Source organism: Salinimicrobium xinjiangense DSM 19287, assembly GCF_000423585.1.
Lineage (GTDB): Bacteria > Bacteroidota > Bacteroidia > Flavobacteriales > Flavobacteriaceae > Salinimicrobium > Salinimicrobium xinjiangense.
In genome coordinates this window covers 288,357-403,699 of the sequence record NZ_AUIG01000001.1, presented here as the reverse complement: position 1 = coordinate 403,699, position 115,343 = coordinate 288,357, and the positions used below count along the sequence as shown (strand labels likewise).

Sequence of the window (115,343 nt, the reverse complement as noted above, 5' to 3'; positions counted from 1 at the left end):
CCTGTCTCTCACCAAACCTCTTTTAAATATGTTAGTTTTCTTCCTCTCGGGCATCAACACGATATCGGGTTGATCTTCTTCAATTGCTTTTCGAAGAGTATCTACAATCTCAAAAGAATAAAGAGTTTTAAAATTTATACTTGAATAATCTATTTCTGATTGTACTTTGTTCCTGAAGGTATTCAGCTTCTCAATGGATTGATCTTCATCTTTATGAGTAATGTGCACTATTTCAATGGCAGCATTTAATGTTTTTGCTAAAGGAAGCACTTCTTTCAGGTAAACCAGATCCTGGTCTTCTAAGGTACTCGCAAAGAAGATCTATTGAGGTTGTCTGAACTTAAATTCGGGTGGTACAGCAAGAATGGGCGTCTGGGATTTGCCAATCATTTCTCCGGTGGTTGTACCCATCAACCGGTCTTTAAATTTACTGGCACCACAGGAGCCCATTACGATCATTCGTACATTCAGATCTTTGGAGAATTTCAGTATTTCGTCGGCCACATTAGACCCCCAGGTTACTGCCGGAGAAATTATCGTTTTGTCATAGTTCTCCTGCAGGTGAGATTTATAAAAATCTTCCAGATCCTTTTGATGGCGTTTGAAGAAATCAGGATTTTTTCGTTCTGCTTCATTAGGAGGATATACGTGAAGCACTATGAGATCATCACCAAGTATACGGGCCATTTGAGTAGAATAGTGGAGAGCTGCAACAGAATTTTCTGAAAGATCTGTAGCATAAATTATTTTTTTCATGATTTCTCTGTTTAAACTGTTTAAAGTTAAGATGTTGCCGCCTTTTAAATCATGATTTTAATCAAGTTTGCCGGGAAATTGCCAGAATGCTATATTGAGCAGGACTAAAATTCCCAAGAGGTATTTTTTTCCTTTTTAAATCATTTCTAATTATTCGTTAAAAATCTCATAATCAGTAGATAATAACAGGTGATTAAATAAGAAAGCTGACAAAAATCATTTCCCCATTTCCCCGAAGAAATTACATTTAAGGAAATATATGGTCATGAAAAGTATTCTCATTCCAACCGATTTTTCTGAAAGTGCAGATTTCGCCTGTAATCTGGGACTGGAAATTGCTCAAAAATTACAAACAAGAGTAACTTTTCTTCATCTTCTTTCAACTCCGGTTGATTGGAGTAAATTGCCGCTTGAAAAGGAAAACCTATATCCTGAAACCAAAGCTGCTATTGGGGATGCAAAGGACAAATTGCTTCGCCTGGAAAGAAAGGCATATGAGAAGGGTGTTGAGGCACAGACTTCTCTTATGTTCAATATAGGGATAGAGGAAATCCACCAGTATATTTCTACGGACAAATACTTTCTGGTCATTATGGGAACCCATGGCAAAAAAGGGAAGAATAGATACACCGGTACAAATACCCTTAAGGTTATCCATAAATCGCCTGTACCTGTATTGGCAGTAAGAGCGGGTACAGGTGTAAAATTGCCTCAAAAGTGGCTGGTGGTGTCAGATTTCCTGGAGGACTCCAATGCAGATTTTGACCTGATTATGAATCTGGCCAAAGACCTTAAAGCAAATCTTCATATCCTCTACATTAATACTCCGTACTTTTTTACTGAAACTCCGGAGATTAAATATAAAATGGAAAAATTCACCTCTTCACATTCCGAAGTACAAATTGAACAATCTATAGTGAATGCATATAATGAAGAACGGGGGATAGAAGCTTTTGTAAAGGAAGGGGATTTTGACCTGGTAGTTCTGATTACCCATTCGAGAAAAGGTCTGAATCCGGTATTTAGGAGAGGTATTACAGAGAAGGTCCTCAATCATCTGGATACACCTGTAATGAGTATAAATTCCAATGCGTGATCAAATAAAATAGAGAGATTTTGATTAGGTCTTCACCACAATTTAACGTGTTTAACTGATACCTTCCGGGGCTTAAATCCTAAATTTGCAGCTTATTAAAATAAGCATGGATTATTCGAAGATAAGATTGATCGTCAGTGATATGGACGGTACGCTACTCAATAGTGAGCATAAGGTGAGTGACAGGTTTTTTGAAGCCTTTCAAAAATTAAAAAAACAGGAGATCAAATTTGCAGTTGCAAGTGGAAGGCAATATTACAGCCTAATGGAGAGGATGGAGCCGGTTAAAGATGAAATGATCTACATCGCTGAAAATGGTGCCATTGTCATGGAAAAAGGGGAAGAGCGACACCTTGTCCCCATGAAAATGGATCTTGTGCACCAAATTGTGAAGGAAGTCCGGGAAATAGGAGGGAAGTACCTTATTCTTTGTGGCAGGGAACAGGCGTATATTGAAAATGATGACCCCGAGTTCATGGAACCTTTTCTTAATCATTACGAAAAATATAAAGTGGTAAATGATTTACTGGAGGTAAGCGATGATGTTATCCTCAAAGTTACCATTTGTGATCTTGAGGGTGCAGAAAAGAACTCCCTGCCTCATGTGGAGCATTTCAAGGATGACCTGCAGGTAAAACTATCCGGAGAGATCTGGATAGACTTTAATGACAAAGAAGCTCAGAAAGGAAATGCGCTTAAGGCACTTCAGGAAATACTGGATATTTCAAAGGAGGAAACTATGGCTTTTGGAGATTATCTCAATGATTTGGAACTTTTTGAGCATGCTGAGATTGGATATGCCGTAGAAAATGCGCATCCCGAAGTCAAAGAAGTTGCCGCATATACTACTAAAAGCAATGACAATTTTGGGGTAGAAATTATCCTGGAAGAATTGCTTGAAAGAGCAACTGTAGCATCAGAAAAATAACTAAAAAGAAAGGTCTCAAAAATGACATTTTTGAGACCTTTTCTAATCATGTATTTAAATTTTTAATACATGGCGGGAGCTCCCGCTTTTGGCAGAGAATTTAAAATGAATTCCCGTACGTCATCATTCGCTTTCTTTAGATCTTCATTTCGCAGGTACATCATATGTCCGCTACGATAGCCTTTGAAGCTTAACCTGTCCTGCATTTTACCACTTGGATCAAGCTGCCACATAGTATATTTTGCATTAAAATAGGTAGTGGCCCCATCAAAATACCCACTTTGAATAAGGACATCGAGATTAGGGTTCTGGGCCATAGCCTGTCTCAGGTTTTCCCCGGTATTGTCACGACTTCGGTCCCATGGATGTACAGGTCCAAACATGTAGTAGGTAAGATCTGTTTTAAATTTGAGATCATTACTAAGATAATGGTTGATGGCAGGAGTGAACGAGTGCAACCATGAAGTGAGTTCAGAATTGTAATCGGGTGATTCTCCGGCCACTTTTCGATCCAGCCCCAGGTAACGGGAGTCCAGTCTCCCCACTGTATATCCTTTTTTATCCCTTAAAAGATCTTTCCAGAAATACCTGAATGGGACTTCCAGGTTGTGCTGAAGGATCTCTTCTTTGGATATTCCCGAATAGCGGGCCATTCCTGAAGCGATCTCTTCTCTTTTTTCCTCCTCAAGAAAACCTCCTTTAACAAGTGCAGGAAGTACTTCATTAATTGCATATTGTTCTACTTCGGGAAGTAATTCTTCGAGATCTCTATTTTGAAGTTCCTGTGGAAGGAGATCATGATACCAGGCGGCAGCAGTAAAATAGGGAAGACGGTTTGCTATTTCAACCGGCCCATCTCTTTTTATTCCAATGTCTGTAGGAGAAACAAGGATCACCCCATTAAGATACATCCACTGGGAATTCTGAAGTTCCAGCGCGAGTCCGGAAACCCTGGTGGTGCCATAACTTTCTCCTATAAGATATTTGGGAGATAACCAGCGATTGTTTCTTGAAACGAAGGTGTTGATCCATTTTGCCAGGTAACTTACGTCTGCATTAACACCGAAAAACTGGTCTCTGTCTCTTTTCTTATCTCCTTTAGGTTCGATGATCCTGGAATAACCTGTATTTACGGGGTTCACATAAACAATGTCGGCTATATCCAGGATGGAATGTGGATTCTCTTTTGTGCCATAAGGCTGAACAGGAAAACCTTCGGGATCTATTTCTAGCACGCGGGGACCTGTATAAGCGATATGCATCCAGACGGAAGCAGAACCTGGTCCGCCATTAAATGAGATCACCAGAGGTCGGTTCTTTACATCCTGTACACCTTCACGTTTATAATAGGTATAAAAAAGACTGGCCACAGCTTCGTTATCATTATTCCATACGGGCTGCATTCCGGTAGTCGCGGTGTAGTCTATTCTTTGTCCGTTAATGTTGACACGATGGGTGGTTACCACAGTTGTATCCACCGGGATCTTTACATTCTGTGCCTTTACTTCGGCGTTAATCATAGCCAGAAGAAGGGATAAAAAAATAATTTTTCTCATTTCAGGGTTTTAGTTAAAGGCCTAAAAATAGAAAAATTCAGCTGAAAATATCTTTTTTAAAAGGAATACTGAATAGAAAGTCCCTGATAATCGTTTCCATTTATATCAATACCCATACCCGGAGCCACTCCAAAATTCCGGTCTTTCTTTTTGTGCAATTCGGGAATAAGGATACCACTCGCTGCTCCTATCACATATCCCACTATGTTATCTGTCAGGAAGTGTTTTCCGGCTTTAGATCGCAGGTATGCAACATATGCCGGAACAATAGCAGCTGCAGTCCAAACATATGGCCCGGCCGGGGAATCGGGATAAAAGTCATTGTAGATCTTGGCTGCAAAAAAAGTCGCAGAAGCAGTAGCTGCAGTATGACCTGCGAAAAATGACCTTTGCGCACCACCTTCCCGTCGTTCCTCTTCGGGTACAGATGTATTGTAAACCAAAGGGCGGGGCTTATTCACCAGTCCCGCAGTAATGGTGAAGAGAGCACCTGTAGTGGCCATACTTTCTACGAACATTACAGATAGCTGTCCCGCATTAGAACGCATATTACCATCTGCCAGCATCATAACGAATGGTACAGCAAAAGATCCGTAAAAAGGATAATAGCTTATTTCATCTGCTCTCTTGCTAAAGTTACCGGCAATGAATCTGTCAATTTTTATAATGTCATCCTTGGAGAGTTTGTTCATTTCCTCTATAGTGAGGGATTCTTTCTCCTGGATCAACATAACTCCCAGAACATTAAGTCCTAAACCCGCACCTACTAATGGACCATCAACTGCCCAGCTTGCTCTGTACGGGGATTCAAAATTGTCTTTGGAAGGAGAAGAGGTTTGAGAATATGTAGTAAATGAAAAGAAAAATAGTAGTATTAGGGGGAAAAAAGTTTTTCTCATCTTAAAGGGGTTTTGGCCAAATCTCGAACATTTGATATTTAATTCCTCGGGGATTAACTCAATTATAAGAGTGATAGCAACAGTTTTCAGAAAAATTTTTGAAAAATAACCGGACCTTTATTTTTTTTAAAAGTCTTCTTTGTAATTTTTTGTTTAAAATTACATCTAAAAACTTAAACAATATTATCTTTGCTAAAAGAAAAGCATGAAGTTATACCAGTTACATACAATTCAGCAATTGCCTGTTTCTCTTGAAGAGGCGTGGAAGTTTTTTTCAGATCCTGCAAATCTTAAACTCATAACTCCTTCATATATGAGCTTTGATATAACTGCAGGGGGAGACAGACGCATGTATGCCGGGCAAATCATCCAGTATATAGTAACTCCCGTGGCTGGAATAAAAACAAAATGGGTAACAGAAATAAGACATGTAAAGGAACCGGAGTATTTTGTAGACGAACAGAGATTCGGTCCCTATGTTTTATGGCATCACAAACACTTTTTCAGGAAAATCGAAGGAGGTGTGGAAATGGAAGATATTGTGGATTACAAGTTACCAATGGGAATTCTTGGCCAGGCCGTTCATCCGTTAATTGTAAAACCCAAACTGAAGGAGATCTTTGACTTCAGGCGAAAAAAACTCATTCAGCTCTTTGGTAGTTATAATAAAGAAACCGTTTAAGTTCGCTTTTTCTGGAATCATTAAAAGATTTCCGAAGCAACCTAAACGGTTTGATACAATTTGGTAAGAAAATTATATTTTCTGAGCGCTCTTCTGTTTATAATGACTAAAAAGGTCGTGCTCCTTGATCATAGCTGTGGTTTTTTCAGGAAGCATTTCTTCCCAACCTGCCTTACCTTCAGCAATCATCTGTAGTACTTCCCGGGAGAATATATCCAGAATTATCGGATCGTAATCTGTGATATCCACAACCTTACCATTGTACTTAAAGAATTTGTACAGCTCCTTCATTCGGGGATGTACCTTTAGGTTATCACTGGTTGTAATTTCACCGGTTTCACGATCCTTAAATGGATATAGGTATACCTTGAGGTCTTTGAAGAAAAGTTTTCCAAATGCTTCAAGGATTCCCCCACTTAAATGCCTGTAGTATTTTTCATCGAAAATATCTACCAGATTGTTCACACCCATAGCCAGTCCCATTCGTTCTTTGGTATATTGCGAGAAGTATTCAACTACTTTGTAATATTCCTGGAAATTGGAGATCATCACGGTTTGGCCTAAGGAACAAAGGAGTTCTGCCCGATCCATGAAATCTCTCTCATCAATTTCCCCTTCTGCACGAAGATTGGAAAGGGTGATTTCGAAAATGACTTCTGTATTCTCTTCAGAAACCCGGTTCTCGTTAAGGAAAAGTTCGAGAGAGCGCTTATATATTTCCATGTTCACCTTAGTCACGGGTCGAAAACTTCCGCGAAGGGCCAGGATGTTCTTTTTATAAAGGATCTTTGCAGGTAAGACATTATTTCCATCAGGAGCAAACATTACAGCTTCTGTCATCCCATTTTTCACCAGCTGCAGACTCATCAACCTGTTGTCCACTTTTTCAAACCGGGGTCCTGAAAAGTTTATCGTGTCGATCTCGATCTGGTCCTTGTCGATATGATCATACAGATAACGAAGTAATTTTTTAGGATTATCATATTTATAGTAAGCTCCATAAATAAGGTTTACTCCAAGTATTCCTAAAGTATTTTGTTGCAGGCGTGCGTCATTTTCATGAAAACGTATATGAAGAAGAATCTCATTATACTCTTCTTCGGGATGTACCTGATATTTAATACCTACCCAACCATGACCTTTATACTTTTTAGCGAAGTCGATTGTCGCCACTGTATTGGCGTAGGTGAAGAATAATTTATTGGGATGTTTTTCACGAGAGATCCTTTGCTCAATAAGGCTGGTTTCGTGACTCAGCATTTTTTTCAGGCGTTCTTCGGTGACATATCTTCTGTCGTCTTCTATACCGTAGATTGCGTCACTAAAGTCCTTATCATAGGCACTCATGGCTTTCGCTATAGTTCCTGAAGCTCCACCGGCCCTGAAGAAATTCCTTACAGTTTCCTGCCCGGCTCCAATTTCAGAAAATGTACCGTAGATATTTTCATTCAGGTTTATTCTTAAAGCTTTACTCTTGATTGACGGGACATTTTCAAACTCCCTGTCACCCATTATAGTTATTGGCATAGCTGTTTTTTTTGTGCAAAACGGATTCCTCTTTGGGAATGCCGTAATTTGTAGTCAAAGGTACTAAAATGCGGGGCCAAACAAAAAAATAATACTTAGTTTTGTGGTAAAATTAAGAGCTTTGAAAGTAACATTTTTAGGTACAGGAACATCTCAGGGTATCCCCGTAATTGGTAGTGATCACCCGGTATGCCTTAGCGAAAATCCTAAAGATAAAAGACTCCGGGTTTCAGCCCTTATTGAGGTTGACGGACTCAATATTCTTATAGACTGTGGTCCCGACTTCAGGCAACAGATGTTGGCCAATGGAGTACAACGTGTAGATGCAATTTTGTACACTCATGAGCATAATGATCATACTATAGGTCTTGATGATATAAGACCTTATTTTTTCAGGCAGGGTGATATTCCCTTGTATGCACATCCCAGGGTACTGGAATCACTGCAAAAGCGGTTTGGTTATATTTTCGCTTCAGAAAATAAATATCCGGGAGCTCCCAGTGTGCAGGAACATCCTATCGAGAATAAAACATTTACGGTGAAGGGAATCAATGTACTTCCTGTGAATGTCATGCATAACAGAGTTCAGGTCTATGGTTTCAGGATCAGGGATTTTGCTTATATCACAGATGCCAAAACCATTGAAGAGGAAGAAGCCGAAAAACTGAAGGGAGTTGATGTGCTGGTGATCAACGCGCTTCGCAAGGAACAGCATCATTCACACCTTAGCCTCGACGAAGCAATTAAGTTCATTCAAAAAATAGGTCCGGACAGGGCGTACATCACTCACATAAGCCACCATTTGGGATTTCACGACGAAGTGCAGGCAGAATTACCCGAAAATATTTTTCTGGCTTATGATAATCTTCAAATAGAAATCTAAATGCGTAAAAGTTTTTTAATGTATTTGTTCGTTTTCACAGTATTACTTGCTGTGGTTTTTTATGCGAATGGATCAAGACTGGTGGCCTCAAAAGATAAAGAGATAAGTGCTCTGAAAGAGCAACTGGAGGAGCAAAAGAATAAGCCGGTGTACCCTTCTGAAGCTGACCTTCCTGAAGATACTTTTTCCCTTGTCACAAACGAAGAAGCACTTACTTATCTTGAAAACAGAGGATTTGATCCTGTAGATATAATCAATAAAGTCGAGGATGCCCTCATAAGCCGAAACAGGGCAGAGGCAGATAATGAACTCATTCCCTATGAAGGTATGGCCGGCCCTTTCAGGATCAATAAAGTAAAGCTTTTAAACCACAAGTGGGCAGTAGCCAGTTATACCGATGGCTCCTACTGGGGGGATCTTTTCATTAGTTACGAGATCGATGATGAAGGGGAAATCGAAGTTTTTACAGAAAAAGCTTTGCTCTACCCCAACAACTAGAGGTGCTCTTCCAGCCATTTTTTCAGCTCCCTGAAATTTTGAGGCGCAACTCCATGGCCCACGGGGAATTCTGAAAAGGTATTTTCTATGCCTAAAGAATCCAGAAATGGCTTTGTCATTCTTGCCCAGGCGACCGGGATCACCTGGTCTACTGTTCCATGCGAACTATAAACCGAAAGCTCTGAAAAATCTCCATTTTCATACCCTTCTTTCAGGATGTCTTTATTGATATAACCGCTGAGGCCAATAACATTTTTGATTCTCTCCGGATAAGACAGCGCCACGGCAAAACTTAAAATACAGCCCTGGCTAAATCCTACCAAGGTTACATTATCAGGATCTACCGGATAATTTTCCAGTACTTCATCAAGAAACTGAAGGATTTTTTCCCTTGAGATCACTGCCTGATTATCATCACTGAACTTTCCATTGGCACTTCCATCCCAATGTATGGCATACCAGGCATTGCCGTAAGGCGGCATTGGATAGGGAGCCCTCACCGAAATGATAAAAAGTTCATCGGGTAGTTCTTCTGCAAAAGAAAAAAGATCCTCTTCATTACTCCCGTAACCATGTAACATGATCAATAAAGGAGCCTTTTCTACAGGTCTTTTGGGTTTTCTTATTAAATGGTATAATGAGAATGTTTCTGTATTCATTAATTAATTGTACTAAACCAGTTTTGAAATTGTCTACCTAAGATTGGAACTTCGTTTCTTTCACCTTGTATAGCAGCAATAAGCCCGTAGCCCCATAAAATTATTATAAACAGATAAAAAGGAGCCGAAATTAACCAGGTATCAAACCACGAAACGAGTATCCCGAGCAGGTAAAAGGTAATGTGAATCCCCAATGCCTGCCTTATATGGAAAGAGGCAAAAGGATTTTTTGTGTCATTATTGATAAAATATGCAATTATAGTCCCTATAATGGTAAGATATGCAACAATAGCTGCAGTTTTTCCCTGATTAGCTACGCTTTCCATGTTCAAAATATTTAATTACAAAATTAACGGAAATTTAGTGGTTTTCACCTGATTCAGGATGCTAAAAATTCCTCTCCTACAAGAACACCATAAACCTGTCCTTTTAAACTCTTCCCAAGAAAAAGGCTGTTTTTAGAGGTGCTGAGGATATGCTCTTTTTGAAAGGTATATTCTTTATCGGGATCGAAAAAGCTGAAGTTGGCAGGGTATCCTTCATCAATAACTGTATCGCTAAGGTTAAATCTGCTCTTTCCCGAAGTCAATAGTCTCACAGCGGTTTTGACAGAAAACAGCTGTAGCAAAGCCCCTAAAGCCGACTCTAATCCAAGGGTCCCAAAAAGGGCATTATCAAACTCTACTTTTTTATGCTCCTGATCTATGGGAGAATGATCTGAAGTAACCATATCAATAGTACCATCCTTTAAGCCCGCAATCAGGGCTTTAGTATCTGCCTTAGTCCGTAAGGGAGGTAGCACCTTGGCATTGGTGTCAAATTCATGTAACAGTTCATCTGTAAAGAACAGGTTGTGAATGGCGACGCTGCATGTTACGTCAAGCCCTCTTTCTTTTGCTTCTCTAATGATTTCTACAGATTTTGCTGTGGAAATGGTTGGTATGTGAAGTTTTCCTCCTGTATATTCAAGAATAAAAAGATCGCGGGTAATATGAAGCTCTTCAGCCAGGGCCGGAATACCTTTAAGGCCCAGAAGTGTGCTACGTTCGTGTTCGTTCACCTGCCCGGCTCCTGCTATTTTGTTCTCTTGAGGAAAGGACATTACCAATCCATCAAAGTTCCGGGTGTACTGCAAGGCAATTTTAAGCATGTTTGGATTAGCTACAGCTTTCTTATAATCTCCAAATGCGACTGCACCTGCCTGTTGCATATCGTAAAGTTCGGCCATCTCTGCACCCTCGCTTTTTCTGGTAAGAGCACCTATGGGCAGTAATGACACAGGCTGCTTGTCGGCTTTATTCTGCAGAAAGCTCACTGCTCCTTTATTGTCGGTTACAGGATCATTTCCGGGATTTAGAGCAATAGTTGTAAATCCGCTGCAACCTGCAGTTCTCAATCCATTTTCCAGGGTCTCCCTTTCTTCATATCCCGGCTCCCCAAAATTCACACTGCTATCAAACCAACCCTGCGAAACATGAAGATTTTCCCTTGAAATCTCGAGATCAACTTTCTTGAGCCTGATCACCGGAGCAATTTCTTTTATAGTTCCGTTTTCTACCAGGATATCCATTACTTTGTTGTTGAACGGACTTTCGTTATCAATGATCTTGGCAGACTTTACCAGTATTTTCATTTGAGGAATTTTAGAATAAGCATTTCAGTTATAAGGAAGATCAAGGCAAAAATAACAAACCATTTCCAAAGGCTGTCAACTTCATTGGCCGATTTAATTTGAGAAAAGACTTCGGGAACCGAGGAGAAAATCTTAACTCTTTCCTGTTCAGCAAGATCACTGCTCACCGGCTGACTTTCCTTGCGGTCAATATTGAAACTAAGAGCTCTCAAGCTGGTGGAATCCTGCAGTACCCGGTAATGTCCTTCTTTTTCCGGCAGACCTTCCAGAAAAAGCCGGACCTTATTCTGGAAACTTTGTTGCTGCGGAATATAATTTGTTTCAGGAGAAGATAAATTAAGGATCTCATCCTTCTGAAGATTTGCCTGGATGTTTATCTCCTGTGGAACTCCAAGGGAATAGTAGAGGTCTGGAGGGGAAATTGCGAGATTACCTATGTTGTAAAAAGTCGGCACGATTAAAGGCGCACCTTTAAAATTAGAATTAGCTCTTTGCAAGGGAGCCGTGAAAGCGAAAATATTTTTCTGTTCAAAAAGGAACGGCTCTCCGTTTTCATATCGAAGAATTCCCGAAACCTGTTGATTTACTGCGTAGGAAGATTGCACCCTGGGATATTCAAAATTAGTAACCCGTTCGTTAAATACATCCCGGTAGAGAGGATGCTCAAAAACAATTTCTGTGATTAGCTTTTCTTCCCCGGTTTTGGCGGTAAAAGACGGTAATCCCAGGTTTTGAAAGAGCGTATTATATTCTAAAAGGTTAATATCTTCTCCGGGTATTACTACCAGAAACACCTGTTCCTCTATAAGCTGTTTAAGATTCGTCACTAAAGAAAAAGGAATCCTGTTCAGTTCATTGATTATAACGAGGTTTGCCTGGGCCAGTTGATTAAAGTCTACATTATCTTCGGGAAATATCTGCATGGAAAATTCAGGAGCAGAATAAATACGCTCGAGGAAACCTGCTTCCTTATCTCCTATGACAATGACCTTTACAGGCGGGGCTTCATTAATACTGAAGTAAAGCTGGTTGTCGAATTGTAATGAATTGTCATCGACACTAATCTTTCCAAAAGGAAGGGCTCTTGAAGCAAAACTAAAGCTGGCCTTGCCTTTTAGATTCTCTTCCAGTTCGATAGTTTTCCTTGCCAATAACCGGTTTTGATCGTAAAGTCCAATTGAAACATCCTCATTAATTTCACCGGAGACGGAGATCCCAACATTAAGAACAATTTCATCCACACTGCGGGAGGAGACAAAAGCAGTGTCTACAGTTATATTGTAGTTTCTCTCCGGCTCCAACTGTACAAGAAATGTGGACACATCACCGGCTACCGGGGATACGGAGTCCCCTATATGCTGGAAATCTGAAATGGCTATAAAATTCTTTTGACCGTCACCACTTCCAAATAGATTTTGAGCTTTAAGCCGGATAATGTCCCAGGGCAACTGGGTGGAGGAATAATTTATGTTTTGCAGCCTTTCGCGAAGGAAAGCTCTGGAAATATCCCGAAATTCCTCTTCATTAGTAAAAAGGCTCAGCGTTTCCTCCTCCGGAACATTCTCCAACAGGTCCTGTATGCTTCTCCTTAGCAGGATACCTTTTGAACCTTTCGCCTGCATGCTATAGGAATTATCCAGGTAGATTACATTTTTAACCTCACTCACTTCACCTGAAGCAGGAGGGAAGTAGGGTTGGGCAAAAGCAATGATAAGGCAGGCCAGAAGCAGCAGCCGGGTACATAGAATAAGAAATTTCTTTAAGCGGGAACTCTTACGGGTTTGTAAAACAGCCTTTTTCAGAAATTTTACATTGGTAAATTCGGTCGTCCGGAATTTTCTCAACTGGAACAGGTGAACCAGCACAGGGATCACCAGTAAAAAAAGTGCGTAGAGAAGTTCAGGATATTTAAAATACATGCGTGGGCATTAATTTATCAAATATAAAAAAAGGTCTTAGCAAGACCTTTTGATTTGAAATTTAAAATTACTGCCAACACCCGGCTCAGATTCGATCTGGATGTCACCGCCCATATGATTGAGTAATTTCTTCACTGTGGCGAGACCAATCCCGCTCCCGGGATTCCCATCCCGATCATTGAGATCAAGGGTAGTGAAGAGGTCGAATATCTTTTCAAAATTTTCCCGGGGTATTCCGTTGCCGTTATCTATCACTTCAAATTCATAAAAATCTTCGGATGCCTGAAAATCAATATTCACCTGCCGCTCATCCTTATTATTGTATTTAAGGGCGTTACTAATAAGATTCATGAAAATCTGAGTAAGAGCAGCCTTGTTTACCTTTTTCAGGGTTCCCTGTTCCGGATAAATTATCGTCACCCCGGGATCTACAGTGAACAAATTGGTAAGGTTTCCGAAGAAGGTCTTTAGATCCACATCTTCTTCTTCTTTTTCCAAAATTCTTTCACTCCGGTAAAAAACAAGCAAACCGTCGACATACGTACGAAGACTGTGAGAGGCCTGTGAAAGAAATTCTATGTATTGCTGAGTTTCTTCATCAAAGTTGTCCTGATTTTCCTCCTTTAAAAGATCTACCAGGGAAATAATATTGGCAAGAGGAGATTTAATATCGTGCGATACGACACTGGCAAATCGCTCAAGTTCTTTGTAACGCTGTTCAAGATCCTGCTGCATTCGCTGGTATTGGTTATTCTGCTTGCGAAACACGATAACACTAAGGATCTGGTTCACCAGAATTTTTAAAGAACGCTGTTGATTATTTGATAATTCAGTTTCTTTAGGATTAAATATGGCAACTAATCCCAGTTTTTCTCCTGAAAGCGTTTCAAGGGGAACGCCAATTAAACCTTCAAATCCTCTGTTTAATTCCTCCAGCTCTTGCCTGGTAAAACTTACAATTCCGTCCTGTTCCAGGATCTGGTTCCAAAATTCTTCATCATCAGGTACTGCTTCAGGTGATATCCCATAACTTGCTTTGATCCAGCTGTTCCCGCTTTCCACAATGACCAATGCAACTACAGGGGCATATACTGCTTCTGCGCAAAGGAAAAGCAAGTCAGAAAAATCAGTCTCTGAAGAAGTTTTTAGAATATGAAATTCCTCCGGGGCAGGATGTTGCCGGCTTTCACTATTCTGGATCTGCGGTTGAGGCATATTTTTTAGCACCTTAGAGATAGTTAAAGATATTAATTGTCTCTAATAAAACTGAATTTTATCTGAAATTATTTAGGAAAGTTCCTACAACAGTTTCAATAATCTTCAAAAACGCCCAGTCCAAATAGTGCAAAGTCGTACTTGACCGGATCCACAGGATCCATCTTTCTGAGAGCCCGATCTAATTCCTGCAGCGCCTTTGCATCATTCTGCTTTCGTTTAAGTAAACCTAATTTCCTAGCCACATTTCCTGAATGTACATCTAACGGACAGCTGAGTTGAGCTGAGGACAAGCTTTCCCAAATTCCAAGATCTACATTATTCTTATCATTTCTAATCATCCATCGCAGGTACATGTTGATCCTTTTGGCAGCAGAATTTTTAAAAGGATCACTCACATGCTTTTCAGTTCTCTTTTCGTGGGGTAATTCGAAAAATATTTTTTTAAACTCATGAATAGCAGGCTGTAAGCTATCTTTATGTGAATAATTACTAAAGATGCTTTCCGGGCCGTTGTGTTCTTTGTAAATGTTCCTGAAAGCTTTAATAAAATACTGTAGATCTCTCCCGTTGAAGGTGCGGTGGACAAAATTCCCCAGTCTCTCGAGATCGGTCTCTGTATGTTGCATGACAAATTCATAGGGAGCATGGTCCAGCAGGTCCATCAGCAAATTTGAATTTTTAAGAATGCTCTTCCGGTTTCCCCAGGAGATCGTAGCGGTAAGAAAACCTGCAATTTCGATATCTTCCTTCCTGCTAAAAAGATGCGGGATCTGCACCGGATCAGTTTCAATAAATTCGGGCGTATTATACTGCTCCACCTTAAAATCAAGAAATTCCTTTAGTTCCTTTAGTGTCATTGAATATTTTATATTGAATATTTTATCATTGTTGCCCGATTAAAAAGGGATAAATCCGTTAAAACCGTGCCAATGCTGGTCAAAAACCTTCTCCAACGATTTGAGGGGGTGGTTTACCTTTTTATGAAATTCTATTTAATTTTTCACAGTATTGTCTTTCAGAGTTTTGTATAGAAGTCTTGGCTCTAGACTCTAGAAGCGGAGCGGTCCAGATTCTTTTACCGGACAACAATGATATTTTATATTGAATATTGTCTATTGAATCTTAGACATGAGTTTTTAGACCTTAGATTTTAGACGTGAAACTTGGAACCTGGAACCTCAAACTTTAAACTATCTTCCCATCCACCATGGTAAGTTTTTTATCGGCCATATCTGCAAGTTCTTCGTTGTGGGTGACGATGACGAAAGTTTGTCCAAATTCTTCCCTAAGGTCAAAGAAAAGTTTGTGAAGGTTTCCAGCAGATTCACTATCCAGGTTTCCTGACGGCTCATCAGCAAAGATCACTCCGGGATTGTTGATAAGAGAACGGGCTACAGCCACACGCTGTTGCTCTCCACCGCTCATTTCGGCAGGTTTATGATTTGCCCTTGCTGAAAGACCAAGAAAACCAAGGAGTTCTTTTGCTCGTTTTTCGGTTTCGGGTTTAGGTCTGTTTCCAATAAATGCAGGAATACATATATTCTCCAGGGCAGTAAATTCTGGTAACAGCTGATGGAACTGAAAAATAAAGCCAATGTTATCATTCCTGAATTTTGCCAACTCTTTGGAATTTAGAGCATAAACATCAACCTCATTTACATTTAGAACACTATCAGTCTTGGTATCGGGTTTTTCAAGGGTTCCTAAAATTTGCAGCAGGGTAGTCTTCCCGGCACCGGAAGCTCCTACAATGGAGACTATTTCACCTTTTGGGATATGGAGATCAACTCCTTTCAAAACATGCAGGTCATTGTAACTTTTATGAATATTCCGGGCTTCTATCATCTTTATTTTTTCTATTGCAATATTAACCTTTAATCACTTTTTTTATGGAACTATAATCGAGATAATATACTATTCTTAGTGAAAGATTGTGTCTTACCGGTTGCAGAAAGAGATTTTCCACGCTTTCCAGGTACACCAGATCACTCTGTTTTTCGAGGTTAAATATGGAATTACGGTATAGAAGGATCAATTCACTACCCGGTGCAAAACGCCATTGGTAGCTAAGGTCCAGGTTCCATATATTGAAATCCACGTTGGGGTCATTAGCGGCTGTCACCTCATAAGAAACAGGAGTGAGGCTGCCATCGGAAAGAAGACGTGAGAAATCATTGTCTGCAAATTCAGCTCTGGACCAAAAATTCCGGAAACTCAAACTTACCGCTTCCCGTGTATTGAAGTTATAGTTCCCTTGAAGCGAATTTTCTATACTCTGCATTTTACGCTTGCCAAAAATGACATTTTTGGGCAGTAAGCTAACGAAACTTTGCCGGTTTTTTTCCTGCTTAAATTCAAAGGAATAGATAAGAGTGAACTTGTCGCTTATCCTGAATCGTGGCTTGAAGCTGAAGTTTATACGGTTCTGTTCAGAATCAAGATATTCACTGTACCCAAGTCTGGAGTCTAATGCGAACCTCTTTCTGTAATCTGAAGAGATCCAGCCTTCAGCCGTTCCAAAAGCAGGAAAGATCACGAAATGATTCTCCCGCCTTGGTTCAAAAAAGTCTTTGAACTCTGTATTATATTCTGTTGAACCTCCAAACGCAAAACGATCACGGGTCATTCCGAAGAAACTCGCTCCCACTCCCGATCCCAGATCGATATCAGGATTATAACGGCGCTGGTGATTCCCGTACAGGTTGATATTATACCGGTTAAAAATACCCTGAGGTTCAAATATTCTGTAGGAGGTATTGGCGTAGAAATTATTATAATTATTGACAAAATTCAGCCCCAGGTCATTAATATCATAGGTTTCATTTGCGAAATCATGAGACAATTTAAACCGTAAATTCCCTTTTGTACGCTCCAGGGCCAGGATGGAGGCAAAACCCGTTTTGTTGCGGTTGAAATAATTAATCCGGCTCATTTTCGCCTCTCCGGAAAAATTGAAAGAACTTTCCCGGTTATACACATCAAACAAAAATCCCGTGACATTCCCATCTCTAAAATGTCCTTCACGGGTTACATTTGTATTTATAATGGAGACCGAGGATTTTTGGTTGAACTGCTGGTCCAGAACGAAAATGTTATAATTGGCGAAAGGCTCGGTAACGATTTCCCTTTCCTCTTCCGAAATTTTATTATACAATCTTGCTTTTTGAACTTCGGTAATAGCATTGAAGAACCCGATTCCCAGTCCGCCATCTGTCCTTCCGGATATCTTTATTGCGTTGAGAAGATCTGTCCTGTCTGGGTTTTCGAGAATTTCTTCATTCTCAAGCCTGGCTTCCTGCACCGAATTAAATCCAATTGGCGTATCGCCGATCCTTCTGGAATAGAAGAGATTTCCTTTGGTAAACAATTCAGTTCCTTCGGTAAAGAAGGCTCTGTTTTCACCAAAAGTCTGTTCAAAAGGTCCAAGATTGAGTTCTACTTCGTCATATGCAGTCTGTCCAAAATCAGGGATCAAGGTAGCGTCAAGGGTAAAGGCATCACTAATACCATACTTCAGATCCATTCCGGCATTAAAAGAAGATCCGGTTTCACCTTCAAAAAGATCTACCTCTCCCGAAACATAAGGATAGAAACTAAGTCGAACGGGAGCCTCAATATTTTGTATTCCATACAACAAGCCATTATAATGAGTGGAAAGGCCTACAGACTTATTGATATAGTTCCAAACATAAGTTTCATTAAGGTGGCTAATATGTCTTCCCATCTGTAGGCTCCAGACTTGTTCAGCGCGGTCGGGAAACCTTAAAGCAGAATACGGGATCTTTATCTCGGTATACCAGCCTTCTTCATCCATTGAAACCTTGGCTTCCCACACAACGTTATAGGAGAAATCTTCTCTTTCTCCTTTCATTTTTGCATCTGCAATAGTTCCTGCTGCAGTTACAGCAAATCTGGTTTGATTCTCCCCATCATTATAGGTGTTAAGATCGATGTAGAAAAAATCGGAAACGGGAATATTGTCTCTTTGAGCAAATTCCTTTCTTATTCGTTCAGGTTCATTATCATACAGATAAGCTGCGATATAAACTGCCTCATTTGTGTAAGCTATTTTGACTAAAGTGGGGTGGGTAGAACGGGACGCATCACCATCTCCCGGTTCCAGCATCACAAAATTTGTTGCTGCAGGGATATTTTGCCACATTTGATCCTCCAATATTCCATCTACTTCCGGAGGAGTCTGAATTTTTGTGGCAGTATAAACCTTTTTTTCTGAAAGTTTCGCTTTTTGTGCACAGAGGATTCCTGCCGATAGGAAAAAATAAAAGAGCAGCAGTACTTTAAGGGGCATTGGAGGTATTGTTATTATCTGGAAAATTTCGCTCTGCAAAGTACGAAATCCTCAAATTTTATAATTGTAAGGTTCCATGTTTTTCCTTACATTTTAAAAAAAGAAAAATATGGATGAACAACGAACAGAAACAGCCACTCTGGCAGGAGGATGCTTTTGGTGCACCGAAGCTGTTTTTCAACGGGTAGAAGGAGTAGTGGAGGTGATTTCAGGATTTACGGGAGGTAATATCAAGAATCCGCCGTACAGAGAAGTAGTATCAGGAAGAACAGGCCATGCCGAATCGATAAGGATCAAATATGACCCTGAAAAGATATCCTATGAGGAACTGTTATATATATTTTTTGCCACCCATGATCCTACCACCCTCAACAGGCAGCAAAACGACGTAGGAACTCATTACCGCAGCGCGATATTTTATCATTCCGAAGAGCAGAAGCAAATTGCAGAGAAAGTTATTGGAAAGCTGGAGAAGGAAAAAGTTTTTGCAGATCCTATTGTTACAGAAATTAGTGAAGCAGGACCTTTCTATGAGGCCGAGCAGGAGCATCATGATTATTATAATCAAAACCGGAATCAGCCTTACTGCCGGGTTATCATTGACCCCAAGGTACAGAAGCTGAGACATAAGTTTTCAAATAAAGTGAAATCTACCGTTTAATTATGGCACTTTTCTTGTAATTAAAGTAGAAAAGCAAAAACGATGTATACTGAAAAGAAAAAGTTGTTGATCAAAGGTTTGGTTTATGACGCCGTTGGTATGGCCAGTGGAGCAGTTCCTTTAGTGGGCGGATTTATTGATCTTCTATGGGCTCCTTATGCTGCTAAACAAATGACAGCTATGTATCCAGGAAAAAAAGGAAAACTGGCTTCTGTTATTGTATTTTTAGAAGAGATCCTGCCATTTAGTGATATCATTCCTACCTTTACTTTAATGTGGCTTTACACTTTTGTGTGGCAGAAAGAAGAGGTTGGGCAGCTTCAAACCATTGAAGTAAGAGCAAAGTAATAGATAAACAAACTGATAAATTAAAGCCGGTTATGAGAAATTAACCGGCTTTTTTTATTGTATAATATTAAATGCTGTAGTATGACATGAGAGAATAAAGCTCTCAGTATTATTATCATTTCAGGATCTTTGCAAAACCAAGGCGGGAAAGCATGTTTTTTTCAAACTGCCAGAAAAACCTGAACTGGCCAAAAATCCAACCATAGGCAACCAAAAGAATTTGGTAAACAGGAAAGATCATTAAAAGTTTTATTGCATGATAGCTAATTCCGCCCCATAAGAATTCGGGACTAAAATTCATCCGGGATAAACCTATAAATTCCAATACCGGCCGGGTTACAAAAAGAGAGGATGATCCCGTTAAACCAAAGACTATCAGGATAATTAAAATTTGCCAGTTCGAAGAAATTCCCCAGCGTTGTTTCAATTTATTCATGCTGCAAATATAAAAAAAGATTCAAGACTAAATTATAGTCGTTCCCGAATCCTATAAATAACATTAAAGCCTTGTGGGTACAGAAAATCTTTGATTGTATTTCCTGGAGAGGTAAACAAAATAGTTGTATAGCTTGTAGTTAACCTCATAACCATAATCTATATTGGGGTCATAATTGATCTCCATTTCATAGATATTTGGATCGTAGCGATATGGTTCCCTAACGCGCTGATTGTAATCTGTAACCAGGAAACGGTTCTTATTTTCAAGATAAGAAAGCGAGTGATAGCCTTCAGGCCGTGCCATCGTATTGAGAAAATAAGAGAAGCCGGGATCAATAATGATAATTTCATATTCCAGACTATCATTGGCGATTCTTACCGTATCATTCTGTACCGCATCGCCACCGGAACCCAAATCCCGGTCACGTGTAGAGGAGCAGCTATAAATGATTAGCCCCAGAAAACAGATGTATATTAAGTATTTCATTTTTAGCCCTTAAAAAAATCCCCTAAACCTTTAGACTTTCCTTTACCTCCAAAGATCTTTCCTGCAACATCTCCGGCAATTTTTCCACCCTTATCTGAATCCATAAATGTTTCCAGCATTGATTGATCGTGAGAAGAATTACTGCCTAGAACTGATCCTACAAGATCGGAAATTCCTCCTTCACTTTGAACATTATCCTTTCTTTTTTGTTGACCGAGAATCCCCATTACAACAGGAGCGGCCATTTGCAAAAGCTTTTCCACTTTGGAAGCATCCATTCCTATGGCAGATCCTACCGCCGATGCAATCTTTGACTGACTGCCGCCAAGCACATGACTAAGAATACCCGATCCTTCTCCCATTAATCCGGAAAGACTTCCCATACTGATTTTATCCAGTACAGAACCGTCATGTTTTTCTTTATCGAGTTCAGAATTTAGCTGCCGGGCACCTTCAGGGGAATCAGTATTCTTCTTCATAGCTCCAATGATCATTGGTAATGCCATTCCCAAAGCCGATTTTACCTTCTCAGGAGACTCATTAACTTCCTTACTGGAACTCTGAATAAATTCCTTTCCTTTTTCTGTGTCTAAAAAATCTAATATAGAAGCCATATTTTTCTTTTTAAGATACAAAAATTTAAAAGCCTTTCCATGGCAGAATCAGGGTTTTAACCAAAAAAAATGCTTCCTTTAACAGAAGCATTTTGCGATTGCGAAAAAAAATCAGAGCTTACTTAAGCTGTTCAATAATTTGATCTGCCAGCTCTGTTCCTATTCTTTCCTGGGCCTCAATTGTGGCAGCTCCAATATGCGGACTAAGCGAAACATTGGGGTTCATAAGCACCTTGATAGCAGGGGAGGGTTCATGCTCAAAGGTATCCAGACCAGCAAAAGCTACTTTTCCGCTGTCAATGGCTTCTATGAGAGCCACTTCATCAATTACTCCGCCGCGGGCGGCATTTATTATTCCCACACCGTCTTTCATTTCTCTGAATTCATCCCTTCCCAATACAGGTTCTTTTTGTGATGGTACATGCAGTGTAATAAAGTCTGAATGCTTTATCAGCTCTTCTACAGGTTCTGTTTTTATTGGGATCTTTATCTCCTGATGATTGTAAAATTCAAGAACGATTTCCGCCTCTCCTTCAGTCCTGTCACTGGCGATAACTTTCATACCTATACCAAGTGCTATTTTCGCCACCTCACGTCCAATACGCCCAAAACCAATGATCCCAAGAGTTTTACCTCTCAGTTCCCTGCCTCCTGCATAGCTCTTTTTCAGCTCCTTAAACCTCGAATCTCCTTCCAGGGGCATATTTCTGTTGGCATCATGTAAAAATCTTACCCCGTTAAATAAATGGGCAAAAACCAGTTCTGCCACAGAGGAGGAAGAAGCAGCAGGCGTGTTGAATACATGTATTCCCTTGCTGCGCGCATAATCAACATCAATATTATCCATTCCCACCCCGGCACGGCCAATGCTTTTTAATGAGGGACATGCATCGATAAGATCTTTTCGCACCTTGGTCGCACTTCTCACCACCAATGCATTAATATTATTTTCCCTGATATAGTTGATCAATTGTTCCTGAGCAACTTTTGTCGTGATCACTTCAAAACCGGCTTCTTCGAGTTGCTTTTTACCACCCGGAGCAATACCGTCATTTGCTAAAACTTTCATTATTTTATATTAGTAAATTATATAAAGGCTTAAGCTTTTCTTTCAAGTTCGCTCATTACATCTACAAGCACCTGTACACTCTCAAGAGAAAGTGCATTATACATGGATGCCCTATATCCGCCTACACTTCTGTGACCATTAAGACCATCTATTCCGGCTTCTTTCCACATGGCATCAAAAGATTCCTTCAGGTCATCATTCAACAAATTAAATGTGGCATTCATCATAGACCTGTCTTCTTTTTCTGCATAACCTTCGAAGAGCGGATTAATATCTATTTCCGAATATAAAAGATTGGCTTTTTTCTCATTTCTTTCCTCTATTCCAGCTATTCCTCCATTCTTCTTAAGCCAGCGTAAGGTGAGCATGGAGACATAAACTGCATAAACTGCCGGAGTATTGAACATGCTGGCCTTATTAAGATGTACACGATAATCCATCATTGATGGTACAGAACGCTCTACTTTTCCAAGAATATCTTCTTTGATAACTACCAGGGTAGTACCTGCAGGTCCCATATTTTTTTGAGCTCCCGCATAGATCACATCAAACTGTGAGAAATCCATTTGTCTCGAGAAAATGTCACTGCTCATATCACACACCATTGGTTTTGGTGTTTTTGGGAATTCCTTTATCTGGGTTCCGTAGATAGTGTTATTGCTGGTACAGTGAAAATAATCAACGTCTGATGGAATGAAATACCCTTTCGGAATATATTTAAAACCTTTATCTGCAGATGAAGCGACTTCTTTTACCTCACCAAAAAATTTTCCTTCTTTGATAGCCTTTGTGCTCCAGGTTCCTGTGTTGAGATAGGCCGCCTTTGTTTGAAGTAGATTATAAGGGACCATGAGAAACTGCATACTGGCTCCTCCCTGAAGGAATAAAGCTTTGTATCCTTTCCCTTCTAGTCCCAGCAATTCTAATGCAAGATTGCGCGCCTCTTCCATTACATCCACAAAATCTTTGCTGCGATGTGAAATTTCTAAAATGGATAATCCGGAATTGTTGAAGTCTAATATCGCCTGTGAGGCTTCCTGAAAAACTTCCTGCGGAAGTATACAAGGCCCGGCACTGTAGTTATGTTTTTTCATATTTTTATTTTAACAGTAACAAATATGAGGAAATCATAATGGAAATCCTGTTATTAAAATGATAATTTAGAAGGTTTTTCCTGCAAAAGCTGAAGCATTCAAATTTTTTGGGTCAAAAATTCAAGAGTGTCAACATTATCTGCATAATCCCAAAGTTTTGGATGCTGGGTATTTCCGAAGGAAACCTCATTTTCTATAAAATCTTTTCCTACTATACACTGAATCTCCTCGCTACGGCTTCCCAATTCCTTTTTCAACTTTTCCAGATCTTCATACTTCTCATAAAACAAAGTTGCTATTGGAGAACTTAAAGAAGTATCCTCTTTCAATATCAAAAAACCATTTTCGAGAAGTTTAAACAAACTCATCAGGTATACGGCTTTATTATAATCATAATTATTAGCGTATTTCGCCTGATTTATTATAGGATTCCAGTGGTAAATAGCTTCAAAAAAGCCATTAAAATCATAAACTTGAGGGACATAGAGTTTGGAAACATTGCGGCATCCCAGGCCATAGTATCTGAATATATCTTCAGCCAGGGCAGAAAGCTCTTCGGGAGTTTCCTTTCCGGTCAAAACGGCTACAGAATTCCGGTTTTTTCTAATAATCGAAGGTTTTCCGGCGAAATAATATTCAAAATAACGGGCAGTGTTATTACTTCCGGTGGCAATAACAGCATCAAAATTTGTCATTTTTGAGGCCCCGTCTTTGGAGTCGGGGAGGATCTCGATTTTCTCCTCCCATTCCGGAGCAATAGCAATCAGATAATCGGCTAAAACCGGAAGCAGGAGCTTATCATTAGAGGATTGTTTTACCAGCACCTTATGGCCGCTAATCAGGACAGAAATAAAATCATGGAATCCCACCAGCGGAATATTTCCTGCCATAATGATCCCGACAGTTTTAGGAGTGACATCTTCAAGGTCATAACCTGATGTCCATTGTTGAAGATTTTCGCGACTTAAAGCCTCTGCCCATTGTTCCAGTGAAAACAGGACGTTTTCTTTCGTAAACCAGCCATTATAATGAACGGCAGCTTCAATCTGTTCGTTCAACTTTGAAAAAAATGGTTCATTTTGGGGAATAGCTTCATCTTTTTCAATACCTGATCGTCTAAATTGATTTAAAAAGCGACCAAGGCTATCTAACTTTTCTATACGCTGCTCGATTGTCATTCCCTTATTTGTTTAAGAACTGATTTGGCTTTAAATTTGTGCAAATTTAGAACAAAAATAAGCTATGGCAATTATAATAACCGATGAATGCATCAACTGTGGAGCCTGTGAACCGGAATGTCCAAACACCGCCATTTATGAAGGTGCAGATGACTGGCGCTACGCAGACGGCACAGACCTGAGTGGAGATATTGTTCTTCCAAACGGGAAAGCAGCCAATGCTAATGAAGCCCATGAACCTTTAAGTGATGAGATCTACTATATAGTTCCCGATAAGTGTACAGAATGTGTAGGTTTCCACGATGAACCTCAATGTGCTGCAGTATGTCCTGTGGATTGTTGTGTTCCCGATCCTGCAAATGAGGAAACTCAGGAGCAATTAATGGGAAAACAGAAATTCATGCACAACGAGTAAAAGAATCAGGAAACAAGAGTCTGGATCCAGAACTTCTAAAAAATAAATAAAGCCTGCAATGTTGCAGGCTTTATTTATTATAAAAGGAAAGAAATTACTTGATCTCCACAACCTCTAGATCAAAAACAAGATCTTTTCCTGCCAATGGATGGTTTCCATCAACAACTATTGTATCATCTTTTACTTCTTTAACCACAAGATTCATCTCGCGGCCATCAGGACTTTTTGAAACCAATCCCATTCCTGGTTCAGGCTTTATTTCTTCCGGTAGCTGACTCTTTTCCACTTCCTGGACCAACTCTTCACGAGGTTGTCCATAAGCTTCATCAGCTGGGATTTCGATTGTTTTCTTTTCATTCACCTTCATATCCAGCAAGCCTTTCTCAAATCCGGGTATAAGCTGTCCCTGTCCCATAGTAAATTCGATAGGTTCTCTTTCCAAAGAACTGTCGAAAACTTGTCCGTCGGTAAGTTTTCCGGTGTAATGTACTCTTACTGTGTCATTTTGTTTAACCTGACTCATCATAAATATAGTTTTCAATTAAAAAAAAATTGGGAAATGGAAATCAAACAGAAATAGAAAGGAAGGACCTTAAAAGTGCTGGGAAAAATCGCATTTCGCGTTGCAAAAATACCAATTTTAAAACGGACAACCAAAGAATTGAAGTTTTAGTGAAAGAAGTAAGGTGAAATTGAGTAGAAGCAGATAATAATCAATAAAAAAATGAGTTTACTTTCATACTTTTAATTCTCTCTTAAAGGAGGGTTAAGACTAAAGCATATTATTGTGAAATGCTTAATTTTTTACTATGTTGGTATTTATGGTCTCTGTCAAGCTTATTTTAAAATCTTTTTTACTTCCGGTTCTATTGGTAATTGGAATGGGTAGTTGCAACGAAAGTACAGAGGAAGAATTTAATTTTGACGAATGGGAAAAAATGACTGTAACTGCTTCAGCCTATAATTCATTGAAAAGGCAGGGGGAAGGAAACCCTTTGCTTACGGCCTGGGGAGATACTTTGAGTCCTGAAGTTCAGTCTATTGCTGTTTCCAGGGATTTAATTAGAAAGGGTTTGACTTATAAAACTCCAGTGAAAATTGAAGGTTTTGACGGTATTTTCATTGTGAATGATAAAATGCACCCCCGTTGGCGTAATAAAATAGATATCTACATGGGGGAAGATAAAACTAAGGCACTCAAGTGGGGAAGGAGAAAAGTCGAGATAGCTTTTCCGGCAGAAAAAATTACCACCGATTAAAATTTTAAAAAATGGTACAGGTAACTAAAAAGTACATTAACGATTTTGTAGAATTTTATAAAAAACATGTCACCAGGGAACATCCGGATTTTCCATTTTATCTACTGATCTTTTTATCATTTTTAGTTTTCGTTATTGGGATCAACCTTTTCATCGAACTTACAGAAGAGGTGCAGGGAGAGACCGTGGACCACTTCGACCAGCGGGTGACAGATTTTGTTACCTCTTTCCGAACTCCCGAAATGAACAACTTCTTCCAGTTTGTTACAGATCTGGGAGATTTTTACGCTTACCTTATAGCCACGATAATTGTGGCCCTTTATTTCTTTTTCAGATTAAATAATAAAAAATTCATTCTGCAGCTAATTGGGGTTGTCATTTTATCTTTTTTAGTGAATCTTGCTTTAAAAGAAGCTTTTGACCGTGCCAGGCCAACTCTGGAGCACATGGTAGTGGTAAAGACATTAAGTTACCCCAGTGGCCATGCTATGAGCGCCATGTCCTATTATGGATTTCTCATTTATCTTAGCTTTCACATCAAAATGAACAAGTTGCTGCGTCTTTTCCTTGCGATCCTGTTCGCGGCGCTTATTTTCTTTATTGGCCTTAGCAGGATCTACCTGGGGGTTCACTATCCTTCAGATGTTGTTGGTGGTTTTATAGGCGGACTTATATGGGTGGCATTCTGTGTGGTGTTGTTTAATATTATAGACCTGCTTAGACAAAAGAGAGCCCGGTACAACATTGAAGATGAGGAAGAAAATCTGGAAACAGAATAAATTTCTTATTTTTTTGTTAGAAGAAAGCAGCTTCTGAGACAGAATTTTTATATTTCTGTAAATCATGACATGAGCCCTAAATTAATTTACAATTCCACACCTTACCTGGTTCTGGAGTTTATAATTTTTTACGTCTTTTTCCCCTTTTTTGCCAATCATTTTCTGGATGGATGGTGGAAGATCGTCCCCCTTTTTCTGATCGCAATATTCTTTTTGATCCTGTTGTTTAAAGATCCTCGATTTAACAGGCGCAACCTTACGAGATTTGACAGGAGTTATTTAGGACAGAGTATAACCCGTATGATCATCATTACTATCCTGCTCATCTGGTTTACCTGGTGGATCTATCCGGACCTGTTCTTTATGTATCCGGTGGAGAATTTTAACAGCTATGTGCTCACCTTTTTCCTCTACCCAATTGCATCTGTACTTCCACAGGAGATCATCTACAGGGTATATTATTTTCATAGATATAAACAGCTGATTCCGGAAAAGTACCTTTTGATGTTCAGTAATGCCTTTATATTTGGACTTACCCATTTTATTTACGCTAATTGGGTAGCACCTATTGCAACTTTTCTTGCCGGGTGGATCTTTATCTATAATTACTACAAAACGCGAAGTTTGCTAAATGTGAGTTTAGAACATTATTTCTATGGCCTTATCATGTTTACCATAGGTTTTGGATATTTTTTTCAGTAAAAGTAAAGATCATCAGATACCCAGATTGGATAAAAGCCACCATAAAATTATAAAGACGACGATTGTTCCAATACAACCACATCCTGTCTTTCCACCTAATTTCTTAGCACCCCATCCTGCAAGCAGGGCTCTGATGATCTTTCTCATAGCAATTTTTATTTTTATTAAAAATAAGAGGAACTATAGTTATGAGTAACAATTTTAGGATTAATTTAGTTTAATTGCATAAAAGCTTACTAAAACATATTTTATTCACTCCAAAATAAAAAAAATGAAACCATTTTTTATACTCCTGTTTTTCTGCGGAATGACAGTACTGGCGCAAGAACCTAACAATACTCCCGAAGTGAAGCTAACCGGCTTTAGCCATCCCGAATCGGTGATTTACGATGAAGGAAGTGAATACTTTTATGTGTCCAATATGGCTGACCGTACAGAAGGGGACGGATTTATCTCCCGAATCTCGAGGAAATGGAAAGAGCAGGAGCACAAATGGATCACCGGTTTAAATGATCCAAAAGGCTTACTGGTTAAAGGTGACCTACTCTATGTCACAGATGTTACAGTTCTCATTGAAATTGATCTTATGTCAGGAGAAGTTTTGCGACGAATTCCTGTTGAAGGTGCAAAATCTCTTAATGATCCTGCACTGGATGAAAATGGGGACATCTACTTTTCAGATCTTGCAGGAAGTAGCATTTATAAAATGAATGAGGCCGGAGAAATTGAACAATGGTTAAGCAGTCCTGATCTGGAAAGACCAAATGGTTTATTTGTAACTCCAGATTTTATTCTTGTTTCCGCCTGGGGTGATGATCAAAATGGAAATATTCTAAAAGTTGATCGCAGCACCAAACAAATCAGCAGAATATCCAAGGAAGGCATTGGCAACATGGACGGAATCCAGCCAAAAGCCAATGGAGAATATTTTGTTTCAGACTGGGCTACCGGAAAGATATATGCCATAGATATGGATGGAAACCTTGAAGAAGTCCTGACTTCAGAAAAAAGCTCGGGAGATATTCTTTTTCTCAAGGAGGAAAATAAATTATATCTACCAATGAACCATCAAAACGAATTGTGGATCTACAATGTTGATTAATTGGATTTGATTTCGTTCATCAATTGGAAAGCCTGATTCACATATTGCTTTTCAAGGAAGAGCGTAAAATAATTGGAAGTAGAAATTATCTCATATACGGGAATACCTTCATAAGCCAGCAGCTTAAAGATGTAAAAATACAAACCTACAGTTTTGGTGTTTTTCTCGGGCAGCGCAATGGTTATGGAGGAGAGCTCTTCTGAGACACTCACCAGTTGTTCACTTTTGAAGATCTCCTCAATTACAGGTTGCAGGGTAGTAGACACCAGAAAATTACTCTCCTGAAAATTACTGGAGTAGTTTAAAAAAATGCCGGTACGGTCCTTTATAGCATTAAGCAGTTCTGCCTTTCGGGCAACTATATCTTTCGAATTCAAATAAGTATACTCAGTAACCCCAGATCTTACGATCATATCTCCCAGCTCGCGGAAATCCTTTGCAGAAAACTTACTTCTCTTGGGGTGATAACGCCTCAGGGCCATAATGATCGAACCCTGTTTTACGGGTTTTCTCATCTCTTTTTCAACCTGTGGCTGCAAGTCCGCTGCCAGGGAGCTGAAGTTAATAATATTCCGGGCCAGGGCATCATCCAGAAAGGGTTGGTGCTTTATAATATCATGTACACAGGTACTTATGGTTTTCATGTTAAATAATATACAATTTGTACAAAGATATGAAAAAGGAGGGATTTATTTTCAATGGTAGATAGCATGAATTAATTATGCAGTCTGATTTTGAAAAGAATGAAAGTATTAAAATTTGGTGGTACTTCTGTAGGTTCTTCTGAAAGTATCCGGAATGTAAAAAATATAATTCGGGCGCAGAAGGGGAGGAAGATCGTTGTGGTTTCGGCTATGTCTGGCGTTACCAATAAACTGGTGGAGATCTTTTCTGCTGTTAATGAAGGTAATTCTGAAGTAGTTGATGCTTTATTGCTGGAATTAAAACTGAAACACCTGCAGCTTATCGAGGAGCTCATTATATCCAGCGAAACCAAAAGAATGACAGAAGCTCAATTCCTTGAGCTTTACGAACAGCTGGAGGAAAGTCTTGGAAACACAGCGGTTTCTGAAGCTGCCGTAGTGACCTTTGGTGAAAGTTTCCTGAGTCTTATTTTTTCGCAGTTCCTGGAAGAGGAAGGAGTATCCAACACTTTACTCGATGCAAAGAATTTCATGCACGTTTCCAACGTGGAAAATCCCGAAATAGAAACTGTTCAAAAGCATCTTAAATCCACTTTACAAAGAGAAGTAACAAATGAAGTTTATGTTACACAAGGCTTTGTCAGAATAGATCGCAACAAGAACATAAGCACCTTGAAACGCGGGGGAAGCGATTATACCGCTACAATTATTGGTGCGGCTGTGAACGCAAAGGAAGTGCAGATTTGGACAGACATTGACGGATTCCACAACAACGATCCCCGATTTGTAGAAAGCACTACAGCGCTAACACATCTGAGTTTTGAAGAAGCAGCCGAGCTCGCTTATTTTGGAGCGAAAATTCTACACCCTCAAACCGTTTCCCCGGTGAAGGATAGAAATATTCCTATTTACCTGAAAAACACTTTTACACCTGCGGCTCCCGGCACCTGCATTTCTTCAGAAGCCCACGGCAGCGGACTTAAAGCTATTTCGGCTAAAGACGGCATTACAGCGATCAAGATCAAATCCAACCGTATGTTGATGGCGCACGGATTTTTGAAAAAAATATTTGATGTTTTTGACAAGCATGAGACAGCGATCGATATGATCACGACTTCAGAAATTGCTATTTCCCTTACTATTGACGACACGCGAAACCTTGATAAGATCCTTTACGAACTTGACGAGTACGGGGAAATTACCGTAGATTCAGACCACAGTATCATTTGTGTTGTTGGCGAGGGTGTGATCAATGATCATGAAACTTTTAGACTGTTCGAACTACTTAACGACCTGCCGGTAAGGATGATCTCTTATGGCGGGAGTAGTAATAATATTTCGCTGTTGGTAGACACACAAAACAAGGTACAGGCGCTGCAGCTTTTACATCAAAAACTTTTTGAAGATAAAATATTGAAGGTAACCTAGTTGCTCCACTCGAGTTGTTAGTTTATTTGTTTGGATGGAATCGCCCGTTTTTACGGGCGATTCTTATTTTTAGCCTCTATGTATTTTGACAAGTATTTTGTGCTGCTCAGGTTCTGGTGTTGCAACATGAGGCCGGTAAAATTGGAATTTCTATGCTCTTCAATAGTTTCTGAAATTTCCCGCAGTTTCCCTTGTAATCTCTCGCTATGCACAGCTTCTGAAAAATGAGAGTCTAAAATTTTATACCCGTTTTCCTGTGCCTTTTTCCAAAGTTCCTCATTTTTATATAGGTCAACTGCCGCTTCGGCAAAAATTTCGGGAGAATCGGCTATTGCACCATTCCATTCGTTTTCTCCGCCCATGCCTTCTGCACCAAGATTTGTGGTAACTGCAGGCGTTCCCACCTGCATGGCATCTGTAAACTTTCCTTTTATTCCGGCACCGAAGCGTATTGGAGCTAAAAGTATCCGCGCTTTGCCAATCTCTTCTTTTGCCGAAACCGCTCTCCCGTGAACCAGAAAACCTTCTTTTTCATGATGTAGTTCCAGGATATGCTGCGGCACATAGGCTCCAAAAATGTGAATTTTCGCCTCCTTTATTTCTGCTCTTACCAGCGGCCATATCTCTCTTTTTAGTTGCAGGACAGCATCTTTATTCGGTTCATGCAAAAAGTTCCCTATGCTGATAAAATCTCTCCGCTCATCAAATTTCAGTAGTCGGCTCTTTTTTTCTTCGGAAACTTCCTGAAGCATAAAAGGCAGATAGAAAAGAATATTTTGAGGTACTCCAAAAGTTTCTGTCAGCAGCTTAATTTCAGCCGGGGAAATGATGAGACTGAGATCACACCTGTAGATGCTGGCTATTTCCCGCTTTGCAGTATCTGAAAAGAGGAGGGAAGCCGTAAGTTCTTTTCCCGTTTTAAGCGCTTCCTGTCTGGCCTTCCGTAAAAAGTGCAGATCTTCTGTATCCAGGATCCTGATTGCTTCCGGAACCACTTCAGCCACTCTCCAGCCGAATTGTTCTTCCATCATAAACCTGTCAAAAATGACAATTTCGGGAGAGATCTTTTTCAGGAAAATGTCGAAACTCTCGTTGTTGAGTTCAATCTTTTCCGAAGTAATTCCGAGACCGGAAAGATCGGCCATATACTCAGTTTCTGAAGCAGTAGTGGCAAAGGTGACGGAATACGCTTCAGCAAGGAAAAATTCCAGCAGCTGCATCATCCGTGCACCGGCGGCTGATGATTTGGGTTCGGGCCATACGTAACCAATGACAAGGAGTTTCTTTTTTGACATACCCCAAAATTAACAGGATTTAATACATTTTTTGAATTGTGCGGACAATTTGTGACCTTTAGGTAAAACTGAGCTATGAGCCGCGGATTTGTAAAAGAAGAAGACCAGGAGGAGGCACCATTTATCCCGCCACGGGCAGCATTACCTCCGGGAGTGACAAATTATGTCACACCGCAGGGGCACAAACAACTACTCGAGGAGCGGGATATCCTGGAAAAGGAAAGGAAAAACATTGATATTAGCAGTGATAAGGAAAAACGGCATGCAACAGCAGTGATTAATGGAAAATTAAATCTGCTGAATGAACGCCTGGCGTCGGCGCGTATTCTGGAACCAAAAGAACAGCCACAGGATGAAGCGAGATTTGGAGCGACTGTAACTTTTAAATTCCTTACCGGAAATCAAAAAGGGCAGGAGCAAAGCTTTGAAATTGTGGGAGTAGATGAAGCCAATATAAAGGCCCGAAAAATAGCATTTTTGGCACCTCTTGCCAAGGCACTAACCGGCAGCAAAGTTGGAGATGTAGTTAAAGTACAAATGGCAGGAGCCCTGCAGAAGTTGGAAATTCTAAACATCAGCTACGAATGAGTCGGCAGCAGGTTTATATTGTAATGGGCGTGTCGGGAGTAGGGAAGACTACTATAGGAAAAATGCTGGCAGAGGAACTTAATATTCCCTTTTTTGACGCCGATGATTATCACCCCGTTGCTAATGTAGAGAAAATGAAAGCCGGAATTCCGTTGCAGGATGATGACCGGTATGAGTGGCTGGAGAATCTCGGAATAAAGATCAGGGAATGGCAGAAAACCGGTGGTGCTGTGCTGGCATGTTCGGCTTTAAAGGAGAAATATCGCACACAATTGCAAAGTCTGCCGCAGGAGCATCTCAAATGGATTTTCTTACATTCAGATTATGAGGTGATACACGGTAGAATTTCTGGTAGGGAAGGCCATTATTTTAAGCCGGAGCTCCTGCAGTCACAATACGAAACTCTGGAGCTGCCTTCCTACGGAATTCACATCGATGTCGATCAATCTCCTGAACAAATAATAAATGAGATCATGGAAAACATACAAAAGAAGATGGAAATCGGCCTTTTTGGTCTGGGAGTGATGGGAAAAAGCCTGGCGCTGAACATGGCTTCCAAAGGTTTTAGAGTTTCTATTTACAACCGGCATGTGGATAAAATTGAGGTTGATATAGCCAAAAACTTTACTGCAGAAAATCCTGAATCTAATTTCCGGGGATTTGATGATCTAAAAGCCTTTGTCGAAAGCCTGGAGCGGCCAAGGAATATCCTGCTCATGGTAAATGCCGGGAAAGTAGTGGATTTTGTTATAGAAGATCTGCTGAAACATCTTGACGAAGGAGATCTCATTATTGATGGCGGAAATTCACATTATAGGGACACCATAAGAAGAGAAAAAGAACTGAAGGAAAAAGGCATTCTGTTCATGGGCGCCGGAATTTCGGGTGGGGAAGAAGGTGCCAGGAAAGGTCCGTCCATCATGCCCGGCGGACCGGAAAGTTCTTACGATAGAGTAGGACCGATACTGGAAAAAATTGCGGCCAAAGACAAAAAAGGAAATCCCTGTTGCACCTATGTAGGACCCGATGGATCAGGACATTTTGTGAAGATGGTACACAACGGGATCGAATATGGAGAAATGCAGCTTATTGCCGAAACCTACCATCTACTAAGATACCATTCCGACGCAGAGCCTGAAGAAATTGGGGCTCTTTTTCAAGAATGGAATAAGGAAATGCAGAGTTACCTGCTTGAAATCTCCATAGAAATTCTCCGGAAGAAAGAGAATGGAGATCTGGTTCTGGACCAGATTCTGGATGCCGCCAAACAAAAAGGCACCGGCGGCTGGTCTACCAATGCCGCTCTGGAACTTGGGGTGCCGCTGGATACGATAAGTGCGGCAGTTATGACGAGAAATATTTCAGGAATGAAAGAACAGCGTGCCGCTGCGGCGAAAAAATATGATCATAAATTTTCAGAAAAAGGAAATTTAAAGGAGCTTCAAAATGCCCTTTTTGAAGCCTATAAAGCTTCAGGTATTGTTAATCACGCCATTGGCTTTGACCTTCTCAGAGCAGCTTCAGAAGAATACAACTGGCGTTTGAATCTTTCTGAAATTGCCAGGATCTGGACCAATGGCTGTATTATAAGAAGCAAATTAATGGAAGACCTGGTGGTGAAATTTAAAGATCACCGGGAGCACCTATTAATGCAGGCGGAAATTGTACAGAAAATTAGCGGTTACAAAAAGTCGCTAACCGGCATGGTAGGTGAAGCTTTAAATGCGGGCTTCCCGGTACCGGTGATGAGTGCTGCGGCAAATTACCTGCTGAGTTTCACTGCCGAACAATCATCGGCCAATATGATCCAGGCGCAGCGGGATTATTTTGGCGCACACACGTACCAAAGAAAAGATAAACCAAGAGGAGAATTTTTCCACACCCAATGGAATCCTGAGATCTAATGGACATACAACTACTATCTGCCGTCCTTATAGGAATTGCTTTCTTACTTTTTTTAATTCTTCGACTTAAAATTCAGGCTTTCCTGGCATTGTTGATAGTTTGTATTGCCGTGGGAATAATGGCCGGTATGCCGGCAACTGAAATTTTAGAGACAATAAGGGACGGAATGGGCAGCACCCTTGGTTTTGTCGCTACCGTGATTGGTTTGGGAGCCTTGTTTGGGGGAATACTTGAACAATCTGGCGGGGCACAGCGTCTTGCTTCCTCAATGCTCAAGAAGACCGGGGAAAAAAGAGCTCCCTGGGCTATGATGGCTACCGGTTTTTTAGTAGCTATTCCTGTTTTTTTTGATGTAGCTTTTATCATCCTGGTCCCAATTACCTACGCCCTTAGTAAAAGAACGGGAAAATCCCTGCTCCTGTACGCTATTCCGCTACTGGCAGGACTGGCCATCACTCATGCATTTATTCCGCCGACCCCTGGTCCCATAGCAGTTGCAGAGATCCTGGGAGCAGATCTTGGGTGGGTAATACTCTTCGGATTTTTTGCAGGGCTGCCGGCTGCGATCATCAGTGGACCTGTTTTCGCCAGATTTATTTCAAAAAAAATACATGTGGATCCCGATGTTTTTGAAGATAAGGAAGATTACGATGAAACTTTAGCACCATCTCCTGGACTGGTGATCTCAATCATTTTCATTCCCATTTTCCTGATCGTTATTAACACCTTAATTAGCAGTCCTCTTTTTTCAAATTTTTATATCTCACCAACAGTTTTATACATTATCAAACTTATTGGGCATCCTTTTACAGCACTTATCATCGCTAATCTTATCGCCTGGTATTTTCTGGGAGTGAGAAGGGGAATGCAGAAAGTTTACCTTTTAAAAATAGGAAATAAATCCTTTCAGGCGGCGGGGATAATAATCCTGTTAACAGGGGCCGGGGGAGCCTTTAAACAAATTCTTATAAATACCGGAGCAGGAGAGATGATTGCCGACACCTTGAATAACAGTGCATTTAATCCTTTGGTATTCGGCTTTATAGTGGCTGCATTAGTCAGAATTCTTCAGGGATCATCTACGGTTGCAATGATAACCGCTGCCGGAATAACCGCACCGGTTCTTACCGAGGGGCTTTATTCTGTACAGCAAATATCTATTATAGTAATTGCAGTTGCTTCAGGAGCCACAATTCTTTCTCATGTTAATGATAGCGGATTCTGGCTTGTGGGGCAGTATCTGGGCTTATCTGAAAAACAAACTTTTAAATCCTGGACGGTAATGACCACTCTTATTGCCTTTGTGGGATTAGGCATGTCCCTACTCATGTGGGTGATCATCTGATTTTCTTTATCCTTCGGAAGAAAGGGAATGAAAATTTAGTTGAAATTTGGTCCTCCTTCGCTGAAACTTTGAAGGTACATACTTCCGTCTACCGTCTAAAGTCAAGCGTCTAATATCGGTTTGTCTCCCATTGGAATTTGGTGCTTGTAATTTGGAATTTTGAAATCGTGCATTCGTGGCAAAAAATTAATCTCCCGACAGGATGAATTCCAACGTGTCTACAATATCACCATATTGATCGATCTCAATTTCAAATTCCACCTGACCAGGTGTGGCTTTATATCCCAGATTTTGAAGCTGTTCTGCTTCAACTTCAGCAATATATTTTCCCGGAGCCAATCCCAGGTAAGTGAAATATCCATCTCCCTCACTCAGAATTTTTGCGGCTCTATCCCCATCTTGATTTATGATATTGATGATGATCCTTCCCTGTCCACGGATTCCGGATTCATCTCTGAGATATACCATTCCGCCGACTTCTCCCATGACTTCCACAGGTACGAATACTTCCTGGAAATGGTTAGGCCGCGTCTTCACAAGGATCTTTGGATTAGGGATCTTCCATGCTATGTTATCTAGACTCACGGGATCAAGTTCTAAAAGAAGATCGATATAGGGCTGAAGTTCGGTAATCCGCAGGATCTCTCCATTGCTGTCATAGTTCAGCCTGCCACTTCTGTTTTTAAGTTCCAGGCCCGCAACTCCGGGTTCCATAGGATCTTTGATCCCGTTTCGGTTAAGATCCAGGAAGGGAATTACGGTAAGTGCCGCTCTGGACATGGCAGTACGGTTACTACTCATAATATATCCTGTATTATCGTCAAGCATCAAACTTCCTCTTGCCGACTGCACAAAAGAGGAATTCCTGTTCCCAATTCGTGAAGTAGCCGAAGTTTGCGCAAAATTAAAGGCGTATCTTAACCCCACCTCAAAAATGTGCGCATCCCGCAGAAAATTGTTTTCGTAGGCGACGTTTAAAAAACCTTGTTTAAACACAGGTCGTTCCAGCTCAAGGATCAGATTATTGAATCTATTCCTGCTGAAATCATACTGCACCTGCGGAGAGAATAAAAATTTATTCGGAAGCCTGTATGTTTGCGATAATGAGCTGTAGATCGTAGGTTCATCCATACGATCGTTATAGAGACCGTAGGTGGTGAAATTCGTACTGATGCCCATCACCGCACCCGAAAGTAATAATTGAGCTGTAGTGAACTCGGTTGTCGGCATGATGATCTGGTTCAGCGTAAACCGACCGAACATCGAAAAATTCCTGGTGCGAATAGGAGTGGAGAGACTTATCTTTCTTTCCTCTAGATAGTTAAAGTTTATTGCTGTCTGGTCCTGGTCGTAATTGATATAATTAAGATCTACCTGCAGGTTTTGCGGCGTGCGGTAACTCAATAGCGCTTCCCCTTTAACGCCGTACATATATTCTCCCGAAAATAGCAGACCCGAAGCGATTCTGGCAGAAGTATTGACAAACGGCATTACTTCGCCGCTTTGCACATCATCAAGGTATTCAACCCCACCTCCTATAGTCACTGCGTTGCCAAGACCATAATTGAGATTCAATCTGCTAAAGCGGTCCCAATTGTCATTTTCCACGAATCCGGCGCTAAGTGTGTACTCCAGTTCATTCTTCGGAACAAAATTATATGGAATGTTGATCACCCGCTCTTCAATCCGTTCTTCTCCCCAGGGCCCGTAAAAGCGGAGACTCACTGCGGTGTTTCCATACATCAGCGGGACCTCAAAACTGTAAAATCCCGAAGCGTCTGCCTCCGTGAAAGCAACCAGTACGTTATTCACATAAAGCTCTACAGTCCAGCGGGGTTCGGTATAATCGTTCAGCAGATAGCTTCCAAATGATCTGCGGTTTTGCAGCGGACTATTAGTAAATTGTACTCCGGTAACCGGCGCGAACAGGGAAGAAGTAGCCGGGGTAAAGATCCTTCCGGCTGTCACCTGTGTAAGATAATTATTGTCATTGTTAACATATCTCCATTGGTAGAACTGGTTACGTGATGTAAATGGCAACCTGCTGGAATAATTAAGCATTAAATTAGTTTCTCCCCCCAAGAACATTGTTCCCAGCCCTAACATCAACCGGTTATCATTTTCCATCTCACTTTGTTGAGTGGTAACAAAACCCCAGTCCAGAGTACCTCCTTTAAACAAAGGATGGCTTTTTGGAAGAACAGTATCAGGAACAACCACACCATTAACCCGATCCAGATTTTCCCTCATTTTCTGTAGTCGCATTTCCTTCATCACCGGCAGTTCCTTATCGGTTTCAAGTTTTACGGAAAGGCTTCGGAAAGAAAAATCTATGTCCAGACCAAAAATACTTCCGAAGAGATCAGACTTCAAATAATTTCCAGATGGGGTGCTTAAAATGTCATTTTTGGATAGGCTGTAAGTTTCACCTTTAAACCTGATCTCCGGTTGTTGCCAGTTGATAGTGTAAGTGGAATCGGGGTGAATGATGAATCCGCTCATAATATCTCCATCGGTCTCATGCTTGATCTTCAGTAGATCAAAGATGACCCCCACCGGTAAATAGGCATCTTCTCCCTTAATGGCAATTGGAATTTCATAAGTTCCCAACCTCTGAATATTCATTTCTACATTAAGCTCGTCATATTCGGGAAATCCCGATTGAGCTGCGGCATACCCGGAACTGAACAGCAGAATAAGAATGAATTTAGCTTTTAGAATAGACCTATAAAATATTGGGGAGGAGGGGAGCATTACTTTTGCTTACTATTCGTAAATGAAGGTTAAAGTAAAGGTTCCGTTATAAGTTCCTGCCGGTCCGGCATCACCATTTGGGATATGTAGCTTGCCACCAACAAATACTTCTTGAGGATTAGTGGTTGTAATAAAGGTTTGGCCGGTGCTAATATCATAAAAAGGATTTATGCTTAAAGTAACATTGCTTCCGGCAGGACCTGAAAGAGAAATATTTGTGACCGGCTGTATCTGCAGAAGAGTTCCCGGATTGGCATAGACATCAAAAATTGCATAATGATGCGAAGCTCCCAAATTAAGTAAGTAAACATCTGTATCACCTGTACGATCTCCATTGGGGCTTATGATCACACTGCCCCCCGCATTTCCCACTGTAAAAGCTCCGAAGTTGAGCCCCTGCGCATTTCGCACCTCGACACTTACCGGTATCGGCGGATTCTCCTGGCCAAATACACCCGAAAATGACATTAATAAAAGTGTCAAAAAAGCTAAAGAATGGAGCCGAATATTTTTCATTGCTTTACTTTTTGATCAGGATCTTTTTGGTTTGTCTTTCATTTTCAAGTTCCAGGCTTACCAGGTAAACGCCGGGTGCAGTAATTCCTGAAAATTTAATCTCTTCTTTTTCTTTTCCCGATCTCTTTTGAAGCACCTGTCCCGATACATTGCTTAAAATGACATTTCCGGAGGTATTTTGGGAAAGATTCAGCTTTACCAGGATCTCTCCTTCGGCTGCATGTACAGAAAAATATGCAGTGCTTGCTCTCAGCTGATCTTCAGATAATTCTTCTGAAGAAAGGATCAGGAAAAATCTGTCATTATTTTCCCCTTTTTGAGAGGTAAAGGAGTATACGGGTTCTTGTGAAAAGTTGTGCACCAGCTTGTTTTTCTGATCCTTCAGATATATGTAAGCTGATGGAAAGATGTTTTTAATTTCGGCCAGCTGAATAAACATTTCACCAGATTTTTCTGTATTTATTCCCAGCGGAATTTCCTCATGTTTGGCAGAACTGATGGCATTTATGGAGAGTTTCTCCTGTTTGGTAGTAAGGCTGTAAAGGCTGGGAACTTCAGCGGCAGTATTCAGCAGTTTTAGAGCGTCGAATTCACTTTCAAATTCTGCAGAAGCTCCTGATTCGAAATAGATCACTGCTGCGTCTGATTGCGTTTCTCCGGAAAAACCTGCAGTTAATTTTATTTGCGGGATAATACGGTGGTTTTTAGCCTTATAAAAACCCTGGGTAGTCTCGTTTCCTGTCCTTACCGCATTGGTAAAGTTGAGGCTTGCAGTTCCCGGCTCGCTGACTCTCACAAAAAACCCCTGCATCGACGGAATAATGGAAGTAACCCCTGTTGAAACATCATTCACATAAGAAGTGTAAGTTCCGGTATACCTGTCTTCACTTCCGGCGTTGAAGAAGTAAATGGCTTCATCAATTCCGGTAAGGGTCGGCACCATTAAATTCCAGTCTATAGGAGAAGGGTAAGGGTTTCCTACCAGGTTAAATCCTTTGGTATATAAACCTTCATTATTTTCAAGTTGAATATTTACATCACCGCTATTTACCTCTCCTGAAAGTTCAATGGTAACGGGATCGGTGATACCACTGATGTTTAGTGCATAGCCTTTGGCAATGGTTAAAGTACTACCGGGTTCAGTGTATGCCTGCCAACCGGAAATGTCGGTTGTGTCCCCACTTTTTCTACCTTCCAGGTACTCATAGAAATGCGGAAATCCCGTGGTCGACTGAGAAAGCTCCATGAATCCGGAAAAATCGCCTACTGTGGAATTTCTGAAAGGGGAGCTGAAATATTTGTATCCGAAGCCATTGTCTAAATAACGTTGCATTTTTACAGTGCCTGTGACTTCTCCGCCGCCACTTCCGTTTATAAATGCAGTACCCGAAGCATCTGATACCAACTTGAGATTATCTCCGGTTGTAAAGGTTCCTGCCGCTACTTCTAAAGAATTAAAAACTTCGATCCTGGCCTGGGAAGTAACTCCTTCCGGATTATCTATCCTCAGATTTAAAATGGCATTGCCGGTAAAAGCTCCGGCGGGAATGTTTTGTGCAGTAGCTCCCTCAAAGGAGACACTCCCGCTTTTTGTGTCAAGAATCCCGGAGTTTACCAGTTCCCCTGCAATACGGAGCCAGTTATTAGTTACTGTGACTTCGGCTCCGGTTTCAATGCTGAGATTATTGGCAAGAGCATTCGTACCGGCGTTTACGACCGGGTAATTGTTTAGTCCGGATGGAATAAATACATTAGAATATTTACTTGGCAAAATATTACAATCCCAATTTCCCTGTTCATCCCAGTTAGTATTGACAGCCCCTGTCCAAATATTTTCTGTCTTCACCACAAAAGAAGTTGATAAGGAGGCGGCGGTATTAAGAACTTCAGGTTTGGTTGATGTTATCGCTATTTTATAAGTGGAAAATGCTGGAGAATTTTCAGGAATTATAAATGGAATATCATCAATTGTAACTGATGCGAAATTTTTTGATTCCGGAACTATTGAGGATTGATACTGCCTGGAAATTACAGAAAATATATTCCCGTTCTCATCTGTATATTGCAACTGTATTGTATAGATCGTATTAGCAGTGAAATATTCTAAATCTTTATCATTTCCATTTGTAACATTAAATGAAATTGTAATTTCAGAACCCGCGCAGATAGGAGTTGAAGCTATTACCTGTACATTATTAATAACAGGATCTGTTATTTGACCAGTTCCGTTTCCGTTTCCCTGGGCTAGTGATATTGGAGTAAAAAATAAAAACACTAACCCACTTAGAAAGAAACGTAAATAGTCTTCATGATGTAGAGGAATAATGTGCATCTATTCCAGCTGTTTTTCTGTGGAAGCCAGGGTAGCTCCTTTTTCCTCAGAATAACTTATCCTGAGCCTGCCATTATTAAGATCAATTCCTGCTGCATCTCTCAGCTCAAATCTGAAGTTCCTTTTGGAATTAGGAGTATAAACAGAAACTCCCTTAACTGTTCCCACTTCCGTAGTCTTCCCATTGGTAGAAATATGCTCAGCCTTTAAATTTCCGTAAACGGACATATTTCCGCTGCGGTTAATGCTGAGGGAAAGTGTGATTTGCTCTCCTGATGTATCCAACACAAGATCCTGTAATTCAACCTGGGTAGTAGAAGCTCCATGCCGAATGATTATCGGGATACTAATACCAAAAACGGTTTTGATATTGATAGAAATACCTTCAGCATCTTCTGCTTCTTCGACTCCGAGAGCAGTTTGTTCTTCTACAGCTCTAAAGTACATGTGCGAACGATATTCTCCCTGTTCCAGATTTCCGGTACGGGTGAGTTGAACCCTTATAGTTTGAGCTTCATTGGGTGCCAGAGTGACTCTGCGGGGAAAATACCTTAGAAAATCTGTCGCGAAACGCTGACCTTCTTCAGGAGTTTCGACCTGCTCAAAATTCCCGTTCTCTGTCATTTTATAGTTGACGAAGGAGATCGCATAAACCGCCGTATCACTTCCGGTGTTGGCAAGGTTGATCTCCTGGGAGCGCTGGGAGCCATCGAAAACAAGGCGCTTAGGCATGATCATAAGATCTCCCTGGGCGAAAAGAGGAGCAGTAAAGAGGACAGTAATTGTAAAAAGGCAAACGCGGAGTAATTCTTTATTCATATCCTGGGGGGATTAGTATGGATTCCAAAATTACTGAATAAGCAGTAGATTGTTAAGGAAATGTGAAATTTAATTATATGAAACTGTCACGTTGAAACCTTCAGAATTTGTGTAATATCCGGCGGTTTGATTTGCTTCCAGTTTTAAAGTAGCCCCAATCCGAAGGATATCGCTCAGCTCTCCCTGTAAAGGGGTAACCGTAAAATCTTCAATGATCATAACCTGATTGGGATTCTCCTGATTAAAAAGAGAAAAAGATTCCGGCAGGGTAATGGAGTAATTATTATTGCCATGGGTAACCACAGCTTCTGCAGGAGCAACATTACCGGGCATATTGCTGGAAAGCTGCACTCCGTAAGCCAATCTTGTACCGTCGGGAGAAAGAATTACGGTTCCCGGAGTATAGGCAGAGATCACATTTCCAAAATCCAGATCCACCGTCTTCTCTATTTTAATAGGATCGATCACCGTCGCCCGACTCTCTACAGTTGCCGAAGCCGAGGCCTGTGCAAATAGCTGAGTAGAGAACAGGAGGGAAAGAATTAAAATGAATGACTTTTCCATTAGAATTAAAGTGGTTAGTTAACAAGATAAGGAAAAACAAAAAACGCCGCCACAGCGGGCGGCGTTTCTAATATTTTAGAACAAAAATTTATTCGTAAGCTACGGTTACTGTAACTTCACCAGTATAATCTCCTGATACTTGACCAGATGCCACAGTAAGCAATCCGCCAACATTCAATGTCTGTGGCGCTCCAGTCCCTTCGGCTATTCCGTCAGTATTTCCATCTATTTCACTTGTAAAAGAAACATCCATTGTTGAAGTTTCTGGACCATTTAAAACTATAGAAGGAATGGAAATACTATAACTGAAAAATTCGGCAGCTGTAACTTCAAAAGAGGCAGCACTAACAGTTCCAGTATTTGCCACTTTCATGTCAGGATTGGAAAAAGTTCTTGTACCTTCAGTATTCACTCTTACTGCTCCACCGGTGGAAGCCACAATATTACCAAAGTTAAGATCAGTTCCTTCTTGGATGGTTATAACTTCAACGATGTGAGCATTAACAGTTGCTGTTGCAGAAGCATCCTGTCCAAAAGCAGTTCCGGCAATAAGTGCCAATAAAATAAAAGTAATTTTTTTCATGGTGATGGTATTTGTAGGGTTATTGGGGTTTCATTTTTTAACCACGCGAATATATTTCCCAATAGCTTACAGAAAAAACTTACTCGTTGAAGCACCCATTTATTCGTTCAAATACCTGATTTAAATTATTCTTAACACGAAGGTGTTGGAAGGCCAGTAAACTCAATCGTTTTCGGGGATTAGTTGTAGTTGACAGTGATGGTAAGGGGAGTGGAAGTAAAATAAACACCCGGAGCCTGTTGAGCTTCCACCTGAAGGGTGGCTCCAATTTTAAAAACTGAACTTCCGGCAGCAAAATTTCCTGTGTTTCTAATGCTGCTGGTGAAATCTTTTATGATCATTTGCTCTTTTCCGTTAGAAAGAAAAAATGGCCCCGAAGGCAGACTCAAGGAGAAATCAAAGCCTTGCTGCCCGGTTACCTCAAAAGTCGCTGCCGTGACTTCCCCACCATTCTCCAGTCGGGCATCGCCTGCAGCAATTCTTTCATTCTGTGGACTTAAGATAATCTCGCCGCCGTCCCGTGCATCAATTGCAGCAAAATTTAAATTGGCTAAAGTTTTTATGCCTATTGGCTGAATGATAGTGGCAGATGCGGTAAAACTAGCAGTCGCCTGAGCCCGGCCGGACCAGAAGACAAAAACTATAAATAAAAATGTAAGAATTACCCGCATCTTGTTTTTCTGTTCTACCTAAATTATAAAATTTTCTTAAAATAAACGTTAAAAGGCTAATTTTTTTCGATGAATAACACAACTATTTTAGCGCTTAATAAGATATTGTAGGAACTAAATTATATAATAAACACTATCACAACTATTTAAAGTATAAGCCTCAGTGTAGGAAAATTTTAAATCTCATAGATATAAATAGAATTTTTAATTTAGAAGCATGAAAAATACCTACACCACCAATCTCAACCTTTCTCAAATAGATCTTGGACTACTCATCCTTCGCCTTGGAGCGGGAGGTCTTATGCTAACTCATGGAACTCCTAAACTTCTCAGGCTTTTCGGGGGTGAGGAAATTGCATTTGCAGATCCTTTTGGTCTGGGCATGGGAATCACGCTCGCCCTGGCTGTTTTTGCCGAATTTATATGTTCTATTTTAATCATTATAGGCTTGGGAACCCGGCTTGCTGCCATTCCTCTTATGATCACCATGTTTACTGCGGCATTCATCATTCACGCTGCCGATCCCTTTGGCCGGAAAGAAATGGCGCTACTGTATCTCATAATATTTACGGTGATCCTTATCACCGGGGGAGGAAAACATTCCCTGGACTATCACTGGCTGAAGAAAAGAAAGTAGTGGATGTCATCCGGAATCTATACCAGGGGAGTGATTCCAACTTTTTAATATTTTCTTGGGATCCTTACATTCCTTTTCCTGCTATCTTATTGAAATGGACCAGGGAAGACGTAATTTCATCAAAAACACCGGATTATTTACTGCCGCCGGATTCCTGCCTCTGGAATTGTCTTTTCTAAATTCTTTTTCCGGGGCTGACTTTGATCCCGAAACCTCCTTTTTGGTTCAGAACACTCATCTGATTAGTATGGATGAGCAGGTGGGGGATATGGAAAATACTTCTATCCTCATCATGAATGGTGAAATTATAGAAATTGGTCATGATATCAGTCCTCCTGCAGGTATTCCGGTCATTGAGGGTTCCGGTGCAATTGTAATGCCCGGGTTAATTGATTGTCACTGGCATCTCTGGACTTCACTATTGCGCAGTATGGCAGGTTATAATGAGGGTCAGGCATATTTTCCAATGACTGCAGCCTACTCAAAGGTTTATACACAACAAGACATGGAACTGGCTGCCCGCTATGCTGCGGCCGAAGCTATTAATTCCGGGATTACCTGCATCAGCGATTTTAATCACAATGCCAGAAATCCCGGCTTTGTGATGGCCAGCTGTAATACCCTGGCTGATGCCGGTCTTCGTGCTCAGGTGCTGTATGGCGGTTACCGGGATCAGCCTTCAAATGAAGCTACACATTTCGACGGAATAACAGAAATCCTTCAGGAATTACGGGCTAATGAAAAATATAAACTTCTGGAGCTGGGCCTGGGATCCCGTGGTGCAGGCTATGAACATCTTGCTTCAGATTGGGAAAAAGCCCGGGAGCTGGGGATGAGAATCGTTATCCATGCCAGTTCTACAGATGCACAAAAAGGTCAGATTCAGCAGTTGTACAATAAAGATCTTCTAGGAAAAGATGTCAATATTATACACGGTAATGCCGCCACTCCTTCAGAAATAAACTACATGAAGGAAACCGGCACTCATCTCACCATGACCCCTTATTCAGAAATGAGGATTGGTTATGGATTGCCACCTGTCAACAGCTTCCATGCGGCAGGTGTGAATCTTGCGGTGGGAGTGGACACTACACCGCTTTCCGGAAATGCCGATCTGTTTTCAGTAATGAAGCTGCTTCTGAATCTTGCTAATGCCGAAGCAAAAGATGAGTTTTATCTGAAACCTTCCGAAGCTATTAAAATGGCTACAATAAATGGAGCCCGAACTTTAGGAATGGACGAGATAACCGGAAGTCTGCGACCGGGAAAAAGAGCCGATCTTATTATGTTGAAAAAGGATGATCTTAATTTTTCTACAAGTGACCAGCCCCACAGCCTGATCGTGGAGGCGGCTCAACCGGCCAATGTGGACTTTGTAGCTGTAGATGGCAGGATCCTCAAAAAGGATGGAAAATTAACCAATTTTGATCCCGAAACCCTGGTGGAGGAGGCGGAAGCTGCTTTCCACAGGTTGAAACGTGAAGTAAACCAATAGCAAATAAAAAAAGGCTGCCCGGTTTGGACAGCCTTTTTCATTCCTATAAGAAATGAATTAATTATTTGTCTGATCAATTGTTTGTGCGGGAGATTGCTCAGAATCCAAAAGGGCAAGGAATTTATCCAGGTTTGGAAGGATCACAATTCTTGTTCTTCTGTTTAACGCTCTGTTTTCCCTGGTGTCATTGTCTGCAACAGGTTTATAGCTACTGCGACCTGCAGCAATAAGCTTTTCAGGATCCACATTAAATCTGTCCTGCAATAATCTAACAATGGCAGTAGATCTTCTCACGCTAAGCTCCCAGTTGTCCTGGATGTAAGAGTTTTCTACCATAGTTTGAGAATCTGTATGACCTTCTACCATCACTTCCATGGCAGGTTCAGAATTGATCACCTCCGCCAGTTTCTCAAGCAAAGGATAAGCGTCACGACTTACTCTGTGGCTTCCGCTTCTAAAAAGCAATTTGTCGGAAACATTGATCATCACAACAGTTTTATCTACTGTGATATCAATATCCTCTGAACTTCCACTGCTAATCTGGCTTTCCAGGTTATGTGCTACAGCGAGGTTAATAGAATCTTCAAGAGTTTCGGCACCGGCAAGTTTTTCCGCGTCTACATTCCGAAGGGTTTCTCTCATTTTACGCTTGTTAGCGTTTGACATGGCCGTAAGCTCATTCATCTCAAGCCTTTGGTCATTCTCTTCTGTAAGCGTGTTGATCTTTGCATTGTAATCTGCTACTCTTTGTTCAATGGCATCTAATCTCTCCTCAAGTCTTTCTTTTTCAACCTGAGTTTGCTGAAGACTACTTCTGGTTCTATTATAATCTTCCTCAAGGGCAACATATTTCTTTTTTGAAACACAAGAAGTCAACATTGTTGCTGCCACTACCGTAACGGTAAGAATTCTTTTCATGATTTTGGTTTTTTGTTTTAATGTTCAGCTTTAATTTTTAGCTATTTTGAAATTTTAAAACGTGTTACTCCGCCCGAAATTATAGAAAAGGCTTTTTCAGCTCTGCATTTTTAACGTAAGATTATTAGTTACCCGCGCCTGTTGCTAAATTATTCCTAATAAAATGGTCGGCAGCAAGGAAATTTTTATCTTTTTCAATGAAAAAACTGTTATCAGAATACCCTCCAAAAATGTAATTTTTGGAAGCTGTTGTTTAACAAGGATTTACCTCCCGGTATTTCCTGATTACGCCTAAATAAGATAAATTAGAGACCATAGAGGATAGTTCTTGGAAAAAAAAGAAAATAAAAAGAAAGAAAAAAAGAAGAAAGGCTCCGGCCTGAAACTGTTTTTTAAGATCCTGCTCGGGATCGTGATCTTTATTTTTCTTTTACTACTATTCATCCGCAGTCCCTGGGGCCAGGGAATCATTGTCGATAAGCTTGTAAGCTACATAACCGATAAGACCAATACCACCATAGAAGTTGACAGGCTGTTCATCACCTTTGGTGGGAATTTAAGTGTAGAAGGTCTTTATATGGAGGACAAGGCAGGTGATACCTTATTATATACCCGCCAGCTCGAAGCCGATATACCTTTGTGGCCCCTCATTAAAGGAACCGGTTTTCATCTCGATAATCTTGACTGGCAGGGGGGAATCGCAAACATTAAGAGACAGGATACTATTCAGGGATTTAATTTCAGTTTTTTAGCAGAGGCCTTTGCTACAACAGATACTACTGCTACGACTACTCCCGCAGACACTTCCGCTTCTTCAATGGAAATAAGCTTAGGTGATATCAATATAGAAGATTTCCGGCTTACTTATGATGATCGATACTTAGGTATAGACACAAAAGTAACCTTAGGAAAACTGAATGTGGAGATGCAGGAATTCAATCTGGACAGTATGAAGTTTGCTGCCGGAGATGCCCTGTTGGAAGATGCTCGTTTTAGGTATGCACAAACAAAACCCGCTCCCGAGCCACAACAGGAAGAGGAAATTCCCCTGCCTGCTTTTTCTGTTGAAAATCTAGAGCTCAGGAATGTGGCGGGGACATATGAATCTGTTCCCGACGGAATTCTGGCTGATGTTAATCTTTCTGATCTACTTCTGGAGCTTCCGGAAGCTGATCTTGAAAATACTTCCCTTACAGTTGACCGCCTGGACCTTGATGATTCAAAGATCTTTTTACAGATGACAACTGCTTCCGAAGCCAATCAGGATACAATTGCTGCTTCCGGAGAAGGTCAGCCTTTCCAGTGGCCGGAATGGACGGTGAGAGCAAAAGATGTTAACCTGTCGAATAATGAATTCAGGTACTGGGTTAATGACAGCAGGCCAACTCCGGGGACTTTTAATCCTGAGGCTGTTGGATTACAGGACCTCAACCTGCAATTACCCAGTTTCGTCATGGCAAACCAATCCCTGAAAGCTCAAGTGGAAGCTCTTAATTTTCACGAAGCTTCGGGCCTTAACCTAAGACGAACAAATTTCCTGCTTTCTGTAACCGAAGACAGGATGCGCCTTCAGGATCTTATTCTTCAGTTAAACGGGAACAGTATAGAAGGAAGTCTTCTGGTGGATTACGATTCCCTCAATTCTTTCATGGATCAGCCGGAAAATGCCACTGTTGATCTTAACCTGCCGCGGTTTGATCTCGATCTTTCAGAGATTTACCGATTTCAGCCGGATCTGAGACAAGATGAGTACTTCGCTGCCCTTGCCAAAAAAGGCCTTTCCGGAAGTCTTTCTGCCAGAGGACAACTTTCCGCAGTCAATATTCAACGGGCCAATATTAACTGGGGAGGAAATACTTCCTTAGCTGCAACTGGAACCATATACAATGCCACAGACCCCGATAACCTGAGATTTGATCTGCCACAGGTGCGAATGAATTCTACAAGGGGAGACCTTAGGGCCTTCGTCAAAGAAGAAGACCTGGGAATTAAACTTCCGCAGACGGTGAATCTCGCCGGAAGCTTCAGTGGGACACCAGAAGATATCTCGGCAGATGCGGTTTTAAATTCTTCCGCAGGGAAGATCAGCCTCAACGGAAGCTTTGTAAGTGCCCCGGGAATTGCTTTTAATGCCGATGTCAAGGTCACAGAGCTGGAACTGGGATACCTGCTGCAAAATGAAGCCCTGGGAAATATAGGTCTGGACGTGCAGGCTTCGGGAAGTGGAGATGACATTAATTCCCTGGATGCAATCGTGGAGGGGACAGTGACTACCTTCGAATACAACAATTATAAGTTTAACGACATTGGGCTTTACGCCGAAATGGAAGACGGAGAAGGCTTTGCCAATATTGATTATAAAGATCAGAACCTGAACATGGAACTGGAGAGCTTTGTGCAGCTAGATTCTATCGCTCCCGAAATTGCATTAAACCTGAACATAATAGGAGCCGACCTGCAGGCACTGGGACTTTCTATTAATCCCGTGAACGCCGCCATGGAGATCAAAGGAAATTTTAAAGGCAACGCAGAAAGTTATGATGCCACAGCAACTGTTAATGAGGGTGTTTTTGTCTATGCCAACGAGTCTTACCTGCTTGGGGACGTCGATATAAATGCTCATGTAAGACCAGATACCACATCCCTGGCTGTACAAAATCAAATGCTAGACCTGCGACTGAACTCCAATGCGGGGCCTGCTGACTTTATTAATGCATTAAACCGGCACTATGAAAGTTATTACAATACCGTAGATGTTACAGATACAGTGGCAAATCCTGTCAACATTGATCTGAGAGCAGAAGTAAGTCCTTCCCCAATCCTTGAAGAAGTTTTCCTGCCACAATTAGAAGCTTTTGACACTATAAACGTTCAGGTGGATTTCAGAGAAAGGGAAAAAACACTCGTAGGCAGTGTAAGCTTGCCGTATATCAATTATTATGGAAGTGAGATAGACAGTCTTAAATTCAATATAGATTCAAATCCCGAGGAATTATATTTCGATTTCGGTCTAAAGAGTCTGGATGTGGGACCCATTGCCATAAAAAAGACCCATATGGAGGGAAGGCTGGTCGATGAAGAGCTGGCGCTTGAATTTCTTTCGCGTTATGAAGAGGATACTTTAATGAATGTTCGTTCTCTCATTACGAAAAATGATGAGATCGTGAGGATTCATATTGATCCGGAGGAACTGGTTCTAAACGCTAATCCATGGCAGATCGATCAAAATAACGAGATCCTTATAGGAGACAGCTCTTATACTTTCAATGATTTCAGGTTATCCAGAAACAATCAGGAATTAAGGGTGAGCAACGAAATGGCACAGGTTCAAAAAGAGCATATTGGCATAGAATTCCAGAATTTCAATCTTGCTGCCTTGTTCACGTATTTTAATCCTGAAAATACCCTGGCCTCGGGCAATATGAATGGAAATTTTGTAATTGAAGAGCCTTTTGGTACCACCGGTCTGGTTGCAGATCTTACTATAAACGAATTCGCGGTCCTTGAGGTACCCATGGGTGTGCTGTCTCTTGATGCACGTTCTGCAGGATTTAATAATTACAATTTCGAGCTCGCCATTAAAGAAGGTAGTTCAGATATCGATATTACAGGATCCTACATCGCTGATGCAGATGGCGGCAACCTGGATATGGATATTGCTCTTAATCGGGTAGATATGGAATTAATTGAAGGTTTTTCAATGGGAGAGATAACTAACACCAGTGGTAGCTACTCGGGGAACTTTACCGTAACAGGAGATCCTCTGAAGCCAACCTACGAAGGATCCCTTACTTTTAATGATGCTGTATTTACGGTAGCCATATTAAATACTCCATTTACCCTACCCAATGAAACCCTTCAAATTGATAATGCCGCCGTCTCCATGGAGAACTTTGAAATAAGAGATGTCAATGGCAACAGTTTTACTATAAATGGTTCAGTACTCACCGAAAGTCTTTTAAATCCTGAATTTGATCTCAGTTTTACAGCAAATAATTTTATGGCGCTCAATTCTTCTGAAGAGGATTTCGATCTCTTCTACGGAAAAGCCGTATTTGACGCGACCGGTTCAGTCACAGGAACCATGGAACTGCCTCAAATCGAGCTTGACCTGGAAGTTCTTGAGGAGACAAACCTTACGTATGTTATTCCTGAAGCTAATCTCGAAATAGAAGAAAGAGAGGGAGTAGTGATCTTTGTAAACCGGGAGAATCCGGACAGGATCCTTACCCGACGGACAGATGAGGAAGCATCTTTTGGTTTTTCAGGCTTTGCCCTTAATTCCTATATCTCTTTGCAGGAGGGCGCAACCTTCAGGATTGTCCTGGATGAAAATACAGGGGATCATTTCCAGGCATCAGGTGACGGGGATATACTCTATGATATTTATCCAAATGGACGTACGACCATGACTGGTAGGGTGGAGATCAATGACGGGCATTACGAGATGAGTTTGTACAACCTGGTGACCCGCAGGTTTGATATCATGAAAGGCAGTACCGTTGTTTGGGCAGGAGACCCAATGGATGCAGATCTTAACATCACTGCAGTTTATGAAGTTGAAGCTTCAGCTTCAGGATTGATGGCACCTCAAATCACCGGTGCCGACATGGATGTTAGAAATCAATACCGGCAGGAACTGGACTTCCTGGTCTACTTAAAGATAGGAGGGGAGATCTCTGCACCAAGACTTTCTTTTGGTCTCGACATGCCCGAAGATGAGCAGGGCTCTTTAAGCGGTCAGGTTTATGGCCGGGTCCAGCAAATTAACCAACAGGAGAATGAACTCAATAAGCAGGTCTTTTCATTACTGGTACTGAACCGTTTCTTCCCTTCGCCGGGTAGTCCCGGGACAGAAGGAGGTACGCTTGCTTTTGCAAGGGATAACCTCAATGAAGCCCTGTCTGACCAGCTTAACATATTCTCTGATCGCTTATTGGGCGAAACAGGAATAGATCTCAATTTCGGTCTTAATTCCTATACAGATTATCAGGGCGACAGTCCGCAGGACCGGACTCAACTTGATATCACCGCCCAAAGATCTTTTATGGATGAAAGGTTAATCGTAAGTGTGGGAAGTGAAGTAGATGTACAGGGAGAAAGTTCAGTAGAAGAGAGTTCTCCATTGATAGGAAATGTTAGCCTGGAATACCTGATTACCGAAGATGGTCGCTTTAGAATACAGGGATTCAGACGAAATACATTTGAAAATGTCATTGACGGCCAGTTGATCATAAGTGGGCTCGCGCTGATATACACCCAGGAATTTAACCGCTTCCGTGAACTTTGGAATCAAATAACTAACAAAGACGGAAGAGAAGAAGAGGAACAAACTGAAGAATAATTTATGCAGAAGAAAAAACTCATATGGCTTCTCCTTATTACCGGATTTACTTTCCTTCAATCCTGTAGTGTAAAAAAATATATTCCCGAAGATGAATTGCTATACACCGGTGCCGATCTGGAACTAGAATCTCAAGAAGAAATAGAGAACCGGAAATCACTAAAATCTCAGTTGGAAAGTCTCATAAAACCAGATCCCAATACAAAAATTCTGGGAGCCAGGATCGGACTATATTTCCATTACAAGGCGCAGCAGGAGAATCCCGGTTTCATCAATCGGTTTTTAGGTAAAAGACTCGGGCAGGAGCCGGTTTATTTGTCTGATGCAAACCCTTTTCAAACTGAAGACCTGTTAAAGAATCGTCTCGAGAACAGGGGATATTTCTACAGCAGGGTGAGTCATAGTGTGGAAGAAAACGAGGGGAACAAAACAGCCCGTATAAAGTATAGAGCAGTTCTACCTGCAGATCCATACATACTTGCAGAATATCAAATGGATTCCGACACACTTGAAGTCTACCGTGAAATAAAGGAGAGTCTTTCCGAAACTCTTCTGACTGAGGATGAGTCCTTTAATCTCGCTAAAATGAAAGCAGAAAGGGAACGGATCGACAGGCATCTTAAAAATAAAGGCTATTATAATTTTAGCCCCAATTTTCTCATTTTTGAAGCTGATACAAATCAATACGACCGGAAGAAATTTGATCTTTTTCTCCGGCTAAAAGATGAAGTTCCGGAAGCAGGAATAAAGCCCTACCGTATTAAACATGTCAATATCTACCCTAATTACAGGGTGGGAACAGATTCAGTAGCCCGGGATACTACCAGATTTAATAACCGTAATTATATTCAGGAGGAAGTATTTTTTGAACCAGAAAAACTTGATCCCTTTATTTTACTCGAAGAAGGAGAGCTGTATAATCCACAGGAATCAGGAAAGACCAGCCGCAGGTTAACTTCTTTGGGAACCTACAAGTTTGTAAATATTAGGTATGACGAAATAGATTCTCTTGGCACTAATAGCCTGGGTTACCTTGAAGCCAATATATTTCTTTCTCCCATGAATAAAAGGGCTATAAGAGCAGAGTTGCAGGCGGTGACCAAATCCAATAATTTCGCAGGCCCCCATCTTGCTATTACCTACACAAACAGGAATCTTTTTGAGGGAGGAGAGATTCTAAGCATCTCTGCTAAAGCAGGATATGAAACACAGCTTTCCAGTGAAAATGACACGGGACAAACCAGTATCATACTTGGTGTAGACTCAGATCTCATTTTTCCAAGAATGCTTTTCCCTATTTTCGAAATAAAAAGCGACTGGTTCAAATATTCTATTCCTAAAACAAAAATTAGCCTGGGCTTTGAATATCTCAATCGCAGTAACCTTTTTAGCCTTTTTTCAGTAAATGGCAGTTTTGGGTATATCTGGAAAGCAAACCGATTTATTACACATGAGCTGAATCCATTTGCCGTTACCTACACCCAACTTAGCAATACTACTCCCGAATTTGAGGAAATACTTAATACAAATCCATTTTTGAGAAGCAGTTTTGACCAACAGTTTATTGCTGGTCTTACGTATTCATTCCTTTACAATGAAATGATAGATGAGATGGATATGCACCAGTTCTTTGTTAATGCCAATCTTGATCTGGCCGGTAACATTCTGGGATTGTTAAGCAGTGGGGAAAGACCTGAAAAATTTCTTGGTTTGGAATACGCACAATATGCCAAAGTAGATACAGATTTTCGTTACCATTTCAAGTTTACCCAGGAACATGTCCTTGCTACCCGGCTCTACGGGGGCATTGGAATTCCATATGGAAATTCGGAGGTAATGCCATTTAGCCGCCAGTTCTATTCCGGGGGGCCTTATAGTGTGAGGGCATTTCAAATTCGCTCATTAGGCCCCGGTTCATACACACCTCCTGACACAGAAGCAGGAATACCCTACTATGACAGGATGGGGAACATTAGACTGGAGGCGAACGTTGAATACAGATTTCCTATCTACCAGTTTTTAAAGGGAGCTGTTTTCGCCGATGCGGGAAATGTTTGGAATACAGAAAGCAATTATGCACCAACTGAGAATACCGATCTTACACCAGATCAGGTCGAACAGCAACGACGGCTATTAGAAGACGGAACTTTTGGATCGGATTTCTTAAATGAGGTGGCCATTGGAGTGGGAGCAGGATTGAGAATAGATATTCAGAGTTTTGTGATAAGGTTTGATCTTGGTGTCCCCGTCCATACTCCCTATTTTGAAGAGGGGCAACGATGGGACTTCAGGATAAAAGATCCTGTATTCAATTTTGCGATAGGTTATCCCTTCTAGTGCTGTTCTTTTGGCCCAAAACAAAGATCTCCCGCATCTCCGAGCCCGGGAACTATATAGCCTCTTTCATCCAGCTCTTCATCTATTGCCGCAATCCAAAGGTGAGAATTTTTAGGAAATATATCCTGAAGATATTCTATACCCTCACGGGCCCCTATGACAGAGACTAAATGAATTATCTTAGGTGTTCCCATATTTTCCAGAGCTTTTAATACATTGGCAAAAGACCTTCCGGTAGCGAGCATGGGATCTGCCAGGATCAGCGTCTTATTTTCAAGGGATGGAGAAGCAAGATATTCTACAAGGATCTCAAATTCTTCGTCGTCATTAGGATGATGCCGGTAAGCCGAAATAAATGAATTATCGGCCCCATCAAAGATATTCAGGAGTCCGGTGTGCAAAGGAAGACCTGCCCGTAATATGGAACAAATTACCAGTTCCTCATCAATTTCAGGTACTACCGCTGTTCCCAAAGGAGTCCGAATTTCTTTTGACGTATAATTTAAACTCTGGCTTAGTTCATATGCCATGATCTCCCCCAGACGCTCAATATTCCTTCTAAACCGCATTCTGTCAGTTTGAATAGAAACATTTCTTAGCTGAGAGATAAGAACATTAGCTACCGAATTTTTCTCAAGAAGATGATGAACGTGCATAAATTTTGTCTCTGTTATGAGTCGGTAAAGTTAGAAATTTTAAGACAAAGTATCCGCCTCTCATTCTTAAGCATTTCCAGTACTTATAAATTACATTTCCGATTTTTTTTAATTATCTGCACCTCTCTAAAATGTGCTTTTAATTTCTTATTTTTAAAATTAAACATACGGTCCTGAAGCCTATACTTAAAACTAGGGGAGATGAAAGAAAAAGAAGAATTTTTAAGAGAAGTGATAAAAGCCTATGCCAATGGTAACGATCAATTTTTGATGGAACATATTACAGATGACATTTGCTGGGAAATTGTCGGAGAAAAAAATATTGGAGGCAAAAGTGAATTTCAGGAAGTCCTTGACCAGATGAAGGAAATGCCTTCAATGGAAATCGAGGTGGAAAATATTATTGTGAATAATCATTTTGGAATTGTAGAAGGAGTGGTCACCAGTAGAAACAGGTTAGGCCAAAAAAAGCATTTTGGCTTCTGTGACATCTATAAATTTGTGAAAGGATCGGAAATGATAATCAGTAATATTAAATCCTATGTAATTGACATTAGCAGGCATATGCAATACAAAGAAAAATTGTAAAAAAGGCCTGTCTAAAAAGTCATGTCCAAAGTCCTCATAAAGATCTCTATCAGGATTTCCTATCCATAATTGCTTTTTAGACAAGCCTAATGTTCTTATTCTTTTTTTCTATTCTGATCCTTTTCTCTGTCCCGGTCTTCCCTGGTTTTTTCTGAAGGATCTTTATATTTTTCTGCCTTTTCTCCCTTATAAACTGTCTCTGTCTGTGATTCTATGTTATCGTTGGAGTTTGCCGATTCCTTAGGTCTTCTTTGCTTTTCAACGTCCTGAGGTTTGTTTGTAGTTGGATTGAATTTTCGATCATCCTCTCCGGGAATATCAAGATCGGCCCCGGCGTAATCTATGGGTTCCTCTCTTTCTTTAAAATAGTCTCCTTTTCCCTGATCCTGGCTTTGATTATTTAATGTGGATTTATCTTCGGGAGTAATATCGGAATTATACTTTTGGTTTTCCTCTCGTTTCATATCAGACCTTTCATTTTTAGGTTGTTCTTCTTTCTTTGTCATAATTTTCTTTTTATTTTAAATTACAGATTATCTTATATTTACCCCATAAATACCGGTTAAATTGCAGTTAAAATTTACTACGGAAAATCTGATATTTTTTGCTCAAATGTAATTTGGTTAAATTTTTGATATCTTAATGCTGAAGAATTAATATACCATGAAGAACCTAATGCTTTTATTGTTTTGCCTTTGCGCCTTTTCAATCAGGGCGCAACAGGTTGATAATCCAACAGCTCCGGTAAAAGCCCCGGGAGAACTCATGGCTCCTAAGACCGGAAGTGAATCTTCTTCTTACCTTAAAACTAGCGGTAATCACAGCCTTAGCTCCAAAAAAGGAATTTTTAGTACAGAAAGTGAACCTGTAAAATTAGGAGAGAAGGAAGAAAAATCCTTTAGCATGAGAACAGATCAAAATGGACTCATGACCTTTAAAGGAAAAGATTTTACTCCTAAAGCTTTTACAAAAGATAAAGAAGTAAGGGAAGATTTCCGCAGAGATCAATATTTAGGAGATTTTAAAACTACCGGCGTATTTGTCGAACTCTACTGTAGAGATCATGAATATATTGATGGCGACAGGGTAAGGGTTATCGTGAATGGGATCGTAGTGAATTCCAATTTGTTGCTGGGTGGAACTTATACTCCAATTATGGTACGCCTGGACAGCGGCCTCAATAACATAGAATTTGAGGCATTGAATCAGGGAACTTCGGGTCCCAATACAGCCGAACTCAGAGTTTATGACGACCAGGGTCGGGAAGTGATCAGAAAAGAATGGAATTTGTTGACAGGCTCTAAAGCCAATCTTGTAGTTGTTAAGCAATAGTTACATATTTCCCTGGTATAGGTTATAAATATTAAAGCCGAAGAGGACAAGGATAGTAATAAGGGCGAGAACAGTTGGTACAGGAATGTTATTGATGTTCAGCCTTATATAGAATGGAGGTTTTTCATTTTTCTCCCTTCGTTTTTTATATCTTAAATTCAGTAAAGCGATATTTACCATTCCGAAGACAATAAATATGAAAATATTGCTGATGCTTGCCACGATCTTCAGATCTCCTATTAAACCAAATCCTACCGCTACAATACTTATTGCCAGAATTGCATAATTAGGGGCGTTCCCGATTCCGGAAATAGTAGTAAATTTTCTCAGCCATTTTTTTTCACTATCTCTCGCTACGTCATACAGCAGTCTTGAAGTGCCCAGAATATTACTTAAGATGGTTTTGCTGGTAGCGAATAATGCAATGATAACCAAAGCAGTTGCTCCCAGTGTTCCTATCTGCTTTTCAATCACTGCCGCAAGAGGACCGTTCGAATCTGCAAGTTCTTCCCAACCCATAACATTAACTGCACTTAAGGCGATAAGAAGATATATTACGAGCACCGTGATTCCGCTAAGCATTACTGCTTTCGGCATATTCTCTTTCGGATTTTTTGTTTCTTCGGCCATTTTCACAAGGTCTTCAAATCCTATGTAACTAAAGAAGATCAATGCTCCTCCTGCTAATATGCCTGTCCATCCACTGTCTGTGGTTTTGAACAGATCTGTCGAGCCAAATTCAGGAAAACTTACCACAATAACGGCTCCCAGCCCTATTATGGTTACAACAGTTGCAAATGCGTTAAAATAAGAGCTGTATTTTGCCCCAATAATATTGAAGAAGGCCATCAAAGCAATTACAGCAATGATAACTATTCGGGAGGGGATTTCAATTAGCCGGCTCAGGTAATCTGCAAAACTTATGGCAATAGCTGCCGCAGCAACTATTCCTGTAAGGGCCATGAATATCGACATGAAAAAAGCAGTTTTTCTTCCTAAGCCCTGTTTGATGTATTCGAAGCTCCCACCGGAGTCCGGATAACGGCTCACGAATTCGGCATAAGATAAGCCGGAGAGTAAAGCTACTGCCGCAGCAATTACAAAACTCAGCCACAGCATATTTCCACTTAATCCTGCAGCTTTTCCTATAATAGCATATATCCCGGCTCCTACGATTCCGCCTACACCAAACATCAGCACGTCCCAGAATCCAAGACTTCTTTTCAGTTCTTTTTTTCCCATTTACAATATTTCTTTCCATTCAATATAAATTTGAACAGCAGGAAAAACAAAGGTTTAACAGGAAAAAAAGAAAATCATAACAATACTTAAGAACAGTATATAACAGACAAAGAAAAATTAGAACTCCACGGTATTTTTTCAAGGTTCGGAAACCCCCACAACTATCTGAATTGTTTTTAGGGCTTCCCAAACCGAGCTCCACACATAATTAAATACCAGTTTACAACAGGTCTTCTAAGGATCTTATTTGGGTAATGGTTGAACGGATTTCGGCCAGATGGCTATTCAACATCTCATCAATATTTGCAGGAAAATTGACTTTTTTCAATTCATCTTCATATTCCTCTGCACTATTTTTTTCCCCACTAAGACACTCTTTCAGAAGTACTTCGTCTGCGTTTTTTCCCATAGAAGTTTTGAGGTTGATCCATGTTTTTTTAACACCTCCCATAGTAGAGTCCGGCTCTTTTGGTCGTTCATTAAGGGCATGCAGTTGTTTGTCAATTTCTGTTGCGAAATGATTTTTACTCACAGCCTGCTTTTTAAAAAAATCTTTTAAAGAAGTATTTTCTGCACGATCACTGGCTGTTCTATAAATTTTCTCGGTTTCATAATTCTTTTCCAGTAAGTCCTGCAGGCTGTGAGTTATATCTTTATGGTTTTCTTCCCGGGCAGCTTCTCTTGTAGTTTTCATAAGGCGCAAATTTTTATTGAGTCCTTTAAAGGTACGAATAAAGGAAATTTCAGGTGATAAAATAGCCTTAATAATTATGCTATTTTATTGTTTTATAACATCTTAAATAATATTCACCTGAAAGTTCTTGATCTCAAATTGATCAATATGGAATAGTTTATCCGGAAATTGATCTGGTAATACTGATCCATTTTTTGTAATTTTATTTAAAACCTATTATGAAAAAAGTTCTAATCGCTATAGATTATCATCCGGTTTCTGAAAAAGTTACGGATGCCGGATATGAACTCGCACAGAGTTTAAATGCTGAAATTTGTCTTATACATGTAATGGACGACGTAGGCTTTTATGGAGCCCAATATCCTACCTTTATGGGATATGACGGCTATACCGGAATGGGTCCCGATTTGGATGTGGCATTGGAGATGCGTAACATAGCTGAAGAATTTATGGAAAAGGCCAAACAACATCTCGGAGATGAAAAAGTTCAAACTTACCTGGCAGAGGGAGATACGGTAAAAAGTATTATGAGCTATGGTGAAGAGTGGGGTGCAAATGTTCTGGTAATGGGTACTCACAGCCATTCTGTCCTGGAAAAACTCTTACTTGGTACTGTGGCAGAAAAAATTCTTGAAAAGACAAAGATCCCGGTTTATCTCGTACCGGTAAAAAAGTAAATAATTTGGCTGACCAATTAGATTTAAACGTACCTTTAGGAAGGTAACTCATTGAAGATCATGTTATAATTGATGTTCAAAAAGAAAATAATTCCCCTTTTTTCAGACTTTAATTTTATTTAATTAATACTCTAATAATATGAAAAACAGGAAATTATTAAGGATCCTCCTCACAGGTGTGTGGTTATTCTTCACTGTCGGAATTGTTGCTCAGGATGAAGCAAATTCAGTCGTTCGAACCATGAATGACAAAGATCTGCAATGGGGACCTTGTCCCGAATTTATGCCAGATGGATGTGAAATAGCAGTTCTTAGAGGAGATCCGGCTAAAAAGAATGTAGATATTTTATTCAAGGTCCCGGCCAATTCAGAAATTGCGAATCACGGCCATACTTCTGCTGAAAGGATGATCCTGATTGCAGGAGATATGGAAGTAACCTATGAAGGGGAGGAGCCACGACAGCTCAAAACAGGATCATATGTCTTTGGGCCTGCTAAAAAGCCACATTCTGCACGCTGCGGTGATTCAGGCCCCTGTGTTCTTTTCATTGCTTTTGAAGAGCCACTTGATGCCTATGCCATCCAGGAATGAAATCGAAAAGCATTTCTTAGTAGTAACTGACATTTATCATCTCAAAATTTTAGGTCATACACGTATGCTTAAAAGACAAAAAGAAATCATAACTTTGTGTCTTACTGCAGGTCTGAATAATTTTAGGTAAATCTTCTTCGCCGATCTTTTTCCAATTTATTTTTTAGAACTTCAGCTATTTTTTTTATATTCATTTAAAATCACAAGTAGAGACCGAATGGCCAAATCACAACAGACGTACAACAAAACTGAAAAAGAAAAGAAACGCTTAAAAAAGCGTGAGGAAAAGAAGAAGAAAAAGGAGGAAAGAAAAGCAAGTGGAGAAACTGCTTCAGAATTCGCTTATGTAGACGAGTATGGAAATCTTACAGATACTCCTCCAGATCCTTCCCGTAAGATTGAAGTTGACGCCGAAAGTATTGAAATAGGAATTCCTAAGAAAGAGGATTCAGACGAAGAAGTAGACTTTAGCAAAGAAGGAAAAGTATCCTTTTTTGATCATTCCAAAGGTTTTGGATTTATATTGGACAGTAAAACCCAGGAAAAATATTTCGTTCACGTAAGTGGACTTATAGACGAAATTGATGAAAATGATAAAGTTACCTTTGAACTCGAAAGAGGTCAGAAAGGTATGAACGCAGTAAGAGTAAAAAAACTCTAGTGTAATCAGGAAAATTCAGTAAAAAAGCCGGCAATTTTGCCGGCTTTTTTATTTTATAAGCTTTCGTTTCAGGATTTCAGCCAGCTGTGTCGAAGTTCCATCTGTTCTCCGTCTGCATTCATCATCTCTACAAGCCGCAGGCCTTTTGCCATTGGTTCGATCACTTTTGATTTAACCTGCTTTTCCTTTCCATTCCTTTCCACCACTATTGTGATGTCGTCACCGACAGTCCATTCCACCGAATCGGAAATCAGATCATAGACATTTTGGACATTGTAGGTTTTGCCGTTTATACTTTTTATAATATCCCCACCTTTTAAATCCATGGAGGTAAAGAACGTACTAAGCGGGATATCATCTCTAAGCAGAATATCCCCCGCAGCGTTTACAGCAATATAAGGAGTGGATTGGTCCTTGAGAAAATAATCTACCGGTATTTCTCCCTCCCGCATTTCCAGGCCTACTTTATTAAAGTATTCGGTGTATGGAATAGGTGTAGTCCCGCTTACATGAGTTTCCAGAAACTCTCCAATTTCGGGGTGCGTCAGCCCGGTGATTATTCCAAACAACTCATCATCTTCAAAAGGTTTGTCCTTACCATACCTGTCGGTTAGTTTTTTCATTAGATCCAGGAGACCTGTTTTGCCATTACTAACATCTCTTAATTCAATATCCAGTGCCATTCCAATAAGTGCTCCTTTTAAATAAACATTGTAATAGCTATCCTGATACTGCTCTTCAAGGATATTTTTACTCATTTGGGTAAAGGAAATAGTATCGTCAAACATTTTTGCAGAAGTGATCTTTTCATTCATCCTGTCATAAAATTGTTGTTTGGTGATCAAGCCCTGATTAACCTGAAAAAGATTGGCAAAATACTCGGTCACTCCCTCGTACAGCCATAGGTGTTGAGACATTTTTGGATCATTATAATCAAAATAATGAACTTCTTTTGAATGAACTCCTAACGGAGTAAGGATATGAAAGAATTCGTGAGAAACTATGTCGGTGAGAGATGACTCCAAAGCTTCTTTCCCCATACTTTCAGGCATTACAACCACAGTAGAAGTGTGATGTTCCAAAGCCCCGAAATTTCCTGCGTCCCCTTCTCCGGGAGTGGCCGAGAGGTATAGAAGAATTGCATATTTATCGGTTTCATCTATTTTCCCTAAAAATCTCTTTTGGGCGCTTATCATTTTTTCCATAGATGGTTTAAAATCGGTAGCACTATAGATATTCCCCGGAGAATAGACGTGAAGCAGCACATCCATATTTTCTATTTTAAAACTGGCAGTATCGGGTGCCGCGTACATAATAGGATTGTCTGTGACCTCAAAATACCTGTTAAGGCTGAAGATATCGCGTATGCTTTCCGGAGACTCTTCTATGGACTCGTTTACGGTGAGAGCACTTCCCGGATATAGTCCGGGTGACCTGATGATCTCCAGGCGGTAAGGCTCCTCCGTCATATTCTGAAAATATCCGACAAATCCGTGAAGGTTGAGCATGTAGTTTTCTCCTGCCTTGATATTTGTTCCGGCCATTGAGTAAATGCCTCCTTCTCCTTTTACATCAAAGGTATCATTCATTAAATAGCTCACCTTATCAAGCTTTGTAGCATTGGGAATCCGCCAGCTGTTATCATCAATCGGAGTAACAGGAACTTCCTTACCCTTATAGTCAAAAGCTTTGATCCCTTCAGAAAATTTTCCATAATTGGCAGTAGAGTAGGTGCCGGGAACGGTTTTAGGAATGTAGAAAATAATTTCTTCTGAAGTGATCACTCCGGGATCCACAGTAACTAATATTTTATCGTCCTGCACATTCACAAGATCGAGAGTTGCAATGATAGGTTGTGTTTGTGTACCTGTTCCTTGTGGAGCCTTGCAGGAATAAATACTAAAGCTAAGAACAACTAAATAAAATATTTTTTTCATAACAAGTTTTTAGATAAGGATAAGACTGTAAAACAGACCAGTCGTTACTATAAAAGCCCGTAAAAATAAAAGTTCCAAAGAATTATATTACACACAGTCTCTTAATTTAAACTGAAGAGGCTCTTAAAAAAAAGCTTTAACATGCTAATTAGCAATGATTTAACTGCTTTTTCAAATCAAAATTAATATCTAGTACCTCGAAACCTATAAAAATGTTGTTATGATTAAACAAAAGAATTATTTAGTAGTATTATTTCTGGCTACAATCGGCTTATTTACAGCCTGTAGTGATGATGATGATGGGGGAGCCCCTCCGGTAATTGAGCCTACGGGTAGTATTGTAGTGGAGGACCAGACCCTAATGAATGGAATGGTCACTGTAAGTAATGTGGAGATGAGTAATGACGGATGGCTGGTTATCTATAAAGATAACGCCGGGGTACTTGGAACCGAGGTTTTAGGCCATACCCATGTTGAGGCCGGCAGCCATGAAGATGTTACTGTAGAACTGGATGAAAGTGCATTAACCAGTGGAGAAGTTCTTTGGGCTGCTCTACACGTAGACAGTGATGAAGATGGAGAATTTGATTGGAATGGTATTACAGGAACAGATTCCCCCGTTAGGAGTGGAACAGTTCCCGTAGCCGAATCTTTTACTCTTAATATCGACTCTTCAGGAGAAATGAATACTGTCAGCGTTGGAGACCAGGCTGTAGTTGACGGTACAATTACTGTAGATAATGTAGTTCTGGCAGAGGCCGGATGGATAGTTGTACATGCAAATAACGATGGTGCTCCGGGAGAAGTAGTGGGAATTTCTGAGGTCCTTACCGCCGGAAATCACGATGATGTTACTATAACTTTCAATGATTCCGCCGAAGTGAATGTAGGTGATATGTTATGGATCATGCTACACTCAGACACAGGAGTCGCGGGAGAATATGAATTCGACGGGGGAGACAATGGTCTCGACCTGCCTGTTTTCGATGGTGAAGGCAATCCTGTTATGGTGTCTATCACCGTTACCGAATAATGAAAAACATTAATGTGTCAAAAATCCGGTGCAGAAAGTACCGGATTTTTTTTTGCCTTTCCTGTTAATACCAACGGGAACTTGATAATTCAATTCATTGTTGTCCGATTAAAAATAACTGGATATCAGGAAAAGCTTCGAGCACGATAAATTTGAAGTTGTTTCTTAAGCTATAGGGGGGGTGAATCTTGATGATTTACCCCCATTTTAATAAAATAGATCAATCCTATGCTTCTAAGAATCAAATACCTAAAAACAAGTCCTGGCTTTTGATTCTAGAAGCGGAGCGATCCTGGTTCTTTTCCCGGACAACAACAAATTCCAATTAAAAGAATTATAAATATGTTTTATTGCAAAGTTGTTTGGGCCTTATCTAACAAGAAATCAAAATTGGAAAAGAAACTTTCATATGATATTCATCAGTAAAAGGCAAAAAATACTATTTATTAAGAAAAACAGAAGCCATAAAATATTAAATTTATAAGTGTTAATTCTTGATATTAACTCCGGAACACATGGCTACTTTTTTTTACTTCTCTGTACATATTTCCGGAATCTTCTCTTTCCATCTTGATCCTTTAAAACCTTTACGTGATGAAAATTTACGATGACAAACACATCAAAAATGTGGTCTTTGTTGGCGCTCACAACAGCGGAAAGACTACCCTGGCAGAAACCATGTTATTTGAAGCCGGATTAATTAACAGGCGCGGTTCTGTAGAAGCTAAAAATACAATTTCAGATTATCATGAAATTGAACATGAAAAAGGAAATTCAGTTTTTGCAACACCCCTGCACACCGAGTGGCGGAATTATAAGATCAACATTATTGACACTCCGGGACTGGATGATTATATTGGTGAGATCATTTCGTCAATAAGAGTAGCCGATACCATTGTTACTGTTCTCAATGGACAGTATGGAGTGGAAGCAGGAACAGAGATCATCTGGAATTACATAAGAGAATATCAAAAACCTACAGTATTTGTAATTAATCAGATCGATCATCCCGGGCTTAATTTTGAAACCAGTTTTAATAGTATTAAAAGCCTGGTGGGTAATAATGCGGTTAAAATTCAGTACCCACTTATAGTAGATGGTGCTCAGTGCATTATTGATGTGCTTAAAATGAAAATGTACAAATTTTCTCCGGAAGGAGGAAAGCCACAAAAATTTCCTGTTCCTGAAAAACACCAAGCAACAGCAGATAAATTACATAATGAACTTGTGGAAAAAGCGGCCGAAAATGATGAGGAATTAATGGAGATTTATTTTGAGAAAGGCAGCCTGAATGAAGATGAAATGCGGAAAGGAATTAAGGCAGGGATGCTGAATTATGATCTGTTCCCGGTTTTCTGCACTTCAGCTCTTAATGATATGGGAAGCGGAAGACTAATGGGGTTCATAGATAATGTGGCTCCCGCAGCTGTTGATCTCAAACCGGAAAAAAGTGTAGAAGGAAAAGATGTAATGCCAAAACCTGAAGAACCACCTGTTTTATTCGTTTTTAAAACAATTCACCAGCCTAATTTAGGGCAGGTAACTTTCTTTAAAGTTAAAAGAGGAGAGGTGAAGGTCAATGATAAGCTTTTAAATTCCAGGAATGGAGAAACAGAAGTCTTCAACCAGCTCTTCATTATGGATGGAAAAGATAGAAATCCTATTTCAAAGTTGGTTGTGGGTGATATAGGAGCTACTTTGAAATTAAAGCATACCGAAACAAATGACACACTCACGGCTTCGGGAGAAGAAGTCAATATCGATCCTATCGAATATCCACAACCCAGAATAAGAAGAGCGGTAACGGCTGTAAATACCAAAGATGAAGAAAAACTCACTGATGCCTTAAAAAAAATCCACAGCCAGGATCCTACAGTAGAAATTTCTTTCTCAAATGAAACAAGGCAGTTGATCCTGGCATGCCAGGGTGAACTTCACCTGGCCACCATAGACTGGCTTCTACGAAATATTTATGGAGTTGAAGCAAATTTTGAAAAGCCAAGAATTTCTTTTAGAGAAACCATTCAACGCTCTTCAGATTCCAGTTACCGGCATAAAAAACAATCGGGAGGTTCGGGTCAATTTGCTGAAGTCCATATGAAGATCGAACCCTGGGAGGAAGGAATACCAGAACCTGAAGGCTTTAACATCAGAGGAAAAGAGGAACTCAACCTGCCATGGGGAGGAAAGCTCGTTTTTTATAACTGTATTGTTGGAGGGGTAATAGATCAGCGTTATCTGCCCTCAGTAATGAAAGGAATTCTTGAGGTCATGGAAAAAGGACCTTTAACCGGTTCGTATATACGTGATGTAAGAGCGATGATCTATGACGGTAAAATGCATTCTGTAGACTCTAATGATATTTCTTTCAAAATCGCCGGTGCACACGCGTTTAAAAAGGCATTTCTTAATGCAGATCCAAAACTGCTGGAGCCTGCTCTTGATCTTACGGTTAGAGTCCCTGAAGATATGGTGGGGAACGTTATGACCGAACTCCAAAGCCGGCGCTCAATTATACAGGGGATCGAAAGCGCAGATAATTATCAGATTCTGAAATGTATTGCGCCCGAATCTGAACTATTCGGGTTTTCAACCGATCTTCGTTCCCTTACAAAAGGAAGAGCCACATTTAGCACCAGCTTTAGCGGATATCAACCTGTTCCGGCTAATATTCAGGATGAACTAACGAGAAAAAAGGAGATGGTTTAATAATTTAAAGAAGTTGTTTGACTGAACCCGCAACTAATAGTTGCGGGTTCGCTATATCAGGATTAATACTATCTTGTAAAAAATTATTACACATTTAATGACATCCCGGGAACTACACGACCAATTAATCGAAATGGAAGGTTATACCGATAATTTAACTACAATAAATTCTGCTGTATCCAGTGTCCCCGTAGGATGGCATCTGGCTCATAACCTTAAGGTTATCCTTTCAATCCTCAAAGGACTTGACATATCAGATCCTGCTCAATACCGGAAGAAATTCAGCTGGAAGAAGGAGCTGGTTTATTTAACCGGCAGGATTCCAAGAGGAAAAGCCAGGGCTCCAAAAAAGGTTATTCCGGAAGATAATATTTCCGCAGAAGAATTACAGGAACAAATCACCAAGGCAAAGCGAAAACTTACCGGGATATCAAAGCTTCCCAAAAATGCCTTTTTTGAGCATCCTTTTTTTGGTCATATTAGAAGAGATGAAACTCCAAAATTTCTGGTGATCCATACAGAACATCATCTCAAGATCGTTAGAGAAATACTTAATAACAGGGCTTAATTTTCTATAAATGAATGAAAGGGGAGGGGATAGCTATAAAAGAAAATACCCTCTCAAAAAAAAGGCATTTTGGGAGGGAATTTTATTATCAATAAATATATTTCCTAATCTCTGAAAGCTGGTTTCAATTCCTCATCTTTTAGATGTTTGGCATAAAAGCCCATCATAGCTTCATATAATTCAATTCGGTTTTCTTCCTTTCCGAAGCCATGTCCTTCATCATATTTTACCATATAGGGTACATCCACACCTTTTTCCCGTAAAGCTCTTACAATCTGGTCAGATTCATCGATATTCACCCGCGGATCGTTGGCACCCTGTACCACGAACAATGGCTTTTTAATTTTATCTATATGAAATACAGGGGATACTTCATCCATAATAGCTTTTTCTTCAGGAATGTTTTCGTCATACCAGATTTCCCTTAAAATCTTCTCGTAAGGTTTCCAGTAAGGCGGAATGGTCTCCATAAATGTGTATAAATTCGATACCCCAACATAATCTACACCCGCAGCATAAAGATCGGGTGTTTTGGTAAGCCCTCTCAACACAGCATAGCCTCCATGGCTACCCCCATAAATAGCAGCTTTATCGGGATCAACCCAACCCTGGTCAATCACGTATTTCAAACCATCTTCAACATCGTCCATGGCCTTTCTTCCTATTTGCTTGAATCCTGATTCCAGGAACTCACGACCGTAACCTCCGGAAATCCTGAAATTCACCTGTAAAGTAGCATAGCCACGGCTGGCAAACAGTTGAGCCTCGGGATTAAAGCCCCAGGAATCTCTAATTCCCTGCGGACCACCATGCGGATTGACAATAACGGGTACTTTTTCACCTTCCAGAGCGGCTTTTGGAAGCGTAATGTAACCATGTATGGTTATTCCATCCCGGCTCTTGAAAGTAATAGGCCTCATTTCGGCCATATCTTCTGCTTTAAGCTGGGGCATCAGATTGTATAACAATTCGAATTTATCGGCCTTGACGTCATAGGACCAATATTCCCCGTACAATTTATCGCTTTGAAGGAAGATCAGATATTTACTTTCGTCATCGGTATGATCGGCTATTGTGTATTGCTTATCCGGAAATTTTGCAGTGATCCTGTTATGGAGCTTTTTGTAGTAGTCGCTAACAGGAACGATTTCCCGTTTTTCTCCCTCAAAAGTGTAATAGTCCAGTTCGTAGTTTCGGTTACGCGACAGGGAAATTCCGGAAATGTCATAATTGTCATTGGAAAACAATTTATCGATTACCTTATTTTCCTTCAGGTCGTACAGATAAACAGTGTTCTTATCAGTTTCCAGATTTGATACTACATAAGCATCATGTGGATAATCTGTTTGATAATTTAGAGTAGGATTGAAGGTGTCTTTCCAGTTGTTTTGTTGGATCACTTCGAAGTTCCGGGTCTTTGGATCCTTATTGTAGTAAAGGTCCATATTGACTCCCTCACGTAAGCGTACAAAACCTCTCAGGGTTCCATCCTTGTCAAAAAGGTAGCTCATGATAGGATTGGCAACATCATCATTATTAAAAAGCTTCTCAATTTCACCGGTCTTAATGTTCACCTTGTAAGGCTCAAAAACCTGGGCATTTTCCTTGTTCATGGAAACTATCACGTGGTTTTTGTCATCCTTTAATAGGTTGATGATCTGAGTTTGAACTCCTTCAAAAGGAGTAAGATCCCTGGTGTTGGAACCATCAACATCTGCTGCATATAAATGATAATTTTAGTTTCCTCCTTTGTCCATAACATAAATTAACCTGTTCTCATTTGCCCAGCCATAGCCCCGTACCAATTCGTCCTTCTCTGTTATTGCCCGTGTAATTTGATCGGTCTCAAGGTTCTTTACGTATACATGGTTCTTCGCATTTTCATCTTTTTCCCTGTAGGACATGTATTTCCCATCTGGGGAGAACTGAAAGGAACTTGCTTTAGGTTTGGCGAAATAATCTTCGACCTCATACTTATAATTTCCCTGGTCGTATGCAGCCAGCTGTTTAAGTTCTTTGTCGGAAGAAGGTAGAGACTGATCTCCCGGAACAGTTTTCTCCACTTTTTGAAGTACCAATGGAAATTCCTGTCCCGATTGTTTAAAGGTACCGGTGATGGTTTCGTCCTGGAGTGTTCCGGTAAAAGTGGCACCGATTTTCGAATAGGAGAGCGTAACCTGATCATCTGCCAGTTTTACTTCATCAAGAGGCAAACCAAATGCACCCTGCAGTGGACTGTCCAGAGTTCCTGTAAGAGAATCATTCTCTTTTTTAATATCAAAGATCAGGAGTAATTCAGTCCCCTGAACATTCAGTTTTCCTTCCCAGGAACCTTCCAATTCCTGCGAATGAACGCCATTTATTCCTGTAATAACAGAAAACACTAGTAAAGAAGACATTTTAATGAACCTTAGTTTCATTAGTATTAGTTTATTGGTTAGGATGATAAATTAAGCGTTTTTTAGATAATAGGATCTGGAACCGGGAAGATATTTTAGCAAGAGCATTTTTTCCTATATGGTGTAATAGAATAATTGTTATTCATTTTTTTTAGGCTGAAGAATTTAATGAAAGGATCCGATTCTTGGTCATGGGCTGGCGAAGGTGAACACAGAGAAGTTGGCCGTACTGTTGGCAAATGGAAATCCATACAAAAAAGATCGAACCGGTCCAGTGATGACATTATCTTAGTTTGAACTATAATTTATATTATGTAAAATAGAATATTTAGAGAACTACCTACTCTTTTGAATATCTATTTAGTGTGTCATATAATGATCTTTGGATCACCTCTCTTAGAACTTTGTGATTAATATCCTCCATTTTATTAATATACAAACAGGATGAAGATTTTTTGTGCTTTCCCAGTTCCATCAAAAGGTCCTTACAATTATAAAAGCCGGCCGTGATATAAATACTAAGATTTTGTTTTCGGGGAGAAAATCCCGTTAAAAACCAATCCCCCTCACGGCCGCTTTTATATTTATAATGGTAACTTCCAAAACCTACAATGCTTTCTCCTCACAATCTTGCGGGGTTTCCAGTGACATCCTGCATCAATTGAACGAGTGTGAAATAATCTTTTTTCTTTTGCTCATTCTCTAACGAGTTCAGAAAGTCATCAACACTGCATTAGTTGCCTTTGTTTTCAATTCGGCCATTTTAAATCTATTTTTTGACCTTTCCAAGATAGCTGATCTGGTCCCGTTGTGAAGATGTTACAGTAGTACTGGTATTGCCATTAGGAAATACAGTAATTTGAAAGTCCAGAATCTCGCTGTCTTTTTTTCCCTGGAAATAAACATTGATCCGCTCCTTATCTTGCCGCTCTTCAATTCTCAGATCTCGCAGCGGGCCTTCGTACTCAATAGCTCCCTGGCTTCCATATCCACCGCCGAATTGTCTTTCTCCGAAAAATGGCAAAAAAAGATCCACACTATCCTGTTTAAATATAATATAGTTTGGGTTTCCCATCAGGTTTACTCTATTATACTTCACCGGATTTGCCCATTGATTTTCAATCTGAAATTCCAGGTCCTGAACTCTTTCCAACATCGCAGCATAATCTCCGGAACTTCCACTCCCTCTGTTAGCACTTCCGCAGGAGATCAGAACTACAGAAAGAATTAAAAGGAATAAATACATTTGCTTTTTCATAATATTTCTTTTTAACCTATTAATTTACAAAAGTTTAGAATTTTGTCTGCTGCTAATTTCAAAAATCTTTATCCATAACTCCATGACTGCTTCCGATTTCCAATTTGAGTTAAAGCAGTCTGAAAATAAATACAATTAGCATTCCCTTGACAAGCTTAAAAAGAATTATTTAGGACCTTAAGGTAGATAATCAATATATGGCCATTAATAAAGTAACCGTTTTAGGGACAGGTAGTTTTGGTGCAAGGATTGCCTTCCACATTGCCTATAATAAGGTAGATGTAACTGTATACGATCAGGATTACGGATTGCTTGAGGAGGCCCGAACGAAATTCAGAGAATTTTGTGGTTATTATCAAAAGCATTTTAATGCCTCCCCGGAAGATACCGAAGCTGCCCTGGCCAATATTGCCTACTCAATGGAAATTGAAGAAGCCACCGGAAACGCAGACCTTATTATTGAAGCCATTGCTGAGGATCTAAAGGCCAAGAAAGAATTATACTATATACTCAGAAAAACAGGCCCGGATAATGCCTTTTTTGCCACCACTTCTCAAGGCCTTGATCCCGAACTTCTCGCTAAAGCTTCAGGAAGACCGGAAAAATTCTTAAGCCTGCACTTCTCCGGAAACAAAGATCAAAATATTATCGAGATCATAGGCTTCCCGCAAACACAAAAGAAAGTTCTGGATGCTGTAGCTAATTTCTCTGAAGGCATAGGTTTGTTGCCGACAATCAAAAAGGTGGAACCCCAGAATTAAAAACCCCGAAACAGTATCCGGGGTTTATAAAATCTTTATTCTCAAAGGATCATTTCACCTGCTTCCTTTCATTGTCGGTCACCGTGTTCTCTTTAACAGCACCTACTTCCCGGTTCTTTAGTTGCTCTTTAAATTCATTGATAATTCCACCTTTTAGAAGCACCTGGATTTGCCTGTCGCTCATGCTGTGCTTCGTCTCGATCTCGGTCCTTTCACCATTACTCTTTCTAATCACCACCCGGATATTGTTACGGTTTTTCACGTCCTCCCGTAAATTCATCAGACTAACTTCATCCCCCTGCTCTATTTTGTCATAATCTGCAATATCTATGAATTCTAAAGGCAGGATCCCGAAATTCACGAGGTTCTGCCAGGCAATTCTTGCGTAAGAATTAGCAATCACGGCGATCTGTCCAAGATATTTCGGTGCAAGAGCGGCATGTTCCCGGCTCGATCCCTGGGCGTAGTTATCCTTTGCTACAACTATATGTCCTCCATGACTTTCTTTGGCTTTTTGGGCCCTGTCATAGAATGTATCATCAATGACCGAGTACGAGAATTTACTAATCTCGGGTAAATTACTTCTAAACGGCAAAACCTCTGCTCCTGCCCTCAGGATCTCATCTGTAGAAACATTGTCTCCCATCTTGAGTAAAACAGGAACATCACAGGCTTCACGCAGTGGTTCGATATAAGGAAGAGATTTTATGTTCGGTCCTTTTTTAAGTTTAACATCAACATTGGAACCGTCTTCAGGCGGTGCTACCAGCATCATCGTGTTGATTAGTTCTTTTTCAGGATACTCATACTTCGGATAGCTCATGCCGTAAAGTTTTTCCAGATCCCGCGGATCTGTAATTTTTCCGGTGAGGGCAGAAGCCGCTGCTGTTTCGGGACTGCAAAGATAAACCTGGTCATCCTCTGTACCCGAACGGCTTGGGAAATTCCGCGGCATTGTTCTTAAACTAATGGTGTCCGAAGCCGGTGCCTGCCCCATTCCAATACAGCCCATACAGCCCGACTGGTGGAAACGGGCTCCTGCAGCGATCAGCTTTTCAAAACCTTTATTGGCGATTAAATTTTGGATCACTTGTCGTGAAGTGGGGTTAATATCAAAAGAAACTTCCTCCCTTGTGGCTTTACCATCTACTATGGCTCCTGCGATCCAAAAATCCCTTACCCCGGGATTCGCAGATGATCCTATGACCACCTGCCCTATCTCCATGCCCTCTACCTCTCTCACCGGTACAACATTACCGGGGCTGGTGGGCTTGGCAATAAGAGGAATAAGATCATCAAGGACAATCTCATCCTCAAGATCGTACGTACAACCTTCATCGGCTACCAGTTCGATCCAGTCCTCTTCTCTATCCTGACTTCTAAGGAATTTTCTTGTCATTTCATCACTCGGGAAAACTGTAGTTGTGGCCCCCAGTTCTGCTCCCATGTTAGCGATCACATGTCTATCCATAGCGCTTAATTCCGCCAGACCGGGCCCGTAGTATTCGATTACTTTTCCAACTCCTCCCTTAACGTCATAACGCCTTAGCATTTCGAGGATCACATCTTTGGCACTCACCCAGTCGGGCATTTTTCCGGTGAGCTTCACTCCCATTACCTGTGGCATTTTCACAAAGTAAGGTTGTCCTGCAATAGCTGCTGCTACATCCAGACCTCCGGTACCAATAGCAAGCATTCCGAGAGAACCCGCTGCCGGAGTATGACTGTCGGACCCCACCATGGTTTTCCCCGGTTTCCCGAAGCGTTCCATGTGTACCGGGTGACTTACTCCGTTTCCGGGCCGGCTGTACCAAATTCCAAACCGCTGTGAAGCTGAAAGTAGAAATGCATGATCATCGGCATTTTTAAAATCTGTTTGCAACAGGTTATGATCTACATATTGAACAGCAACTTCGGTTTTGGCTCTTTCCAGCCCCATGGCTTCTAGTTCCAGCTGCACCAAAGTACCGGTGGCATCCTGCAATAAGGCCTGGTCGATCTTTATACCAATTTCTTTACCCGGGGTCATTTCCCCTTTTAACAAATGTTCTTTGATTAATTTTTGGGTGACGTTGAGTTGTGACATTTTTTGAAGATTTTATTCCTTTTAAATTATCAAAATTCGGCCGGAACGACGGGAGGTTTAACAGAATCTTATATTTAGAAATGATTTTGCTTTAAATAATAAAAAGAAAGAGGACTACCCGAAAAGCATCCTCCTAAACATGAACCGGGATTCTTTACAAACGCTTCCCTGAGGAAACTTAAAAATCGAGGTTCACGTGAAAATACTTCAGGGAATAGTCCCGTTTCTTTTTCATAGCAAAAAGCCGCCAAAAAGCAGAATATTTCTGTTTGGCAGCTTCATTCTTTTTCTATATCTACAGTAGCTTAGAGATTTGGATTGCTGCCGCCTTCTCCCGTACTACCTAATTTGACGATCAGGTCTTTTTGTTGACCTTCAGAAAGATTGAATCTAGGCTTCCCCTTATATGGGAAAAAGTATCTGAATTCTTTCATATAGGTTCTCCAGGTCTCGCCCATTCCGCGGTTTTTATTCTCGCTTCCGGTATCGGCACGTTTGATCTCATCCCCTTCAGCGTCATACGGAGTCGCCTCCACAGTATTTCCGGCAAAGATCATCCCCTCGTTGATATCAGAATAGATCACTGCTGTTTCGCCCGATTTTGAAGGAAAGTCTGTTATCTGGATTGAAAAATTCTTAAACAAGTCATTTTTACCGATAATATTCTTCACATTGAAATCTGAATCTGTATTGTTCACCGGATGACTGTAAATTGGTGCTCCACCGGCATCTTCAGAGATCTGTTTTAAAGAAGCATAAGAGTTTTGCAGTGCCTCTTTATGTGTAACAAGGATCCCTTTTATTTTATATCCTTCCTCCACTAAATGTTTAATTCCTTTTTCTGCACCCTTTCCGGTAGTGTCAATAAGCAACATATCCTGCCGGTTCAAATGCCTTATGGCGTAACCCTGTGCGCCATTTTCCATCTTAATGATAAAAGTATCGGGGATCATCTTGTGGAACTGTCCCGGTTCTGCCTGTTGAATAAATTCAGCTGACTGGCTGCTAATAACTTCTTTTTTATCTACGGATTTCATTTAATTCTGTTTTTTGGGTTTCAATTAAAGATACAATTGCACCCAAAAGCCTCCAAAGTCTTTAGGAGTGTTTAACTGAGGTTTCACAGTTAATTAACGACAGATTATAGGCAGAAAACCTGCCGTGCCCGCTCAGGGAAAAGCGGTTGAAGAGAAAAGAATCATTGCTGCTGAAAAAAGGTAGTCCCTGCTCGTCTTTTTTGAGCTTAAGTTCATTACAGGGAACCTTAAAATATTCAAGAACCTCCTGAAACAGCTGATTTTTAGCTTCGGAAGAAGGAGCTTTAAAAATGGCATTTTTGACACCTGATATATTTGCGCTTTGGGCGGAAGTGTAGATGTACTCTAAAGAAACTACGGAAGTTGTTTTATAAATATTGTCATTGATCTTTACAATGCCTGAAGCTTTCCCCTGCTCCTTGTGCAGAATTTCACACTGTTGGACAAGCCAGTTCAGTCTGCGCGTTAGATGGAATTTCCGCTGATGTGCTTTATAGGCCGCTTCCTTCATGCTCCAGAGCAGCCAAACCGCAAGGCTTTGATTTTCGGAAGAAGTAATGATCTCCTGTTCGGCTTCAGAAAAAACTTTTTCTAAAAAGCCTATTCGACGCCAGTTACTTTCCCGGGCCGCAAGACAAAGATCCACCACATCATTTCCAATCACGCCTCCTGCTGTTTGTTTTTAATGATCTTCACCGCATCCTCCACAGTAAGCATATTGTCCATGGAATCATTGTCTATGGCTATGTTGAATTCATCCTCCACATCAAGAACAATATCAACAAGGTTAGCCGAATTGATCTCCAGGTCTTTTATAAAATCTGTATCCTTCCCAAAATCCTGAAAAGCCATGTCATTCTGCACATAAGGTTTCACGATCTTCTTAAGGCAATAAATAATTTCTTTTGTTTCCATTTTTGAGGTTCAAAGTTTAAGGTTTAAAGTTCAAAGTTTCAAAGTTTTATCTTGAGCTTCAGACCTCACAGGTTTTAAAAACCTGTGAGGTCTATGTTTTTTTCTGACCACTGATCACCGATCACTGGCCACTATTTTAGCGGAATTTACTAAAAATCACCACCGCATTCACATCTCCAAAACCAAAACTTGCTTTGGCTACTTTATTTACCTCTCTAAAAAGAGATTTTTGGGGAACTTTTTCTCTGGAGGCGAGTTCTTTTATTTCCGGGTGAAGGTCATTAGAATTGATATTTCCGAAGATATAATCCTCCGAAATTTGCAATACACTTGCCACGCTTTCCACACTGCCGGCTGCACTGAGACAGTGACCGGTAAGGCTTTTTAGGCTGTTGATGTATGGAAAATCCTTTCCTTTAAGCTCCAGAGCTTCGCTCCAGTTTTTCACTTCTGTAGCATCCATAGCCGTCGCGGTTAAATGTCCGTTGATGCAGTCAATTTCTTCGGGTCTTACTCCGGCGTCAAAAATGGCATTTTCGATACATCTTTTTACGCCTTCAGAATTTGGGGCCGTCATAGAACCGCCGTTTCTTTGTCCGCCGCTGTTGATATGGCCGCCGAGTATTTCGGCATAGATCTTAGCTCCCCTGGCTAAAGCAGAATCGAGATCTTCCACTACCAGTGCCCCTGCCCCACTCCCGGGAACGAAACCGGCAGCAGATTCGCTCATGGGGCGGGATCCTGCTTCAGGATCATCATTGTATTTGTGGGGGAGAATACGCATAGCATCAAAGCCTCCCCAAATGTATGGGCCGCTGTCGCTGCAACTGCCGGCCAGGATCCTTTTGGCCTTTCCGGCTCTTATCCTGTCGGCTGCCATTAGAATTGCTTCAGTTCCTGTTGTACAGGCAGAGGAATTGGTGGTGACTTGATTGCCACATGCAAGTTTGCTGTTCAGGTAAGCGCTAATCCCGCTGGCCATGGTTTGGATCACACTGGTGCTCCCCAGCCTGCGGGTGTTTTTGTCGTCAATAAGATGAATGGCTTCGCGAAATTTATCCACTCCAAGGATTCCTGTTCCAAAGATGATTCCGCTGTCCCAGTCGGTTTCTGCTTCGGGTCCTACAGGTAAACCGGCATCTCTCCAGGCATCAACTCCCGATATTATTCCATACACGATTCCGCTGCTGTTAAGCCCCCGAAGCTCCAGGTCGGTAAAATATTCCTTGAGCATTTCCTCCGGAATTTCCGGCTGACCGGCAATCTGACATCTAAATTTCAATCGCTCTAGTTCCGGAATAAACTTTATTCCACTTTTACCATTTTTAAGGGCTTCAGAAAAAGCAGCTAAGCCCACTCCATTTGGAGCGGCCACACCCATTCCTGTAATTACAATTCTTTTGTTCATTCTGCTTTTATCATTCCTGAAATTTCTCCCCGGCAAACGAGTTTTTCTTCAGCATTAAACATCTGCACTTTACATTTCAGTTTATTGAACCTGAAATACACCTTTTCTGAAACCACCTTCACTTTTTCACCGGGGTATACCGGCAAAAAATAATCTACTGCCGAATTAGTTAAGGCAACTCCACAATTTTCTGATTCCTCATCCTTCAGCAGAAAGATCCCGAGACATACAACCCCAATTTGCGCCATGCATTCCGTAAGGATCACTCCCGGCGTTACAGGCTTACCTCTAAAATGCCCCCGGTAAAAAAACGAATCCGCAGGAAAAGTATAGGTGCCAATAATTCCATTTTCCGACACCTTTTCCAGGTCATCCACAAACAAAAATGGTTCAGAATAAGGCAAAATCTCAAGGATATTCAAAATTCAAGATTCAATTGATGTTAATTAAGTTAGATTCAAATATTCAATATAAAATATTCCATATTAAATTTATTTCGTACTTCTAACTTCTGCCAACTGCCCACTGTCCACTGCTCACTTACTTAAGATGTTCTCCTCCATTGACAGGGATCACAGTTCCATTGATCCAGCCGGCTTCATCTTTGCTTAACAAATAAACCGCATTGGCAACATCATCTGGCGTGGTAAGTCTTTTAAAAGGATTTCTTTTGAGCGCATGTTGCCTAAGCGTTTCATAACCGGGAATGAGTTCCAGGGAGCGGGTGACTGTCACCCCCGCCTGAATGCAGTTTGCCCTGATCCCTTTAGGAGCGAATTCCAGGGCAACACTCCTTGTAATGGCTTCCAGAGCGACCTTGGCGGCCGAAACGGCAGCGTAATCTTTCCAGGCTTTTATATTCCCTTCACTTGTGAAAGAGAGAATCCTTGCATCCTTTGAAAATAAACCTGCATCAAAAACGAGCCGGGTCCAGTCATACAGGCTTATAGCCATGGCGTCAATAGTTTGCAGGAAATCATCATTTCGCAATGTAGGTTCTTCTCCCAACATGGATTTCAAATTTCCCTTGGAAATACTGTGAAGCATAGTGCGCACCTTTCCTGAAGATCCCAGTATCTCTTTCATCTCTTCTCTAATTTCCTCCCGCCTCTCTTTTCGTGTGGCATTCCTGTTGAAGGAATGTAGCTTCACTCCCATATTGCGTATTTCCTGGAAAGCTGACTTTATTTCGGGCAGGTCATCCTTCCGATCCCGGTGGACTACCAGGATATTCATCCCATGCTCTGCAAGTTTTTTTGCCGAGGCGAATCCAAGCCCGCTACTCCCGCCGAGAATAAGAGCCCAGTAATCCTTTCCTTCAAATTCTTTTACCATTCCAAAAGTATTTTTTGAGCCGAGAAACCTGGACCAAAACTCAGCATTAGTCCCTGCTCTCCTTCGTTGATCTGTTTTTCAAGAAATCTTTCGAGAACATAGAGGACGGTTGCACTGCTCATATTACCGTAAAGCCGCAATACTTCTTTAGTATCGTCTATATTTTTACCTAATTTACCAAAAAGATCTTCAACTGTCTGTACGATCTTTTTTCCGCCTGGATGAAAGATCAGGTGATCCACCTTTTCTATGGAAGAATTGTGTTTTTTAAGAAATGGGTGAATGATATCAGGAAAATGATCGGCTATGGTTTGAGGAACTTCAGGATCCAGGACCATCTTTAGTCCGTCATTAGTAAGATCAAAACCCATCAAATAAGTGGCGTCAAAAAAATGGTACATGTCCTCCCCCACTACTCTGGGGCCTTTTGCATCCTCTTCAGAAGTCATTAGAACGCAGGCTGCTCCATCTCCAAAAATTGCCGCACTTACCATATTCGCCATAGAAAAATCATCCAGCTGCAAAGTTGCTGTGGGACTTTCCACCGCAATAACGGCTGCTCGTTTTCCAGGATTGGCCTTTAGAAAATTGGAAGCATAGATCATCCCAGAAATTCCCGCGGCACAACCCATTTCTGTCACCGGTAAACGCACTACGTCCTGGCGCATTCCCATCTCATTAATAATAAATGCATCGAGGGAAGGGATCATTATCCCGGTACAGCTAACGGTGATGATATAGTCAATGGAATTGGCTTGCCAGCCAGAATTATCAAGAGCATTTTTCAGAACCTGTGTTCCCAGTTTTTTAACTTCCCGCACATAGATCTTGTTTTTATCTTCAAAAGATGTTGCTGAAAAAACCTCGGCAGGATCCATGATAGAATATCTTTTATCTACCGCGGCCCCTTCAAATATCTTGATCACCTTGCGTTTAAATCTTTCCTCCTGCCCGTCAAGCCAGGTCTCCACAAATGGAATCACCTCTTTGGTTTCCCTGGAATATTCGGGTAATTGTTTCGCTACTGTCGCTATTCTTACACTCATATACTATTTTACTATTTGTAAAGAATCCACTGATACCTGAATGCCCATCTCCTGTTGATCTCCTGCCGGTTTACATTAAGGTTCTTCGAATATCTCTCCAGATCCTTTCTTTTAAAACTTCTTAAAATAGAAGTAAGACCATCTTTCCTGTTGATCTCCCTGATATTAAAAGCTGCACAAAATGCCTGAAAAAGATAATATGCGCTCCTGCTTCTTTCAAGATCATTCACCACCACTCCAAGTTTGACCATAGAAGTAAAAGCCTTCATCAAATCTTCGATCTGCTCATCAGTGAAGTGATGAAGCGTTAAGGTACATAAAATTATATCTGCTTCCAGAGCTTTGAATTCCTCGGAAAAAACATCCATTGCCTTAAAACTGACTTCAGGATAATCTGACAGATTTCGCCGGGCGATCTCCATGGCATGCCGGTTAGCATCTATTCCCAACAGCTCCAGTTGATCTCCCCTTTTGCGGCCCATTTCTGCTACCTCTTTAAGAATCGTACCGTTCCCACACCCCACATCAATGATCCTTACAGGACGGGTATAACAGCAGCTTTTCAATAATTTTTCCGCGCCCTCAAGCGTGATCTTGTTCCCGCCAAGCCATTTGTTCACCTTATCCAGGTCCAGAAGCGTCTTTTCCAACTCTTCTCCCTGCATTTCAAGATCATCCATGATCTCTTTTCTATCAGACCTGTTGCTGGTGTTTATCATAAGATGGGGCTGCCATGGGTTTGTTTGATGATCTTAGGAAGTAAAAAAGGGACTATTGATATTACTGTCTGCGAAATTTCAGCCAGTCTATCTCTCAACAGGATCTGCTGAAGCCAGTTTGCAGTATTAAACCTTCTGCTAAATATCTTTTGCCATCTTTTCTTATAAGCAAATTCCATCTCTTCACGTGAAGTTTGATTTTCAAAATGCTTCAGAAGCTCTTCGGAAGCTATTTTTGCGCTGTGAATGGCAATTGCCATCCCGTTGCCGCAAAGAGGATGAATTAATCCCGCAGCATCTCCCAGCATCAACACGTGATCTTTTACTGCTTCCTTCTTGTCAAAACAGATCTGTGCTATGGTAAGAGGCTGCTCAAAGACCGGAGTAGCTTCAGCAAGAAAATTATCTAAAAATGGGTTTTTCCGAAGTACTTTTTCATTGAATTTTTCGGGATCCCTGTGGTCTTTGAAACTTTCATAAGTGGCCAGGTAACACATATTTATATTTCCCGATTCCGTGTTGGAGAGTCCACAATAGCCTCCCTTAAAATTGTGCAGGCCCACAAGATCATCAGGAAAATCCTTTAGCCGGTAATGATTTTTGACAGCCACCCAAGGGGCTGTCTTCTGAAAAAAATCTCTGTTCAGATTTTTATCCAGGACCGATCTTTTTCCGAAGCTACCCAGCACATAATCTGCAGTATATTCATTTTTAGAAGTGGTTACCTTGAAATGCTTTTCCAAAAAGTTAATTTCTGTAACCTTTTCCTGAATTAGCTCCACGCCCTCCTCAGCAGCTTTTTTGTAAAGTAAATGATCAAGGGCATAGCGACTCACACCATAGGCTCCCAAGGGCAAATTTACTTCCAGCGAGCTCCCTGAAGCCGAACTATACAATAATTTGGTGATCTTCTTTGGTTGCAGGTCTTCTAAAGGAATTTTTAACCGGTCGAAATAAGGCTTTATCTCAAAAGACAGGTATTCGCCGCAGACTTTATGACGTGGAAAATCATCCTTCTCAAAAAGAGTTACTTTTTGCCTTTTTTGAGCCAAATGTATGGCTGCAGTTAATCCCGCGAGACCTCCTCCTACTATGATCACCTTCTTTTCCTCCATATAAGAGATAAAAAAAACCCGGCAAGACCGGGTTTTTAATTTCTTACCGGAATATTAATTCCCGGCTTTTTGTTCTGCTTCTTTCTTAAGCTCTTCGTTTGCTACGATGGCAAGCTCAACTCTCCTGTTTTTGGAACGACCTTCTACAGTAGAGTTATCATATTTAGGCTGTGCCTCACCATACCATTTGGTTTCAATCCTTCCCGAAGAGATTCCCTGGTTCACCAAAAAGTTGGTCACTGCCTGGGCTCTGTTCTTTGAAAGGGTAAGGTTATAGGCATCGCTTCCCGTACTGTCTGTATGTCCTTCTACAAGGATATTTGTATTTGGATATTCCTTAAAGATATTGGCAAGAGACATAAGAGCTTCTCTTGACTGGCCTTCGATCGCATATCTGTCTGTTGCAAAATATACACCGCTGGTCTCATCAAAAGTCACATTAATACCTTCTCCTACTCTTTCAACTTCTGCACCGGGAATCTCTTCTTCGATCCTTTGTGCCTGCTTATCCATTCGGTCACCAATGTAGGCTCCGGCGGCACCACCAACAACACCACCAATTATAGCACCTAAAGCAGTATTTCCATCACCGGTGTTATTGCCAATAACACCACCAACAACGGCACCACCAGTGGCACCAATCACGGTTCCTTTTTGTTTGTTATTTGCATTCCTGGTTGCGTCGCAACCCACTAACATGACAGTTGCAAAAAGAAGTGCAAATAATCTTAATTGTGTTATTCTCATAATTTTTAAATTTTGTTGAAGTTCATTCTAATAGTGAAGGGCTTTCCTTCAAAGTTCACAGTCTGCTCCCAAACCATCTGGTCTCCGGAAAGATGGGAAAGGTTAATTCTGTACCCCCGGTTTCCGGTTTCAGATTTATGATCTGCATTTGTAGGTTTGAACATTAGATCATAATTACCCATGGTTGCATTGGCATCATCAATTGACCACCTAAAGAACCTGGTATTAGAATCACAAGCCATGCCAGAAGGTTGGTAAGACCCGGTATTATTATTTGAAATAAATGTCCATGAACTGTTTTCCAGACATCTCGCGGGTATATCATCCAGCAGAGTAACCTGTACATTCTGGTCATTTCCGGGATAAGTTACACTGGTTAATTGCCAGTCTCCCTTCATGGTTTTTCTAGCTTCATTAGCTACTTTGCTAGTCCCGCAGGACACTAGAATAGCTATACTTAAAAATAAAACAGCAAACTTTTTCATTCAATTTGGTTTTGATTAATAAAAAAATCCAATGCCAATAAACACTGGTTATGACATTGGATTAAGTGTTCGTACAATTATCTTCTGAAAAGACGACTTATCAAAGCTATCACCAGCAATACAAGGAATATGTAAAAGATGATCTGCGCAATATCGGCAGCACCTTCAGCAATTCCTCCAAATCCAAAGATGGCAGCAATAATTGCAATGATTAAAAAGATAACGATCAATCGTATCATAATTTAAAGTTTTTGTGATTAGTTACTCTAAATTACGTTTAGGGCTTCCGTCGGACAAAAGATTATTACTTATTTAACAATTTTTTTGTAAAGATATCCTAACAAGACTTAATGAAAGCCAATTCTTTCTTAATACTGCAAAAGCTCAAGAATTTTCTCCTCAAAGCGCTGCTTTGGAAGGTAGCCTTCTTCCAGTGCTTTTGAGAATGGAACAGGCATTTCCAAACTCCCAACTCTAACTACGGGAGCATCAAGAAATTCGAAGCATTCTTCGGCTATCATTGCTGAAATGTCTGAGCCTACTCCTCCAAAAAGAGAATCTTCCTGCAGGATGATCACTTTCCCGGTTTTTCTTACTGAAGTAAATATAGCTTCTTTGTCTAGAGGCTGAAGACTTCGAAGATCAAGAACATCTGCGCTAATATGAGAATGCTTTTCTAAGGTTTCCAGAGCCCAGTACACGGCAGCTCCAAAAGTGACTACGCTAACGTCATTTCCTTCCCTCAAAAGAGAAGCTTTCCCAAATGGCAATGTGTAATAATCTACCGGCACCTCCTGCCTTATACTCCTGTAAAGAGCTTTATGTTCAAAGAACAAAACAGGATTAGGATCATTAAAGGCTGTATTTAATAATCCCTTGGCGTCATAGGGAAAAGCAGGATAGATCACTTTCAACCCCGGAGTCTTGGTGAACCAGGCTTCATTTGTCTGACTATGGAAAGGTCCTGCCCCAACCCCTGCACCACAAGGCATTCTGATCACCACATCGGCATTTTGTGCCCAGCGGTAATGGACTTTTGCCAGATAATTCACCACGGGATTGAATCCTGAGCTTATAAAATCTGCAAACTGCATCTCTACCATAGCCTTCATTCCTTTGATAGAAAGTCCCATTGCTGTTTCCACAATGCCCGATTCACAGATGGGAGTATTTCGAACCCTCTCCTTACCAAATTCCTGCACGAAATTTTCAGTAATTTTGAAAACTCCCCCATATTCGGCAATGTCCTGCCCCATTAATACCAGGTTATCATGACGTTGCATAGATTGTTTTAGGCCATGGGAAATGGCATCGATCATCCTTAACTCTTCAGTTTCTTCTGAAGCATTAAACTCCTGATAATTAAAACTGTGATATACATCATTTAACTCTTCACTTTCATTGAATTCAATGGCAGCTTCAGAATTTGCCCTTTTTAGATCCTCATCAATTTCCTTTTTAATTTCCTCTTTATATTCAGAATCAAGAGCTTCAGAAAGTACATTTTGAGATATGAGAAATTCCCTGAAATTATCAACCGGATCCTTTTTTGCCCACTCCTCCATCAGCTCATTGGGCACGTATTTTGTTCCACTCGCCTCTTCATGACCACGCATCCTGAAGGTCTTGAACTCCACCAAAACCGGCCGCGGATCTTTTCTCATACTCTCTGCAAGTTCTGATATCCTGCCATGGACTTTCAGAATATTATTTCCATCTATAATATAAGATTCCATTCCATAGCCTACCGCACGATCTGCCAGGTGCTCGCAGTTATATTGTTCGGAAGTTGGTGTTGAGAGTCCGTAGCCATTATTCTCTATGCAAAAAAGTACCGGCAGTTGCCACACTGACGCTATATTAAGGGCTTCGTGAAAATCTCCTTCGCTTGTTCCTCCTTCTCCTGTAAAAACAGCTGTTATTTTTTGCTCTTTTTGAAGCTTATGCGCAAGAGCAATCCCATCGGCCACGCCCAATTGCGGGCCCAGGTGTGAGATCATTCCGATAATTTTGAACTCCTGAGTTCCAAAATGAAAACTGCGGTCTCTGCCTTTGGTAAAACCTGAAGCCTTTCCCTGCCACTGGCTGAACAACCTGTAAAGCGGAATTTCCCTGGTTGTAAAAACACCGAGATTCCGGTGCATTGGTAAGATATATTCATCGATTTCCATTGAAAGAGTGACACCAATAGAAATCGCTTCCTGTCCAATCCCGCTAAACCATTTGGAAATTTTCCCCTGTCTCAACAACACCAGCATTTTCTCTTCTATCATCCTGGGTTTCAAAAGAGCTTTGTACAAGTCTAGTAATCTTTGATCACTGTAATTAGACCTGTCAAATTCGAGCTGAGTATCGATTGGAGTGTTTTTAATCTTCATAATTGGGTAAAATGCTTTTTCAAATGTAAATAAATAAAGATTTCCCGTTATTAAGAATTATTTAAAGCCCACGCCACTCTTGAGATTTTATTTAACTTTGTGAAGATATATAAACAAGATTTTATGGAAATGAACAACATTCCCAGCGTTGACCTGGCCGATTTTCTGAGTGATGATCCACAGAGAAAGCAGAAATTTGTGAATGAAATTGGTAAAGCATACGAAGAAATAGGCTTTGTTGCTTTGAAGAACCACTTTTTAAGCGATAATCTGGTTGATGAACTTTATAAGGAGGTCAAAAACTTTTTCGCACTTCCATTGGATACAAAGAAAAAGTATGAAATAGAAGGCCTGGCAGGACAGAGGGGATATATTTCCTTCGGAAAAGAACATGCTAAAGGTAAAAAAGAAGGAGATCTAAAGGAATTCTGGCATTTTGGCCAGGAACCTACAGAAGATGCCAATCTTACTGAAGAATATCCTGAAAATGTACAGGTAGAAGAACTTCCCGATTTCAACCACACGGGAATGGAAGCATACAGAATGCTTGAAAAAACAGGTATTTATGTATTAAGAGCTCTTTCACTTTACATTGGCCTCGATGAATTCTATTTCGATCACTGGGCGAGTAACGGAAACAGCATTTTACGACCAATCCATTATCCTCCAATTACCGAGGAGCCAAAGGGAGCAGTCCGGGCAGGTGCTCACGGGGACATCAATTTGATCACCCTCTTAATGGGAGCTTCTACGGGAGGTCTCCAGGTACTTCGTAAAGATGGTGAATGGATAGACGCCATCCCTAATGAGGATGAGCTTGTGATCAATGTGGGAGATATGCTTGAAAGGCATACCAACAACAAATTACGATCTACAATTCACCGGGTTGTAAATCCTCCACGTGAACAGTGGGGTACCCCAAGATATTCTATTCCGTTTTTTATGCATCCCCGAAGTGAAATGCCACTCAATTGCCTTGAAGAATGTATTGATGAAGACCATCCAAAAGCTTATCCGGATATTACCGCCGGAGAATTTTTGCACCAGCGTCTCGTAGAGATAGGCCTAAAAAAATAAGTCATGGCAAAGAAAAAGATGGGGCTTGAAGATCTGGGGGGATTCGTTTTTTCTACAGATGATGATTTTGATCCCGGTCAAAATGGCGAGGAAGAAGTAAGGTCTCTCAAACCCGAAGAACAACAACTTGAGGCCCATTACAGTTCAAAAGGCCGTGCAGGTAAAAAGGTTACTGTGGTGAAGGGGTTTATTGGGCCCGATGAAGAGTTAAATACCCTCGGGAAAGATCTAAAGAAAAAGTGTGGTGTTGGTGGCTCTGTTAAAGAAGGAGAAATAATTATTCAAGGTGATGTGCGTGACAAAGTAATGACCTATCTTAAAGAACTCGGCTTTAAAGTAAAACGCATAGGAGGTTAACCTATATCTTAATTTATGGAGGAGAAGAAATTACTGCATATCACCAATGGAGATGATCTTTCTGAAAAGATTGTTGAAATGGAACTTCCGGGAGATGTGATCACCTGGAGGGAAATGTTATGTGAAGGTCCCTCATCAATGGATGTTGGGGATGAAGGATTTGTTTTGCTCCGCAAAACTTTTCTTCTTGAAAAGTATAAAGTTTCCGAAGAGAAATATCAGGAAGAATTTTTAGAGGAACTCGTAAAATTGGCAGCAATTAACGGCTATGATGAAGTTGTACTCTGGTTTGAATTCGATCTGTTCTCTCACATGAATATGCTGGCCCTTATCAGCTTTCTTCTTCAGAATAAAAAGAATGGCCCCTTCTCTCTGGTCTGCAGTCGAAAATTGAAAGGAGAAGAGGAAATGACTCCCCTCTCCCAGCTTTCCGGCAAACAATTAAAAGAGCACTATAAGCACAGGATTCCTTTAAATGATGAAGATATCCAAACCGCTCAACTCATTTGGGAGCTTTACTGCAGTAAAAATCCGAAACGCCTGGCTTCAGAAATCAAAAAAACTACAAATTTTGAATATCTCTCCAGTTGTATCAGAGCGCATATAGAGCGTTTTCCAAGTGTAAACACGGGTATAAACTCCCTTGAAAAGAATGTTTTAAAACTTATAGATGAACATAAGATCCAGTCTTTGAATCATCTACTGGGATATGCTTTACAGTACCAGGGGTACTACGGCTATGTAGATGTACAGATGGAAAGGGTTATTGAAAAACTAAGTCCTTTTTACGATGCTTCAGAAGAGGGTGTAAAGCTCAACGGTGACGGATTAAAAGCTTTACAAGGCACCAAGAATTACTACCAGAATTTAAAAGACGACGAATCTTATGGCGGGGTTAGAAAATATGACTTTCTCTACGACCCCGAAAACCATGACCTACTAAAATTATAAAATGAATCATTTAGCAGCTTCAGAATTAATTCTGAATAAAGACGGCAGTATCTATCATTTGAATCTGCTGCCCGAACATATAGCAGATACTATCATCCTTGTTGGAGACCAGAATAGGGTTGCAAAAATCACCCGCTATTTTGACGAAGTCGAAGTCGTAGTGAAAAAACGGGAATTTCATACCCAAACCGGAACATATAAGGGAAAAAGAATTTCTGTGATCTCTACAGGAATTGGTACAGATAATATTGATATAGTTCTCAATGAACTTGATGCTCTTGTAAATATTGATTTCAATACGAGGGAAATCAAAGAGAAGCATACACAACTGGATATTATTCGAATAGGAACTTCCGGCTCCATCCAGGAGGATATCCCTGTGGATTCGATTGTTATAAGCCATTTGGCTGTTGGTTTCGACAGTCTTTTACATTTTTACCAAAGTGACGAGGTACAGCTTCAGGATTTTAACCGGGCAATAGAAGAACATCTTGATATTTATCCCCGAAACAGTAAGCCATATGTAGTGGCAGCCGATGAGCAGCTTGTTGAGCAATTCACTTCTTCTGAAATATTTGAAGGCTTCACAGGTTCTAACGTAGGTTTTTATGCACCCCAGGGAAGAGTTTTGCGCCTGCCCCTTAGAGATGATAATATGAAGGAAAAACTTTCTGACTTCAGTTTTAAAGGTAAAAAGATCACTAATCTTGAAATGGAAACTTCTGCTATTTTTGGATTGGGCAAGTTATTGGGCCACAGAACCCTTTCAGTAAATGCCATAATAGCAAATCGCGCCACCGGAAATTTTACAAAAGACGGGGCAGAAGCCATTGACAAGACCATTAGATATACTCTGGATAAGCTTGTATAGGCTTAATTTGTTTAACACAATATTAAAAAGCAGCACCCCACATATTTGTACTTTTGGGGAAACCCCGCCGTATGCTAAAGCCTGAAGAGAAAATTATAAGGCATCGAGATCTAAATTGGTTAAGTTTTAATGAAAGGGTCCTTCAGGAAGCAAAGGATCCCACCACCCCCCTTTATGAAAGGCTAAAATTCCTTGCTATTTTTTCCATGAACCTGGACGAGTATTTTCGTGTACGGGTTTCTCAGTTACGGCAAATAAAACGCGTTGAAAAAAGCATCCGAAAAAGACTGGCATTAAAACCTAACAAAACCGTCAAAGAAATTTTACGGGAGGTAAGAAAGCAACAGGATATTTTTGGCAGGATCTATCGTGAGGAAATCATCCCTCAACTTGAGACCAAAGGGATTTTTCTGGTACATCGTGAAGAATACCATAATTTTCAGGAGGAGTTTGCACGTAAATACTTCAAAAAAATAAGTGAGTGTATAGATACTCTTGTAGTTGGTTACAATCACAACGACGATCTTTTCCTGGAGAACAACCAGCTTTATTTCATGGTGACTTTCGCAAATGAAAACAAATTCGGCATTGTAAATATCCCGACAGATGAATGCGGCAGATTCATTACTTTTTCTTCTGAAACAAAGGAGCATAAAATTACCTTTTTAGATGATATCGTTAAAGTGAATATTCCATCGCTTTTTCCTGATAAAGAAATTGAAGGCATATTCGAGATCAAGCTTTCAAGGGATGCCGAGTTATATATTGATGACGATTTAGACGGGATATTGGCAGAAAAGATCTATGAATCTCTGAAACAGCGAACAGATGGGCAGCCTACCAGGTTACTCTATGATTCTGCAATGCCGGTTGAAGATCGAAGAATTCTGAGGAAAAGATTGAAACTTGGGAAGATAGATATGATGCCTGGCGGGAGATATCATAATTTCAGCGATTATTTCTCCTTTCCCGATCCAAGTAATAATCCGGAGCTACATTATAAGGAAATGCCTCCAATAAAACATTCTGTGCTCGAGGGCTCAAAGAATTACTTTGATATAATATCCAAAAAAGATCAGGCAGTACATTTCCCCTATATGTCATTCAATTACGTGGAAGAATTTCTTCACCAGGCGGCTGTTGATCCACAGGTAAGAGATATTAAAATCTCAATTTACAGGGTCGCAGATGAATCTGTGGTGACTTCGGCCCTGCCTACAGCTGTCAAAAATGGCAAAAAAGTGACGGTTTTTATAGAGGCTAAGGCCAGGTTTGATGAAAAGAACAATATAGACTGGGGCCGTAAACTGGAAGATGAAGGAGCACAGGTCATTTACAGTTACCCCAAAATAAAAGTACATTCAAAAATTCTCCTCGTCAATCGTGAAGAAGACGAAAAACTTAAATCTTATGCTTATATAGGTACCGGGAATTTTAACAGTAAAACAGCAAAGATCTACTGTGATCATGCCCTGTTTACAGCACATAAAAAAATTACTTCAGAACTCTCCCGTGTTTTTCAGGTTCTGGAGGGAGAATTGATCATTCCCCGTGCAAAGCATTTGCTCATTTCCCCTTTTTCCACCCGGAAAGTTTTTACCGACATGATCAACCGGGAAATTACAAATGCCAAAATGGGCAAAAAAGCGGGGATCACAGCAAAGATGAATTCCCTTGAGGACAAGGAGATTATTGAACTTCTTTACGATGCCAGTGAAGCAGGGGTGAAAATCCGCCTGCTGGTACGGGGTTTTACCTGTCTTATTCCCGGCGTGGAGGATTTAAGTGAGAATATCTATATGACCAGCATAGTAGACAGATACCTGGAACACGGACGCATGTACCTTTTTGAAAATGACGGAAACGAAGAGCTTTTCTTTGGCAGTGCAGATTGGATGACCAGAAATTTAGACCGCAGGATAGAAGTAATCTCGCCGATCTATGATGAAGATATAGCAGCCGAGTTTAAAGATATTCTCAATATTCAGCTGCAGGATAATGTCAAGGCTAGGATACAGGAGCCTCTTGAAAAAAACGAATTTATAAAGCGAAAACCCGGGGATAAAGCAGTTAGATCCCAATATGAGATCTACAATTATCTTAAACAAAAGCACGGCTCATGAAAACAATAAAAGTGGGCGGAGTGCCCGAACATTTCAACCTCCCATGGCATTTTTGCATTGATGACGGCACATTTCAAAATAACGGTCTCGATTTGTCCTGGAAAGATTTTCCCGATGGTACAGGAGCCATGTGCAAAGCCTTGCGCAACAAAGAGATCGATGCAGCGGTTATACTTACTGAGGGTATAATTAAAGATATTCTCAATGGTAATGAGGCAGTTATCGTACAGGAATATATTGCTTCTCCATTGATTTGGGGAATTCACGTTGCTGCAGGATCAGATTTCAGGAGCCTTGAGGATCTCAAGGGTCAGAAGATAGCGATAAGCCGTTATGGGTCAGGATCTCACCTCATGGCTTATGTCAATGCCCGAAACCTTGGATGGGATACAAAAGATCTGGAATTTGAAGTTGTAGGGGATATTGAAAATGCAGTTAAAGCTCTTGAATCGGGCAGGGCCGGATACTTCATGTGGGAACATTTCACTACAAAACCCCTGGTGGATAAAGGAATTTTTAGGAGAATTGCCGACTGCCCTACTCCGTGGTCCTGTTTTGTAATTGCAGTAAGAAAAGAGTTTATGGCAAAGGAACCCGCTACCATTCTTACAATGTTGAAAACTTTAAATCACCTTACAAAAAAGTTTAAAAGCATTCCGAAAATTGAAGTTGCGCTTGCCCGAAAATATGATCAAAAGGTAGAAGACATAGAACAGTGGCTCAAGATCACGCAATGGAGCCAGAAGCAAATATCTGTGCTGGAAATTCGTAAGGTTCAGGAACAGCTCTTTGAGCTGGGTCTAATCCCGGAAGTTAAAGAAAATCACTACTTTCTACCACATTAAAAAAAACATGAAAAAATTAAATATACTACTCCTGTTAATATTATTTTTTGCTGCCATTCCGGTTAATTCTCAGGTCACAGAGCCTAAAGAAGAAGTGATTGAGGAAGAGTCTCCCGAAGAAGAGCTATGGGCAAGAAACACCTTACAGGAGCCCCGAATCTTTAAAAGAGATACCACAAACCATGAAATTCATGTAAATATTCTCAATGTCCTGATCTTCGGAGCTCTGGATGTTGCCTATGAAAGAGTACTTACAGATCATAGTTCCGTCGGGGTACAGTTATTTTCCAAGGTTTTTAATAAAAATGAAGGTGAAGATGGAGACCTGTCTAAAGTGTACGCTAAAGATTTTTCCATAACAGGAAACTTCAAATATTTTCTTGATGATGAAACTGTAGCACGTGGATATTATGCCACCCTCTTCGGAATGTTCTCAAATGGAACCCATGAAAATGATATCAATTTAACCGATCCCGAAACAGGAGAAATTGGACCAAGAGAAGTGGATATGGAATATACAGATCTAGCTTTTGGAGTTGGTGTGGGTGGAAAATTTGTTGCAAAACAGGGTTTTCTCATAGATGTTTCCTTTGGAATTGGAAGAAATCTATTTGATAAATATTCCCCGGATATTGTACTTCTGCCTTCTGTTTATTTAGGATACCGGTTCTAATTACCAGTCAATAGGCTCCTTTCCCCTGGATATAAGATAATCATTTGTTTTGCTGAAGTGTTTGTTGCCAAACCAGTATCCACGATTGGCAGCAAGCGGCGAGGGATGTCCGCTGGTTAGCACAAGATGTTTTTCTGAGTTGATTTTCTTTCCCTTCTTCTGTGCCGGTCCTCCCCACAAGAGGAAAACAAGGTTTTCTTTTTCTTCGGAAAGTAGTTCGATTATGGCATCTGTGAATTTCTCCCAACCTTTTCCCTGGTGGGAACCTGCCTGCCCCGCCCGAACAGTTAAAGTTGCATTTAACATTAAAACCCCCTGCTCTGCCCAATGCTGAAGGTTGCCGTGCGACGGAACAGGTTTCCCCAAATCTTCCCTTATCTCCCGGTAAATATTTACCAGGGACGGCGGTACCTTAGTTTGCGGTTGCACAGAAAAACATAATCCATGAGCCTGCCCGTAACCATGATAAGGATCCTGCCCTATGATCACTACTTTGGTTTCGTCAAAAGAAGAAAGATCAAAAGCCCTGAAAATATTATCCGGGTGGGGAAAACATTCAGAATTTTGATATTCTGCTACTATAAATTCCCGAAGTTCTTTGAAATAAGCCTTCTCCAGCTCATCATTTAACTTTTTTTTCCAATCTGCTGCTATGTTAAAGGTCATAATAATGGTTAAATTGCGGCTTCCCAAAAATAGGGAAATTTTATATGATCAGAATTACCGCCAAGACCCTTCAGGACCTCGAATTTCCTACCGTTTGCGAACAGCTAAGCCGGTACACTGTGACAGGCCCGGGAAAAGAGAAGGCTCTTGAAATAACACCACTATCAACCTATGAAAAGACATTATTTGCCATCAGGCAAACAAATGAATATGTTTCCTCCTATCAACAAGAGAGCCGTATTCCTAATCACGGATTTGATGCTATAGATCAGGAGATCAAATTCCTCGGAATTGAAGAGACAAGGTTGGAGGCTTCAGGTTTAAGGAAGATTGGTTCCATTTCAGAAACTGCAAATACGCTGATCAGGTTCTTTGAAAAATATGAGGAACTCTATCCCTGCCTGAACAAAACCACTTCCGAAGTTGAATATACTCCGCTAATAATTGAACAGATCAACCGGGTGATTGATCGCTTTGGGGAAGTAAAAGATGAGGCCTCCCCTTTGCTTCAGGAACTAAGGCGGAAGATCAATCAGGTAAAAGGACAAATAAATTCGAGTTTTGGGAGCGCTCTAACGCATTATAATAATCTTGGATATCTCGATGACATACGCGAGACCGTAGTAGATAATATAAGGGTGCTGGCAGTATCTGCGATGCACCGCCGTAAGGTTAAAGGAGGTATTCTCGGAAATTCAAAGACCGGAAGCATAGTTTATATTCAGCCAGAAGCCACTTATAATCATACCCGGGAACTGAACAATCTGGAATACGAGGCAAAGGAGGAGATCAAGAAGATCCTCAAGGAACTCACAAACTTTATTAGACCTTATCGCCCGCTACTTATTGATTACCAGGAACTGCTTAGTGATATTGATGTAGTTGCTGCCAAGGCGAAATATGGTATGGAAATGGATGCGGTAATGCCCAGGATCACCAAAGACAGGGAACTGGAACTTATTGACGCATATCACCCCCTGCTTTTGCTAAACAATCGAAAACAGAACCAAAAAACTTATCCCCAAACAATTGAGCTAAATAAGGAGAAGCGAATTATCGTGATCTCCGGTCCCAATGCCGGCGGAAAAAGTATCACTCTCAAAACTGTGGGCTTACTGCAGGTGATGGTACAGAGTGGGCTGTTGATACCCGTGCATGAATTTAGCCGGATGTGTCTTTTCAACAAAATCCTGACTGACATAGGTGATAATCAAAGTATCGAAAATCATCTCAGCACCTATAGTTACCGCCTTAAGAACATGAACTACTTCCTCAAAAAAGTAGATGATAAAACCTTGTTCTTAATTGATGAATTTGGAACAGGGAGTGATCCCGAACTGGGAGGTGCTCTGGCAGAAACATTCCTGGAAGTTTTTTATGAAAAAGAATCCTTCGGTATATTGACGACCCATTATGCAAATCTGAAAATGCTGGCAAATGAACTGCCACATATTGTCAATGCCAATATGCTTTTCGATTCCAGAACCCTTGAGCCTTTATACAAGCTTCACATGGGAGAAGCCGGAAGTTCTTTCACCTTTGAAGTTGCCCAGAAGAACGGTATCCCATACAGTCTCATCAACCGCTCCAAGAAAAAAGTGGAACGTGGAAAGATAAGGTTTGATAAGAGTATAGCCGACCTTCAGAAGGAACGCTCCAAACTTCAGAAAACCACAACAGCTCTTAAGACCAAGGAGCAAAAGACCGAAAGTGAGAAAAAGAAGCTGGAAGAAACCAATGCACGCATTCAGCAGAAACTGGAGAACTTTCAGGAGCTGTATGACACTAATCAAAGGCTGATCTATCTTGGAAACAAGATTAATGATATAAGTGAAAAATACTTTCAGAATAAAAAGAAAAAGGAACTTATTGCCGAATTTTTGAAAATCGTGGAAGTCGAAAATTCTAAAAGAAAAAAGATCACAGTCAAAGAGAAAAAGGCTGAAAAAGCCAAAGAAAAGCAGGTGATGCAGGAGGCAGAAGAGAAGGTAAAAGAGATTAGGCAAAAGAAAAAAGAAAAACAGGAAAAAGAAAAAAAAGAAGAAGTTGCTACTCCAAAACCGGTATTAAAAGTCGGAGACCGGGTGAGAATGCAGGATGGTAAGGCTGTAGGAAGTATAGACAGCCTTGAGAAAGGAAATGCAAAAGTCAATTATGGTATTTTCACCACCTCTGTCTCTGTAGATCAGTTGGAGCTGGTACAGCGAAAAAAATAGAAAAAGAAAAATTATGGTGAACTTCCCTGAAAACAAAAAGATCATTCTTTTTGACGGAGTTTGTAATCTTTGTAACAAGACAGTACAGACGATAATAAAAAATGACACTGAAGATATCTTTAGATTTGCACCCCTTCAAAGTGATGTGGGGAGACAGATCATTAACGAAAGAGGGATTGATACAGAAAACCTGGATTCGGTAATCTTAATAGAACCCGGAGTGGCATACTATCACAAATCAACCGCGGCCATTGAAATCGCGAAACATCTTGAAGGATATTCCTGGTTAAAAATTTTCAAGCCTCTACCGGAAGGTATGAGAGATGGCATCTACAGTATAATTGCGAATAACAGGTATAATTGGTTTGGTAAAAAGGAAACCTGTATGGTACCTACTCCCGAACTTCAGGCGCTGTTTCTCAAGTAGTTCAAGGTTTAAGGTTCAAGATTCAAGGTTCAATTTTTGTCATTCAGATCGGAGTGCAGCGGAGTGAAGAATCTTAAGGTTCAGGATTTCAACCTGTGGATCGCGGGTTACGGATTACGAGTTGAGAATTTTCGAGGAAAAAATCGTACTTCTAACCTCGTACTTCTAACTTCCTGACCACTGATCACCGACCACTGAACACTTATTTCAGGTTGCTTAGTAGAAAATCGAGTTTATCATTCGTGTTTTTGTTTTCACGGAAGGAATGGGTGAAGAACTCGTTTTTTTCTGCCAGGCCTCTGTTCTGTAGTTCCTGAATAAGTTCCGCATCATTTACAGAGACCTTACCGGTCAAAAGCAAGCCCATGTCTTTTCCTGCAGAATAGTAATCGTATATCTTCTTAAGGCCCGGTAAATACTGGAAGTCTTTGGTAAAGCCTCCTCCCCGGTGTGCTCTTAAAGTGATCACCCATGCGGTTTCTTTGTCTAGTTTATACTGGTTATACAGGAGGTCAAAAGTGTCACTAAAAGAATAGCCTTTGATGAGACTATCTGCCGCCAGTACCCTATAAGCAAGCTCTTTCATTCTCTTAAGGCTTAAGCTGTCACTCATGTACTCACTAAATATCGCTAGTCCCGCCTGGGTTGGGTGATTATTGGCAAAACCATGTGAAAAGATGCGTAGTGGTTGGTTCAGTCCGTTAAAAGTTGTGAGCATGTTCACTCCAATCTCGTGATTAGAGAGGATCTTCAGGTCGTTGTCACTAAATTTTCTGTTCTTTTTAACGATAAGGGTCTGGGTTGTATTCAAAGCCATTGCAGCTCCGGTAATACTGTTGCTCTGCCTGATCTTAAACTTAAAAGGGTATTTCTCCCCAAAAGCCTGAAAGTAAGCCTGAGCTTGATCTGCATTATATCTTGGCACCATTTCCTCTGCATCTTCTTCCTTATGGAAATGCAGGATGAATTTGGCATTTTTGACATCCTTCTCTTGTGGAGTTCCGAATACCCGCAGAGAATTATAGAAAAATTTTGGCCCCTTCCCTACTGAAGCCACACACTGTACCAATCCGGAATATTCGTAAATAGTGTCGTGATACAGCTTGTAGATATCTTCATCGGGAATGTCTTCAAGCTTCTGACTAAAAAATTGGCGCTGTAAGGTATAGGGGTCAAACTTCAGTTTGCGGTACTTGAAGTTTGGTTCTTCACAAAATTTTGAGGCAAAGAACCGCTTTTTCTCCTGCTCAATGTTCAATGGATTTAAATAATTCAACACATCGATCTCCCGCACGAGTCGGTCGAGGTTCTGATCGATTTCCAGTAAACTATCGTAATAACTGCGGACTTTCTCGGTCATTGCTAAAAGGCTTCTTCTTTTAAAAATTTACTCCGCGCAAATACAAGGAATTCTGCTAAGTCTCGCAAACTTTCGAATAGAAATTAATCATAATTCCCGATGAGAGGTTGATTGGAATTTCGATAGGACAATTGTTAGAGCCCTTCAGGCTCCAATATTAAGGTAGACCTATTTGTCCCTGGGCGGTGCCCCCGGCTAATTTATTAAAGCCCTTCAGGCTTTATGATCCAGACAATTCTTCAAATAGGCGTTGAGGCTGAAGGCCTCCAATATCCCAGCCCGGAGCAACGCTGCACGACAATTGGTTGAGCCCTTCAGGCTCCAATATTAAGGTAGACCTATTTCTCCCGGGGCGATGCCCCGGGCTATTTTATTAAAGCCCTTCAGGCTTTATAATCCAGACTATTTTTCAAATAGACGTTGAGGCTGAAGGCCTCAAATATTCCAGCCCGGAGCAAGGCTCCGGGTGATAATGGATAATGTCTTTTATACAAGCCTGAAGGGATGGAACTCACACCGAGTAAAATTGCGCGACAATTGGTTTGAGCCCTTCAGGCTCGAATAATAGTGGTGGAATTTTTATCCCGGGCGATGCCCCGGGCTATTTTATTAAAGCCCTTCAGGCTTTATAATCCAGACTATTTTTCAAGTAGACGTTGAGGCTGAAGGCCTTAAATATTCCAGCCCGGAGCAAGGCTCCGGGTGATAATGGATAATGTCTTTTATACAAGCCTGAAGGGATGGAACTCACACCGGGTAAAATTGCGCGACAATTGGTTTGAGCCCTTCAGGCTCGAATAATAGTGGTGGAATTTTTATCCCGGGGCGATGCCCCGGGCTATTTTATTAAAGCCCTTCAGGCTTTATAATCCAGACTATTTTTCAAGTAGACGTTGAGGCTGAAGGCCTCAAATATTCCAGCCCGGAGCAACGCTCCGGGTTATAACGGTTAGCGTAGTTTTTACCAGCCTGAAGGGCTGGGACAAAATTCCGAATTACCGCCAAAAATAATCTTCATGAAAATCTCCCATTTCATATTTTTTCATAAAATCTTTAACCTCTTCTTCGAAGGAAAATTTTTTATGATGATCTTTCTGATTCACAATATATTTCGTCACCATCTCAACATTTGATTGACTGATGGAAAACGCTCCATATCCTATTTGCCAGGAAAAAGATTCGCATCCCTGAGATTTCATCCATTTGGAGGAACTCTTCTTTACTTCTTCCACCGTACCTGCTAAAGAACTATTTTTTGAAAGAATAAATAGAACATGAAGATGGTCTGGCATTGAGTTTATGGCTAAAACCGGAGAATTGAGATTCTTGAAAATTCCAGATATGTTTTTGTAAAGAGAATCTTCATACAATGATGTTATAAATGGATGCCTGTTTTTAGTGGAAAATATAAGGTGTACATACAATTTAGATAAGGATTGTCCCATATAATAAACAATTAACTGTACCACAATATATTATAAATATCTATTGAATTTCAGAGATAAAGATGTTTACGGATTGCTCGGGGTTTGAGCCCTTCAGGCTCCAATTATTGAGGTAGACCTATTTGTCCCGGGGCGGTGCCCCGGGCTATTTTATTAAAGCTCTTCAGGCTTTACGATCTGGAAAATTTTCCAGAATAGATATTGAGGCTGAAGGCCTCAGATATTTCAGCCCGGAGCAACGCTCCGGGTTATAACGGTTAGCGTAGTTTTTACCAGCCTGAAGGGCTGGGACTCACACCGGGTAAAATTGCACGACAATTGGTTTGAGCCCTTCAGGCTCCAATTATTGAGGTAGACCTATTGTCCCGGGGCGGTGCCCCGGGCTATTTTATTAAAGCCCTTCAGGATTTTACGATCTGGAATAATTTCCAGAACAGATATTGAGGCTGAAGGCCTCAAAGAAATCAGCCCGGAGCAATGCTCCGGGTCAAATGTCAAGTCACAATATTACCAGCGACAATTGGCAATTCCTTCAGGCTCGAATTAGGGGGTGGTTCATCTATCTCGAGGCGGTGCCCCGAGCTATTCTATTAAAGCCCTTCAGGCTTTACTATCTGGTAAAAAATATATTGAGGCTGAAAGCCTCAGATATTCTAGCCCGGAGCAACGCTCCGGGTTATAATGATTAGCGTGGTTTTTATCAGCCTGAAGGGCTGGGACAAAAGATTCTAATGTACTTTTTCCTTTTTTGGAAGGTTGTCATCCCAGTTTCTGACGTGGGGGTCTCCAAGTTTATCTACAGATTTGGCAACCATCATGGAAACTGCGGCATCTCCTGTGACATTCACCATAGTTCGGCACATATCAAGAGGCCTGTCAACTGCAAAAATGAGGGCAAGTCCTGCTTCCGGAATTCCTGCCTGGGAAAGTACTATTACCAGCATTACCATTCCCGCACCGGGAACAGCTGCAGATCCTATGGAGGCTAAAGTTGCAGTAGCTATAATTCCAAGTTGAGCTCCCAAAGAAAGGTCCATTCCAAATGCCTGGGCAATAAATACAGCTGCAACAGCCTGATAAAGGCTGGTACCATCCATATTAATCGTGGCTCCAATAGGTAAAACAAAACTTGTTACTTCTTCATGAACCCCCAGATGTTCTTCGGTACGTTCCATGGTTACCGGCAGGGTTGCAGCACTTGAGCTGGTGGAAAATGCAAGTAACTGAGCCGGAGCTATTCCGTTTTCAAAAAAGGCCGGATTCCTTCCTGTTGTTACCCAAACAATGAGCATATAAACTCCTATCATAAGAGCAAGTCCCAGCAAGACGGTCACCCCATACATAGCGAGTGCAGCAAAGAGATCTGCACTTGGCGATTCCACCACCAGTGCCGCTAAAAGGGCAAACACACCATATGGTGCGGCAAGCATGATGAGATCGATCAGCTTTAAAATGACCTCATTAAATCCATCGAAAAAAGCCTTTACCGGTCTGGCAGTTTCTTCAGGTATAAGAATTAGACCAAGTCCAAAAAAGATGGCAAAGAAAATAACTTGTAGCATATTGCCGTTATCACTGGCTGCGGCAAAGATGTTCCCGGGAACTATGTCTTCGAGAGCCTGTAGTGGCCCCGCCTCCTTTTGTCGTTGTGCATCAGCAATCCGCACATTGGCATCGCCCTCATAACTCGTGATAAGATCATTCCTGGTTTCCTCGGCAATAGCGCTACCCGGTTGAATTAAATTTACCATTGCAAGACCTATAGTTACTGCAATAAGCGTGGTGCCTATGTAGATCAATATGGTACGGGTACCCATCTTAGAGAGTTTTGAGATATCCTTAAGATCGGATATCCCCTTTATAAGAGACGCGAGAATTAGCGGAACCGCAATTAGCTTCAGGGCATTTATAAAGATGTTTCCAAAAGGTTTTATCCAGTCACTTATAAATTCTGAACCCCATGAGAAATTGGTCATGATGAGGGCAAAAATGACCCCGGCCGCCATTCCCAGAAGGATCTGCCAATGCAGTGCTAATTTTTTCATTTTTGAGCTATCTGTATAATTAGAATTTTGATGTTTTATTCAGTAAGTAATAATCGGCCAGGACAAGAGCTGCCATGGCTTCCACAATGGGAATTGCACGGGGAACCACACAAGGATCATGTCTGCCCTTTCCCTGCATTTCAACGCTTTCTCCTTCGGAATTTATGGTCTGTTGTTTTTGCATTATAGTTGCTACGGGCTTAAATGCTATCCTGAATACGATATCCATACCGTTGGAAATTCCTCCCTGTATACCGCCGCTAAAGTTGGTTTGAGTCGTACCGTCGGGATTAAAAAGGTCATTATGTTCACTCCCTTTAAGAGCCGAACCTGCGAAACCGCTCCCATATTCAAAACCTTTTACGGCATTGATAGAAAGCATTGCAGCACCCAATGCAGCATGTAGTTTGTCAAAAACCGGTTCTCCCAGGCCTGCGGGAACTCCGGAGATCACACACTCCACTACCCCACCAACGGTGTCTCCCTGGGACCTGATCTCCTTTATATAGGTTTCCATTTTAGCCGCCGTTTCAGGATCGGGACATCGTACAGGGTTTTTCTCTATCTCAGCAAGATCGAGCTCCTCAAATTTCTTTTCAAGCTGAATTTGACCAACTGCCGAAGTATAGGCTGTGATCTGTACGTTCCCAAGCAATTGTTTGGCTATAGCTCCTGCCGCCACGCGACATGCAGTTTCCCTTGCAGAGGAACGTCCTCCACCTCTATAGTCCCGGTTCCCATATTTTTGATCATAGGTGTAATCGGCATGGGACGGCCTGTAAACATCCTTGATATGGGAGTAGTCCTTTGACTTCTGATTAGCGTTTTCAATAATAAAACCAATAGGGGTTCCCGTAGTTTTACCCTCAAAAATGCCCGATAAAAATTTTACGGTGTCGGGCTCTTTACGTTGCGTCACAATAGCAGATTGACCTGGCTTCCGCCTTTCCATCTCTGCCTGCACTTTGTCCACATCTATTTGAAGCCCTGAAGGGCAGCCATCTATGATCCCGCCAATCGCCTCGCCGTGAGACTCGCCAAAAGTGGTAAGTTTAAAAAGTTTTCCGAAGGAATTTCCGGCCATTGAAGGTGATTTTGAGCAAATGTAATTTTTTAAGCCAAGATTTAAAAATGTTATTTCAGTGCATTGGCCATGATCACAACCGGATGCAAGGCTTTCTTTCCTGTACCGTCAAATATCTGATGTCTGCAACTGGTTCCGGGAGCAGCAATAGTAGTCTCCGCGGAAGCTTTTCGCACTGCAGGGAACAATGTTTGTTCCCCAATTTGCATACTTACTTCATAATGTTCTTTTTCGTATCCAAAGGAGCCGGCCATTCCGCAGCAACCTGAAGGAATTACCGTAACCTCAAAATTTTTGGGCAGGTTAAGCATTACAAAGGTATTCTCCACACCAGAAAGTGCCTTTTGATGACAGTGCCCGTGTAGCTTGATCTTCTTTTTCTCTGAGGTAAAGGAATCGGCAGTAATGTTCCCGGCAATGACTTCTTTCTTAAAAAATTCTTCTATTAAAAAGGCATTTTTGGATAGCTTCTCTGCGGAAGCTTTATCATCTGCCAGCCGTAGGTATTCATCCCTGAAGCTCAAAATTGCGGAAGGTTCTATACCCAGCAACGGACTATCTTCAGAAATAATTTCTTTAAAAATCCTGATGTTTTGATTTGCTGCCTCTTTTGCCTCTTCGAGAAAACCTTTTGAAATAAAGCCGCGGCCACTTTCGGGATGATCAACAATTTTAACTTTGTAATTGAGCCCCTGCAGCAGTTCTATTGCTGCAACTCCGATTTCGGATTCAAGAAAATTGGTGAATTCATCATTAAAAAGATAAACAGTTTTTATAGGCACTTTTATTTCCTGCCTGTTCTGCCTGAAATAAGAGGTCAATGTTTGTTTTGAAAGCTGAGGCATACTTCGCTGCGGTGCAATTCCCATTGCTTTTTTAATAATTCCTGATGTAAAATTATTTGAAAACAGGAAGTTCGAAAAAGGGGAAATTTTAGTGACCTTTGAATTGAGCCTGGTATTGAAAGCAAAGGATCTATCTCTTAAAGAACTGCCGTTGGTTTTGTTATACTGGTATTGAAATTCTGCTTTATAAGCAGCCATATCTACATTAGACGGACATTCACTTTTACAGCCTTTGCAACTGATACATAGATCCAGTACTTCTTTTAATTCATTATGATCAAAGCGATTTGGTTTATCTGAATGTGTAAGAAATTCACGCAAAGCATTGGCACGAGCCCGGGTAGTGTCCTTTTCATTCCGGGTAGCCCGATAGCTGGGGCACATAGTTCCCCCGGCTTCGGCAGGTTTGCGGCAATCCCCACTCCCATTGCAATTTTCGGCACCACGAAGGATTCCCAGAGAATCAGAAAAATCCATTAAAGTCTGGATCTCCGGCTCTTTTCTTCCCGGAGTATATCGCAGACTGGTATCCATAGGTGGTGCATCTGTGATCTTCCCCGGATTGAAAATATGCTGCGGATCAAAAATGTTCTTAACTCTTTGTAGCAATCTGAAATTTTCAGAGCCAATCATGAATTCAATAAATTCGGCACGAACCCGACCGTCACCATGTTCCCCGCTCATGGAACCCCCATATTTCTTAACAAGACTGGCTACGGCTTCTGTAATTTTCCTGAAAAGAACAACATCCTCATCCTTTTTAAGGTTCAGAATGGGTCTCAGGTGCAATTCCCCTGCTCCTGCATGGGCATAATACACTGCTTCCTGTCCAAAATCTTTCATTAGATCTGAAAACTCAGAAATATACGCTGCGAGATCTTCTACGGCTACAGCTGTATCTTCTATACAGGCTACGGCTTTTCGATCCCCAACAATATTTCCAAGTAATCCTAACCCTGCCTTTCTAAGTTCAAGAGCAAGTTCTATAGTGTCATTTCTAAGGACCGGAAGGGCATAAGCCAAATTTGATATTTCGAGGGTTTTAAGAAGCTCGGCAGTTTTGGCAGTAAGCTCTTCTTCCTTATCGGCTCTGAGTTCCAGCATTAAAATTGCCGCCGGATCTCCTTCAATAAAAAATCTGTTTTCCCTGTACTTCAGACTGTTCTTTGTACAATCCAGGATCACCTTGTCCATCATTTCACAGGTGAACAAAGAATGTTGCATGGCAGGAACCACTGCCTGCAGGCACTTTTCTACCGATTCAAAATGCGCCGCGATCATTACCGCATTTTCAGGAGGTAGAACATCAAGTTGTAAGGTGATCTCTGTAGTAAAGGCGAGAGTACCTTCGCTACCACACAGTAACCTACAGATATTGATCTTTTCATTGGTTCCTCCAAAAATTTCGGAAGTCAGGAGCTCATCAACCGCATAGCCTGTGTTCCTTCGATGAATTTCAGGCTTTGGAAAGCCTCTTTTAATCTCCTCCTGAACATCTTCAGGTTTCAGCTCTTCATAAAGTTTCCGGTAGATCTCTCCTTCCATAGATTCCAGCTGCATTTTGCTGCGGAATTCTTCAGAAGAAATTTCAGAAAAAACAGCTTCGGAACCATCAGAAAGCAGCACCTTCATTTCCGGCACCCTGTCGCTGGCCACCCCGTATTTAATAGAAGTTGTTCCACTGGAATTATTTCCCACCATCCCGCCGATCATACAACGGTTTGAGGTGGAAGTATTGGGACCGAAGAAAAGTTTGTGAGGTCTCAGGAAACGATTAAGATCATCTCTAATCACTCCCGGCTGCACTTTTATTTTTCTGTCTGTGGCATCGAAATCAAGTACGGCAGTAAAATGTTTGGATACATCCACCACAATTCCATCCCCTACGCACTGCCCTGCCAGGGAAGTTCCTGCGGTACGGGGAATAAGAGATGTTTTCTTGTTAGAGGCATACCTGATAAGTCTTTGTATATCTTCAGTCGTTTTAGGATAGGCAATAGCCAGGGGGATTTCCCGATAAACAGAAGCATCTGTAGCATAAATGCTGCGCCAAAGCTTGTCATAATAAAGCTCTCCCTCAAGGTTTGCCTCCAGATCTTTTAAAGAATTTCTCATAATGATATTAGAACCAGACTTTTAACGAACCGGTTAACAAAAATTAAGCAACATTAACAATTTATTGGCGAAAGCGGGAGTTTTTGGTCTTAGAGATAGTCTAATTTTGTAGGAACAAATTTAAAAGAAAAGATATGAAAAAATTAGTTTTACTGGCTTTATGTATGTTTGGATTTACTCTTTCTTCACAAGCTCAAACCATAGCTGACAATGCTTTGGGATTAAGACTTGGTGGCAGCGACGGGGTAGGTACCGAAATTTCTTATCAAAGAGGTCTATCAGAGAATAATCGTCTTGAACTTGACCTGGGCTGGAGAAACGGCAGATATTATGATGCTTTCAAACTTACAGGCATCTATCAATGGGTATGGAATATTGAAGGAGGTTTTAACTGGTATGCCGGTTTTGGTGCAGGAATTGGTTCCGTTGATGGAAATGAAGATCATAGGGACTGGAATGATGATGACGGACTTTTCATTACCGCAGCCGGAAACGTTGGTATCGAATACAATTTTGATTTCCCACTACTCCTGTCTCTGGATTTTCGTCCGGAATTTGGCGTGATCAATGCTTATGGAGATGACGTGGATTTTGATATTGCCTTAGGTATCAGATATCAGTTCTAGACCCAGACAAGAATAACAAAGACCAAAGGCTGTCAAAAATCTAATTTTTGACAGCCTTTATCATTCTCTGAGCTTTTTTATATAAATCTTCATACAGAGGCACTACAGAATATATATCAAAGATAAAGGATTGTTTGCGGGCATTTTCTTTGAATTGCTTCAGCGTATTCTCATCACTTAAAATATTCACTGCATTTGCAGCCATTTCCTCCACATCACCAACATTACTCAAGTAACCGGAAAAACCTTGTTTATTAACTTCAGGAAGTCCGCCGGTATTCGTAGAGATCACGGGAACTCCATTTACCATAGCTTCCAAAGCTGCCAGTCCAAAACTCTCTTTTTCCGAAGGCAACAGGAATAGGTCTGAATAGCTCAAGACTTTATCAATCTCATGGGATTCACCCAAAAAGAGGACTTTTTCTTCGATTCCCAACTCCATTACAAGGTCTTCGGCCATTTCTCTTTCGGGCCCCTGGCCTACCATAATAAGCTTTGATTTCACCTTTCTTTGAAGCAGATAAAATATAGTGATAACATCCTTGATCCGTTTAACCTTTCGGAGATTACTAACGTGCGTAATGATCTTTTCATCATTTGCTGCGAGCATGCTGCGCTGGCAATTACTTAAAGACTGAGTGTATTTGGTAGTATCAATAAAGTTAGGAACCACATCAATCTCCCGCTTTACGTTGAACAATCGCAAAGTATCTGCCTTTAAACTTTGTGAAACCGAAGTCACCACATCACTGCTATTGATACTAAAAGTTACTGCAGGTTTATAAAATGGATGGTTTCCTACCAGGGTGATATCTGTACCGTGCAGAGTGGTTACCATTGGGAGCAATATTCCTTCTTCCTCCAGGATCTTTTTCGCCATATAACCTGCATAGGCATGGGGAATAGCGTAATGCACATGAAGCATTTCAATCTTATGCAGCTTCACCATGTCTACCAGTTTGCTGCTAAGAGCAAGTTCATATGGCTGATAATGAAAAAGCGGGTATTCGGGTACATTCACCTCGTGGAAATGAATATTGGCCGATAATTGTTCAAGCCTTACCGGTTGTTTATAAGTAATAAAGTGGATTTCGTGACCTCTTTTAGATAAGGCCATTCCCAATTCTGTGGCGACAACACCACTTCCACCAAAAGTGGGGTAACACACAATCGCAATTTTCATCAATTAGCGGTCTATAGCTTCGTAAATAATTTCCTGAATATCTGACCGGATACTTTCCCGCGTTATTTTATTGTTGGTCGCAGAAGGATGGATCCGGTTCGATAAAAATACGTAAACTATTTCTTCCTCGGGGTCAGCCCACGTAAAAGTTCCTGTAAATCCGCTGTGACCAAAGCTTGTCATGGAAACACAGCCGCAAGTAGGCCCCACGTTTGAAAGCTGAGGCTTGTCGAACCCCACTCCTCTTCGCACATCCTGTTCGCAGTAATAACAGGTATTGAATTTATCAACCGTGGATCTGTCCAGATATTTCCTACCGCCATATTCTCCTCCATTGAGATACATTTGCATGATCTTGGCCACATCGTTAGCATTGGCAAAAAGTCCGGCCTGCCCCCCTATTCCGCCCAGTAAAGCAGCACCTTCATCATGTACGAAACCTTGCAGTAACTGGTTTCTCCATAATTTATCTTCTTCGGTAGGAACGATCCTCTCCTTCGGAATCGTTTTTAAGGGTAAATAAGTAGTGTTACTGGCACCAAGAGATTTATAGAAATGATCCTGGGCCAAATATTCAAGTGAAGTGCCATAAATATCTTCCAGATAGAACTTGAGAAGGTAAAAAGGAAGATCACTATATCTGTACATTCTTCTTTTTTCTAATTCGCTATCTCTAATGGTATAAAACACAGTATCTCTTATATCATTCCGAACAAATAGATCCTCTGCAATCTTTACATTATACCCTGGATCTTCCTGTTTTCGAATGTATCTAACATTTGGCCGGTTTGTTTTTGAATCATAGGTTTTTCGATGAAACGGGATCCAGCTTTTCAAACCGGCATAATGAGAAAGCATTTGCAGCAGGGTAATCTGCTCTTTATTGCTTCCTCGGAAAGAAGGAAACATCTCCCCTAATGTAGTATCAAGATCAATCTCATCCTTATCAACCAGCTCCATCAAAAGAGGAAGAGTAGCAAGGATCTTGGTGAGAGAGGCAAGATCGTATACATCTGAAGACTTCACCGGATTTTTTTTGTCATAAGTATGATAGCCGGCATTTCTTTCATAGATAACTTTTCCCCGGCGGGTAACCAGCACCTGCACTCCCGGGGTCATCTTTTCGTTAATAGCTTTGTCAATAAGAGCATCTATCCTGTTTAATTTGTAGCTGTTCATTCCCACGTGCTCAGGAAGCCCATACGAGAGTCTGCCGAGATTGCGGGTTTTAAATCCGGTACCTGCAGGATATTCCTCCCCGGCCGTTACAGGCAGTTTTCCTCTTGCTTCAATAGCACCAAAAATGACCTCTGCCGCTTTTTGCTGTGCCAGCACGCTATTCTGATAAGCAACCTGTATTGCCTCAAAATTTGCTGTAGTCTTTAAATCGAGTAAGGCGTATGGGCGGGTAAAAATGTTAAGGATCACCTTATTCTTCCTGGCGATCTCATAGAGCCAGGTTTGTTCAATTTCATTCATCCTAAATCCACTCCAGGGGGAATCATTGGATTGATGATATCCAATGATCACAAGATTATATGATTCGAGCGTATCAAGAAGTTCGTTAAGATTTTCGGCAGAAACAGAATCAATCTGTGTATAGCGGGATAGCTGCTCAAAAAACGGATCTCCGGAATCCTTGCCAAAGTGTACATATGCAATCTTACTGGTCTCCAGGTCTCTTACCGGAATTGTGGATCTGTTATTTTTGATCACGGTCATGGCATCTTCATAAAGCCGATGCGCCAAAACCTCATTTCTTATACTATTAAGATCTTCAACTAAATAATCTGTGCTTACGGGTTCATAATCATTTAAACCAACTTTATACTTGGCGTACAGGATCTTCCTGACCGAATGTTCCAGACGAGTTTCGGTGATCAAACCCTGGTTGTATGCCTCAATAATTTTTTCTGAAGCTTTAGGAACATCTTCAGAAAAGAGAAGGATATCATTACCGGCCAGAAAAGCCGCAAGATCGATCTCCCCCGGTTCATCAAAGTCGGCAACTCCTTTCATGTTGAGGGCATCGGTAATAATAAGACCGTAGAAATCAAGTTCCTCTTTTAAAATTCCTGTCACAATACTATGAGAGAGAGAAGATGGAAAATCGGTTCTCTTCTCCAGACTCGGAACATTGAGATGCGCCACCATCACACTTGGAAGACCTTCATCAATCAATTTGCGGTATGGAAATAATTCTTCTCTAAAGATCCTGTTCCTGGAAAAATCAATCGTGGGAAGTGTTTTATGGGAATCTTTCTCTGTATCCCCATGTCCCGGAAAATGTTTGGCACTACTAAGCACATTTTCCCGGTGCAGTCCTCTCATTAAAGCAGCCGCCTTGTCGGCCACATTATTTTTATTTTCTCCAAAGGAACGGTTTCCAATGATGGGATTTTCTGGATTTGTATTGATGTCTACTACCGGCGCGAAGTTAATATGCACTCCAAGTCTCCTGGAATGTTTGGCTATCCCGGCTCCAACCTCTTCTATCAATTTCTCATCCTGAATAGCCCCTAAAGTCATATTCCACGGAAATGCATAAGTAGAATCCAGCCGCATGGCCAAACCCCACTCGGCATCCATACCAATTAACAGTGGCACTTTTGAAATCTCCTGCAACTCGTTGTTCAGCTTCGCCTGCCGTTGTGGTCCGCCTTTCGAAAAGATAACTCCTCCTACATGATGCTGCTCAACGAGAAGTTTGGCTTTTTCAATTTTCGCAGCAGGGTCTGACGAGAAAACATCTATCATGAAAAGTTGCCCCACCTTTTCTTTTAAAGTCATTGCATCATAGATGCTATCGACCCATTTTCGCTGTTGTTCCGGATCGTCAGATATCAACGGCCGGTTTTGAGAAAAAGAAATTTGGGTAAAGAAGAACAGGGCCCATAACAGGCCTTTTAAGTATCTGAATTTAAAGATCATTAATTGAGAAACCTGTTATGCCAGCTTTCAGATGCAGGCACTTCCCAATCTGAAAGATATTCGGCTTTGTTATTGACAAGATTGTTGAAGACAATGGTTTTAGGAGAAACAGCTTTATCCTTCGCCATCTTACGGAAATCGGTAAGGGTTTTATACGCTACAAACTCCCCTTGCTTATAAGATACATTCATCTTGTCCAGAAGATCCACATCGTAATCCTGTTCAAGCTGTTGTATGAACCTAACCGACTCATCTATGGAACAACCTGTAGCCGAATTCATTTTTTGATCAAGGGCAAGAATTATAAACCGCTTATACCGCATCTCATAAGAAGCTTTTAAATTAGCTCCATGAGCCGTCCATTGCTCAATAAAAGCTTCAAGCTTTTGTTTAATTTCTTCCTGCTCATCTTCTGTAAAAGAGCGGTTTGCCTGAAAAATCCATACTCTGGAACTTTCAGGAAGTGTATCAAAGGGAACGTACATTTCTTGGATATTTTTTAGGTTTTACAAAGTAACTGAATTGAAGCATTGCATCCAATTTCCTTTGGTTAAAGTTGATCTGCTATACACGTATTTTAAGGTTATCAAAAGCATTGCCATAAGCTGATGGAGATCATAGATTTTTTAGGGGCACTCATAGTAAATTTGCGCTATGGCGAAAGAAAAAACAGATATTTTCAAATTTGCACGGGAGCTCGGTTACAGGTCAGCTAAAAAGGAGTCCTGGAAACTGGTGGAATGGCTACGCGAAGAAAAGAATATTCATGTGGAAGTCGGTAGTATGTGGGATGAGCTGAATAACCAAGTGGAATCCTATTTTTTTACTGTGACTGCTCCTGTTAATCGCTATTATATTCAACCTATCTACTGTACGGGCGGCAAATCTTATGATGAAATGCTGCTGCAGGGATTAGAAGAAGCACTCCTGCTTTTAAAGAATTACACAAAACAAAAAAATATTAAAGTTAGTGATGACATGATCGTCATTGCTTACCTGAAAGGCTACGGAGATAAAAACCGCTCTTCAGCAAAGAATATCTATCAGACTAATATTGAAAGATATGCTTACTTTTTAGGTAAGCAGGGGGATTATATTGAAGAAGGTCTCACAGAGGATGACATTGTTATCCTGGTGAGAAATGAATTACCGGAGGCAGAAAAACTCCGGCTTGAATAGCCAATAGTTTTTTTAATTTAAAAGGGGCTGAAAAATTACATTTTTCAGCCCCTTTTGATTTATGGATGCTTTACTTAAAGATCTTCTGCATTTGCGATCATTTCAGCAATGTCCATTACCGCTATATTGTCCTCCCGGTTTTTTGCCTTGACCCCATCGGTCATCATGGTATTACAAAAAGGACATCCTGCAGCGATGACTTCGGGTTTTACTTCGATAGCCTGTTCTGTTCTTGCGACATTCACTTCTTCCTTTCCCGGTTCCGGTTCCTTGAACATCTGGGCACCACCCGCACCACAGCACATAGCATCTTTTTTACATCTTTTCATCTCCACGAGTTCAACTTCCAGTTTTCTCAGCAAATCACGTGGGGCTTCATAAATGTCATTCCCCCGGCCAAGATAACAGGGATCGTGAAAGGTGATCCTTTTCCCCTTGAACTTTCCTCCTTCAACTGTAAGTCTACCTTCATCCAGCAGGGATTTAAGAAAGGTTGTATGATGCATTACTTCATAGTTGCCGCCCAATCCCGGATATTCGTTTTTTATGATATTAAAACAGTGCGGACAGGTAGTAACGATCTTCTTGATCTCATAACCATTAAGCACCTCGATATTTCCGGCAGCCTGCATTTGGTAAAGGAATTCATTTCCGGCGCGCTTGGCAGGATCTCCTGTACAACTTTCTTCAGTCCCTAAAACAGCAAAATCCACATTCGCTTTATTTAGCAGTCTTACAAATGCTTTGGTGATCTTTTTTGCCCGGTCATCAAAACTTCCAGAGCAACCTACCCAGAACAATACTTCGGGTTGTTTTCCTTCAGCCATATATTCTGCCATAGTAGGCACTTTTATATTTTCTGCCATTGTAATTTATATTGAAGCCTCAAAAAAAGGCCAAAATTGGTATTAATTTTCGTTTGCCCAGTTAAGGCGGTCCATTTGGTTATACGGCCATGGAGCACCGTTATTTTCGATATTCCCCATCGCATTGTTAAGATCTGCCGGGCCGGCGCTTTGTTCCATCATCAGGTATCTTCTCATCTCCACAATTATAGACATAGGGTCAATACCAACAGGACAGGCTTCTATACACATTTGACATGTAGTACAGGCCCAAAGCTCCTCTCTCAGGATGTAATCATCCAGCAGCTGTTTGCCATCGTCAACAAATTTTCCATTCTTATTGATGTTCTCCCCCACCTCTTCCAGGCGGTCACGGGTATCCATCATGATCTTTCTCGGAGAAAGAAGCTTTCCGGTATTATTTGCAGGACATTGGTCTGTACAACGTCCACATTCTGTACAGGTATAGGCATTCAATAACTGCACCCGGTTGAGATCAAAGACATCTGACGCCCCGAATTTCTCCGGTTCCCCTTCTTCCTCCCCTTCAGTTTCGGCAGGAGCGGCAAAAGGATCGGCATTGGGATCCATCATTAACTGCACTTCTTTTGTTACTGCATCGATATTATCTAATTCGGCTTTAGGCCTGATCTTAGAATAATATACATTCGGAAAAGCCAGAAGTATATGGAGGTGCTTGGAATAATAAAGATAATTGAGGAAAAACAGGATCCCTAAAATATGTAACCACCATGCTGTTCTTTCAATAATTATAAGGGTCGAATTGCTGAACCCGTCTAAAAGGGGCAACAGGGCACTACTTACAGGAAATGCTCCTGCAATCTCGCCTGATGCCATGGCATAATGTGGTGCAAGATTTAATTGAAGCTGATAATCTGCCGCATTCATGACAAGAAACAGCGCCATTAAGACCATTTCAAAATAAAGAATGTAATTCGCATCATTTTTAGGCCACTCCGTAATTTCTCTCGCCCTGAACCTGCGGATGTTTAAAATGTTCCTCCTCACCCAAAAGATGATCACTCCCACTAGCACCAATAGCGCTAAAATCTCAAAAGCACCGATAAGATAACGGTAAGGCTCCCCGGCAAAAGCAAAGATCCTGTGAGTACCAAATATTCCGTCGATAATGATCTCAAGAACTTCAATATTAATAATGATAAATCCCAGGTAAACTATGACATGTACAATTCCCGAAACGGGGCGGCGCACCATCTTATACTGACCCAACGCAATTTTGGCCATCTTTCCCCATCGTTCTGATGGATTGTCTGTAAGGTCTGTTTCCCGACCCAGTTTAATATTCCGGATCATCCTCCGGATATTGCGAATAAAAATACCTATCCCAAGTGCGAAAGCAAGGATAAAAGCGATTTGCGCAAGGATTTGCATGATTGGTTGGTTATTTTAATGAATCTTTCGGAGGCGAATACGGACCCGGATTTTTCCCAAATATAGAAAAATGTACGTAACGTTTTGGATTAAGCTTGACATCCTGAATCAAAGCATCAAGTTGCTTAGTCGCCCTTTCCAGATTGTTGAACACAGAAGGATCATTAAGAAGTTTTGCGGCTGTTCCTTCTCCTGAATTTAGTTTTTCTGTAACCCGCTCAAAATTAGCTACCGAATTCTCAAGATCTTCAGTTACCTTCCTTAGATCAAACTCGGATAGTGTATCTGAAAAATTGTTGAATTTCGTGGACATCTCATCCAGGTTGGAGAAGGTACGGTTAAGCTTTGGAGTATTATCTGAGATAATCCCTTCTACAGATGTAGCCGAATTGCGAAGGGAACCAACTGCAGCATCGAGATTTGCAATACTATTGCGCAAATTATTTCTTGTCTCAGCATTCATCACTTCATTAAAGGAATTCACCAGGGAATCTGCACTTACTATAACCCTTTCTATTTTCTCCTGAAGCGGAGCAAGACGGGTATTTACAACTTCAAGTAAACCTTCCTCTATTTCACTTGGCAACGTATCCCCTGATTTTGCCATGTTTCCCTGCTCGTATTTGGGAAGGATCGCAATGGATTTTCCGCCAATTAATCCACCTCCATATATTTGTGCCACACTTTCCTTTGAGAAAGGGAATTCATTATCTACAGTAAATTTCACTAACAATCTTCCCGAATTATCGAGAAATTGAATGTTAGTAACATTTCCAACTTTAAAACCATTAATGGTAACGGGCGAAGAAGCAGAAAGACCTTCTACATCATCATATACGGCATAAAGAGTCCTGCTGGAATCAAACCAGTTCTTTCCTTTTAAAAAACTATATCCAAAAATAAACAGAAGAATGGCAACAATGGCCAAAAGAGCAGTTTTTACCTCTTTAGTATATTTCACAAAGACGTTCTATTTGATGAGTGACAAATATAAAATTAATATAGAAAAGAAGGTCTATTTCATTTTTGTTTTTAACGCGTCATTAACGCTGATCTTCTCATTTCCGCGGAATGCAACAATATAACTGTCAGGATATCCGCTTCTCCTTGCAATTTCATGCAGCTCTTTTATCTGGGAATAACTTGAAGTTGCTCCGTAATAATATTTAAATAATTTTCCTTCTTTATTTCTGGAAACCTCTCTTAGCCCCCTGAAATTTTTAGGATTTGGTTCAATTTTTTTTCCTGTGGCAGCAAGCTGAACTCTAAAGGTGATCCCATCATAAATATCAAGAGGTTGCTCCTGTGGCTCGGCTGTTAGGGCCACTGGCGGATTCCTGTCCAGGCCTTCAAGTATTTCAAGATTAATAGATTTCTTATAATCTAAAACAGCCTTTGTTATGGCTTGAGGCATACCCGACTGTCCGGAGCGGCTGTTCAGGTATGACCCTTCCCCCGTGTTTGTCAAAAAGCCGGTTTCCACAAGTACACTCGGCATATATGTTTGACGTAAAACCAGGAATCCTGCCTGTTTAACTCCCCTGTTCACCCGCTTTAGATCATGGGTAAAGTTCTTCTGGATAAGATCTGCCAGCAAGACACTTTGATCTAAAAATTCCTCCTGCATAAGCGTAAGACCTATATAAGATTCGGGAGAATTAGGATTAAAACCGTCATAAGTGACTTCATAATCCTCCTCCAGGAAGATCACCTGGTTCTCCCGCATGGCAACCTCAAGGTTATCCTGGTTACGGTGTAGCCCCAGCACAAAGGTTTCCGTACCCTGCGCCTGAGATTTATGGGCATTACAGTGAACAGATATAAAGAGGTCTGCCTCGGCTTTATTTGCAATTTCTGCCCGGCCTGCCAGGGTAACAAATACGTCACTTTTACGGGTATAGATCACCTTGACATCAGGAAGCTTTTCAAGTTCAGCACCTATGCTTAGCACGATGTTAAGAGCGATATCCTTCTCATAGTAACCATTGCCGCGGTTGCCGGGATCCTGCCCTCCATGACCTGCATCAAGTACTACAACAAACTTCTCCCTGGGAGGATCTGTTAGGATAGTTGTAGAGTGGACAAAATTAAAACAGGTGAAAAATATAATTAAAGCAAGAAGTTTCGTTTTCATATGCAAATAACGGTTCATAGGGGCAGATATTATTTTTTGTTTAACTCAAAAGGTACCTTAAAAAATATATGTAATTTTGAGACTTCAAAAAACAAGCCACACCTTACAAAAATAGTATAAGTAGCATTGCGAACAAAGATACTTTACATACTTTCCTGCTGTATTTTTTTGCTTTTTTCGGCATCTCAAATTTCGGCTCAGGAAATCAAAACAAAAGAAGGTATCCGCATTCCTGCTGAACGCGAAACAGCACCTCCCATACAGGATTCCCTTGTGATCCAGGCACCTGTTCCATCCATCACCATTCCTTCAGCTCAGGATACAGTTCGTCCACAAAACCAGGTCTTAACAGACCAGGTAGTTTACACCGCGCAGGATTATATGAGGCTGAGCCCGCGCGAAAACCGTCTTTACCTGTATAACATGGCCGAAGTTACTTATGGCGATATTAATATCACTGCAGGCAGGATCGTACTCGACAATGAAAGGAATGAAGTTTATGCATATGGCATTCCCGATTCTGCAGGAGTCTACACCCAGAAACCGGTTTTTACTCAGGGACAGAATGTGGTAAGACCGGACTCCATCAGGTTCAATTTTGACACGGAACGGGCGCTTGTATTCAATTCGCGAACAGAACAGGGGGAATTTAAAGTTTTAGGGGAGATCA

General features: G+C 40.9%; 105 protein-coding genes and 1 pseudogene (2 of these 106 cut by a window edge). 41 read left to right on the top strand and 65 right to left on the bottom strand.

Translation table 11 applies throughout. The features are described 5' to 3' along the window. A protein-coding gene (locus G564_RS0101855) for a hypothetical protein (protein WP_029036156.1) crosses the window boundary here: on the bottom strand, positions 1-270 show its 5' portion. Its footprint begins 60 nt before the window's first position; the window shows 270 of its 330 coding nt (coding positions 1-270); its start codon is at positions 268-270; its stop codon lies off the left edge, out of view. A gap of 51 nt (positions 271-321) precedes the next feature. Further along, the gene (locus tag G564_RS0101850) at positions 322-756 is read right to left on the bottom strand and encodes a universal stress protein (protein WP_029036155.1); all 435 of its coding nucleotides are present in this window, start codon (positions 754-756) and stop codon (positions 322-324) included. Between the two features lie 265 nt (positions 757-1,021). Between G564_RS0101850 and G564_RS0101845 the strand changes: the two genes are divergently transcribed. Together G564_RS0101845 and G564_RS0101840 are read left to right on the top strand one after the other, a co-directional pair. Further along, entirely contained in the window at positions 1,022-1,852 is an 831-nt protein-coding gene (locus G564_RS0101845) for a universal stress protein (protein ID WP_029036154.1), read from the top strand. An 85-nt stretch (positions 1,853-1,937) separates the two neighbouring features. Then, positions 1,938-2,780, top strand: coding sequence for an HAD family hydrolase (locus tag G564_RS0101840; RefSeq protein WP_211224605.1), 843 nt, complete (start codon positions 1,938-1,940; stop codon positions 2,778-2,780). 62 nt (positions 2,781-2,842) lie between these two features. Here G564_RS0101840 and G564_RS0101835 read toward each other — a convergent pair whose 3' ends face one another. Together G564_RS0101835 and G564_RS0101830 are read right to left on the bottom strand one after the other, a co-directional pair. Beyond that, positions 2,843-4,336 (bottom strand): S10 family peptidase, encoded by a 1,494-nt coding sequence (locus G564_RS0101835; RefSeq protein WP_029036152.1) that lies wholly within the window; start codon positions 4,334-4,336, stop codon positions 2,843-2,845. A gap of 56 nt (positions 4,337-4,392) precedes the next feature. Continuing rightward, positions 4,393-5,235 (bottom strand): phosphatase PAP2 family protein, encoded by an 843-nt coding sequence (locus G564_RS0101830; protein ID WP_029036151.1) that lies wholly within the window; start codon positions 5,233-5,235, stop codon positions 4,393-4,395. A 205-nt stretch (positions 5,236-5,440) separates the two neighbouring features. Between G564_RS0101830 and G564_RS0101825 the strand changes: the two genes are divergently transcribed. After that, positions 5,441-5,917 (top strand): SRPBCC family protein, encoded by a 477-nt coding sequence (locus tag G564_RS0101825; RefSeq protein WP_029036150.1) that lies wholly within the window; start codon positions 5,441-5,443, stop codon positions 5,915-5,917. A 72-nt stretch (positions 5,918-5,989) separates the two neighbouring features. Here the strand turns inward: G564_RS0101825 and G564_RS0101820 are convergent, their stop codons facing one another. After that, the gene (locus tag G564_RS0101820) at positions 5,990-7,444 is read right to left on the bottom strand and encodes a nicotinate-nucleotide adenylyltransferase (protein WP_029036149.1); all 1,455 of its coding nucleotides are present in this window, start codon (positions 7,442-7,444) and stop codon (positions 5,990-5,992) included. A gap of 121 nt (positions 7,445-7,565) precedes the next feature. On the opposite strand from G564_RS0101820, the gene G564_RS0101815 reads away from it, so the two are divergent. After that, positions 7,566-8,327 carry an MBL fold metallo-hydrolase gene (locus G564_RS0101815; RefSeq protein ID WP_029036148.1) on the top strand — a complete coding sequence of 254 codons (762 nt, stop codon included), beginning with the start codon at positions 7,566-7,568 and terminating at the stop codon, positions 8,325-8,327. Beyond that, a complete protein-coding gene (locus G564_RS0101810) occupies positions 8,328-8,825 on the top strand; it encodes a hypothetical protein (RefSeq protein ID WP_029036147.1) in 498 nt (165 codons plus the stop codon). Here the strand turns inward: G564_RS0101810 and G564_RS0101805 are convergent. The 8 genes from G564_RS0101805 to G564_RS0101770 all read right to left on the bottom strand — a co-directional run bounded on the left by G564_RS0101805 (position 8,822) and on the right by G564_RS0101770 (position 18,563). Beyond that, positions 8,822-9,484, bottom strand: coding sequence for an alpha/beta hydrolase (locus tag G564_RS0101805; protein WP_029036146.1), 663 nt, complete (start codon positions 9,482-9,484; stop codon positions 8,822-8,824). The two genes, G564_RS0101810 and G564_RS0101805, sit on opposite strands and share 4 nt — an antisense overlap. Beyond that, positions 9,484-9,810, bottom strand: a complete 327-nt coding sequence (locus G564_RS0101800; RefSeq protein ID WP_029036145.1) for a membrane protein — start codon at positions 9,808-9,810, stop codon at positions 9,484-9,486. The genes G564_RS0101805 and G564_RS0101800 overlap by 1 nt, the downstream gene beginning before the upstream one ends. Before the next feature lie 53 nt (positions 9,811-9,863). Continuing rightward, positions 9,864-11,117, bottom strand: coding sequence for a dihydroorotase (locus G564_RS0101795; RefSeq protein WP_029036144.1), 1,254 nt, complete (start codon positions 11,115-11,117; stop codon positions 9,864-9,866). After that, complete coding sequence (locus G564_RS0101790; protein ID WP_029036143.1) at positions 11,114-13,036, bottom strand: BatA domain-containing protein; 1,923 nt, start codon at positions 13,034-13,036, stop codon at positions 11,114-11,116. The genes G564_RS0101795 and G564_RS0101790 overlap by 4 nt, the downstream gene beginning before the upstream one ends. Positions 13,037-13,072: 36 nt before the next feature. Beyond that, complete coding sequence (locus G564_RS0101785) at positions 13,073-14,251, bottom strand: sensor histidine kinase (protein ID WP_029036142.1); 1,179 nt, start codon at positions 14,249-14,251, stop codon at positions 13,073-13,075. 95 nt (positions 14,252-14,346) lie between these two features. Beyond that, on the bottom strand, positions 14,347-15,111 hold the full coding sequence (locus G564_RS0101780) for a TIGR02757 family protein (protein ID WP_029036141.1): 765 nt from the start codon (positions 15,109-15,111) through the stop codon (positions 14,347-14,349). 328 nt (positions 15,112-15,439) lie between these two features. Continuing rightward, positions 15,440-16,099: an ABC transporter ATP-binding protein gene (locus G564_RS0101775; protein ID WP_029036140.1), complete on the bottom strand. Its 660-nt coding sequence runs from the start codon at positions 16,097-16,099 to the stop codon at positions 15,440-15,442. Positions 16,100-16,121: 22 nt separating this feature from the next. Further along, positions 16,122-18,563, bottom strand: coding sequence for a DUF5916 domain-containing protein (locus G564_RS0101770; protein ID WP_029036139.1), 2,442 nt, complete (start codon positions 18,561-18,563; stop codon positions 16,122-16,124). Positions 18,564-18,672: 109 nt separating this feature from the next. Here G564_RS0101770 and msrA point away from each other — a divergent pair, with 109 nt between their 5' ends. Both msrA and G564_RS0101760 read left to right on the top strand, forming a co-directional pair. Next, a complete protein-coding gene (gene msrA / locus G564_RS0101765; protein WP_029036138.1) occupies positions 18,673-19,224 on the top strand; it encodes a peptide-methionine (S)-S-oxide reductase MsrA in 552 nt (183 codons plus the stop codon). 42 nt (positions 19,225-19,266) lie between these two features. Next, a complete protein-coding gene (locus G564_RS0101760) occupies positions 19,267-19,572 on the top strand; it encodes a hypothetical protein (RefSeq protein ID WP_029036137.1) in 306 nt (101 codons plus the stop codon). A gap of 115 nt (positions 19,573-19,687) precedes the next feature. Here G564_RS0101760 and G564_RS0101755 read toward each other — a convergent pair whose 3' ends face one another. From G564_RS0101755 to G564_RS0101730, 6 genes are all read right to left on the bottom strand, one after another. After that, positions 19,688-20,008 carry a DUF6787 family protein gene (locus G564_RS0101755; protein WP_029036136.1) on the bottom strand — a complete coding sequence of 107 codons (321 nt, stop codon included), beginning with the start codon at positions 20,006-20,008 and terminating at the stop codon, positions 19,688-19,690. A 63-nt stretch (positions 20,009-20,071) separates the two neighbouring features. Then, positions 20,072-20,497, bottom strand: a complete 426-nt coding sequence (locus tag G564_RS0101750; protein WP_029036135.1) for a DUF6146 family protein — start codon at positions 20,495-20,497, stop codon at positions 20,072-20,074. A gap of 2 nt (positions 20,498-20,499) precedes the next feature. Continuing rightward, positions 20,500-21,111 (bottom strand): DUF937 domain-containing protein, encoded by a 612-nt coding sequence (locus G564_RS0101745; protein WP_029036134.1) that lies wholly within the window; start codon positions 21,109-21,111, stop codon positions 20,500-20,502. Between the two features lie 118 nt (positions 21,112-21,229). Continuing rightward, entirely contained in the window at positions 21,230-22,180 is a 951-nt protein-coding gene (locus G564_RS0101740; RefSeq protein WP_029036133.1) for a D-2-hydroxyacid dehydrogenase, read from the bottom strand. 29 nt (positions 22,181-22,209) lie between these two features. Continuing rightward, positions 22,210-23,274 carry a 3-phosphoserine/phosphohydroxythreonine transaminase gene (serC, locus tag G564_RS0101735; protein ID WP_029036132.1) on the bottom strand — a complete coding sequence of 355 codons (1,065 nt, stop codon included), beginning with the start codon at positions 23,272-23,274 and terminating at the stop codon, positions 22,210-22,212. Between the two features lie 98 nt (positions 23,275-23,372). Next, a complete protein-coding gene (locus G564_RS0101730; protein WP_029036131.1) occupies positions 23,373-24,452 on the bottom strand; it encodes an acyl-CoA reductase in 1,080 nt (359 codons plus the stop codon). Between the two features lie 64 nt (positions 24,453-24,516). Between G564_RS0101730 and G564_RS0101725 the strand changes: the two genes are divergently transcribed. Continuing rightward, on the top strand, positions 24,517-24,867 hold the full coding sequence (locus G564_RS0101725) for a 4Fe-4S dicluster domain-containing protein (protein WP_029036130.1): 351 nt from the start codon (positions 24,517-24,519) through the stop codon (positions 24,865-24,867). A gap of 94 nt (positions 24,868-24,961) precedes the next feature. On the opposite strand, the gene G564_RS0101720 is transcribed toward G564_RS0101725, so the two are convergent. After that, positions 24,962-25,390: an FKBP-type peptidyl-prolyl cis-trans isomerase gene (locus G564_RS0101720; RefSeq protein WP_029036129.1), complete on the bottom strand. Its 429-nt coding sequence runs from the start codon at positions 25,388-25,390 to the stop codon at positions 24,962-24,964. Between the two features lie 286 nt (positions 25,391-25,676). Here G564_RS0101720 and G564_RS0101710 point away from each other — a divergent pair, with 286 nt between their 5' ends. The 4 genes from G564_RS0101710 (at position 25,677) to G564_RS0101690 (ending at position 28,709) form a co-directional block, all read left to right on the top strand. Further along, on the top strand, positions 25,677-26,126 hold the full coding sequence (locus G564_RS0101710; RefSeq protein WP_245583644.1) for a 3D domain-containing protein: 450 nt from the start codon (positions 25,677-25,679) through the stop codon (positions 26,124-26,126). 11 nt (positions 26,127-26,137) lie between these two features. Continuing rightward, positions 26,138-26,905 (top strand): phosphatase PAP2 family protein, encoded by a 768-nt coding sequence (locus G564_RS0101705; protein WP_029036127.1) that lies wholly within the window; start codon positions 26,138-26,140, stop codon positions 26,903-26,905. A gap of 69 nt (positions 26,906-26,974) precedes the next feature. Then, positions 26,975-27,607, top strand: a complete 633-nt coding sequence (locus G564_RS19750) for a CPBP family intramembrane glutamic endopeptidase (RefSeq protein WP_051205249.1) — start codon at positions 26,975-26,977, stop codon at positions 27,605-27,607. 271 nt (positions 27,608-27,878) lie between these two features. Beyond that, complete coding sequence (locus G564_RS0101690) at positions 27,879-28,709, top strand: SMP-30/gluconolactonase/LRE family protein (protein ID WP_029036125.1); 831 nt, start codon at positions 27,879-27,881, stop codon at positions 28,707-28,709. On the opposite strand, the gene G564_RS0101685 is transcribed toward G564_RS0101690, so the two are convergent. Further along, on the bottom strand, positions 28,706-29,353 hold the full coding sequence (locus tag G564_RS0101685) for a hypothetical protein (RefSeq protein ID WP_029036124.1): 648 nt from the start codon (positions 29,351-29,353) through the stop codon (positions 28,706-28,708). The genes G564_RS0101690 and G564_RS0101685 overlap by 4 nt on opposite strands. Before the next feature lie 99 nt (positions 29,354-29,452). Between G564_RS0101685 and G564_RS0101680 the strand changes: the two genes are divergently transcribed. Then, positions 29,453-30,781, top strand: a complete 1,329-nt coding sequence (locus tag G564_RS0101680; protein ID WP_029036123.1) for an aspartate kinase — start codon at positions 29,453-29,455, stop codon at positions 30,779-30,781. A gap of 50 nt (positions 30,782-30,831) precedes the next feature. Here G564_RS0101680 and G564_RS0101675 read toward each other — a convergent pair whose 3' ends face one another. After that, positions 30,832-32,076, bottom strand: a complete 1,245-nt coding sequence (locus G564_RS0101675; RefSeq protein WP_029036122.1) for a glycosyltransferase family 4 protein — start codon at positions 32,074-32,076, stop codon at positions 30,832-30,834. Positions 32,077-32,151: 75 nt separating this feature from the next. On the opposite strand from G564_RS0101675, the gene G564_RS0101670 reads away from it, so the two are divergent. From G564_RS0101670 to G564_RS0101660, 3 genes are read left to right on the top strand one after another with little or no spacing between them, the layout of a single operon-like run. Beyond that, positions 32,152-32,664, top strand: a complete 513-nt coding sequence (locus G564_RS0101670) for a GreA/GreB family elongation factor (protein WP_029036121.1) — start codon at positions 32,152-32,154, stop codon at positions 32,662-32,664. Then, positions 32,661-34,568 carry an NADP-dependent phosphogluconate dehydrogenase gene (gndA, locus tag G564_RS0101665; RefSeq protein WP_029036120.1) on the top strand — a complete coding sequence of 636 codons (1,908 nt, stop codon included), beginning with the start codon at positions 32,661-32,663 and terminating at the stop codon, positions 34,566-34,568. Before G564_RS0101670 ends, gndA begins: the two co-directional genes overlap by 4 nt. Beyond that, on the top strand, positions 34,568-35,914 hold the full coding sequence (locus G564_RS0101660; RefSeq protein ID WP_029036119.1) for a GntP family permease: 1,347 nt from the start codon (positions 34,568-34,570) through the stop codon (positions 35,912-35,914). Before gndA ends, G564_RS0101660 begins: the two co-directional genes overlap by 1 nt. 186 nt (positions 35,915-36,100) lie before the next feature. Here G564_RS0101660 and G564_RS0101655 read toward each other — a convergent pair whose 3' ends face one another. The 7 genes from G564_RS0101655 to G564_RS0101625 all read right to left on the bottom strand — a co-directional run bounded on the left by G564_RS0101655 (position 36,101) and on the right by G564_RS0101625 (position 44,153). Next, positions 36,101-38,668 (bottom strand): hypothetical protein, encoded by a 2,568-nt coding sequence (locus G564_RS0101655; protein ID WP_029036118.1) that lies wholly within the window; start codon positions 38,666-38,668, stop codon positions 36,101-36,103. Positions 38,669-38,680: 12 nt separating this feature from the next. Beyond that, positions 38,681-39,184, bottom strand: a complete 504-nt coding sequence (locus tag G564_RS0101650) for a DUF4402 domain-containing protein (protein ID WP_084625561.1) — start codon at positions 39,182-39,184, stop codon at positions 38,681-38,683. 4 nt (positions 39,185-39,188) lie between these two features. After that, a complete protein-coding gene (locus tag G564_RS0101645) occupies positions 39,189-41,516 on the bottom strand; it encodes a T9SS type A sorting domain-containing protein (RefSeq protein WP_084625560.1) in 2,328 nt (775 codons plus the stop codon). Then, complete coding sequence (locus G564_RS0101640) at positions 41,517-42,335, bottom strand: fimbrial biogenesis chaperone (protein WP_029036115.1); 819 nt, start codon at positions 42,333-42,335, stop codon at positions 41,517-41,519. It lies immediately after the preceding gene. A 69-nt stretch (positions 42,336-42,404) separates the two neighbouring features. Continuing rightward, positions 42,405-42,899 carry a DUF4402 domain-containing protein gene (locus tag G564_RS0101635; protein WP_029036114.1) on the bottom strand — a complete coding sequence of 165 codons (495 nt, stop codon included), beginning with the start codon at positions 42,897-42,899 and terminating at the stop codon, positions 42,405-42,407. 88 nt (positions 42,900-42,987) lie between these two features. Further along, positions 42,988-43,482 carry a DUF4402 domain-containing protein gene (locus tag G564_RS0101630; protein ID WP_029036113.1) on the bottom strand — a complete coding sequence of 165 codons (495 nt, stop codon included), beginning with the start codon at positions 43,480-43,482 and terminating at the stop codon, positions 42,988-42,990. Between the two features lie 179 nt (positions 43,483-43,661). Further along, positions 43,662-44,153, bottom strand: coding sequence for a DUF4402 domain-containing protein (locus G564_RS0101625; protein ID WP_037373252.1), 492 nt, complete (start codon positions 44,151-44,153; stop codon positions 43,662-43,664). Positions 44,154-44,370: 217 nt separating this feature from the next. Here G564_RS0101625 and G564_RS0101620 point away from each other — a divergent pair, with 217 nt between their 5' ends. Further along, the gene (locus G564_RS0101620; protein WP_029036111.1) at positions 44,371-44,790 is read left to right on the top strand and encodes a DoxX family protein; all 420 of its coding nucleotides are present in this window, start codon (positions 44,371-44,373) and stop codon (positions 44,788-44,790) included. A 55-nt stretch (positions 44,791-44,845) separates the two neighbouring features. Then, the gene (locus G564_RS0101615; protein WP_156879157.1) at positions 44,846-46,285 is read left to right on the top strand and encodes an amidohydrolase family protein; all 1,440 of its coding nucleotides are present in this window, start codon (positions 44,846-44,848) and stop codon (positions 46,283-46,285) included. Positions 46,286-46,342: 57 nt separating this feature from the next. On the opposite strand, the gene G564_RS0101610 is transcribed toward G564_RS0101615, so the two are convergent. Beyond that, positions 46,343-47,203, bottom strand: coding sequence for an OmpA family protein (locus tag G564_RS0101610; RefSeq protein WP_029036109.1), 861 nt, complete (start codon positions 47,201-47,203; stop codon positions 46,343-46,345). A 328-nt stretch (positions 47,204-47,531) separates the two neighbouring features. Here G564_RS0101610 and G564_RS0101605 point away from each other — a divergent pair, with 328 nt between their 5' ends. Next, a complete protein-coding gene (locus tag G564_RS0101605; RefSeq protein WP_029036108.1) occupies positions 47,532-52,547 on the top strand; it encodes a translocation/assembly module TamB domain-containing protein in 5,016 nt (1,671 codons plus the stop codon). A gap of 3 nt (positions 52,548-52,550) precedes the next feature. Beyond that, the gene (gene tamL, locus G564_RS0101600) at positions 52,551-54,884 is read left to right on the top strand and encodes a translocation and assembly module lipoprotein TamL (RefSeq protein WP_029036107.1); all 2,334 of its coding nucleotides are present in this window, start codon (positions 52,551-52,553) and stop codon (positions 54,882-54,884) included. Here the strand turns inward: tamL and upp are convergent. After that, positions 54,881-55,540: a uracil phosphoribosyltransferase gene (gene upp / locus G564_RS0101595; protein WP_029036106.1), complete on the bottom strand. Its 660-nt coding sequence runs from the start codon at positions 55,538-55,540 to the stop codon at positions 54,881-54,883. The two genes, tamL and upp, sit on opposite strands and share 4 nt — an antisense overlap. Positions 55,541-55,741: 201 nt before the next feature. Between upp and G564_RS0101590 the strand changes: the two genes are divergently transcribed. Next, complete coding sequence (locus G564_RS0101590; RefSeq protein ID WP_029036105.1) at positions 55,742-56,128, top strand: nuclear transport factor 2 family protein; 387 nt, start codon at positions 55,742-55,744, stop codon at positions 56,126-56,128. Positions 56,129-56,223: 95 nt separating this feature from the next. Here G564_RS0101590 and G564_RS19745 read toward each other — a convergent pair whose 3' ends face one another. Further along, positions 56,224-56,634, bottom strand: a complete 411-nt coding sequence (locus G564_RS19745; RefSeq protein ID WP_051205247.1) for a hypothetical protein — start codon at positions 56,632-56,634, stop codon at positions 56,224-56,226. 157 nt (positions 56,635-56,791) lie between these two features. On the opposite strand from G564_RS19745, the gene G564_RS0101580 reads away from it, so the two are divergent. Continuing rightward, positions 56,792-57,460: a hypothetical protein gene (locus tag G564_RS0101580; RefSeq protein ID WP_029036104.1), complete on the top strand. Its 669-nt coding sequence runs from the start codon at positions 56,792-56,794 to the stop codon at positions 57,458-57,460. On the opposite strand, the gene G564_RS0101575 is transcribed toward G564_RS0101580, so the two are convergent. After that, positions 57,461-58,702, bottom strand: a complete 1,242-nt coding sequence (locus G564_RS0101575; RefSeq protein ID WP_029036103.1) for an APC family permease — start codon at positions 58,700-58,702, stop codon at positions 57,461-57,463. It abuts the gene before it with no gap. Between the two features lie 220 nt (positions 58,703-58,922). Then, entirely contained in the window at positions 58,923-59,396 is a 474-nt protein-coding gene (locus G564_RS0101570) for a ferritin-like domain-containing protein (protein ID WP_029036102.1), read from the bottom strand. A 218-nt stretch (positions 59,397-59,614) separates the two neighbouring features. Here G564_RS0101570 and G564_RS0101565 point away from each other — a divergent pair, with 218 nt between their 5' ends. The 3 genes from G564_RS0101565 (at position 59,615) to G564_RS0101555 (ending at position 61,326) form a co-directional block, all read left to right on the top strand. Continuing rightward, complete coding sequence (locus G564_RS0101565; RefSeq protein ID WP_029036101.1) at positions 59,615-60,073, top strand: universal stress protein; 459 nt, start codon at positions 59,615-59,617, stop codon at positions 60,071-60,073. Positions 60,074-60,212: 139 nt separating this feature from the next. Beyond that, on the top strand, positions 60,213-60,665 hold the full coding sequence (locus G564_RS0101560) for a cupin domain-containing protein (RefSeq protein ID WP_037373250.1): 453 nt from the start codon (positions 60,213-60,215) through the stop codon (positions 60,663-60,665). A gap of 217 nt (positions 60,666-60,882) precedes the next feature. Continuing rightward, positions 60,883-61,326, top strand: coding sequence for a cold-shock protein (locus G564_RS0101555; protein ID WP_029036099.1), 444 nt, complete (start codon positions 60,883-60,885; stop codon positions 61,324-61,326). A 68-nt stretch (positions 61,327-61,394) separates the two neighbouring features. Here the strand turns inward: G564_RS0101555 and G564_RS0101550 are convergent, their stop codons facing one another. Beyond that, complete coding sequence (locus G564_RS0101550; RefSeq protein ID WP_029036098.1) at positions 61,395-63,263, bottom strand: M61 family metallopeptidase; 1,869 nt, start codon at positions 63,261-63,263, stop codon at positions 61,395-61,397. A 220-nt stretch (positions 63,264-63,483) separates the two neighbouring features. On the opposite strand from G564_RS0101550, the gene G564_RS0101545 reads away from it, so the two are divergent. From G564_RS0101545 to G564_RS18315, 3 genes are all read left to right on the top strand, one after another. Continuing rightward, positions 63,484-64,296 (top strand): DUF7282 domain-containing protein, encoded by an 813-nt coding sequence (locus tag G564_RS0101545; RefSeq protein ID WP_029036097.1) that lies wholly within the window; start codon positions 63,484-63,486, stop codon positions 64,294-64,296. A 594-nt stretch (positions 64,297-64,890) separates the two neighbouring features. Beyond that, positions 64,891-67,005 (top strand): elongation factor G, encoded by a 2,115-nt coding sequence (locus tag G564_RS0101540; protein ID WP_029036096.1) that lies wholly within the window; start codon positions 64,891-64,893, stop codon positions 67,003-67,005. A gap of 97 nt (positions 67,006-67,102) precedes the next feature. Then, the gene (locus tag G564_RS18315; protein WP_037373248.1) at positions 67,103-67,573 is read left to right on the top strand and encodes a DUF1569 domain-containing protein; all 471 of its coding nucleotides are present in this window, start codon (positions 67,103-67,105) and stop codon (positions 67,571-67,573) included. A 104-nt stretch (positions 67,574-67,677) separates the two neighbouring features. On the opposite strand, the pseudogene G564_RS18310 reads toward G564_RS18315, so the two are convergent. The 3 genes and pseudogenes from G564_RS18310 to G564_RS18305 form a co-directional block, all read right to left on the bottom strand. Beyond that, positions 67,678-69,972, bottom strand: a pseudogene (locus G564_RS18310) (prolyl oligopeptidase family serine peptidase). A gap of 340 nt (positions 69,973-70,312) precedes the next feature. Continuing rightward, the gene (locus G564_RS20065) at positions 70,313-70,585 is read right to left on the bottom strand and encodes a DUF1801 domain-containing protein (protein WP_245583646.1); all 273 of its coding nucleotides are present in this window, start codon (positions 70,583-70,585) and stop codon (positions 70,313-70,315) included. A 156-nt stretch (positions 70,586-70,741) separates the two neighbouring features. Further along, a complete protein-coding gene (locus G564_RS18305; RefSeq protein ID WP_051205245.1) occupies positions 70,742-71,230 on the bottom strand; it encodes a DUF4251 domain-containing protein in 489 nt (162 codons plus the stop codon). 197 nt (positions 71,231-71,427) lie between these two features. Here G564_RS18305 and G564_RS18300 point away from each other — a divergent pair, with 197 nt between their 5' ends. Beyond that, positions 71,428-71,991, top strand: coding sequence for a 3-hydroxyacyl-CoA dehydrogenase NAD-binding domain-containing protein (locus G564_RS18300; RefSeq protein ID WP_051205244.1), 564 nt, complete (start codon positions 71,428-71,430; stop codon positions 71,989-71,991). A gap of 49 nt (positions 71,992-72,040) precedes the next feature. On the opposite strand, the gene G564_RS18295 is transcribed toward G564_RS18300, so the two are convergent. The 14 genes from G564_RS18295 to G564_RS0101440 all read right to left on the bottom strand — a co-directional run bounded on the left by G564_RS18295 (position 72,041) and on the right by G564_RS0101440 (position 85,262). Beyond that, positions 72,041-74,077 carry an aconitate hydratase gene (locus G564_RS18295; protein WP_051205242.1) on the bottom strand — a complete coding sequence of 679 codons (2,037 nt, stop codon included), beginning with the start codon at positions 74,075-74,077 and terminating at the stop codon, positions 72,041-72,043. Between the two features lie 305 nt (positions 74,078-74,382). After that, positions 74,383-75,114 carry a hypothetical protein gene (locus tag G564_RS0101500; protein WP_029036095.1) on the bottom strand — a complete coding sequence of 244 codons (732 nt, stop codon included), beginning with the start codon at positions 75,112-75,114 and terminating at the stop codon, positions 74,383-74,385. Positions 75,115-75,175: 61 nt separating this feature from the next. Further along, a complete protein-coding gene (locus G564_RS19740; protein WP_051205240.1) occupies positions 75,176-75,778 on the bottom strand; it encodes a 4'-phosphopantetheinyl transferase superfamily protein in 603 nt (200 codons plus the stop codon). Continuing rightward, complete coding sequence (locus G564_RS0101490) at positions 75,775-76,029, bottom strand: acyl carrier protein (RefSeq protein WP_029036094.1); 255 nt, start codon at positions 76,027-76,029, stop codon at positions 75,775-75,777. Before G564_RS0101490 ends, G564_RS19740 begins: the two co-directional genes overlap by 4 nt. Positions 76,030-76,165: 136 nt before the next feature. Beyond that, positions 76,166-77,437 (bottom strand): beta-ketoacyl-[acyl-carrier-protein] synthase family protein, encoded by a 1,272-nt coding sequence (locus G564_RS0101485; protein ID WP_029036093.1) that lies wholly within the window; start codon positions 77,435-77,437, stop codon positions 76,166-76,168. Next, positions 77,434-77,859, bottom strand: a complete 426-nt coding sequence (locus G564_RS0101480; RefSeq protein WP_211224604.1) for a 3-hydroxyacyl-ACP dehydratase FabZ family protein — start codon at positions 77,857-77,859, stop codon at positions 77,434-77,436. The genes G564_RS0101485 and G564_RS0101480 overlap by 4 nt, the downstream gene beginning before the upstream one ends. A gap of 118 nt (positions 77,860-77,977) precedes the next feature. Then, a complete protein-coding gene (locus G564_RS0101475) occupies positions 77,978-78,772 on the bottom strand; it encodes an SDR family oxidoreductase (protein WP_029036091.1) in 795 nt (264 codons plus the stop codon). Then, positions 78,766-79,818 carry a type III polyketide synthase gene (locus tag G564_RS0101470; RefSeq protein ID WP_029036090.1) on the bottom strand — a complete coding sequence of 351 codons (1,053 nt, stop codon included), beginning with the start codon at positions 79,816-79,818 and terminating at the stop codon, positions 78,766-78,768. The genes G564_RS0101475 and G564_RS0101470 overlap by 7 nt, the downstream gene beginning before the upstream one ends. An 11-nt stretch (positions 79,819-79,829) precedes the next feature. Further along, on the bottom strand, positions 79,830-80,537 hold the full coding sequence (locus G564_RS0101465; RefSeq protein WP_029036089.1) for a methyltransferase domain-containing protein: 708 nt from the start codon (positions 80,535-80,537) through the stop codon (positions 79,830-79,832). Continuing rightward, positions 80,534-81,652, bottom strand: coding sequence for an NAD(P)/FAD-dependent oxidoreductase (locus G564_RS0101460; protein ID WP_029036088.1), 1,119 nt, complete (start codon positions 81,650-81,652; stop codon positions 80,534-80,536). The genes G564_RS0101465 and G564_RS0101460 overlap by 4 nt, the downstream gene beginning before the upstream one ends. A gap of 54 nt (positions 81,653-81,706) precedes the next feature. Next, the gene (locus G564_RS0101455; RefSeq protein ID WP_029036087.1) at positions 81,707-82,399 is read right to left on the bottom strand and encodes an OmpA family protein; all 693 of its coding nucleotides are present in this window, start codon (positions 82,397-82,399) and stop codon (positions 81,707-81,709) included. A gap of 5 nt (positions 82,400-82,404) precedes the next feature. Next, positions 82,405-82,884 (bottom strand): lipocalin family protein, encoded by a 480-nt coding sequence (locus tag G564_RS0101450; RefSeq protein ID WP_029036086.1) that lies wholly within the window; start codon positions 82,882-82,884, stop codon positions 82,405-82,407. 77 nt (positions 82,885-82,961) lie between these two features. Next, on the bottom strand, positions 82,962-83,123 hold the full coding sequence (locus G564_RS20060; protein WP_029033028.1) for a DUF1328 family protein: 162 nt from the start codon (positions 83,121-83,123) through the stop codon (positions 82,962-82,964). Between the two features lie 129 nt (positions 83,124-83,252). Next, a complete protein-coding gene (locus G564_RS0101440; protein WP_037373245.1) occupies positions 83,253-85,262 on the bottom strand; it encodes an alpha-ketoacid dehydrogenase subunit alpha/beta in 2,010 nt (669 codons plus the stop codon). Between the two features lie 129 nt (positions 85,263-85,391). On the opposite strand from G564_RS0101440, the gene G564_RS0101435 reads away from it, so the two are divergent. The 7 genes from G564_RS0101435 to G564_RS18285 all read left to right on the top strand — a co-directional run bounded on the left by G564_RS0101435 (position 85,392) and on the right by G564_RS18285 (position 92,159). Beyond that, complete coding sequence (locus tag G564_RS0101435; protein ID WP_029036084.1) at positions 85,392-86,339, top strand: isopenicillin N synthase family dioxygenase; 948 nt, start codon at positions 85,392-85,394, stop codon at positions 86,337-86,339. A 3-nt stretch (positions 86,340-86,342) separates the two neighbouring features. Continuing rightward, positions 86,343-86,696 carry a translation initiation factor gene (locus G564_RS0101430; protein ID WP_029036083.1) on the top strand — a complete coding sequence of 118 codons (354 nt, stop codon included), beginning with the start codon at positions 86,343-86,345 and terminating at the stop codon, positions 86,694-86,696. 15 nt (positions 86,697-86,711) lie between these two features. Further along, the gene (locus G564_RS0101425) at positions 86,712-87,647 is read left to right on the top strand and encodes a hypothetical protein (protein ID WP_029036082.1); all 936 of its coding nucleotides are present in this window, start codon (positions 86,712-86,714) and stop codon (positions 87,645-87,647) included. 1 nt (position 87,648) lies between these two features. Next, the gene (locus tag G564_RS0101420; protein WP_029036081.1) at positions 87,649-88,518 is read left to right on the top strand and encodes a nucleoside phosphorylase; all 870 of its coding nucleotides are present in this window, start codon (positions 87,649-87,651) and stop codon (positions 88,516-88,518) included. A 71-nt stretch (positions 88,519-88,589) separates the two neighbouring features. Continuing rightward, complete coding sequence (ppk1, locus tag G564_RS0101415) at positions 88,590-90,641, top strand: polyphosphate kinase 1 (RefSeq protein WP_029036080.1); 2,052 nt, start codon at positions 88,590-88,592, stop codon at positions 90,639-90,641. Next, positions 90,638-91,486: a substrate-binding domain-containing protein gene (locus G564_RS0101410; protein WP_029036079.1), complete on the top strand. Its 849-nt coding sequence runs from the start codon at positions 90,638-90,640 to the stop codon at positions 91,484-91,486. The genes ppk1 and G564_RS0101410 overlap by 4 nt, the downstream gene beginning before the upstream one ends. A gap of 7 nt (positions 91,487-91,493) precedes the next feature. Further along, entirely contained in the window at positions 91,494-92,159 is a 666-nt protein-coding gene (locus G564_RS18285; protein ID WP_051205237.1) for a hypothetical protein, read from the top strand. Here the strand turns inward: G564_RS18285 and G564_RS0101400 are convergent, their stop codons facing one another. After that, positions 92,160-92,825 (bottom strand): uracil-DNA glycosylase, encoded by a 666-nt coding sequence (locus G564_RS0101400; RefSeq protein WP_029036078.1) that lies wholly within the window; start codon positions 92,823-92,825, stop codon positions 92,160-92,162. It lies immediately after the preceding gene. A 44-nt stretch (positions 92,826-92,869) separates the two neighbouring features. On the opposite strand from G564_RS0101400, the gene G564_RS0101395 reads away from it, so the two are divergent. Both G564_RS0101395 and G564_RS0101390 read left to right on the top strand, forming a co-directional pair. Next, complete coding sequence (locus G564_RS0101395) at positions 92,870-95,041, top strand: endonuclease MutS2 (protein WP_029036077.1); 2,172 nt, start codon at positions 92,870-92,872, stop codon at positions 95,039-95,041. 13 nt (positions 95,042-95,054) lie between these two features. After that, positions 95,055-95,468 (top strand): thiol-disulfide oxidoreductase DCC family protein, encoded by a 414-nt coding sequence (locus G564_RS0101390; protein ID WP_029036076.1) that lies wholly within the window; start codon positions 95,055-95,057, stop codon positions 95,466-95,468. A 202-nt stretch (positions 95,469-95,670) separates the two neighbouring features. Here the strand turns inward: G564_RS0101390 and G564_RS0101385 are convergent, their stop codons facing one another. The 5 genes from G564_RS0101385 to G564_RS0101360 form a co-directional block, all read right to left on the bottom strand. Continuing rightward, positions 95,671-96,828: a flavohemoglobin expression-modulating QEGLA motif protein gene (locus G564_RS0101385; RefSeq protein ID WP_029036075.1), complete on the bottom strand. Its 1,158-nt coding sequence runs from the start codon at positions 96,826-96,828 to the stop codon at positions 95,671-95,673. Positions 96,829-97,823: 995 nt separating this feature from the next. Beyond that, positions 97,824-98,273 carry an IS200/IS605 family transposase gene (tnpA, locus tag G564_RS0101380; protein ID WP_029036074.1) on the bottom strand — a complete coding sequence of 150 codons (450 nt, stop codon included), beginning with the start codon at positions 98,271-98,273 and terminating at the stop codon, positions 97,824-97,826. 728 nt (positions 98,274-99,001) lie between these two features. Further along, positions 99,002-100,318 carry a dicarboxylate/amino acid:cation symporter gene (locus tag G564_RS0101370; RefSeq protein WP_029036072.1) on the bottom strand — a complete coding sequence of 439 codons (1,317 nt, stop codon included), beginning with the start codon at positions 100,316-100,318 and terminating at the stop codon, positions 99,002-99,004. A 19-nt stretch (positions 100,319-100,337) separates the two neighbouring features. Further along, positions 100,338-101,402: a chorismate synthase gene (aroC, locus tag G564_RS0101365; protein ID WP_029036071.1), complete on the bottom strand. Its 1,065-nt coding sequence runs from the start codon at positions 101,400-101,402 to the stop codon at positions 100,338-100,340. A gap of 50 nt (positions 101,403-101,452) precedes the next feature. Further along, positions 101,453-104,362: an FAD-binding and (Fe-S)-binding domain-containing protein gene (locus G564_RS0101360; protein WP_029036070.1), complete on the bottom strand. Its 2,910-nt coding sequence runs from the start codon at positions 104,360-104,362 to the stop codon at positions 101,453-101,455. 134 nt (positions 104,363-104,496) lie between these two features. Between G564_RS0101360 and G564_RS0101355 the strand changes: the two genes are divergently transcribed. Then, the gene (locus tag G564_RS0101355) at positions 104,497-104,988 is read left to right on the top strand and encodes a hypothetical protein (protein WP_029036069.1); all 492 of its coding nucleotides are present in this window, start codon (positions 104,497-104,499) and stop codon (positions 104,986-104,988) included. 40 nt (positions 104,989-105,028) lie between these two features. Here the strand turns inward: G564_RS0101355 and bshA are convergent, their stop codons facing one another. From bshA to G564_RS0101340, 3 genes are read right to left on the bottom strand one after another with little or no spacing between them, the layout of a single operon-like run. Further along, entirely contained in the window at positions 105,029-106,171 is a 1,143-nt protein-coding gene (gene bshA, locus G564_RS0101350; RefSeq protein ID WP_029036068.1) for an N-acetyl-alpha-D-glucosaminyl L-malate synthase BshA, read from the bottom strand. Between the two features lie 3 nt (positions 106,172-106,174). Then, the gene (locus G564_RS0101345; protein ID WP_029036067.1) at positions 106,175-109,102 is read right to left on the bottom strand and encodes a glycoside hydrolase family 3 N-terminal domain-containing protein; all 2,928 of its coding nucleotides are present in this window, start codon (positions 109,100-109,102) and stop codon (positions 106,175-106,177) included. Further along, complete coding sequence (locus tag G564_RS0101340) at positions 109,102-109,587, bottom strand: hypothetical protein (protein WP_029036066.1); 486 nt, start codon at positions 109,585-109,587, stop codon at positions 109,102-109,104. The genes G564_RS0101345 and G564_RS0101340 overlap by 1 nt, the downstream gene beginning before the upstream one ends. 169 nt (positions 109,588-109,756) lie before the next feature. On the opposite strand from G564_RS0101340, the gene G564_RS0101335 reads away from it, so the two are divergent. Then, positions 109,757-110,281 carry a hypothetical protein gene (locus tag G564_RS0101335; protein WP_029036065.1) on the top strand — a complete coding sequence of 175 codons (525 nt, stop codon included), beginning with the start codon at positions 109,757-109,759 and terminating at the stop codon, positions 110,279-110,281. Between the two features lie 74 nt (positions 110,282-110,355). On the opposite strand, the gene G564_RS0101330 is transcribed toward G564_RS0101335, so the two are convergent. Genes G564_RS0101330 through G564_RS0101315 form a run of 4 tightly spaced genes read right to left on the bottom strand, consistent with a single transcriptional unit; the run spans position 110,356 to position 114,673 of the window. After that, positions 110,356-111,147 (bottom strand): (Fe-S)-binding protein, encoded by a 792-nt coding sequence (locus tag G564_RS0101330; protein ID WP_029036064.1) that lies wholly within the window; start codon positions 111,145-111,147, stop codon positions 110,356-110,358. A 42-nt stretch (positions 111,148-111,189) separates the two neighbouring features. Continuing rightward, a complete protein-coding gene (locus G564_RS0101325) occupies positions 111,190-112,539 on the bottom strand; it encodes a (Fe-S)-binding protein (RefSeq protein WP_029036063.1) in 1,350 nt (449 codons plus the stop codon). A gap of 10 nt (positions 112,540-112,549) precedes the next feature. Continuing rightward, positions 112,550-113,500, bottom strand: a complete 951-nt coding sequence (locus G564_RS0101320) for an MlaD family protein (protein ID WP_029036062.1) — start codon at positions 113,498-113,500, stop codon at positions 112,550-112,552. Positions 113,501-113,554: 54 nt separating this feature from the next. Further along, the gene (locus tag G564_RS0101315; RefSeq protein ID WP_037373313.1) at positions 113,555-114,673 is read right to left on the bottom strand and encodes an N-acetylmuramoyl-L-alanine amidase family protein; all 1,119 of its coding nucleotides are present in this window, start codon (positions 114,671-114,673) and stop codon (positions 113,555-113,557) included. Positions 114,674-114,799: 126 nt separating this feature from the next. On the opposite strand from G564_RS0101315, the gene G564_RS0101310 reads away from it, so the two are divergent. Next, positions 114,800-115,343, top strand: partial view of a putative LPS assembly protein LptD gene (locus G564_RS0101310; RefSeq protein WP_029036060.1) — the start only. It continues 2,156 nt past the right edge of the window; the window shows 544 of its 2,700 coding nt (coding positions 1-544); the start codon lies at positions 114,800-114,802; its stop codon lies off the right edge, out of view.

Bases quoted from the DNA above. Each gene is read 5' to 3' on its own strand.
- G564_RS0101850 (WP_029036155.1), bottom strand. From the start codon at position 756: ATGAAAAAAATAATTTATGCTACAGATCTTTCAGAAAATTCTGTTGCA.
- G564_RS0101845 (WP_029036154.1), top strand. From the start codon at position 1,022: ATGAAAAGTATTCTCATTCCAACCGATTTTTCTGAAAGTGCAGATTTC.
- G564_RS0101835 (WP_029036152.1), bottom strand. From the start codon at position 4,336: ATGAGAAAAATTATTTTTTTATCCCTTCTTCTGGCTATGATTAACGCC.
- G564_RS0101830 (WP_029036151.1), bottom strand. From the start codon at position 5,235: ATGAGAAAAACTTTTTTCCCCCTAATACTACTATTTTTCTTTTCATTT.
- G564_RS0101825 (WP_029036150.1), top strand. From the start codon at position 5,441: ATGAAGTTATACCAGTTACATACAATTCAGCAATTGCCTGTTTCTCTT.
- G564_RS0101820 (WP_029036149.1), bottom strand. From the start codon at position 7,444: ATGCCAATAACTATAATGGGTGACAGGGAGTTTGAAAATGTCCCGTCA.
- G564_RS0101810 (WP_029036147.1), top strand. From the start codon at position 8,328: ATGCGTAAAAGTTTTTTAATGTATTTGTTCGTTTTCACAGTATTACTT.
- G564_RS0101805 (WP_029036146.1), bottom strand. From the start codon at position 9,484: ATGAATACAGAAACATTCTCATTATACCATTTAATAAGAAAACCCAAA.
- G564_RS0101800 (WP_029036145.1), bottom strand. From the start codon at position 9,810: ATGGAAAGCGTAGCTAATCAGGGAAAAACTGCAGCTATTGTTGCATAT.
- G564_RS0101795 (WP_029036144.1), bottom strand. From the start codon at position 11,117: ATGAAAATACTGGTAAAGTCTGCCAAGATCATTGATAACGAAAGTCCG.
- G564_RS0101790 (WP_029036143.1), bottom strand. From the start codon at position 13,036: ATGTATTTTAAATATCCTGAACTTCTCTACGCACTTTTTTTACTGGTG.
- G564_RS0101785 (WP_029036142.1), bottom strand. From the start codon at position 14,251: ATGCCTCAACCGCAGATCCAGAATAGTGAAAGCCGGCAACATCCTGCC.
- G564_RS0101780 (WP_029036141.1), bottom strand. From the start codon at position 15,111: ATGACACTAAAGGAACTAAAGGAATTTCTTGATTTTAAGGTGGAGCAG.
- G564_RS0101775 (WP_029036140.1), bottom strand. From the start codon at position 16,099: ATGATAGAAGCCCGGAATATTCATAAAAGTTACAATGACCTGCATGTT.
- G564_RS0101770 (WP_029036139.1), bottom strand. From the start codon at position 18,563: ATGCCCCTTAAAGTACTGCTGCTCTTTTATTTTTTCCTATCGGCAGGA.
- msrA (WP_029036138.1), top strand. From the start codon at position 18,673: ATGGATGAACAACGAACAGAAACAGCCACTCTGGCAGGAGGATGCTTT.
- G564_RS0101760 (WP_029036137.1), top strand. From the start codon at position 19,267: ATGTATACTGAAAAGAAAAAGTTGTTGATCAAAGGTTTGGTTTATGAC.
- G564_RS0101755 (WP_029036136.1), bottom strand. From the start codon at position 20,008: ATGAATAAATTGAAACAACGCTGGGGAATTTCTTCGAACTGGCAAATT.
- G564_RS0101750 (WP_029036135.1), bottom strand. From the start codon at position 20,497: ATGAAATACTTAATATACATCTGTTTTCTGGGGCTAATCATTTATAGC.
- G564_RS0101745 (WP_029036134.1), bottom strand. From the start codon at position 21,111: ATGGCTTCTATATTAGATTTTTTAGACACAGAAAAAGGAAAGGAATTT.
- G564_RS0101740 (WP_029036133.1), bottom strand. From the start codon at position 22,180: ATGAAAGTTTTAGCAAATGACGGTATTGCTCCGGGTGGTAAAAAGCAA.
- serC (WP_029036132.1), bottom strand. From the start codon at position 23,274: ATGAAAAAACATAACTACAGTGCCGGGCCTTGTATACTTCCGCAGGAA.
- G564_RS0101730 (WP_029036131.1), bottom strand. From the start codon at position 24,452: ATGACAATCGAGCAGCGTATAGAAAAGTTAGATAGCCTTGGTCGCTTT.
- G564_RS0101725 (WP_029036130.1), top strand. From the start codon at position 24,517: ATGGCAATTATAATAACCGATGAATGCATCAACTGTGGAGCCTGTGAA.
- G564_RS0101720 (WP_029036129.1), bottom strand. From the start codon at position 25,390: ATGAGTCAGGTTAAACAAAATGACACAGTAAGAGTACATTACACCGGA.
- G564_RS0101710 (WP_245583644.1), top strand. From the start codon at position 25,677: ATGTTGGTATTTATGGTCTCTGTCAAGCTTATTTTAAAATCTTTTTTA.
- G564_RS0101705 (WP_029036127.1), top strand. From the start codon at position 26,138: ATGGTACAGGTAACTAAAAAGTACATTAACGATTTTGTAGAATTTTAT.
- G564_RS19750 (WP_051205249.1), top strand. From the start codon at position 26,975: ATGAGCCCTAAATTAATTTACAATTCCACACCTTACCTGGTTCTGGAG.
- G564_RS0101690 (WP_029036125.1), top strand. From the start codon at position 27,879: ATGAAACCATTTTTTATACTCCTGTTTTTCTGCGGAATGACAGTACTG.
- G564_RS0101685 (WP_029036124.1), bottom strand. From the start codon at position 29,353: ATGAAAACCATAAGTACCTGTGTACATGATATTATAAAGCACCAACCC.
- G564_RS0101680 (WP_029036123.1), top strand. From the start codon at position 29,453: ATGAAAGTATTAAAATTTGGTGGTACTTCTGTAGGTTCTTCTGAAAGT.
- G564_RS0101675 (WP_029036122.1), bottom strand. From the start codon at position 32,076: ATGTCAAAAAAGAAACTCCTTGTCATTGGTTACGTATGGCCCGAACCC.
- G564_RS0101670 (WP_029036121.1), top strand. From the start codon at position 32,152: ATGAGCCGCGGATTTGTAAAAGAAGAAGACCAGGAGGAGGCACCATTT.
- gndA (WP_029036120.1), top strand. From the start codon at position 32,661: ATGAGTCGGCAGCAGGTTTATATTGTAATGGGCGTGTCGGGAGTAGGG.
- G564_RS0101660 (WP_029036119.1), top strand. From the start codon at position 34,568: ATGGACATACAACTACTATCTGCCGTCCTTATAGGAATTGCTTTCTTA.
- G564_RS0101655 (WP_029036118.1), bottom strand. From the start codon at position 38,668: ATGCTCCCCTCCTCCCCAATATTTTATAGGTCTATTCTAAAAGCTAAA.
- G564_RS0101650 (WP_084625561.1), bottom strand. From the start codon at position 39,184: ATGAAAAATATTCGGCTCCATTCTTTAGCTTTTTTGACACTTTTATTA.
- G564_RS0101645 (WP_084625560.1), bottom strand. From the start codon at position 41,516: ATGCACATTATTCCTCTACATCATGAAGACTATTTACGTTTCTTTCTA.
- G564_RS0101640 (WP_029036115.1), bottom strand. From the start codon at position 42,335: ATGAATAAAGAATTACTCCGCGTTTGCCTTTTTACAATTACTGTCCTC.
- G564_RS0101635 (WP_029036114.1), bottom strand. From the start codon at position 42,899: ATGGAAAAGTCATTCATTTTAATTCTTTCCCTCCTGTTCTCTACTCAG.
- G564_RS0101630 (WP_029036113.1), bottom strand. From the start codon at position 43,482: ATGAAAAAAATTACTTTTATTTTATTGGCACTTATTGCCGGAACTGCT.
- G564_RS0101625 (WP_037373252.1), bottom strand. From the start codon at position 44,153: ATGCGGGTAATTCTTACATTTTTATTTATAGTTTTTGTCTTCTGGTCC.
- G564_RS0101620 (WP_029036111.1), top strand. From the start codon at position 44,371: ATGAAAAATACCTACACCACCAATCTCAACCTTTCTCAAATAGATCTT.
- G564_RS0101610 (WP_029036109.1), bottom strand. From the start codon at position 47,203: ATGAAAAGAATTCTTACCGTTACGGTAGTGGCAGCAACAATGTTGACT.
- tamL (WP_029036107.1), top strand. From the start codon at position 52,551: ATGCAGAAGAAAAAACTCATATGGCTTCTCCTTATTACCGGATTTACT.
- upp (WP_029036106.1), bottom strand. From the start codon at position 55,540: ATGCACGTTCATCATCTTCTTGAGAAAAATTCGGTAGCTAATGTTCTT.
- G564_RS0101590 (WP_029036105.1), top strand. From the start codon at position 55,742: ATGAAAGAAAAAGAAGAATTTTTAAGAGAAGTGATAAAAGCCTATGCC.
- G564_RS19745 (WP_051205247.1), bottom strand. From the start codon at position 56,634: ATGACAAAGAAAGAAGAACAACCTAAAAATGAAAGGTCTGATATGAAA.
- G564_RS0101580 (WP_029036104.1), top strand. From the start codon at position 56,792: ATGAAGAACCTAATGCTTTTATTGTTTTGCCTTTGCGCCTTTTCAATC.
- G564_RS0101575 (WP_029036103.1), bottom strand. From the start codon at position 58,702: ATGGGAAAAAAAGAACTGAAAAGAAGTCTTGGATTCTGGGACGTGCTG.
- G564_RS0101570 (WP_029036102.1), bottom strand. From the start codon at position 59,396: ATGAAAACTACAAGAGAAGCTGCCCGGGAAGAAAACCATAAAGATATA.
- G564_RS0101565 (WP_029036101.1), top strand. From the start codon at position 59,615: ATGAAAAAAGTTCTAATCGCTATAGATTATCATCCGGTTTCTGAAAAA.
- G564_RS0101560 (WP_037373250.1), top strand. From the start codon at position 60,213: ATGAAAAACAGGAAATTATTAAGGATCCTCCTCACAGGTGTGTGGTTA.
- G564_RS0101555 (WP_029036099.1), top strand. From the start codon at position 60,883: ATGGCCAAATCACAACAGACGTACAACAAAACTGAAAAAGAAAAGAAA.
- G564_RS0101550 (WP_029036098.1), bottom strand. From the start codon at position 63,263: ATGAAAAAAATATTTTATTTAGTTGTTCTTAGCTTTAGTATTTATTCC.
- G564_RS0101545 (WP_029036097.1), top strand. From the start codon at position 63,484: ATGATTAAACAAAAGAATTATTTAGTAGTATTATTTCTGGCTACAATC.
- G564_RS0101540 (WP_029036096.1), top strand. From the start codon at position 64,891: ATGAAAATTTACGATGACAAACACATCAAAAATGTGGTCTTTGTTGGC.
- G564_RS18315 (WP_037373248.1), top strand. From the start codon at position 67,103: ATGACATCCCGGGAACTACACGACCAATTAATCGAAATGGAAGGTTAT.
- G564_RS18305 (WP_051205245.1), bottom strand. From the start codon at position 71,230: ATGAAAAAGCAAATGTATTTATTCCTTTTAATTCTTTCTGTAGTTCTG.
- G564_RS18300 (WP_051205244.1), top strand. From the start codon at position 71,428: ATGGCCATTAATAAAGTAACCGTTTTAGGGACAGGTAGTTTTGGTGCA.
- G564_RS18295 (WP_051205242.1), bottom strand. From the start codon at position 74,077: ATGTCACAACTCAACGTCACCCAAAAATTAATCAAAGAACATTTGTTA.
- G564_RS0101500 (WP_029036095.1), bottom strand. From the start codon at position 75,114: ATGAAATCCGTAGATAAAAAAGAAGTTATTAGCAGCCAGTCAGCTGAA.
- G564_RS0101490 (WP_029036094.1), bottom strand. From the start codon at position 76,029: ATGGAAACAAAAGAAATTATTTATTGCCTTAAGAAGATCGTGAAACCT.
- G564_RS0101485 (WP_029036093.1), bottom strand. From the start codon at position 77,437: ATGAACAAAAGAATTGTAATTACAGGAATGGGTGTGGCCGCTCCAAAT.
- G564_RS0101475 (WP_029036091.1), bottom strand. From the start codon at position 78,772: ATGGTAAAAGAATTTGAAGGAAAGGATTACTGGGCTCTTATTCTCGGC.
- G564_RS0101470 (WP_029036090.1), bottom strand. From the start codon at position 79,818: ATGAGTGTAAGAATAGCGACAGTAGCGAAACAATTACCCGAATATTCC.
- G564_RS0101465 (WP_029036089.1), bottom strand. From the start codon at position 80,537: ATGATAAACACCAGCAACAGGTCTGATAGAAAAGAGATCATGGATGAT.
- G564_RS0101460 (WP_029036088.1), bottom strand. From the start codon at position 81,652: ATGGAGGAAAAGAAGGTGATCATAGTAGGAGGAGGTCTCGCGGGATTA.
- G564_RS0101455 (WP_029036087.1), bottom strand. From the start codon at position 82,399: ATGAGAATAACACAATTAAGATTATTTGCACTTCTTTTTGCAACTGTC.
- G564_RS0101450 (WP_029036086.1), bottom strand. From the start codon at position 82,884: ATGAAAAAGTTTGCTGTTTTATTTTTAAGTATAGCTATTCTAGTGTCC.
- G564_RS20060 (WP_029033028.1), bottom strand. From the start codon at position 83,123: ATGATACGATTGATCGTTATCTTTTTAATCATTGCAATTATTGCTGCC.
- G564_RS0101440 (WP_037373245.1), bottom strand. From the start codon at position 85,262: ATGAAGATTAAAAACACTCCAATCGATACTCAGCTCGAATTTGACAGG.
- G564_RS0101435 (WP_029036084.1), top strand. From the start codon at position 85,392: ATGAACAACATTCCCAGCGTTGACCTGGCCGATTTTCTGAGTGATGAT.
- G564_RS0101430 (WP_029036083.1), top strand. From the start codon at position 86,343: ATGGCAAAGAAAAAGATGGGGCTTGAAGATCTGGGGGGATTCGTTTTT.
- G564_RS0101425 (WP_029036082.1), top strand. From the start codon at position 86,712: ATGGAGGAGAAGAAATTACTGCATATCACCAATGGAGATGATCTTTCT.
- G564_RS0101420 (WP_029036081.1), top strand. From the start codon at position 87,649: ATGAATCATTTAGCAGCTTCAGAATTAATTCTGAATAAAGACGGCAGT.
- ppk1 (WP_029036080.1), top strand. From the start codon at position 88,590: ATGCTAAAGCCTGAAGAGAAAATTATAAGGCATCGAGATCTAAATTGG.
- G564_RS0101410 (WP_029036079.1), top strand. From the start codon at position 90,638: ATGAAAACAATAAAAGTGGGCGGAGTGCCCGAACATTTCAACCTCCCA.
- G564_RS18285 (WP_051205237.1), top strand. From the start codon at position 91,494: ATGAAAAAATTAAATATACTACTCCTGTTAATATTATTTTTTGCTGCC.
- G564_RS0101400 (WP_029036078.1), bottom strand. From the start codon at position 92,825: ATGACCTTTAACATAGCAGCAGATTGGAAAAAAAAGTTAAATGATGAG.
- G564_RS0101395 (WP_029036077.1), top strand. From the start codon at position 92,870: ATGATCAGAATTACCGCCAAGACCCTTCAGGACCTCGAATTTCCTACC.
- G564_RS0101390 (WP_029036076.1), top strand. From the start codon at position 95,055: ATGGTGAACTTCCCTGAAAACAAAAAGATCATTCTTTTTGACGGAGTT.
- G564_RS0101385 (WP_029036075.1), bottom strand. From the start codon at position 96,828: ATGACCGAGAAAGTCCGCAGTTATTACGATAGTTTACTGGAAATCGAT.
- tnpA (WP_029036074.1), bottom strand. From the start codon at position 98,273: ATGGGACAATCCTTATCTAAATTGTATGTACACCTTATATTTTCCACT.
- G564_RS0101370 (WP_029036072.1), bottom strand. From the start codon at position 100,318: ATGAAAAAATTAGCACTGCATTGGCAGATCCTTCTGGGAATGGCGGCC.
- aroC (WP_029036071.1), bottom strand. From the start codon at position 101,402: ATGGCCGGAAATTCCTTCGGAAAACTTTTTAAACTTACCACTTTTGGC.
- G564_RS0101360 (WP_029036070.1), bottom strand. From the start codon at position 104,362: ATGAGAAATTCTTTAAAAGATCTGGAGGCAAACCTTGAGGGAGAGCTT.
- G564_RS0101355 (WP_029036069.1), top strand. From the start codon at position 104,497: ATGAAAAAATTAGTTTTACTGGCTTTATGTATGTTTGGATTTACTCTT.
- bshA (WP_029036068.1), bottom strand. From the start codon at position 106,171: ATGAAAATTGCGATTGTGTGTTACCCCACTTTTGGTGGAAGTGGTGTT.
- G564_RS0101345 (WP_029036067.1), bottom strand. From the start codon at position 109,102: ATGATCTTTAAATTCAGATACTTAAAAGGCCTGTTATGGGCCCTGTTC.
- G564_RS0101340 (WP_029036066.1), bottom strand. From the start codon at position 109,587: ATGTACGTTCCCTTTGATACACTTCCTGAAAGTTCCAGAGTATGGATT.
- G564_RS0101335 (WP_029036065.1), top strand. From the start codon at position 109,757: ATGGCGAAAGAAAAAACAGATATTTTCAAATTTGCACGGGAGCTCGGT.
- G564_RS0101330 (WP_029036064.1), bottom strand. From the start codon at position 111,147: ATGGCAGAAAATATAAAAGTGCCTACTATGGCAGAATATATGGCTGAA.
- G564_RS0101325 (WP_029036063.1), bottom strand. From the start codon at position 112,539: ATGCAAATCCTTGCGCAAATCGCTTTTATCCTTGCTTTCGCACTTGGG.
- G564_RS0101315 (WP_037373313.1), bottom strand. From the start codon at position 114,673: ATGAAAACGAAACTTCTTGCTTTAATTATATTTTTCACCTGTTTTAAT.